Here is a 114,727-nt window from a genome sequence, read left to right as displayed (position 1 = left end):
TCGCTCGGACTGCTCACCGTCAACGCGCTCACCGCGAGCCACGGCGTGCTCATCCCGCTCGCGTGCGAGTACTTCGCGTTGCGCGGCGTCGCTCTGCTCGTCGAAACGATCGACAAGGTGCGCGACAGGCTCAACCCCTCGCTCGAGCTCGACGGCATCCTCGCAACGATGTACGACCCGCGCACACTGCACGCGCGCGAGGTGCTCGAGCGCGTCGTCGACACGTTCGGAAACTCCGTGTTTGACACGGTGATCGGCCGAACAGTGAAGCTGCCTGACGCGCAGATCGCCGCGCAGTCAGTGCTTGAATACGCGCCGTCGAACCCGGCATCTGAGGCATACCTGAAGCTCGCCCGCGAGCTCGTGCAACGCGGCGTGGTTGCCTAACCGGGGATCCATGGCAGCGCTCGAAACCGAGGCCGCGACCGCGGGCGGTGACTCGGGCTTCCGCGTTTCACTCGACGGCTTTGACGGGCCATTCGACCTGTTGCTGAGTCTCATCGGCAAGCATGAGCTCGACATCACAGAGGTGTCCCTGTCGCTCGTCACCGACGAGTTCATCTCGTACCTCGCGACGCTCGAGGGGCAGGGCATCCTCGCACTCGACCAGGCCTCCGAGTTCTTGGTCGTCGCCGCGACGCTCCTCGATATGAAGATCGCGAGCCTTCTGCCGCAGGGCGAGGTCGTCGACCCAGAAGATATCGCGTTGCTCGAAGCGCGCGACCTGCTGTTCGCCCGCCTCCTCCAGTACCGGGCGTTCAAGCAGGCGAGCGAGTGGTTCCGTGCGCGGCTCGTCGCCGAGGAATCCAGGCACCCCCGCCAGGTGCCGCTCGAACCTAAATACCGCGAGCGCGGCCCAGAGCTGGTGTGGACGCTCTCGCCAGCGGATTTCGCAGCCGTCGCGATGCTCGCGTTCGCGCCGCGCGAGATCCCAACCGTCGGGCTCGACCACCTGCACGCGCCCCTCGTCTCGATCCGCGAGCAGGCTGCGATTATCGTGTCGATGCTCCGCGGCGGGCCGGCGCGCAGCTTCCGTGAACTCATCGCCGGGGTGACGGAGAAAGGGGTCATTGTCGCCCGCTTTCTCGCGATCCTCGAACTCTACCGGCGCAACGCCGTGCTCTTCGAACAGGCAGAGCCGCTCGGCGAACTCAGCGTGCAGTGGGCCGGCGAGAACTGGGACGACGAAGAACTCTCCACACTAGGAAGTGACTATGACTGACGAGACGACGGGCGTGACGCTCCTTATTGATGAAGCTTCGGCAGCGGACGCCGCACCCGAGACCGAGCTCGCCGCGGCCCGCGCAGCACACTCGCTCGCGCAGCAGCTCGAGGCACTCCTCATCGTCGCCGACGAGCCGCTGTCAGCGATGACCCTCGCGACCGCTTGCGATCGGCCAGTCCGGGAGGTGCGCAAAGAGCTGCAGACGCTCATCGCGGACTACAACGGCGAAACCACAGGCGTGCCGCCAAGAGGCTTCGAACTCCGCGAGGTCGCAGGCGGCTACCGCTTCTACGTGCGCGAGAGCCTCGACCCCGTCGTCGCCGACTTCGTGCAGCAGCAGAGCCCAGCGAAACTCTCGCAGGCCGCGCTCGAGACGCTCGCCGTCATCGCATACCGGCAGCCAGTCTCCCGTGGGGCGATCGCGTCGATCCGTGCCGTGAATGTCGACTCGGTCGTACGCACCCTGCTCGCGCGCGGCCTCGTCGCCGAGGTGGGGCACGACGGCGAAACCGGCGCGATCCTCTACGGAACGAGCGAGCAACTTCTCGGCCACCTCGGCATCGGCGACATTAGTGAACTTCCATCGGTAGCGCCGCTACTCGACGATGGATCGGAAGGATTTGACCATGAATCGCTCTAGCGACTTCGAAGAGCCCCGCGGGGACAACGACGACAACGGTACCCACGGCGACGACTACGACGGTAGCGACGCGAGCGACGACGACCGTGGTGGCTCTGGCGGGGCGTTCTCCGTCGACGGCCAGGCGGTCGAGATCGACATGGCCGAGTGGGGCTGGGACCGCCCAACGACGTCTGCGGGTTCCGCGGGTTCGGCCGGTGCTGCCGACGGCGGGGTAGACCGCGAGGGCGAGGAGGGCACGATCCGCCTGCAGAAAGCGCTCGCGAACGCGGGCGTCGCCTCCCGCCGCGCCTGCGAGACGCTCATCACGAGCGGCCGCGTGTCTGTGAACGGCGAACAGCAGCGCGAGCTCGGCTCGCGCGTGCACCCCGAAACCGATGAGGTGCGCGTCGACGGCGTCGTCGTGCAGCTCGATGCGACGAAGCGCTACTTCGTGCTGAACAAGCCGGTCGGCGTCGTTTCCACCATGAACGATGAGCAGGGCAGGCCAGACCTGCGGGAATTCACCGACCAGGTCGAAGACCGGCTCTACAACGTCGGCCGCCTCGACACCGACACGAGCGGCCTGCTCATTCTCACGAACGACGGCGAACTCGCGCACAAGCTTGCGCACCCGAGCTTCGGTGTGGAAAAGACCTACATTGCGAAGGTGCGGGGGCAGGTGACCGCGGCCGTAATCCAGCGCATGCTCGACGGTGTGGAGCTTTCCGACGGGCCCATGAACGCGGACCGCGCGAAGCTACTGCCCAACGGTTCGACGAAGACGCACTCGCTTGTTGAGCTCACGATCCACTCGGGCAAGAACCGTATCGTTCGACGCTTCATGGCCGAGCTCGGGCATCCCGTTGAGGAGCTCGTTCGCCGACAGTTCGGGCCGCTCAACCTCGGCACCCTGCGGGTCGGTGAGCTCCGTGAGCTCTCCGCCGCCGAGCGCGGTGCGCTGCTGACTGCTGGCGACGGCGACTCGACGAAGGGCGGGCGCTGGGGAGACAAGAAGACCCCGGTGACCGCCGGCCGCCCCGGCGACGGCAAGGGCGCTCGCGGCATGCGCGGCATCGCCTCGAGCGGGAACCCGAACGCGGGCCGCGCGAACCCGGAGCAGCGGGACGGATCCGGTCGGTCGGACGGGTCCGACTGGTCAGGCCGGTCAGAGCGATCCGACCGGTCAGGCCGGTCAGGCCGATCCGGTCGCCAGGATGATCGTCGCGACAACCAGCGTGGGTACCGTGGCGGTGGCCGCGGGGGCAGCAGGTAGCCCGCCAAAGCATATGGTTCCGACGAAAGCACATGGTTTCTACACGTAGAAATCATGTGCTTTCGTCGGAACCATATGCTCTCGCCGGTAGGCCGGGCCGTCTGGTCAGCGAGGCCAGCAGGCGGAGGGCCACGCCCACGCCCGGCCCTGAGCGGCTCAGCCCACGAGCAGCACGCCCGCGAAGGCGATCCCGGCGACGAGCACCGTTGACAGGGCCGCGAGCGCGAACGGACGCCCGCCGACGCGCAGCAGACTGCGAATCTTCACGCCGCAGCCGAGCCCGAACATCGCGGCGGCGAGCAACACGGTCTGCAGCAGCTGCCCGGTCGCGAGCACCGCGTCGGGGAGCGGCACGAACGACCGCAGCAGCACCATCGCGAGGAACCCGAGGATGAACCCCGGCACGATCGGGGGGAGTTTCGGCTGCGATCCTGGGTGAGCCGGGTTCGCCGCGGCCGCCCGCCTGATGCGCAGGCTCAGCACGGCCATGACGGGCGCGAGCAGCAGCACGCGGGCGAGCTTCACGATCACGGCGAGGGTGAGCGCGGTGCCGCCGAGGATACCGCCGACGGCGACGACCTGTGCGATCTCGTGGATCGATGCGCCAGCCCACATGCCGGTCTCATCGGGGCTGAGCCCGAGCACCGGCCCGAGTAGCGGCACGAGCGGGATCATGAGTGTCCCGAAGATCACCACGAGCGCGACGGCGGTGACCGTGGCCTCCTCGTGCTCGTCGTCTGGGTCGGTCACGCCAGCGGCACCGGCGACTGCGGCCGCGCCGCAGATCGAGAAGCCGCACGCGATGAGCAGGGCGAGCTGCTTGGGCACGCGAAGCAGCCGCCCGAGCGCGAGGGTCCCGAGCAGGCCGCCAGCGACGACGCAGACGATGACGCCGAGCATCGGGGCCCCGAGCGCAACGATGTCGCCGAGTACCAGCTGCAAGCCGAGGAACACGATGCCCACGCGCAGCAGCTTCTTCGCCGAGAACTGGATTCCTGGGGCCGCCGCAGCGGGCAAGACGCCGGTGTTCGCGGCGACGACACCCAGCACGATCGCGATGATCATCGGGCTCACACCGGGGAGCGCGACACTGAGCGCGTAGGAGGCGCCTGCCGCCGCGAGGCAGATCGCGAGGCCTGGCCCGACGCGGCGCGCCCAGGCAATTGCGCCGGCGAGCGGGGGAGTGCGCCCTGGGGCGTCGGGGGTTGCGGTTCGCTTGGCTGCTGGTGTTGCGTGCATGATTCCATGCTGCTCCTGCCGCTGTCGTCGCGGTAGAGCGGATACCCGGCATGGCTACAAGCTATGCTTGTAGCTCACGAGCGGAGGGAGCCCGGATGGAACGCACACCCGACCTCGGCGCGCTCAGCGCCCTCACCCACGTCGCTGAGAGCGGCAGTATTTCGGCTGCCAGCGCGGTTCTCGGGGTGAGCCAGCAGGCCGTATCGCTGCGGATCCGCTCCCTCGAAGCCGACCTGCAACTAGCGCTGCTCGTACGCTCGGCCCGTGGCTCGCAGCTCACGGAAGCCGGCGAACTCGTGGTTGGGTGGGCCCGCCCGCTGCTCGCAGCGGCGGCGGACTACGCGAGCGCCGCCGCCGCACTCAGAACGGGCCGCGGCCGAGGGTTGCGGATCGCCGCGAGCCTCACCATCGCCGAGCACCTCCTGCCCGAATGGATCGCACGCTGGCGGATCGAAGCGGGTGCGGGCGGAGCCGCCGCGCAGCTCACCGCCGCAAATAGCGAGGCCGTGATTGCGGCGGTGCGCGCCGGCGGCGCCGACCTCGGGTTCGTTGAGACCCCGGCGGTTCCGGGAGACCTGTCGTCGGCCACCATCGGACACGACCAAATTGAGATTGTGGTCGCTGCGAACCACCCGTGGGCTGGCGGCACGGTAACAGCTGGGGAGCTCGCTGAGACACCGCTTGTGCTCCGTGAACTCGGGAGCGGCACTCGGCGCGCACTCGACGACGCGCTCGCCGCGGCGGGCGCTCCACGCACCGCTGAGCCGGCGGCCGTGCACGAGTCGACGCTTGGCGCGCGCAGCGCGATCATGGCGGGCGTCGCGCCCGGCGCACTCAGCGTGCTCGCTGTCCGCGAAGACCTCGACAGCGGCAGGTTGGCGCGCGTGCTGATCGATGGCCTCGAGATCACTCGGCCACTCACCGCGCTGTGGCGGGGAGCGTCGCTGAGCGCTGAGGCCAGCGCCCTCCTCGCAGAGGTCGCCCGTCCCCGCTAGCCCCGAGAAGCGGGGAGTGCTGCGAGGGTGCTGAGGAGGGAGTCGGGGACGAGGCTGGTGTTCGCGCGGCCTTCGCGCACGATGTCGGCGATTCGGGCCCCGAGTTCCGCGGTCGAGGCGCCCATTTTTGCGCCTGCGAGCGCGGGGAGTGTGCCGAGGACTTCGACGGTTGCTGCCTCGATGGCTTGGGCGGCTTCGCCTTCTCCGAGGTGGCCGAGCATGAGCGCGAGGGAGAGGATCGCGCCGGACGGGTTTGCCCAGCCCTTGCCTGCGATGTCTGGGGCGGAGCCGTGGATCGCTTCGAACATGCTCGGGGCTGTTCCGTCGAGGTTGAGGTTCGCGCTTGTTGCGACGCCGAGTCCGCCCTGGATGACGGCGCCGAGGTCGGTGATGATGTCGCCGAAGAGGTTGTCGGTGACGACGACGTCGAAGCGTTCCGGGGTGAGGGGGAGGTGGAAGCACATGGCGTCGACGTGGACGTAGTCGGTTTCGACCTCGGGGTAGCGTGCCGCGACGGTTTCGAACACTTCTTGCCAGAGCTGGCCGGCGGCGACGAGGATGTTCGTCTTGTGGCAGAGCGTCACCTTGTTGCGGCGGCCGAGTGCGAGGCGGAAGGAGAAATCGACGACGCGTTCGATGCCGGCGTAGGTGTTCAGGGATTCCTGCATGGCGACGGCGTTCGTGGTGCCTTTGTGGACGGTTGATCCGCCGCCGACGTAGGCGCCCTCGGTGTTTTCGCGGACGATGACGAGGTCGCAGCGTTCGGGGGTGAGGCCTGCGATGGGGGTGGGGACGCCGGGGTAGAGGCGGACTGGGCGGACGTTTGCTGCTTGGTGGAAGCGTTGGCGCATTTCAAGGATGAAGCCGCGTTCGAGGATGCCGGGGGGTGACGCGGGGGTCGCCCATGGAGCCGAAGAGGATCGCGTCTGCGCGGCGGAGTTCGGGTTCGATGGCGGGGAAGAGTTCGCCGGTTTCGAGGTAGTGGGTGGCGCCTGCGGCGTAGTGGGTGCGTTGGGTGGTGAAGTCGTAGCGGGTTTCGGCTGCGTCGAGTACTTCGAGGGCGCATGAGGTGACTTCTGGGCCGATGCCGTCGCCGGGGAGGATCGCGATGGTGTGGGAGCGCGTCATTGGGTTCCTTTCGCAGGGTGTGGATCATCGCGACGTTGTCGCGAGCCACATGTTCAACTATATTAACTGGTAAGACCACTCGTTTGTAGGCCCGCCGCTGCGCCAAGGTTGCCGCGGCGCTGGCTGCTCACGATCCGCACGACAGCAAGGAACCAGCCATGACCGCAACGCAGGCTTCCCCCGAGCTGCTCGCCCCAGCGGGCGCGCTCCCCATCGGTACGGGGTGGCGGAATCTCGCCGACAGTTCGGAAATCGTCTTCCCCTTCGACGGTAGCGCCTTCGCGCAGGCACCCGTCAGCGTCGCGGCTGACTCCAGCGACGCGCTCGACGCAGCCGAGGCAGCCCGCCCCGAGGTCGCCGCGCTCACCACCGCGCAGCGCAAGTCGATCCTCTCGGCGATCCACGACCGGCTCCGCGACGACGCGCAGCGCTTCGAGGATCTGCTCGTGCTCGAAACCGGCAAGCCGCGCGCAGACTGCCGCACGGAGGTGAACCGCACCATCGTCACCCTGCAGGCAACGGCAGAGGAGGTCTCGCACGTCACCGGCGAGACCGTTCCCCTCGACCTGCAGGAGCTCGGGCGCGGCATGATCGGCTACTACACGCGCAAGCCCGCGGGGGTCATCGTCGGCATCGCAGGCTTCAACTACCCGCTCTTGCTCGCCACCCACAAGCTCGCGCCAGCGATCGCCGCCGGCTGCCCGGTCATCGTGAAGCCCGCCCCGAATACGCCCCTCGCGACCATCGAGCTGCTGAAGATCACCCGCGACGTGCTTGACGAGCACGGCGTCACCGGCGCTGCCGTGCAGCTCGTGAACGGCGGGCCAGAGGTCGGCGAAACCCTCGTTCGCGATCCGCGGGCCGCGGTGGTTTCCTTCACCGGGTCGGCGAAGATCGGGCACCTCATCGCGCAGCAGGCTGCCCCGCGCAAGGCGCTGCTCGAGCTTGGCTCGAACACCGGCTTCATCGTCGCAGCAGACGCTGACGTCGAGGCCGCCGTCGATGCCGTGCTCCGCGGCGGCTTCTACGCGAACGGTCAGGCGTGCATCTCGGTGCAGCGCGTCGTGCTTGAGCGCCCCATCGCCGCACAGTTCACCGCCCGCCTCGTCGAGCGCATGAGCGAGGTCGTCGTCGGGGATCCACGTGACATCGCGACCAACGTCGCCCCCGTCATCAACGCGGCCTCGGGCGAGCGCATCTTCGCGATGGTGGATCGTGCGCTCACCGCCGGCGCCGAGATGCTCACGCCCGCGCAGCTACCCGAAGCCAGCGAGCTGGGGGCCTCGGTGCCGCCGATCGTGCTCGGCGACGTGCCGCGCGATGTCGACGTCTGGTGCGAGGAGATCTTCGGGCCGGTCGTCTGCCTCACCACCGTCGACTCCGTCGACGAGGCGATCGATCTCGTCAACGACTCCCGCTACGGCCTGCAGGCAGCGGTGTACACCTCGTCGCTCGAGTCGGCCTTCGCCGCGATCGAGCGCCTCGAAGTAGGCGGTGTCGTCGTGAACGAGATCCCTGGCTTCCGCTCCGACATCATGCCGTACGGCGGGGTGAAGGATTCGGGCGTCGGCCGCGAGGGCCCGCGCTACGCAATCGAGGAGTACACGGTCACCCGCATGGCGATGATCAGGCCGAAGGCCCGTTCCTAGCTCCAGCTTCGGCGCCGCTCCCAGGAGCCAGCCTCAGACACTTCCGCACCACACAAAGGACTCTTCACGATGACCGCAGTCGACTACTCCCAGCTCTTCCGCCTCGACGCCCGCACCGCACTGGTGATCGGCGCAGGCAGCGGCATCGGCCGCGAATCGGCTCAGGCCCTCGCCGCGCACGGCGCCCACGTCGTCGTTGCTGACCTGCAGCTCGACGGCGCCGAGGAGACCGTGTCGCTCATCACGGCCGCCGGCGGTTCGGCCGAGGCGTTCCAGCTCAACGTACTGAACGACGACGAGGTCGAGGCCGCGGCCGAGCGCTTCGGCAACGTGCAGGCGATGGTATTCACCGCGGCGACGAACGTGCGCAAGCGCATGGAAGACTACTCGCTCGACGAGTTCGACCGCGTCGTGAACCTCAACCTGCGCGCCTCCTTCCAGCTCATCCGCCTCTTCGGCAAGCGGTTCGCCGCGAACGGCGGCGGCTCGATCATCGGTTTCGCGTCGATCCGCGCGCTGGTCGTCGAGCCAGGCCAGGGCGTATACGCCGCAACCAAGGCCGGCCTCGTGCAGCTCGCGAAGACCGCCGCGGCCGAGTTCGGCCCGCAGGGCGTGCGCGTGAACGTCATCGCCCCCGGCGTCGTCGAGACCCCGCTCACGGCCCAGATCAAGGCGAACCCGGAATGGTATGACGCCTACGCGCAGAAGAGCGCCTTCGGCCGCTGGTCGCGCCCAGACGAGCTTGCGGGCGCGGTCGTGTTCCTCGCCTCGGACGCCTCGTCGTTCGTCACCGGCTCCACGCTCATGGTCGATGGCGGCTGGACCGCGATTGACGGCCGCTTCACGCCGCCCGCCTCCTAGCGGCGAACCGCTCCCGCCGCCCTGGTGGCGGGCTTGCGAGCGGGGTTATCCCGCACCTTCGACTCCGGCGGCCTTCCCCAACTTTCCCCAAGTTTGGCCCCGGTTCCCCATGGGATCGACCGCTCAGGTCGCCCCAACACAACACCCCCTTCCCTGTACTGGGAAGGGGGTGTTGTGCGATGGGCGCGCAGCGGGGGCCTGGCGTTACTTCGCCGACTCCGGCAGGCCAACGATCTTGTCGAATGCCCACGAGTACACGTAGGTGAATACGAGGAAGAACACGAGCAGGCTGGCCTCGATCATGAGCGCCTCAAGCAGGGTCACGCCGAGCATGAACGCGACGAGCGGGATCGTGAAGACGAGCACGCCGCCCTCGTAACCGAAGGCGTGCCCGAGGCGCACGAGCGCCCCGCGCCCCGTCCACCCGAAGCGGCGCTCGGCGCGCTCGAAGAGGGTGTTCCAGACGTAGTTCCAGATCGTGGCGGTGGTGGACAGCAGCACCGCGGTGAGGGTGGCCTGGCCGCCAGAGTGGCCGAGCGCACCGTTGAGCACGAGCACGGTGAAGAGCACGCTGAGGATCTCGTAGCCGCCGACGTAGATCACGCGGCGAAGGATCGGGTGCATCGAGGCGCGCTGCGCGGGGGGCTGACGCTGGGTCAGCTGATGCGTCGGCGAGTCGGATGATGCCAGATGCGGGGGGTGGGCAGGGTCGCGGTAGCGGGCGCTATCGACAGATCGTGGTGGCCTTGGCCGGTCACGGTATCACTCCAGAAGCGAAAGAATCGTTGCGGAGGGGCCTTGGCGTGGCCGCACCTCCGAATTGCGGATTGCAACGTGATTTGAGTGTATATCAACGGAATCAGTTGCCGCAACTCGGAGAAGTAACGAAAAGGCCCGCGGGCCCGGGCTTGGCCTAGCGGATCGAAGCCCAGTCCACCTCGGCGCCCTGGCCGCGAGCGGTCTCGAACCAGTGGGCAACGCGCATCAGGCGGTCGTCTGAACCGATGGGGCCCGCGATCTGCAGGCCAACGGTGCGGCCGTCTGCCTGGATGCCGGCACCGATGGACACCGCCGGCTGGCCAGACATGTTGTACGGCACGGTGAACGAGATGTGACCCATCGTCGCGAGCGGGTCGGTGATCGGCATCGGATCCTCAGCGGCGAACGCCGCGACGGGCGTCACGGGGGAGAGCACGAGGTCGTAGGGCGCCGTCGCGAAACGTGTGAGGCGCGCCATCTCGTCGGAGCAGTTGCGGTTGCGGACCGTCTCGGCCGCGGTGAAGTCGGCCCCTGCCGCGCACCACTCGACGATGAAGGGCAGCACGAGTTCGCGCTCCGCCGGCGAGAGTAGCTCGAGGTCGGCGTACGAGCGCGAACGCCAAAAGTTCACCAGCCCGTCGAGCACCTCGGCGCCGACGAACGGTGCAAGCGGTTCGACGGAAGCCCCTGCGTCGGCGAAGAGGGATGCCGCCTGCTCGATGATCGCGAGCGTTTCGGGTTCTACGGCGAGGCCGGACCCGGCGTCCAACTGCACGGCGACCCTGAGCCCAGCGGGCGCGAGCGGTTCGAGCGACCAGTCCATTTCGCGGTATGCGCGTGTGAGGTAGTCGCGTTCGTCGGGCCTCGCAATGATCGACATCAGCCGGATCGCGTCGGCGGCGGTGCGCGTGAGCGGGCCGGCAGCGCGCCCCGTGTACGGCACGTCGAGGGGGATCAGCCCCTCGCTCGGTTTCAGCGCTGTGAGGCCCTGCCAGCTCCCTGGCAGGCGGATGGATCCACCGATGTCGGTCCCGACGTGGAACGGGCCGTAACCCGCTGCCGCTGCGGTGCCAGCGCCTGCGCTTGATCCGCCAGACGTGTGCGCGGGGTTGATCCCGCCGCGCGTGACACCGTGCAGGCTGGAGACCCCCGAGGAAAGCATGCCCCAGTCGGGCATCGTGGTGGATCCCACGATCACGACACCAGCCTCGAGCAGCCGGTCACAGGTTGGCGCGTTCGCCCCCGCGATCGGTGGGTTCGGGAGAGCGGTTCCGCCTGGCTTCGGCCGCCCCGCGCGCGCGATGTTCTCCTTCACGGTTCCCGGCACACCGTCAAACGGGCTGAGCGGGGCGCCCGCCGCCCAGCGCGCAGTCGCCGCAGCGGCGTCCGCGCGCACCTCGTCTGGTTCGTGCAGGTAGAGGGCGTTCAGCTCGGGCTCCCGATCCGCCACGCGCGCGAGCACCCGCTCGGCAACCTCGCTCGGGGTGAGCGTGCCAGCGGCGAAGTGCTCCGCGAGCGCCCCAGCATCGAGGGCAGCTGGTTCGGGTGTTGCTGAGTGGGACATCTCTGGCCTTTCGTGCGGGGTGGTAAACGCCGTGGGGAGGGCGCGGCCGGTGCGACGGTGCGAGGCCGGCCGCTGCGCTACTGGGAGGTGAGCAGCTCCTGTCGGAGCGTGAGCGAGGAATCGATGAGCCGCTGCGTGTACGGATGCTGCGGGTGGCGGTACACGGTCTCCGTGTCGCCAGCCTCGACGATTTCACCCGACTGCATCACGATGACCGAGTCGCAGAGGTGCCTGACGACGTTGAGGTCGTGCGACACGAACACGAGGGTGAGGCCGTACTCGTCGACGAGGTCGGCGAGGAGATTCAGCACCTGCGCGCGCACGGAAACGTCGAGGGCGCTCACCGGCTCGTCGGCGACGACGACGGCCGGGCGACAGATGAGGGCGCGCGCGATCGAGATGCGCTGGCGCTGACCGCCGGAGAACTCGTGCGGGTAGCGCGACGCAGACGACGCTGGCAGCCCGACCGCCTCGAGCATCTCCGCGACCATCTGCGAGCGCTTCGCCGCGGCCTCAGTGCGCCCGCGCACGAGCAGCGGCTCAGAGATGATCTGCTCGACTGTCATGCGCGGATCGAGGGATCCCATCGGGTCCTGGAAGACGATCTGCAGCTGCTGGCGCAGCTCGCGCAGCTGCGCCTCCTTCGCGCCCGCGACCTCGTTGCCGACCACAACAGCCGAGCCAGAGGTCGGCTGGTCGAGGCCGGCGAGAATGCGCAGCAGTGTCGACTTGCCGGAGCCCGATTCGCCGACGACGCCGAGGCGGCCGCCCCGCGGGACCTCGAAAGAGATGCCCTTCAGGGCATGTACCTCGGTTGCTGGCTTGAAGAGGCTCGTCTTGCCGCGGGTATACGTGCGAACGAGGTCGGTGACGCGCATCACCGGCTCGGCAGCGTGGGCGGATGCTGCGGATCCGCCGGCCGCGTGGGCGCCGGCCGCGCGATCCACCGCGGCGTCTGCCGCAGGATCCACCGTCGGCGGCACGTAGTCCCGTGCGCTCGCAACGGTGAACAGGCGACCGTCGGCGTCAGTCGCTTCGAGATCTGAGGCGGCGAGAAGGCCACGCGTGTACGGGTGCTGCGGGCGCGTGAAGATCTCGTCGGTTGGCCCCTCTTCGACGATCTTGCCGTCGTTCATGACGAGCACGCGCGTGCACATGTTCGCGACGACAGCGAGGTCGTGGGTGATGAAGAGCAGGCCGGTGCCGCGCTGCTTCACGAGCTCAAGGATGAGGTCGAGCACCTGCCGCTGCACGGTCACATCGAGCGCCGTCGTCGGCTCATCGCAGAGCAGGAGCGCGGGATCGTTGGCAAGCGCCATCGCGAGCATGACGCGCTGCCGCTGGCCGCCCGAGAGCTGGTGCGGGTAGGCCCGCGCGGCCTCTGCCGGGTCGGGGAGCTTCACCGCGTCGAGCATCTCGATCGCGCGTCTGCGCGCCTCGGCCTTGTTCGCGACGAGGCCGTGCTGAGTCATGATTTCGGCGACCTGGTCGCCGGCCCGCATGAGCGGGTTGAGAGCGGTGAGGGGCTCCTGGAAGACCATCGCCATGTCGCGACCGCGGATCTTCATGAGCTCGCGCTCTGAGGCCTCGAGCAGGTTGCCCTCGTGGCCGTCGAACGCGATCGAGCCGTCTGCGGTGACGCCGTTCGGCAGCAGTCCGAGTAGCGCGGTCGTCGTCATCGACTTGCCGGAGCCCGACTCGCCAATGAGGCCGATCCGCTCACCCTTCTGCATGTGCAACGAGAAATCGTGCACGAGTGTGCGGTGCCGGGTGCGGACGTTCAACCCGTCGACGGCGAGGAGAGTGTCAGGTGCGTTCGTCATTAGCTGCGGCTCCCATTCAGCTTGGGGTCGAAGCGGTCGCGGAGACCGTCGCCGAGAAGGTTGAAGCCCATCACCGCGAGTGCGATTGCGGCACCGGGGAAGATCGCGAGCAGCGGGTGCGTGCCGAGGAACTGCTGCGATTCCTGCAACATGCGACCCCACGAAGGAGTGGGCGGCGGGGTGCCGAGGCCGAGGAAGCTCAGCGCGGCCTCCGCGAGCACGGCGAGGGCGAACGCGACCGAGCACTGTACGACGACGATGCCGACGATGTTCGGCAGGACGTGGCGGAGCGCGATGCGGAAGCGGGACTGGCTTGCGGCGCGGGCCGCGAGCACGTACTCGGTGCTCATCACCTGCAGCGTGCCCGAGCGGGCGACGCGCGCAAACCCGGGGATCGTCGAGATACCGATCGCGACCATCGCCGTGAGCGTTGACGCCCCGAAGACCGCCGCCGACATGATCGCGAGCAGCAGGGCGGGGAACGCGAGCACGATGTCGGAGGAGCGCATGATGAGCTCCTCGGTCCAGCCGCCGCGGATGCCAGCCCAGATGCCGAGCGGCGTGCCGATGAGCAGCGCAATGCCAACCGAAATGAGGCCGACGAACAGCGTGATGCGCGCGCCGACGAGCATGCCGGAGAAGAGGTCGCGGCCGTACTTGTCCGTGCCGAACCAGTGCTCGGCGCTCGGGCCCTGCAGCCGGTCGGGCGCGTTGACCTGCACGGGGTCAAACGGCGTCCAGAAGAACGACACGATCGCGGTGACGACGACGATTCCGACGAGCACGATCCCGACGATGAGCGTGGGCGAGAGCCCGCCGCGGCGCTTGCGCGGTGCGCGCGGCGCCGAGATTGCTCGGGTGAGTGGCCCCTGCGTGGGTTTTGAGGTCTGGCTCACGGCTAGGCCCCCTTTCGCATCCGCGGGTCAACGATCGTGTACAGCACGTCGATGAGGAGATTGAGGATCAGGGTGATCGCGACGAGCACCATCACGACGGACTGCACGGTGAGCAGGTCGCGGTTGCCGACTGCGTCGAGGAGCATTGAACCGAGGCCGGGGATCACGAACACGCGCTCGATGACGACGGCGCCGATGATGAGCGCGGCGAGCTGCACGCCGGTGACGGTGATGACGGGGATCGCTGCGTTGCGCATGCCGTGCTTGAGGAGCGCGCCCGTGGGGCTCAGGCCCTTCGCGCGGGCCGTGCGGAGGTAATCCTCGCTCATGATTTCGAGGACGGCGGAGCGGACGTAGCGGGTGAGGATCGCGCCCTGCACGCTTGCGAGGGCGAGGACGGGGAGGATCAGGCGGCGCAGGAAATCGCCGAAGTCTTCGCCCGGGGGAGTCCAGCCACCTGCCGGCAGCCAGCCGAGGCCGACGGCGAAGATGAGCACGAGGAGGATACCCGCGAGGAAGCCGGGGATTGCGACGCCGAACTGGCTGCCGGCGCCGATGAGGATCCCGGAGACGTTGCGGTGCTTGACAGCGGCGATCGTCCCGAGCGGGATCGCGATGAGCAGCGCAACGACCATCGCCGTGATGACGAGGATGAGGCTCACCTGGAGCCGGTCGAACACGAGCGGGCTGATGTCTTGGCGTGTCACGTACGAGGTGCCAAAGTCGCCGCGGAGCAGCCCGCCGACCCAATCAAAGTACTGGATGTACAGCGGGCGGTCGATGCCGAACTCTTTTTGCATCTGCGCGATGAGTTCCGGGCTTGCGTTCACCCCGAGGGCGACCTGGGCCGCGTCGCCGGGGATGAGCCGCATGAAGAGGAAGACGACGATGGTGGCGACGAGGAACGTTGCCGCGAATCGCGCGAGGTTGATGAGTATCCGAAGTGCCATGCCGGGGTCCTAGCGGGTCAAGGTGCGTGGAGGCGATGCGGTGGGGTGGCCGCGAACGGCCACCCCACCGGTTCGGGTTACTTCCAGCCGAGCTCGGTGAGGTTGAGTGCCTCAACGATGGCGTTCTCGGGAACGCCGGTCAGCTCTGCCTTCGCGATCACGATGTTCGGGAGGAGGAAGAGGACGCCGCTCGCTGCGTCGTCGACGAGCTGCCGCTGCACGTCCTGCATGCCTGAGATGTAGCCGGCCTCGTCTGCCTGATCCGCTGCCGCGGCGAGCGGTGCGATCTTCGCGTTGTCGTAGCCGATGTAGTAGTCGGGGTTGTTGAAGATGGTGAGCACATCGCGCGCCTCGACGGCGAGCACGGTGGTCATCTCGTAGTTGTGGTTCGTGAAGACGTCATCGAGCCACACTGCCGGGAACTCCGACGACTCGATCTTCACGTCAATGCCGACGTCCTTGAGCTGGGAGACGACGATCTCGGAGACAGCCTGCGCGTAGGGGCGGGTCGGCACCTTGTACGTGATCGACAGGTTTTCCTTGCCGGCTTCCTTGAGCAGCTCCTTCGCCTTCTCAGGGTCGAACGCGTACTGCTCGTTGAGATCAACGTAGTACGGCTCCTTCGGGGTGACGAAGGTCGCGGTGAGCGAGCCGTAGCCGTTCCATGCGGTGTCGATGATCGCCTGGCGGTCGAGCGCGTAGAGCACTGCCTGGCGGACGCGCACGTCGTCGAAGGGCTCGGTTCGGTTGTTGAACGACAGCGTGATTTCGCCGCTCGAGGTGCCTGAGGTGACGGTGAATGCGTCGTCGCTTTCAAACGTGCTCACGAGCTCCGGTGCCTGGAGGTTGACGATCGCGTCGACGTCGCCTGTGCGGAGCGCGTTCGTGGTCGCGGTTGCGTCGGCGAAGTACTGCAGGGTGACGCCCTCGACACCCGGCTTCTCGCCCCAGTAGTCCTCGCGGGTTGCGAGTTCGATGCTCTCGTTCTGCTTCCAGGCGGCAACCTCATACGGGCCGGTGCCGACGGGGGTGTTCGCGAGATCCGCGACGCCGTCCGGGGTAAAGATCGCACCTACGGGTGTCGCGATGTCGAACAGCCACGCGTTCGACGGCTGGCTGAGGTGCACGGCAACCTCGGTGTCTGAGACGACCTCGACGCTGTCGACGACGTCCATCTTGGCCTTCAGTGAACTCGTCCAGTCGGTCTTCACTCGGTCGAAGCTGAATTGTACGTCTGCGGCGGTGAACGGGTCACCGTTTGAGAACGTCACCCCCTCTTCGAGGGTGAACGTGTAGGTTTTGCGGTCGTCGCTGAGGCTCCACTCGCTGGCGAGCAGCGGCACGATCTCGCCGTCCTGGTTGACCTCGACGAGGCCCTCGTAGACGTTCGACATGAGCGCCTGCGGGATGGCCGCGCCTGCGGTGGTGGTGAAGTCGAGGTTCACGGGTGCGCCGGTGAGGGCGATGGTTGCGGTGCTTGGGGTGTCCCCGGTGTCGGCCGGGGCTCCGCCTGACCCTGCTGAACAGCCGGTGAGGGTGAGCGCACCGACGGTGAGGATCGCGGCAGCGAGGGTGAGTGGGGTCGTAAAACGCATGGTGGTTCCTGTCACAACTGGGGTCGGCTGCTTTGCTGACGGCTGGTGATTCGGTGTTGACGCGTGGGTGGATTCGCGGGGTGTGCGGATCCTGGTTGGCGCGGTTGGTGTGGTGTCACCCCTCGGTGCGAATCAGCCCTGATCCGCCCCTCGCGCCGCGAGGATTCCAACTAGGATACATGGTAAGGCCACTTGAGGGCGCTACTATCCTGAGAGAGTTTGCTGATGTCATTCAGCGCGCAGGGCCCATCGACCTCACAGAGGAGTGCTGTCGTTTGACTACACATAGCTTTACTCAGGCAGTGCCTGTGCTCACCTACCAACGGATCGTCGAACAGGTCGAGTCCGCGATCCTCTCCGGCGATATCCCCGTCGGCTCACAGCTCTCGAGCGAACGCGACCTCATGGTGCAATTTGGTGTGAGCCGGCCCACCGTGCGCGAGGCGCTCCGCGTGCTGCAGAGCATGGGTCTCATTGAACCGAAGCCTGGCACCCGCGGCGGGCCCGTCGTGCTCGCGCCGTCATCCGAAACCCTCGGGCGTTCGTTTCGTGCGATGATCGGCACCGCCTCGCTCGGCCTCGCGGAACTCGTGCAGTTCCGTATTGTGCTCGACGGTTCCGCGAGCGAACTCGCCGCGGTGCTGCACTCGCCCGAACAACTCGAACGCATGCGTGCCGCCGTCGCCAGGATGCGCGAAGCAGCTGAGGGGGACGCGAGCGACTTCGCCGACGCCGACCTCGCGTTCCACGAAACCGTCTGGGAGGCGAGCGGCAACCAGATTCTGCGGTTGAGCGGGGAGGCAGTCGCTGGGGCGCTCCGCGAGCTCGTGCGCCGCGACCTTGAGCGCGGCGCGGGCGGAAACGCCGTGAAGCTCGACTCTGCACGGATCGACTCGGGGCTGTTCGAGGCGATCGAAAGGCGCGACGCTGCGGAGGCCGGGCGAATCGCGCGCGGCGCCATTGCCGATCGGTTCAGCTCCATGCTCACCGAGCAGGAGCGCCTCGGGCTCGCGGCGATCACCGGCGCATAGGCGGGTGCCGCTGCCGGGTGCCGCTGCCGCGCGGACGTCTAGGCGTCGAGGAATTCCTCAAGGATGCGCTCTCGTGAGCGGCCTGGCTTCGCGGCCTTGATCTGCTCCCGAACCTCCGGCGTGATCAGCCGCAGCACCTCCGGGTCGGCACCGGTGATGCTCACGAGCGGGCGCGGCACCGGGTTGGCTGCCGCGGCAGCTCGGAGGCCGTTGCGCTTCGCGGTGTTCACCATCGCCAGGATCGAAACGCCTATGGTGGCTCCGACTATTCCCGGCAGGAACTCCCCGACGATCCAGGGTGTGTCGCGCCCAGCGATGCCCTGGAGCACCAAGCCGGCGAGGGCGATGGCGCCGATGATCCCTGCGACGCTCCAGTACGTCTTGGCAAGGTTCTCTCGCTTGTCGAGTGGCTCAACCGCTGAGATGTACTGGTGGGCATCCATACTGTCGTCCACGACATACAGTGCCTTGCCGCGTGTGATGAAGGCGGTGCCGTGCGCCGACACTCGTGCGCGCTTCAGATCGCCACCGAAGTTGATCCTCTGGTCTGGCATTCGGCAGCTTCCTCCCCGGAACGACCACTCGTCGCTCACCTGCTGTGTACCCGGTGAAGTCTAAACGCATGACAGGTTGGATGCGTATCCGGTGCGACGCGTACCGGGTGGGACGCGTATCCGGCGAGCCCACATCGCGTTGGGCGGGGGAGTTACGCTGTGCGCTTGGCCGCGCGCGCAGCGGTAAAGGCGAGCGCGCCGCACGCGAGCGCGAGCGCGAGGGTGAATGCGATGACGGCTGGCGTGAGCCCGAACGCGGTCGCCGCAACGCCAAGCCCGAGCACGGGCAGGGTGCTGCCGATGTACGTCACCGCGTAGATGGTGTTGACCGTTGCAGCGTGCCGCTCCGATGGGACGGCCGACACGGCCGCGCCGAACACCTGCTGGAACGCGACGCCCTGGCCTGCCCCAGCCAGGATGCAGGCGGCAATGGTGAGCCCGGGGCTCCCGAGCGCCGTCGCGAGCCCGAGCAAGAGGACGCCCGCGGCGAAGGCCGTGAGAGCGAGTGGTGCGGCCCAGCGCCCGCGAATGGGGAAGAGCTGCGCTCCTGCCGAGGCGAGCAGCGCGAGGGAGGCAAGGAGCCCGAGCATCGGCCGCGAGGTCGCGCCGAAGAGCTCGGCGAAGTGTCCTGGGGCGAGCGAGAGGGAGAAGCCGAGGAACGCGAAACTCGCGAAACCGACGAGCGCGGCCATGCGGATCACGGGGATCGAAGCTGCAACGGCCTCGGGTAGCGCGAGCTGCTGCGTAGCGGTCATGGGCGCTGCGGGATCCGCCTGCGCGGTGCGGATCGGGCGGCGCAGCGGGCGACATTCGGGGTGCGGTGCGATGAGCAGCACGACAGGGATGAGCGCCGCGAGCACGAGCGACCACACGAAAAACGGGGTCTGGGTCGGCGAACCGAAGAGCGAGAGCACGCCGCCGAGGATCGGCCCCGCCGCGACGCCACCGGACGTTGCGAGCAGCGTCAGCCTGCCGCTCAGGCTCGGGCGGCCAGGCAGCAGCACCCGGAGGGCGCTCGATCCCGTGCCTGTCGCGGCCGCGATCGCGAGCCCCTGGATGGCGCGGGCGAGGCAGAACCAGGCGAGGGTTGGCGCAAGCGCGAGGCCGAGCGTCGCAATCGACGTCGCGGCGAGGGCGCAGACGAAGACTGTGCGCCGGTTGGCGCGCTCGGCAAGTCGGCGGAACAAGACAAGCCCAACGAGCAGGCTGAGAACGTAGCTCGCGAAGGCGATGGTGATCCCGAACGCGTCGACGCTGAGGCGATCCCCGATGATCGGGAACAGTGCCGTCGGAAGGTTCACGGCGGTGAGCAGGCCAAAGAGGCTAACGATAGTGAGCGTCGCGCGAATTCGGGGGCGCCTGAGGGAAACGGGCGCGCTGCCGGGGTGCGCGAGGGCAGGGGTGGTGCTCAACGTGGTGCTTTCGTACTGGCAACCGGGGTGGTGGTTGCGTGCCGTGCTGCAGTGCCGGGTGTGGTGTGCAGCGGTGTGGGAAGCGGTGTGATGACCGATCCCCGATGAGCATTCAAACTTACCGGGCGGGCACACGCAAATCGGCGCGCGAAGTGTGACTGTCCGGCATACACGCAGTGCGCCCTCTGCGCCGGTGGTCGGTGGCGCAGAGGGCGAAACGTGTGTGTGCGGCGGCGTGCGGCGTGCCGCCGATAAGTGGCGCGAACATCTGGGGGTGGTAGACGTTTGCTTGGCGCGTGCCCGGTGGTGTGCGGGGGTGCTGTCTGCGGGGGCGATGGGTTGCCGCCCCCAGAGAGCATTCAATCGCAGGCTGAAAGATTAGCGCAATAGACGTCGATTTGAGTGCGCAATCTGTATAGTTGAAGGCGACAAAGGGAGGGCGACATGAGCGAAATGTACGCCGTTGATGCGACGGATCGTAAGATCCTCGAACAGCTCGACATTGATGGCCGAATGCCGGTGGCAATGATTGCGCAGAACCTCAATCTCGCCCGCGGCACCGTGCAGGCGAGGCTGGACCGCATGCAGGCCTCTGACGTGTTCAGGCCGCACAGCTCGCGGGTGAAGCCGGCAGCGTTCGGACGACCGGTCGCCGCGATGGTGCAGGTTGAACTCGACCAGCACCTCATTCAGGAAGCGATCGGGGCCCTCGCGAGCATCCCCGAGGTGCTCGAGTGCTTTGCCCCGGCGGGCGACACCGACCTGCTGCTCAGAGTCGTGGCGCGTGATCCAGACGATCTGTACCGGGTCAGCGAGGAGATCCGCCTGTGCCCCGGAATCATGCGCACCTCGACGAGCCTGTTCCTGCGCCAGGTCATTCCGTATCGCGTCACCGGGCTGCTCGGCCAGTAGCGGGTCGCATCAGGTCGCGGCGGGGCACCACTGGGCCGTCACCGCACACAGCGGCCCTGCCCCGGAACTTCCGGGGCAGGGCCGCTGTGTGTCGGGGTGCTTGCTGCTACTGGCGCAGCGCGCGCCGCGCGGTCAGCACGCCGGCACCTGCGAGTACCGCAAGCAGAGCCGCAATCATCCACCCGATCGGACCCGAGCCGCCGGTCTCAGCGATGTCGCCCTTGTCGCCCTTGCCGGGCGGCGTGACCTCGGGAACAACGGCCGAGCCCTCAATCGCAGGCAGCGTGCCCGTCGCGGTTGCCCGCTCGATGGTGAGGTGCTCGCTCGGCTCGCTCAGCGTGACGGAAAATTCGCGTTCCTGTTGCGGGCCCTCGAGCTTCGCGGTCGGCACAGCGAACGACTTCGCACCCGATTCGCCTTCGGCCCAACTGAGCGTCAGCTCGGACGCCGTGTAGTCGGTGCCTGCGATCGCGGTGCCGTCGGACGTGGCGATGGTGACGGTGACGGCGGGAAGCGCTTCCGCATCCGCGCGGGCTGGTGTTGGCGCGGTGCGCTCGGCGGTGAACACAGCGGTCTCACCGTTCGCGACCTTCACGTCGGCGAGGATCGACACGGTCGATTCGAGCACGGGCTGCTCCCGCATCTCCACCTCCACCGCACCGATGTCAGCGGCGCCGTTCACGGGGCGGGGGAACCCGCGCTGGTCGACGGTGAGGGCGCCTGCTTCGGTAACCGCATCCACGAGCGGCGATGTCTCGCTCGGGAGCATCGTCTGAGTCGGGCCGCCGTTGTCGGCAAGCGGTCCGAGCTCGAGTGCTGCGAGTGGGATGACCTGTGAGGTTCCCGCCTCAACATCGACGTTCTCGCTCGGCTGCGTGAAGACCGAGTCCGAGACCGTGACGATGTTCGGCTCTGTCGACTCGTCGCTGCTAAACGCGAACGGATCCTTCGCCCCCGAATCGATCGCGGAGCGGGTGATCGCTACCTCGTTGGATGAACCGCGTCCAACGAGATCGATAATGGAAGACACGGCGGTTACCTGGTCGAGCTTGATCTTGTTGTTGCCGTATCCGTCGCCGACGAGTGCGCTCGACTTGCCAGCAGCCAGGGCAGCCGAACCGTCGAACGTGCTGTTCTCCACGAGCAAGACGGGGTAGCGCAGGGCCTCGTCCGCCGGAGCTGCGTCCGCCGCGGCGCGCACCATCGGCGGGGACGCTAGGAGGATCGATGCAGCCCCAGCGGGCTCTCCCTCTTCGAAGCCGCCTCCGATGTTGCCGACGAACGTCGTACCGCTGACATGAATGTACGGTGGGGCATCCACATTCGGCTCACCCCACGTTGGGTGGTACTCGATTGCGCCAGCCGAGCGGCCGACATTGTTTTCAAACACGCTGTCGACGATACGAACGGGGGAGACTGCACCGGTGAATTCCGTGAACTCTCCCGAGAGGCTCAAGCCGCCAGCGCTCTCACCAAGGCCCTCCTCGTCGAGGCCGCCGTTGCCACTGAGTCGCACACGTTCGAGCGTCGCCCCAGCGTCTGCGCTCGGTGTGTAGTACCTGAGCTGAAGCCCGGTCTGCTCGTTATCGGCGATGACAGAGTCGGTCACAGTGAGCTCTGCGTCGCTCACGCCCCACACCGACATGCCAATGCCGTTGCCCGTGAGCGTCGTGCCAGACATGGTGAAGTCGTGCCCGCTGAGCCCTTCCAGCCTGAGGCCGATCTCGCCGAAGCCGCGGATCGTCGTGTCCGTGACGGCGCTCGTCTGCGGCAGGGCGGCGTCCGCCGAGATGATGAGCCCCGAGGTCCACCAGCCTTCGCTTCCGGTGAGGGTCACACCACTGAGCTGCACGGAGGACGACGCGAACCCGAGCAGGGCTGGGAAGCCGCCGGGTTCGGTGGTGACCTGCTTGATCTCCGTGTTGTCCTGCCCGTTGCCCCGAATGGTGAGAGACACCTCCGAGTACAGCATCTCCGATACCGTCACTGTGCGCACGGACGGCGCAAAGGTGACCGTCGTCGCGACGTCGGGCTGTGCGTTAGCCGTTTCGAACGCCGCTCGCAGCGACCCCGGGCCATCGTTCGCCTCCGAGGTGACCTCGATGGTGGCCGCATCAGCAGCGATAGCCATTGATGGCGTCGCTGCGATGAGCGACCCTCCAAGCAGCGCTGCGGTCGTGAGCGCGCCAAATCGCGCCCCTAGAGTAATCGTCATCGTTGATGCTCCCCGCAAACGTCGCCTTTGAAATTTCTATCTCAGCATACGCCTTGGACAGGCCAAGGAGAAGGCCTCGGCATACCCGTGACTCCGCCCCGAAACGGCCCAGCGACAGCAGCGAGGCAACTGCCCGGAAAACCCGCTAAAATCAAGGGAGTTTCATCTCCAGGCGCACGCTTCGCGCCCGCAGCGCCCCGAACGGAGACCCCACCCGCGATGAATGAACTTGAATCCCGCGTCCGCGGCACCGTGCACGTCGTGGGCGCCGGACTCCTCGGCGCAAGCGTCGGACTCGGTCTCCGCGAGCGCGGCGTCGACGTCACGCTCGAGGATGTCTCACCGACCGCGGTTGCGCTCGCCGCAGACTACGGGGCCGGACGCGTCAGGGAAGAGAGCGACCCGGAACCAGCCGTCGTCGTCGTAGCCACCCCGCCAGACGTCACGGCAGACGCCGTCGAGCGCGCGCTCGCAGCGTTCCCCGACGCCGTCGTCACCGACGTTGCAAGCGTCAAACTTGCCCCGTACCTTGAACTCGTCAGGCGCGGGGTGCCACTCAAAAACTACGTCGGCTCCCACCCCATGGCGGGCCGCGAGCGCGGTGGCGCCATCATGGCGCGAGCAGACCTCTTCACCGCACGCCCGTGGGTGATCTGCCGCGACAGCGACACCCCTGCCGGAGCGCTCGCCCTCGTCGAAGCCATCGCGCTCGACCTCGGCGGCGTACTCGTTGAGATGACCCCCGCCGAACACGACCGCTCCGTTGGGCTCGTCTCGCACCTGCCGCAGGTCGTGTCGAGCCTGCTCGCCGCGAGACTCGTGCCGGCAGCCGAGCAGGCCATAGATCTTGCTGGGGGAGGGCTGCGCGACACCACCCGCATCGCCGCGAGCGACCCGGAGCTCTGGGTGCAGATCCTCGGCGCAAACCGCGGCCCCGTCATCGAGCTGCTCGACGCGTTCGCAGCAGACCTTGCCACCTTCACTGACGCGCTCCGTGACGTCGACGCCCCCGGTGCGAAGCGCAGCGTCGCCGACCTCCTCGCCGCTGGCTCCCGCGGCGTCGGAAGGATCCCAGGCAAGCACGGATCGTCTGAACGATTCGTCACCATCACCGTGCTCATTGACGATACGCCGGGCGAACTCGGGCGGCTGCTCACCGAACTCGGAGAACTCGGTATTAACATGGAAGACTTGCGCCTTGAGCACTCGCCTGGCGCACAGATTGGCTTTGCGGAGATCGCCGTGCTGCCCGAGGCCGCCGAACGAGCGGTCGTTGACTTGACCGAGCGCGGATGGAGAACACTGTGATGGGCACGACCCCCGAAACACTCGACCCCATCCTTGTCGCGATCGACGGACCCGCAGGCAGCGGAAAGTCGAGCGTCTCGCGCGCCGCGGCCGAGCAGATGGACTTCGGGATACTCGACACCGGCGCCGCATACCGCGCGCTCGCGTGGGCATGCAGGGAGACCGCGGTCGACCCGGACTCCGAGCCAGCCGTGCTCGCCCTGCTCGACGAGTGGATCTACACGATCTCGCTGCGCGGCGAGCAGCGCGTCCAGGTCACGCTGCCTGGCGGGACAGAAGCACACGACGTGTCAGCGGTGATCCGCACCCCGGAGATCTCTGCCCAGGTGAGCCGCATCTCGAAGCACCCCGACGTTCGGGTGCGCTTGAACAACATGTTCCGCGAGATCGTCGCAGCATCTGGACTCCCCGGCGTGGTCATTGAGGGGCGCGACATCACCACCGTTGTCGCGCCGGACGCACCCGTGCGGATCCTCATGACCGCATCGCCAGAGGTGCGGGCGACACGGCGAGCTGGCGAACTCGTTGGCGAGAGCCACGAGCAGGTCCTCGCAGACATTATGGCGCGCGACGCGAAGGACGCCGCAGTCGTCAATTTCCTCACCCCAGCCCCTGGGGTCACGCTCATCGACACGAGCGACATGAACTTTGGGCAGTCGATCCAAGCTGTGATCGACACCGTCGACGAGGCCCGCAGGGCCCGCCCATCGAACGACAAGGAACAGAGATGAACGAAGAACAAGAATTTGATCTCTCGAAGATCGACCCGAGCGAGATTATTTCGGGCGAGGGCGTAGCTGAAGAGACCGCCGACTTCGATGGTGCCCAGGGCGCAGCAGACGCCGACTTCGACGGCGAGGTGACCGACGAGGAGCGACTGCGCTCGATGCGCTCAACCCTCGACGCGTTCGAGCTTGAAGACGACGACCGCGACATCCTCACAGCGGACGGCGAGTTCATCGGCTTCGCCGAGCCGAGCCTCGAGGCATTCCCCGTCGTCGCCATTGTCGGTCGCCCGAACGTCGGCAAGTCCGCGCTCGTGAACCGTATCCTTGGCCGGCGCGAGGCCGTCGTTGAGGACATCCCAGGTGTCACACGCGACCGCGTGACCTACCCTGCGCTGTGGAACGACAGGCGCTTCTCGCTGGTCGACACGGGCGGGTGGGAGCCTGACGCCCGCGGCATCGACGCGTCCGTCGCGCTGCAGGCCGAGGTAGCGATCGAGCTGTGTGACGTCGTGCTGTTCGTTGTGGACTCGCGCGTCGGCGCGACCGCGACCGACGAGCGCGTCGTGCAGATGCTGCGCCGTTCGAACAAGCCAGTGTTCCTCGTCGCGAACAAGGTGGACGATTCAGTGCTCGACCCCGAGGTCGCAGCACTGTGGTCGCTCGGGCTCGGTGAGCCCCGCGCGGTGTCTGCACTGCACGGTCGCGGCGTCGCCGACCTGCTTGACGACGTCATGAAGACGCTCCCCGAGGTTTCGGCTGTCGCACAGCCCAAGCTCGCGGGCCCGCGCCGCGTCGCGCTGCTTGGCCGCCCGAACGTTGGCAAGTCGAGCTTGCTGAACAAGGCTGCCGGTGAAGAGCGCGTTGTCGTGAACGAGATCGCTGGCACCACCCGCGACCCGGTTGACGAGCAGGTGGAGATCGCTGGCCGCGTGTGGACCTTTGTCGACACCGCCGGTATCCGCCGCCGCGTGCACCTGCAGAAGGGCGCCGACTTCTACGCGACGCTCCGCACCTCAGCAGCCCTCGAAAAGGCTGAGGTCGCCGTCGTGCTGATCGACGTCACGCAGGAGATCAGCGACCAGGACCTGCGCATCATCGACCTCGTGCTCGAATCGGGTCGTGCGCTGGTGCTCGCGTTCAACAAGTGGGACATGCTTGACGATGAGCGCCGCCGGTACCTGGAGCGTGAAATCGAGCAGGACCTCGCGCACGTCGACTGGGCTCCGCGCGTAAACATTTCGGCCCGCACCGGGCGCCACCTCGAGAAGCTCGTTCCCGCGCTCGACGCGGCGCTCGAATCGTGGGATACCCGCGTTCCGACCGCGAAGTTCAACGCGTTCCTCGCAGAGCTCGTGCAGGAGCACCCGCACCCGCTGCGCGGTGGCAAGCAGCCACGCGTGCTGTTCGGCACGCAGGTGCAGAACCGCCCGCCGACGTTCGTGCTGTTCACCTCCGGCTTCCTGGATCCCGGCTACCGCCGATTCATCCAGCGCCGCCTGCGCGAAACCTACGGTTTCGAGGGCACGCCGATCCAGATCAACGTGCGCGTCCGCGAGAAGCGGGAGCGCCGCTAGACGGTTGCGGCCTCCCCGGCAGCCCTTTCCGGCTGCCGGGGATGCTCCGGCGCGCGCTGCGCCGCGGGCCGCGGCGTGGGCTGCCGCGACGGCGCGCGCGGGGCTCCCGCGCCGGCTCCGTGGCCCCCCCCGCGAACTTCATGTCACTTTGCCCCGCGAAGTCGCTGTTTTGGTTCCGTTTCGTGGCGCAAACTGACATGGAGTTGAGTCGTGGCTGCCGTCGCGGGGCGCTCAGCATTCCTGCGAGACAGCACACCTATGCCTCAGCCCCAGTCAGTACACTGGCGACACTATGATCAGCACAACCTCGGCGAGAGTTTCGGCTATCGGGCTGGCGTGCGTCGGCGCGCTCGCTCTCATGGGGTGTGCGCCACAGGCTGGCGGCGAGACGCCCGGGTCTGCCGATCAGTCGGAGCAGTCTGAGCAGTCGGCGAAGGCGAAGTCGAAGACGGAACCCGCGGTTGGGCCCGCCCCGCTCGTGGAAATCACCTTCGAGCTGGAGGGCGTCGAGCACACGGTGTCTGGCACCCCCGACAGAAGCTTCTGTGATGCGGGCCCGACTCACATGTTCACCTCGTCTGATCCGCTCACCGACGCGGGCGTCAGCGCCGCGAAAGATGGCGGCGAGCAGGCGAGCATCATGGCGTGGGCGACGGGCGAGTTCGCCGTGAGCTTTCAGGGTGCGGGCGAGGTCGTGCGCACGGAAACGGCGACGGGCGACACCGTTTGGGCCAATGACGCGAGTGGTGATGCCTGGGTTGCCCCGGCCGGGGACCTGGCCGGCGGGCGAGTCTCGCAGAGTGACCTCACGAGTTTCGAGCAGGTCGAAGCCACCGCCTCATTCACCATGACCTGTGACCCGGAGGGCAGCGAATGACCGGTTCGAATCCCAACGATTTCTGGCTGCTTCCCGCCGGTCTTGAACAGCAGGCTGGCGGCTTTGAACAGTGGCAGGGCGCCCTCGCCGGGATGAACGACGAACTCAAACTCATCGTGCCGTACACCTCTGACAACGCCGAGATTTTCAACTACGCGATTGGTCGCTTCGGCGAGATGCACACCGGGGTGCTCAAGTGGATCGCGCATATGCAAAACGTAATTGCCGGGGTCGCTGCCGAGCTGCGGGATGTCGCGCGCGAGGGGCGCACGATCGATCTCGCCCAGGCCGCGCGGATCGACAAGTATTCGCCGACGGAGTACAACGGTTTCGACCCGTACGGTGGTGGCAGCTACGGCAAGGGGTCTGGGACCCTCGCGCCGGAGTCAGATCGGTGGGACTCTGTTGACGCACCGCTGTACCTGCCGAACACCGGCGGCGGTGCACGCTTCTATCTCGACGCTGGCCCCGGCGCCTTCGACGGTGCCTCCGACTTCACGAAGCGGCTCCTGCCTGGAGATCTCGCGAGCCCGTCGGAGTGGGTGTCCGTTGTGCTTGAGCACATCGGTGCGACAAGCTTCCGTGAGACGGTGCTCTCCGGCTTCGGCGGCGACTGGGGTGCGCTCCGCGCCCACGCTGCCCGGTTGCAGGGAACGTCGAAGTTTCTCGGCGATGCCCACTCCGCAATGACTTCCAACGTCGGCGCAGTGCTCGTGTACTGGCAGGGGCACTCGGCAAACAGCGCGAGCGCCTACTTCGACGAAATGCTCGCCGGCATTGCCGGGGCCCGTGACGGCGCAGCGAAGGCGGCCACGGCGATCAACGAGTACTGCGACGCAGTGAAGGACGCCGCGGAGGTCGTTGCCGGCGTGATTGACGGCTTCAGAGACTCCGTGGTGATCGCGGCGATCACTCTCGCCGCTGGCGGTAAGAACCCGTTCACGGAGGTGCTGAGTAAGACGGCAGCCGGGGCAGCGATGCTCAACGCGTGGCGACTCTGGAGCAAGATCAACGACCACGTGCAGAAGCTGCAGACGATCAAGCAGGGGCTGAGCGTGATTCGGGGTCTTACGACGTCGATGGACGACTTCACATCGAAGCTGCACGTTCCGGTGATGGCGGAGACCTCGTGAAAGACTTCGACGAGGCCCAGATCGCGGCGATGTTCCGCTCGCAAGACCGTGAGGCCGACGCCCGCGAGCATCGCGTTTTCGAGTCGATTCCGCCAAGCGCACAGATCATGCGAATGCTGCGGGAGGAACTCCAGCAGGCGAGCGCCAACCCAGACATCACAGCGGAAGCGAAGCGCACCCTTACAGCGGTGCTGCGCGGGGAGCAGCCCCCGGAGGCACTGCTCGACACGACCCTCTTCCCGGTGCGCCCTGAGGTTCGCGGCGGTGCCGAGCCCGGCGACACACGAAATGGAGACCTGCGATGGCGATAAGTGTGAAGAGCGCAGCAACGCACGGCGCGATCGAGAACATCGAGCGCGAGCTCGTGCTCATGCAGGCGACGCTCGACCAGCTCGAGGCGCGAACGGCCACACTGCAGGGGCAGTGGAACGGAGAGGCGCGGCTCGCCTTTGGGCTTGCGATGAATCGCGCCCAGACGTCTCTGAACACGCTGCGGGCGCTCGCGAAGAGCGCGGCCTCTGAGGCTCGCTCTTCGGCAACAGCCCTCACTGACTTTGACCGCCGGCGCAGCGGAGTGTGGCAGCGATGAGGGGCTCGCGCGGGTTCGCGCGCACCCTGCTGGTCGCAGCCGGTGCGTGCGCAGGAGCGGCGCTGCTTATGGGCTGCGCACAGAGCAGTTCGACGGTCACGATCACGTACGAGGCTGACGGATCCACCGCGAAGGAATCGTTCACGCCGAAAGACATCGCGTGCATTCCAGGTGGCGGCGCATTCGGTCTGCAGTTCACCGACGAGCCGTTCTACCAACTGTCGGTGAGCGAGGGCGAGCCGGGCCAGATCGAGGTCGCCCTGTTCGACGAGAAGTCGCTGCTGCACTTCGAGTCCGACAGTGCCGACGTGCGATCCGCCGCCGCCGACGACGGCTCGGTCGAGTACGTGGTGTCAGCGAAGTCTGACAGCGTCGCGCTCGTCGATCTTGCGGGCGTGGAGCCTGGGCCCGAGCCCGATCTCAGCGGCGTGCCGAAGCACAGCGGCTCGATCGAGGCGACGTTCCGCTGCGTTCCGGATGCGTAGGGCGCAGCGCAGCGAGCCACCACACGAACTGACGGGGCTCGAGCGCGCCATCGACCGCGCCGCGAACCGGTTGCTCGTCGGGGCGCCAGCGCGCGGCGTTCGTGCCGTGCTCGTCGAATGCGTCGTGTTCGTTCTCAAGCAGGCCTGGGCGTGCATCTTCGGGTTCCTCCTGCTCGTCGTGCTTGTCGCCGCACGGCTGTGGTATCCGGAAGACGCGGTGCTCGCACGCAACGACGCGCTCACGATCGCCGCGATCGTGATTCAGGTGTTGCTGCTCGCGTTCCGGCTGGAGACCGGGCGCGAGCTGTGGGTCATCATGCTGTTCCACATCACCGGCACCGCAATGGAACTGTTCAAAACCGATGTTGGATCGTGGGCGTACGAGGGTGAGGGGATCCTGCGGATTGGTGCAGTCCCGCTCTTCAGCGGATTCATGTACGCGGCAGTCGGCTCGTATATGGTGCGCGTGTACCGGCTGCACGACCTGCGGTTCTCTCGCTATCCTGCGCGTTGGCTCACGACGGCGATCGCCGCGCTGATCTACGTGAACTTCTTCTCGCACCACTTCATCATCGATTTGCGATGGGTGCTGTTGGCCGCGGTGATCGTCGTGTGGTGGCGCACCCAGATGCACTTCCGCGTATACCGGGTGACGTTGCGGGCGCCGCTGCTCGCCGTGTTCGCCGGCGTCGCAGCCTTCATCTGGATCGCCGAGAACATCGCCACGTGGGCCGGCGCCTGGCTCTACCCGCACCAGATGGACGGCTGGGAGCTCGTGTCACCGCAAAAGTTCATCGCGTGGTTCCTGCTCATGATCATCTCTGTGGTGTTGGTGACCTGGGTGTATCCGCCGCGTGAGCCAGGGCCGCGTGAGCCGGGGCCGCGTGAGCCAGCCGGAGCCGCGTGAGCCAGCCGGGGGCGAAGGGCCACGCGCGCAGAACTGGTGCGAGCCGCTGAGCACTGTGCAATGCTGGATGCATGAGCAATGATGATGTTCCTCAGCCACCAGCTCAGTCGCGCGGCGCACGCGTGAGTCGCATCGCGGGGACCTGGTTCCCCGTGATCGTCCTCGCTGCCGGGGCCGTCGCCGTCTTCGTTCCCGGCGCGTTTCTCCCCGTTGCACCGTTCATCAACCCGCTCCTCATGGTCATCATGCTGGGCATGGGCATGACACTCCGTGGGGCGGACTTCGCGCTCGTCGCCAAGCGCCCCATCCCGTTGCTCATCGGTGTGCTCGCCCAGTTCATCATCATGCCGCTTGCCGCGCTCTTGCTGGTGAGCGTGTTCAACCTTGAAGCGGCGATCGCCGTCGGTGTGATCCTTGTTGCGGCCGCGCCCGGAGGGACAGCGTCGAACGTGATCGTCTATCTCGCGAAGGGTGACGTCGCGCTATCGGTTGCGATGACCTCGGTGTCGACGCTTGTTGCGCCCGTACTCACCCCGCTCATTGTGCTGTGGATCGCGAACTCCTACCTCGCGGTCGACACCGTCGGCATGTTCATCTCGATCGTGCAGATCGTGATCATCCCGATCATCGTCGGCGTGCTCACGAGGCGGCTGCTGCCCGGGCTCGTTGACCGCATCATCGACTGGCTTCCGCTCGTCTCCGTGCTCGTCATCACGCTCGTGATCCTCGCTGTTGTCGCTGGTAGCGCTGAGACGATCCTCACCTCCGGGCTGATCGTCGCCGGCCTGGTGGTGGCGCTCAACGGGCTCGGGCTGCTCCTCGGCTACGTTGCGGCGCGGCTCGCGGGCCTCGACGAGGCGGCGCGCCGCGCGGTCACCTTCGAGGTGGGCATGCAGAACTCGGGGCTCGCCGCGGGACTTGCGCGCACCCACTTCACGCCGGAGGCAGCGCTTCCCGCCGCACTCTTCTCCGTCTGGCACAACGTCACGGGTGCGATGCTTGCGAGCTACTGGTCGCGGAAGCCGCCGAAGCCACGCGAAGTGGCCGGAGTTTCCGAGGAGCGGTCCGGGCGGTAGCTGGGTAGCGCCGGGCAGTGCGAGGTGGCGCGTGCCCCCGCCTGCGGTGCGCGGGCCCGGAGAACGCCGCGAGCGGGCCCCCGAAGGGACCCGCTCGCGGTGTGAGGGGCGTTCTCGCCGCCTACGGGCTATGCCGCGAAAGCCGCGAATGCCCCGCTTGCGACCCCGGTGAAGACACCGAATGACGCGAGGAGGATCATGAGGATGATCCCGAGTGCCGCCAGCGCGAGAATGGCTGCGTTGAGCCAGACGCCCCAGAGCGCCAGTGTGCGCTCAGGGGTGTTGCGCTTGAGTGCAATCGAGCCGAGCACCAGCCCGACGACCGGCGCGATGAGCGTCCAGCCGCTGATGATCGACGCGATGCCGAGCACGAAGCTCGCAATCGAGAAGCCGTAGGCGTGCTTTCCTGGGGCGAGCTGCGGATTGACCGGCTGCTGCGCCTGGGGCGCCTCGAACTGTGGCGCGTACGGCTGCTGCGGCGCGTACGCCTGCCCCGGTTCCCCCGGTGCCCCCGGTGCGCCTGGTGCGGTGTAGCCGGTCTCGCGAGCTGAGGGGTCCATCTGGGCGACCGCTCCGGTGAACTTCGGTGTGTGTGCGTCGGTGGTCATGATGACGTTCCCTTCTTCCCTACGCTTCCTTGATATATCCAGAGTATGGGCCGAGTCTGCGTCTTGCGTCCTGCCCAGGTGCCGAGCTGGCTGGTACCCAGGTACCGGATGGTTGTTAGTGGCCGCCCTCGGACACGTCCGTGCCCTTGGGGGTGAGGAAGAAGACGAGCGTTGCGATGGCGAGCATGGTCAGCCCGCCGATGATCCCTGTCGTCTGCATCGACTCGGTGAAGGCGTCGCTTGCGGTCGCGAGGAGTTCTGGGAGCCCGAACTCTTCGGCGATCGCGGCGGCTGCGCCGAGGGAGTTGTTCGCCTGCTGGGCGCCCTCCGCGCCGAGACCTGCGAGCTCCGGCGATCCCGAGATGCCAGCGCGGTAGAGCAGGGAGGCGATGGATCCGAGGATGGCGACGCCGAGCACTGAGCCCAGTTCGTACGAGGTTTCCTCGAGGGCTCCTGCGCTTCCGGCCTTCTCCTCCGGCGTGCCGTGCATGATCATCGCGGATCCGATCGCGAGCGACCCAGTGCCGAAGCCGACGAGCGAGAGCGCGAGGATCACCGTGACGTTGGAGAGCTCGCCCGGCTGGACTCCGATGGCGACCATGCCGATGCCGGCGAGCGCGATGCCGCCTGCGAGTACCGCACGCGCACCGATGACCCGCGCGAACGGGGGAGCGGCGAGTGAGGCGATCGCGCCTGCGATCGCGACGGGGACGAGGCGCACGCCGGCCTCGATCGGGGTCGCGCCGTCGACGATCTGCATCCACTGTGCCAGGAGCAGCAGCGCCGCTCCCATGGCGAACGAGGAGCCGAGGGCCGCGATGATGCCGGCGGAGAACGGCCGGTTCTTGAAGAGCGCGAGCTCGAGCAGCGGTGCGCTACTGCGGAGGCAGCGGATCACGAACCAGGCGAGCAGCACTACGGCCAGCGCGAACGCGATGAGCGCTGCTGGAACGAGGAAGGTTGCCGCAGCGGCGAACTTCTTGATTGCCCAGACGGCGAGCGTCATGCCGGCGAGCGAGAGGATCGCTGCGATGAAGTCCCAGCGGCCTGGGTTCTTCACCCGTGATTCGGGGAGCACGATGATGCCGGCGATCACGCCAACGACCATCAGCGGCACGTTCACGAGGAACGCGGCGTGCCAGGAGAAGTGCTCGAGGAGTACGCCGCCGACGAGTGGCCCAACCGCGGCCCCGAGGCCCGAGACGGCAGCCCAGATGCTCAGCGCCGTCGCCCGTTCGCGTGGATCGGTGAAGAGCACGCGGATGAGGGAGAGCGTTGTCGGCATGATCATTGCGCCGCCGATGCCGAGCAGCGCGCGGATCATGATGACCGATTCGGCACTGTTGGCGAAGAGAACGAGCAGCGAGGCGAGCCCGAAGATGGTGTAGCCGAGCATGAGCATCCGCTTGCGGCCCCAGCGGTCGGCGAGCGCCGCGAAGGAGACGAGCAAACCAGCGAGCACGAGCGCGTAGACGTCGATGATCCAGAGCTGCTGATCCGAGGTGGGGTGCAGCTCGGCGGCCATCCGCGGGAGCGCAATGTTCAGGATGGTCATGTCCATCATGATCACGAAGAGGCTCGCCGAGAGTACGACGAGCGCTCCCCAGCGGCGGGCGCGGCTCACAGGGGCCTTGGTGCCGTGCGGCGGGGCCGCCTGGGGTGTTGTGCTCTGGCCAGCGCTCTGGCTTGTCGCGCGTGAGTCGTTCATTATTCCTTGGGTTCCCCCGAGACGTTCTCGGTCGTTGGTGTGGTGGTTGGAGGCATGGGGAGACCGGCGAGGGCCATGACCGTGCGTGTGATGGCTTCCCTGCCCGGGTGGTGGCCGCGGAGACCGGCGTGCATGGTGGCCCCGTCGAGGTAGATGGCGATCGCTTCTGCGCGTTCGCGGTCGATGTGTTCAGAGAGCATGTCGATGAGGTGGTTGCTCCACCGCAGGGCGAGTGCTTGCATGCTCGGGGTGTTGATGCCGCTCGACATGAGTGCGATATCGGCGTGGACGGCTCGCGGATCGTCGAGGTATTTGAGGAGTTCGGTGATGGCGTCTGTCGGATCGGTTTTGAGCGTCTTGAAAAAGGGCTCGATCGCGGCGAGGGACTCGTCGATTTCCTCTGCGAGCTGGTTGAGCGCCGCCTCGCGGAGCTCGTCGATGGAGGAGAAGTACTGGGTGGTGGATCCGAGCGCGACACCGGCGTGCGCCGCGACGGCTCTGTGGGTGAGCGCGGCCGGGCCGTCCGCGACGATGATCTCGGTTGCGGCGTGGATGATCGCGCGGCGCCTGCGCGCAGGGTCGCGTTTGCCTGGCGTGAGTGGTGCGTCGGTCACTGTAGCTCCCCGTTCCTGTACTTATGTACATGTACATTTGTACATTACAGGTCGTAGCCACGCAAGTCCGTCCCGCGGTAGCGTGGAGTCGGCGGCAGAGTCGCCGCCCGCAACACGGCACACATCATCCGAGCCCGTTGCGTGTCCGACCGAGGAATGAGGCCAAGCCAGATGGATACCATCAGCACCGCAGATCTGTACGACGAGCGGGGCCGCGAGCTCCAGTCCGTGTCGCTACAGTTCCAAGATTGCGGTGGCGACACGAGCTTTAGTGGCACCGTTCGCACCGTGAAGTGCTTCCAAGACAACGCGCTCCTCAAGAGCGTGCTGTCGACGCCGGGCGACGGTGCTGTGCTCGTCATCGATGGCGGTGGATCGCTCGAGACCGCACTCGTCGGCGACATCATCGCCGGTCTCGGCGCCGACAATGGGTGGGCTGGGCTGATCGTTCACGGCGCAATCCGCGACCGCGTCGCGATCGGCACGCTGCCGCTCGGCGTGAAGGCCCTTGGGTCCAACCCCGCAAAGTCCACCAAAACCGGCAGCGGGGAGACCGACGTGCCGGTGAGCTTCGGCGGGGTCACATTTACACCCGGCGCGACCGTCTGGTGCGACGCAGACGGCATCCTCGTCGAGCACTAGCGCAGCGCGCGACCTGGTGAGGAGTTCGCAGCTCAGCCCGTGACCCGGGGAAGGGTTCGCCGCGCTCCGCGCCCTAGCGCCCTAGCGCGCTACCGTTCTGAGCGGTCGAGCAGGTCGAGCAGCTGCTTGGAACCGCGCGCGGTCTCCACGCCAACGGCCGCGCAGCGCACCCGCAGCTCGGCGTCGCTCGTGACAACCACCCCGAGGCCGCCGCGCTCGGTGAGGGCCTGCGCTTCGGCGACAATGGCATCGTCGCCGGAGGTGAGAGCATCGATGACCCGCACATTCTCGGTCGTCGAGATCCCTCGCGCCGTGCTCTCCGTGATGAATACCCAGTCGGGGAACACGAGCCCGCCGTGCAGGTCGGCCGGCATGTCGAAGAATGCGGGACGCACTCCAGCCCCCGAGCGGGCGTGCGCCTCGATGCGGTCGCGGAGCCGTTCGGTGGATCCCTTGCGGTCTTTCCACCACCCGTCTGGCACGGTGCCGACGACATTCGCAGCGTCGACGAAGATGGTGGGCGTGCGGCGCACGATCGGCCGCAGTAGCTGCCATGTCGCAGCGAACGCTGGGTGTAGCGCCTTCTCCTCGACCGCATCGACCGGAACCCATTCGAGCGCGTGGCTCTCGGGGTCGGTGATTTCCGGGGTGAATGGTGTCTTCACATCGGCGACAACGGTTGTGTACGCCCAGCCGCCGCGCTCGAGCACGTGTGTGTACCGCGGCGTCACTGCGTCGTCCGGAACTCCCGCCTCTTCCTGCGACTCACGGATGGCGCCGGCGATGGCGGCTTCGCCCTGGTTGAGTGCGCCGCCGGGGATGCCCCAGGTGTTGCCGTGGTCGCTCCAACTCACGCGATGCTGCATGAGGATAGCGTCGAGTTCGCGGTCGTGGGCGAGTAATCCCGCCGCGCCAAACTTGCCCCAGTAGCGGTTGCCGTCCGCGGCCGTCACCCACGCATCGCCCGGGTCTCGAAGGTCGCTCATGCCTCCCAGACTACCGGGCCGGGCGGGCGGGCTCACTGCAGCGGATGTTTGGGGGGCTCGTGACTTGTGGGGCCGGGTGCGTTGAGCCTCGCAAAGAATGCGTCGGTGTCCGTGTATGGCAGGTCCTCCGGAGGACTATCGGGCCCGCGGCGGGAGCGGCCGGCGAGCGTCACCGCCGCAACTGTCAGGGCTACGAGTACCGCGACACCAAGCAGGATCCAAGGGCTGGTGAGCACGCGGCCGGGCGCAAGTGGCGCGACGCCGTCGGCGAGCTCGGACGCCCCGGCGGCGAGCTGCTGGGTGCCGTCGCTGAGTGTCTGCGCCCCAGTCGACGCTGCCTGCGCGCCGGTGTTGAGCGTTCGCGAGCCTGTCCGAAGCTGTCCGAGACCGTCATCGAGTGTCTCTGCGCCATTGCGCAGCTCTCTCGACCCGTCGCGGAGCTCCTCCGCGCCATCGAGGATCTCGCCGATGCCGTCGTCGAGGCGTTCCGAACCATCCCTGATTGTGACGGAGCCCTCGGCGAGCTCGTCGAGCCCGGTGTGGAGGCGGGACGACCCATCACTGATTCGCCCGATGCTCTTCGGCAAGGGGGTACGCGCCATCGCGGACTCCGCCCGGCGCCCGATGCGAGCTCGCGCGCGCCGGCATTGAGTTCTTGCCCGCCGCTGGCGAGATCCCGCATCCCTCTACTGATCTGGCCCGCGCCGGCGCTTGTCAGCTCCGTCCCGTCCGCGAGCTCAAGGAACTCTTCGAGGAGCTCTCGCATTCCCTCCGCGAGGTTCGGGCCACCGGCAGCGAGCAGCGGGGCGTTCTCGATGAGGTCAACGGCCCCATCGCTGAGGAGTTTCATGCTGCCTGGCAGCTCGGCAACACCGTCTACGAGGTCGTCGATGCCCTCTCCAAACCTGGCGACTCCCTTCATGAGGCGTTCGGTGCCTTTCACGAGCTCTGTGGCACCAGGGACGAGTTGTTTCATGATGTCTTCGTTGACTCGATCGAGCCTGTCGATGTTGTCCTTGATTTGTGCGGTAAGGCTCTGCCATCCGCCCGCAATGAGTATGTCATTCGCCCGCGCAATCTCAGTGACCGCAGCAGATTGCTCCGCGTGTGCGGTGTTGGTGGCGCCCGCCGCTGCGGCGGCGAGTGCCTGGAGCTCAGCGAGTTGCTCGCCTCCGAGCGGCGCTTCCGGGTCGATCGTTGCGAGACGGGCGGAAAGCTCCTCGGTCGTCGCGGCCGCTGCCCCGACCTGCCCGGCCGCTGTCCCGGCGCTCGTGCGAGCCTCCGTTGTTGCCGTGCGCAACTGGTCGACGCTTGTCTGGATCGACGAAGAGGAGGTCGTCACCGCTCCGAGGAGGAAATTGAGGAGCCCGACTGCGGCGGGAAGGCCCTCGACGCCGGCGTGCAGTTCGCCCACGCCCTCATCGAGCTCAACGAACCCCTCCTCAAAGCGGTCGATACCGTCAAGGAGGTCTACAAGCCCGGCGTCGAGGAGGAGTACCCCGTTCGACATATCGATCACTCCGGGCAGGTACTCTCCCAGTCCGGCTGAGAGTTGATCTGCTCCTTGGCTGAGTTGGCGCACCCTTGGCTTGCGGTTCTGCACGCGGTCGTTGATTTCGGTGCTCCCCGCTGCGAGCTCCCGAGCGCCTCGGTTGAGCTGCCCGATGCCGTCGATGGCGGCGCGGGTGCCGGCATACAACTGCTGCGACCCGTTCGAGAGTTCGTCGCTCCCGGCTGCGAGCTGTTGCGCCCCAGCGAGCGCCTCGCCAGCACCGCTTTCGAGTTCTGCCGAACCGTCGTGCAGTTCTGACGTTCCAGCTGCCGCCCGTTCAGCACCGTCCGCGAGCTCCTCGCTGCCGTCTTTGGCGGTCTCGGCTCCGGTGTGGAGGCGCGCCGTGCCGTCCGCGAGCTCTCTGCTGCCCGCGTACAGGCGGGTGCCACCGGACGCGAGGAGCAGGCTGCTGTCGAACAGCTCGTCCGTTCCGTCGGCGAGCTGCTCCAGCCCTGCGGTGAGGTCTCCAGCGCCAGCAGAAACCTCCGCTGCGCCTGCCTCAACGAGGCCCGTGGCATCGTTTACGCTCGCGCTCGCGGTGAGCGCGAACGCTGAGGTGCCGATCAGCGCGAGCCCCAGCACGCCAGAGAGGATCGTAAAGGCTGGGATTCGCCGTGCCTGCGGTGTTGGCTGGTCTAGGTGACTCATTGTTCACTACTCCGTTCTCTCCACTCCCGAGCAACGTTGGTCGGCAGGTGCCTGGCAACGCTGCCCGGCTGGTGACACTGCACCCGAGTGTAGGCACGCGCGCTGGCGCCGTGTCTGGGTGCAGACAGGTTAGTACTTTTCACACAAATGATACCTATTTGACCGGGGTTTGTGTGACGATCGAGACATGACCCTAGACGTCGGGCACCCGCAGACATAGACCCGCAGACGTAGACCAGCAGATCTAGAAGCGCAGACCTGCGCCCGCAGGGCTCGACCCGCATTCTTTGCCGGCATCGAAATCGGAATCGGGGTTCGCGCGGGGCCGCGGCTTGGTTAGTGCTCGGTTGAGCGGTGCGCGCGCCAGGCAGCGAAGAGTCGTCGTAGCCCTGGGAAGAATCGACGGTTCACCATGAGGAGCAGCCCGTCGAGCATCTCCTCGTTCATCAGGCCGCCGCTCATGCGCGAGACGGAGCGCTAGGGGAGCTCGAGGATGAAGCGCGTGTTGTTCGCCTGGAGCGGTTTGCCGAGCGCGAGCAGCACCGCACGACTTCTGTGTGCGATGAAGTAGAGCAGACCAGCAAAGCCGCCGCGACCGCGGCCCTGCTCGATCGTGTGTGCGCGGGTGAGCGGGCCGCCGGCCTGCCAGTTGGGTGGGGGGAGTGGCATGCCGATCAGGCCCTCGAAGTCTGCGGCGCTCACCAGCTCGACGTGGCCGCTCACGTAGTGCGGTGAGAGCGCTCCAGCTGGGGCGCCACGGCCAGCCGACGCGCTGTCCGCGCTCGCGGTGCGGTGCGGGGCGCGGCGGCCCTGGTGGTCTGCATCGACGGAGAGCTGAGCCTCGAGCCTAATGTCGCGCGAGGAGGCGGCCGCCTGGATCGTGTAGGTGCCTGCGATTCGCCGCCAGTCGCGGTCTTCGCCGTGAAACACGTCGAAGGCGTGCGCCGAATACGCGATCTTCACCGTGCGGCTCTCGCCGGGGAGCAGGGCGACGCGGGCGAAGCCACGCAGTTCGCGAACCGCGCGGAAGCTGTGCGCCGCGCGGTCTGGCGCCTCAACATACAGTTGCACGACCTCGCTGCCCGCGACATCGCCCGTGTTTGTTACGGTGACGCTCGCGTGCTCCGCACCCGGTTCGAGGTTGGAATAGCTGAAGCTCGTGTAGCTCAGGCCGTGGCCGAAGGGGTAGCGCACCCTGGCGTCTACCTTGTCGAAATAGCGGTAGCCGACGTAGATGCTCTCACGGTGCTCCGCGGTCGCCTCCGCCTGCGCGAAGGCCGGGGCCGACGGCACATCCTCGTAGCGCAGCGGGTAGCTCTCGGTGAGCTTGCCGCTCGGGTTTACCTTGCCGGTGAGGACATCTGCGATCGCCCTGCCGCCGCCTTGGCCTGCGAGGTAGCCGTGCACAATCGCTGCAGCCTGCTCCGCGAACGGGAGCTCGACGGGGGCGCCGCCTGCGAGGACACACACGACAGGTATCCCGAGCGCTAACAGCTCGTTGGCGAGCTCGAGCTGGTTGTTCGCGAGCCGCATGTGGCTGCGGTCGAGCCCTTCGGACTCCGCGGATTCGTCGAGGCCGAGGAAGAGCAGGATGATGTCTGATTCGCGCGCCAGCCGGAGTGCGCCGCGTGCGCGCCTGCGGGAGCGGGAGTCCCGCCGTGAGAAGCCGGGAGCGTAGCCGACGATGTTCACGCCGGACTCCTGTAGCGCGTCGAGGGGGCTGTCGAGTCGCGTCGGGTTCACGAGCGAGCTGCCGGCGCCCTGGTAGCGGGGAGTGCGAGCGAAGTCGCCGATCACCGCGACCCGCGCCGCGCTTCCCTGCGCGAGCGGGAGCGTGCTGTGACGGTTCTCGAGGAGCACGATGGAGCGGCGTGCGGCCTCGACGGCGAGCTCGTGGTGTGCGGCGTGGAGGTGGGCGCTCGCCGACCCGGTGCCGGCTGCTCCCGAGCCGGCCCGCGCACGGTGCGCCGCAGCGCTCGCGGCCTGCTGCTCGGTGGGTTCCGTCCGGTCGATGAGTTGGAGCACTTCAGCTACCCGCTCGTCGAGGACGGACTCGTCCACCGCAGCCCCGGCGAGCGCGCGGAGAATGTCGCGGTCGGTTTCGCCGTCTGTCGATGGCATCTCGAGCGCGTTCCCTGCAAGCAGGCCCTCGACGCGGTCGTGGTTGCCGCCCCAGTCGGTCACGACGAGGCCATCGAACCCCCACCGACCGCGCAAAATGTTGGTGAGCAGCTCGCGGTTCTCGTTCGCGTAGGTGCCGTTGACCCGGTTGTACGAGCTCATCACGGTCCACGTTCCGCCCTCGGTGACCGCGATCCTGAATCCCTCAAGGTAGATTTCGTGCAGTGCGCGCTCGTCGACGATCTCGTCGATCGTCATGCGCCTGCTCTCCTGGCTGTTCACGGCGAAGTGTTTCGCGGCGGCCGAGACGCCGTGCGACTGCACGCCGCGAATAAAGCTCGCCGCGAGCTTGCCCGAAACGAGTGGATCCTCTGAGAAGTACTCGAAGTTGCGGCCAGCGAGTGGGTTTCGTTTGATGTTCAGGCCGGGGCCGAGAAGCACGCGGATGCTCTCCGCCGCGGCCTCGGCCCCGAGGGCGGAGCCGACAGCCTCGAGCAGCTCCGTGTCCCAAGAGTTCGCGAGCGTTGCCGCGGTGGGGAAGCACGTCGACGCGATGCTCCTGTTGCGGCCGAGGTGATCGCCAACGGTTTCCTGTTTGCGCAGGCCGTGCGGGCCGTCGGAAAGCATGATCGAGGGGATCCCGAGCCGCTCGACCGGCTTCGTGTACCAGAAGTTCCGGCCAGACATGAGCGAGGCCTTCTCGGCGCGCGTGAGCGCGCTGAGCAGGTTTTGGTACTTCGCTGGAGCCGCCACAACCGTCAGTGTAGGCAGATACGTCCCAGGGGTAAAGGCCGCCAGCTCAAGTCTGTGCACGCGCGAGGGGCGCGCTCTCCCGGGGCTGTGCCATCCTGGATGCATGGATCTCGAGGTCTCGCGGAAGCTGACCATCCCTGCCGCGGAGCTCGGATGGCGATTCTCGCGATCCTCTGGCCCCGGCGGGCAGCACGTGAACACCTCGGATAGCCGCGCGGAACTCACCTGGGACATCGCGGCGTCGAAGGCGCTCAGCGACGAGCAGCGCGAGCGGCTCCTCGACAAGCTCTCTGGCAGGCTCGTTGGGGGCACGCTCACGGTTGCCTCGTCGGAGCAGCGATCGCAGCTGCGCAACCGCGAGAACGCGCTCGAGAAACTCCGCGGCATCATCACGGCAGCGTCGCGCCCGACGGGCCGAAGCGGCGCCCGACGAAGCCGAGCCGCGGCGCGAAGCTGCGCAGGCTCGACGCCAAAGGGCAGCGCTCGCAGGTGAAGAAGAACCGGCAGCGGCCAGGCTATGAGTAGCGGACCCAAGAGAGAGGCGGCAGCCGATGCCACACGCTAACGCGGCATTCCCGCTCATCAGAAAGCGCGCGAACGCGACCCTCCGAGCCGATAAGCTCGGAGACTTCTCACGCACCCGCGACGGCATGATCTGGGTTGGTGGGTGGATCGAACTCGGCACCGACCGGCTGATGTTCTCTGCAAACCGGGTGAACCGGGTCGTGAACAAGCCGGTGCTCGGCGAGTCCTACGCGACGATGATGGATTTCGGGGTCAGCCTCGACGGCGACTTCGAGATCCGCGTACACCCCACGTTCGTCACGCGAACCATTGAGCTCGTGCTCTCCGACGGCACACAGATCGGTTTCAGGTGCTGGGGATCCCGCCGCCTGGCCAAGGAAATTGCCGCGCGGCAGCAGCGCCTGACCGAGTGATGCAGCTTGTGAGCGCGCAGGCAGGAGACCCACAGCGTCCCGGACCGTAGGATGAGCACATGTCCTGGATTCGCCGGGCGAAACGAAGGGGACATCACAATGGGAGCATGGGGAAGTGCGCCGTGGGACACCGACGGCGCGGCTGACTGGTTCGGAAACGTGTTCGCTGGCATCGACATCGATGCGCACATCGACGAGGCCTTCAAGTACGAGGACGACTACGACAAGATTCGCGCAGCTGGCTACCTGCTCGCAGTGCTCGGGCGCAGCATGGTCTGGCCAGGAGACCTCGAACGACTCGACGATCACCTCGAGCAGGGCATTGAGCTGCTCTCGGAGATGGTCGAGCCAGGCTCAGACTTCCGTGAGCTGTGGGAAGACGACGCCGACGTGATCGCGGCCGTCCGCGACGAAATCGCCGAGCTCGAGGCGCGCCTCGACGGTGACGACGAAGACGAAGACGAGGACGAAGACGCGGATGACGAGGACGACGACGCGGACGACGACGAGTAGCGCACCCGCTCGTGAGGGCTCCCCGCGCTAGGCCGGTGCGGGGAGCGTGCGGCGGATCTTCTCCATCGCCTTGCCCTTGGCGAGCTCGTCGATGAGCTTGTCGAGGTAGCGGATCTCGAGCATGAGGGGATCCTCGATCTCAGCGAGCTTCACACCGCACACCGAACCGGTGATCGCCGCGCGGGCCGGGTTCATCTTCGGAGCATCGCGGAAGAACTCCTCGAGGTTCACCTCGTTGCCGGGCGTGATGAGCTCGTCGAGCTGCGCCTGCGAGTAGCCGGTGAGCCACAGGATGAGCTCGTCGACCTCGGCCTTCGTGCGCCCCTTGCGCTCGGCCTTGTTCGTGTAGTTCGGGTAGAGCTCCGAGAACGCGAGCTTAAAGATGCGGTGTCCAGCCATGGGAACAGGATACGTCGCGCACATGAGTGCGGGTTCCACCCGTGGGTGGTGGTGGGGGCGGCGGCCGAGTGCGTAACGTCGGGTATTCCGACAGTTACCGCAGAGAGGATCCCCATGGTCAGCTTGATTGTCGCCGCGCTCCTCAGCATCGCTGGCGGCGCCCTGCTCGCACGGTGGGCGCGCGCCTGTCGCTTGGGGACGTTCCGCCGGAACGCGGTGTTCGGCTATCGCACGCCGCGCACCCTCCGAGACGACGGCGCGTGGGTCGCTGCGCACCGGGCGGCAGCGAGCTCCATCGGGATCGCGAGCGGCGGCGTGCTTGCTGCCGGGGCCGCCGCGCTCCTGCTCGCTGCCTACGGTCTCGGCGACGCTGTGACGCTGCTCATCTCGCTCGCGTTCCTGTGGGCGCTCCTCTGCGTCGTGGCGGGCGGTTTCCCCGCAGCGCGCGCGGCGAAGAGCGCGGTGCGCGAGGAACTGGGTGGTTAACGGGAGCGAGGTGAGGCGAACGAGATCTGGCCCGGACGCTATGCGGCCCCGGCCCGGCTCGGCAGTTCCGCGGCTGTTCCCTGGCTGCGAACCGCCTCAGCCCGGTGACCCGGGAGAGCGTATGCTGGACGGAGTTCAACTAAGCCGAGCGTGAGGAGCTCACGGGTGCCGATCACGCAGACCATTCTGGAGGTCGCCGCGCGTGATCCCGAGCAGCTCGCGATCGTCGGAGCAGGCGGCCGCCTGACCTACGCCGAGCTCGTCGCGGACTCCCGCCGCGTGTTCGCCGCTGTCGACGCGCTGCACGGTGCCCAGGCCGATCCGCCGGCTCCCGCACCCGAGACCGGCGGCATCCCGATCACCGCGGTGAGCATCGACTCCGCGTTCCACACGTCGCGCATCGTCGCTGGGCTTGCCGGCTTCAGGGCGGTGTCGGCGACGCTCGATCCGCGCTGGCCCCTCGCGCACCGCGTCTCCGTGATCCTCGCGACGGGCATCGGGCTCGTCATCAGCGATTCCGACGACCTCGCACCGGCGCTTGCCGTGCGCGGCTGGGCCGGCACGGTCGTCTCGCTCGCGGAGTTCCAAGAGCAGGAGGCGCGGCTCGATCCCGCCCCAGCGCCAACCGTGCGCGACGGCGGTGAGGCGTTCCTGCTGCTGTTCTCCTCGGGCACGACGAGCGACCCCAAGGGGTTCCTGAAGACGCGCGCGCAGTACCGGGCGAACGTCGCAGTCTCGAGCGCGTACCTCGAGCCGCTGCCCGGCGTCGCGACGCTCGCACCCGGGCCGGTGTCGTACAGCCTCACCCTCTACGCGCTCATCGAGTGCCTCGCGACCGGGGGAGCGGCGCACATGGCCGACGCCTTCGACGCCGTCGAGATGGCGCGGCGGGTGAGCGAGGAGGGGATCACCCGCGTCGTCGCCGTGCCCGCGCTCGTGCAAGCGTTGAGCGACGCCGCCCGCCGCGACAGCGTGGGAGGAGACATCGAACGCTTCGCCTCGCTCGAGCTCGTCGTCACCGGGGGAGCGAACCTGTCGGCCGCGCTCCGCGAGGGGCTCGCCGCGGTGCTGCCCGGCGTGCGACTCATCAGCTACTACGGGGCAGCAGAGATCGGCTTCATCGGCGACAGCCGCGGCGGCGACGGCACCCGCATCTCGGTGTACGACGGGATCGGTTTCGAGATCCGCTCGGCCGAGGGGGTCCCGGTGCCAGACGGCGAGCTCGGCACGCTGTGGATCGACGCCGCGGCCTGCTCCGACGGGTACCTCGCGGGCACCACCGACGAGGTGCTGCGCGGCCCAGATGGCTGGGCGACCGTGCACGACCAGGGGCGTATCGTCGAGGGCAAGCTCGAACTCGTTGGGCGCGCAGGCGACATCGCGGTGACCGGCGGGCACAAGGTCGCGCTCACCGAGGTCGAGCGGGCGTTCGAGGGGCTGCCACGGATCACGGCGGTGTGCGCGGTCGCGCTGCCGCACCCGAGGCTCGGCAGCGTCGTCGCGCTCGTCGTCGAGGGCCCGACCGACGTGGTGCCGCCGAAGGACGCGCTGCGCTTGCTCGCGAAGGAGCGGCTCGCCCCGCAGTTCGTGCCCCGCCAGTGGTACCGCATCGACGCGCTGCCGCGCACGGTGGGCGGGAAGATCCGCCGCGCCGAAACCGTTGCACTCGTCGAATCAGGCGGAGGGGAACGACTATGAACGGGCGACGTGTTGTCATCACCGGGCTCGGCGCCGTCACCCCGAGCGGTATCGGCGTACCCGAGCTGTGGAACGCGGTCGCCATGGGGCGAAGCGCGATCACGCGCCTCGAGGGCCCCGAGTTCGAGGGGCTCGCGGTGCGGATCGGCGGGCAGGTGCGCGACTTCGACGTCGCGGCGCTCCCCGCGCCTGGCATTGAGCGGACCCTCGCGCGGCGGCTCAGCCCCGTGCAGCACTGGGCGATCGCCGCAGCGGATCAGGCGCTCGCGCAGGCCGGGGTCGATCCGGCGCTGGCCGATGCTGATCGTGCGCAGACCGGTGGCAGCTCGGGCGCTGGCGCTGCGGGCGCTGGCGCTGATGCCGGTGATGCTGATGCCGCTGATGCCGCTGATGCCGGTGCTGCCGGGCCCGCGCTCCCATGGGACGAGGCGCGCGTCGTCGTGATCGCGGCGACCGGCTCCGGGCCCGTCGACGCGCAGCAGAGCGCGACCCGGGTGCTCGACGCCCGCGGCCCGCGCGCCGTTCCGCTCACGCTCTCGATCCACGGCGCCCCCGATTCCGCCGCCGCGCTGCTGAGTCAGCGCTACGGGATCCGCGGCCCCGCCCAGGGCATATCGGCGACGTGCGCGAGCGGCGCGGTCGGCCTCGGCGATGGGCTCAGGCGCATCAGGCACGGCTACGCCGACGCGGTGCTCGTCGTCGGCTACGAGGACTGCCTGAACGGCGTGAACCTCTCCTCGAACGCGAACATGCGGGCGCTCGCCGCAGGCTACGAAGACGCGCCCGAAACGGCGTCGCGGCCGTTCGATCGCGCACGCGCAGGGTTCGTGATGTCGCAGGGAGCTGCGGCGATCCTCATCGAATCGGAGGAGAGCGCGCTGGCGCGCGGCGCCGAGATCCTCGCGGTCTTGGCTGGCTTCGGATCCGCGAGCGATGCGCACCACCCGACAGCCCCGCACCCCGAGGGCCGCGGGGCCGCGCAGGCGGTGCGGGAGTGCCTCGCCGACGCTGGCGTCGCGCCCGAGGGCGTCGACCACATCAACGCGCACGGCACCGGCACCCCCGCAGGCGACGCCGCAGAGCTCCTCGCCCTCGAGGCCGCGCTCGGGGAGCACGCGCGGCGCACGCCGATCTCGGCGACAAAGTCGAGCACGGGGCACCTGCTCGGCGCGGGAGGCGTCGTCGAAGCGATCATCTCGGTGATGGCGCTGCGCGACCAGACACTGCCACCGACACTAAACCTCGACGACCCTGAGTTCGAAGGCTGGGACTTTGTCACGGGAAAGGCGCGGCCCGTTGTTGTCAACAGCGTGCTGTCGACGTCGTTCGGCTTCGGCGGGCACAACGGAGCCGTGCTCATCGAGCGGCCGTAGCCCCTGTACTGCTTACTTGAGAATCAACGATCGGAGAGAGAATGAGCGACCGAGAAGTGCGGCATGCTGAGCTGGCCGAGCGCTACCTGCCGGAGGAGCTGCTCGAACGGTTCCGCGAGCGGGCGGCGGTGTACGACCGCGAGAACAGCTTCTTCCACGAGGACCTCGCCGAGCTGCGCGACCAGGGGTATCTCACGCTCTTCGTGCCTGAGGAGCTCGGTGGGCCTGGGCTCACACTGAACCAGGTGGTCCGGCTACAGCAGCGCCTCGCGACGGCTGCCCCCGGCACCGCGCTCGCGATCAACATGCACCTCATGTGCACGGGCGTGATCCGCGCGATGTTCGAGCGCGGCGATCACTCCCTCGACTACGTGTTCGACGAGGCCGTCGCCGGCGAGATCTTCGCGTTCGGCATCAGCGAGCCCGCGAACGACTGGGTGCTGCAGGGCTCGAAGACGAAGGCCGAGCCGCAGGATGACGGCGCCTACCTGCTCTCCGGCGTGAAGATCTTCACGTCGCTGTCGCCGGTGTGGACGAGGCTCATCGTGCACGGGCTCGACCAGACCACCGCGGGCACGGACGCCGAGACGCTCGTGTACGGGTTCCTTGAGCGCACCCACGAGGAGGCCGCTGCCGGTGGCGGCGCGGGGATCACCGTGTCGGATCAGTGGGACGTGCTCGGCATGCGGGCCTCGCAGAGTCGCGCGACGATCCTCGACGGCGCGCGCATGCGGCCCGAGAAGGTGGGGCGCAAGATCCCTGCCGGGCGGCACCCCGACCTTCTGACGTTCGCGATCACCGCGAACTTCCAGCTGCTCATCGGTGCCGTCTACGCGGGCGTCGCGCGCCGGGCGCTCGCTCTCGCGGCCACCGGCATGCAGAAGCGCCGCTCAGCGAAGGCGGGAACCTCGCACGCTGAGGTGCCCGAGGCGCGCGTGCGGCTCGCGGACGCGCACATGGAGTTCATGGCGGTGCCCGCGCAGCTCGACGCGTACTCGCGTGACTTCGACGAGCTCGTCGACCACGGGGCCGGCTGGCCGCTGCGCCTCGTGTCCGCGCGGCTGAACGCCGCGACTGCTGCACGCCGTAACGCTGAGACCGCACTCATGTGCACGGGCGGCTCCGGCTTCGACAACGTCAGCGAGCTCAGCCGCATCTACCGCGACGCGACCGCCGGCCTCTTCCACCCGCCGAGCGCCGACGCGGCGCGCCCGATGTACGCGGCGGCGCTGCTCGACGAGTAGGGCTTTGTTGTGACGGCCCGGGCTCGGTGTTTGCCGGGCTCGGGCCTTCGCTGTGCTTGGGGTGCGCTGTGGGGAGGCGGTGTGACTCGTGTGGGGTTTGCACGGGTGCCGCCGCCGAATCTGCGGGCCCGGCCGCCGCGCGTTCTTCGGTTCGCAAAAGTATGGCTAGAATAGAGAGGTTGCTTCGGCAGCGGAATCGGCCCCGGCCGGCACCGCTTGAAGAGACAACGGGCTGTGGCGCAGCTTGGTAGCGCACTTGACTGGGGGTCAAGGGGTCGCAGGTTCAAATCCTGTCAGCCCGACCAGAAAGTCCCGGAAACCTGGCGGTTTCCGGGACTTTTTCCGTTTGGGTAATGTTGACCTCGTCGTCACGAAACCATCATGCGCTCGTGGAGTAGGGGGACGTTTGGCCCCGCGACCCAGAAAGATGCGGTGCCAGCTGGTCGCAGCCAGCTGTTCTGGGAACGCGTGCGCAACTCCCTGGCATGCGCACACCATCTAAAATCCAGCCCGACCGTTCGCGGGTGCTGATGGCCTGTGCGGGGCTTTGGCTGCGGTCGTGGCGACGCGCCGGGAGCCGAAACCCGGAACCCGCTTTCGGTGATCCAAGACCTTTCTATCGCATAGGCGCGGTCATTCCAGAGGGATCGAGGGGTCTCGCGAACCGGCTTCTCGTGTCCGCCGAGGAACGCATTGACGCGAACGTGAGCGTCAGCGCAGTGTCTGGTGTCGGTGTGGAGGCAACCGCGCTGGTCTCGATTGAATAGTGGCAAAGGACGCCGTGGAATATGTGTGAAGAGGAAGCCTGTGTCGGCGAGATAGGTACCGTTCCTCGGGACGTTACGAACACTCGAGATCGATAGAAGACCTGCGGCAGGATGTGGGTTGCCATACGCAATATTCGGACCTGAGGTCCTCGCCCCAACGCACCCTCACCCTAATCGGGAGGCATCGACTTGCCGCATTGAGCGTCGATCAGAGATAACCTGTCAGACGTGCAGCGGAACGATTCTAAGTCTCGGCCGCGACAGCCTCGAAATTGGCCCTCACGACTACCCAAACCACTCTAGCATCGTATCATCAGCCTCCGATTCGCCTGCCGGTGGGGGCCACAGCGCATCAGCTACCACCTCGGAAATCCCTCGATCGACGATGGACCACGTCTCTAGACGCCGCCGCTCAGTCCGCACGCCTGACGTCCTCTCCTAGGCTGAACTAAAAGCCATGTGCGTAGGTATCAAGCTGTGGGAACGTCGGCAGATTGAGGCAGGCCATTGGGCTGATGGACAACTTAGGCAGGTCGTGGAGGTCATGCTCGGTACCTCAGTGCGCATCGGTGAAGTCCTCGCGACCCGGCTCTGCGAGCTCGACCTTGATGCGCCGATCCCGTTGGTGCGGATCTCAGGAACGATCGTAAGCCGGAGGGCTGAACCCACCCACCGGCAGGATCATACAAAGACGGCTCGATCTGTACGTCGGGTTGCGCTACCCTTGTTCCTGATCCGAACGGTCCAAACGCGTCCCAAGAAGATCGGCTTTACGCACACTGACGCGCTGCTGTTCGCGACACGCCTCGGGACACCGCACACAACCAAGAACGCCCTCAGGTACCTTCGCGACGTGGTGGAGCGGGCTGGAGTGCCTGATTTCACTCCTCATCGGTTCCGTCGAACCGCGGGGACCGCGAACAACGAGTTCGGGGGACGACAGCTTGCGTCTGAGCTTCTTGGCAATACTGATCCCTCGATTACTCCCGAGCACTACATCCGCCGCAACGAGATCGTGCACACGCGCTTACCGCCGGTTTCCTGGAGCGGGCGTTCGGAAAGGCGAGCTGATCGTCCATCAGCCGTTACAGTGTCACGGTGATGAAGAACAAGCTCCGCTGCGAAGAGATGTTCCGAGGACGTTTGGGGGCAGCCTGCCTACCATCTGCGCGACTTGAGTCAGACTGTCGCTCAGTCGGGAATATTCTCGGTGGACATCTCGGAGCGCTAGTCTGCACAACGCGCGACCATGAACGAAAATGCGCTGGGTATGACTTGCATCTAGCAGAGGATTTTCCGATAGGACGTAAATCTGAGTCTAGCGCCTGTTAGGGTCTATACGCCTTGGCGGTATTCGTCTCAAGAGCCATGTCAGCATAGTCGAGGGTGGGTTCGAGATCCTCAACGACCCGCCCACGGCTTCTTCGACTCTGCGCATCTCGCGATGAGAGAATTGACAAGATGAGAGGGGCAGCCCGGATGACCAGCGAATGGAGTTCCGATGGCGTTACGCTTCCCCAGAAAGTCGAGGAAGCATTCCAATCTGACAGGCTTGTGTTTTTCTGCGGTGCAGGAGTGTCTTCTGCGAAGCCTTCCGGGCTGCCCGGCTTCAGGGGCCTCGCCGAGGACATCGCGCGAACGCTGGGTCATTCCGCTCTGGTTCCTGCAAACGAGAATGTGCCCGTGCAGTTCGACGTCATCATGGGGCAGTTGCACGAGATAAGTGGAGACATCCACCGCCGAGTTAGCTCTCGCCTTGAAACGGCAGACATTCCGAACTCCTACCACCGTAATATCTGGAGGATCGCGACAGCGCAGGGCAAAACCCCGAGGATCGTGACCACCAACTTCGATTTTCTCTTCGAGGCCGCGCTGGAAGAACTTTGTCTTGAGTCGCCTATCCATGTTCCACCTATGCTGCCGCTAGGAGATGACTTCTCTGGTCTGGTACACCTGCACGGTGTTTTAAATCCTCTGCCCACGACACGTATGGTTCTCACAGACCGAGACTTCGGTCGTGCATACATCACCGACGGTTGGGCGACGCAGTTTCTTACCCGCCTGTTCGCTCGGTACACCGTGGTGCTGATCGGGTACAGCGCAGAAGACACGATCATCCAATACCTAAACCGCGCGTTGCCGAACAACGGCGAACGGTTCGCATTCACCAGGAGCGCTGAGGACTACGAACTCTGGAACAGGCTAGGTATTACCCCTATTCCGTTCCCTTCCCCTGACGAGAATCCGTTCGGCGCGCTGGAGTCGTTTATCGGGCGCTGGGGCAACCGGTTGACGGCCTCGGCCAGTCAACGCTTTGATGAGATCACCGAGTTCGTCGCGCGCGGACCAGAAGCTGCCGAACAGGACGCTCTCGAGACTTCCTGGACGCTGAACGACCCCGAGCTCGCACGATACTTCCGCTCGAAGGCCTGCTCGTCGAACTGGCTCAAGACGTTGGACAAGTTACAAATCTTGGACCAGCTGTTCGATCCCGAGGGGGAACGAGACGCCGGGTTACACGATTGGTCCGAGTGGGCGTGCGCATCGATCGACGATGACGACGGCGCCGCGTTACTCGCTGTTCTTGCCCTGCACCAGGGAAAGCTGCACCAGCACCTCTGGTTCCAGATCTGGCACAAGGTTCTCAGTGATTTCAATGGCTCGCTACACCACCGACAGCTGATCTTTGTTCTCGCCGTCTCACAGCAGCCCCAAGAGTCAGACCGCCTCTCGATGCTGCTGCCTCGCGTGGTGGACACGGATCCGGAAGTAGCGGAACTCCTTCTACACCACATGCTCACGCCTCAGCTTCGGTTTAAGGTCCGAAGCGGTTGGGCTTTCCGCGACGATTCCCTTGAGACGCGCCTCCGCTTGTGGTGGAGGACGTCGTCTATCCGGGATGCCTGGCCCAAGCTCATGCCGAGACTCTCAAACCGAACACATATGCTTTCCGTTGTCCTTGACCTCATTCGTACCGTCGAGAGGACCGACGCGTTCTTCACTGGCAGCGGGCCAGAGAACGCAATATCGGTGCGTCGAAGCCAGGTCGAGTACGCGGAGCGATACGCTCGAGATGATCCCTACATCCTCGTCGTCGATATCGCCCGCGATCTTCTCCGCGAATCAGTGCGTGATCACGGTGTGTCAGACGCCACTCGCTACTTGGATGACCGCTCGGAGATGATTCGACGACTGGCGCTCGACGCGCTCGCGGAGGCCCGCAGCACCGACGCCGATGCCCTCATCAAGATCCTTATCCAGCAGGCTCTACCGTTCGAGTACCGGAGCAGGCCTGAAGTGTTCCGCCTTATGGCGGCCATCTACAAGAATTCCGCCACGACGATGCGGCAGACGTTTCTCGACTACATCCAAAACGTCACCCACTCGGAGTCCGAGATCGAAGTCAACGACTATGACCGGTACAACATCTTCGTCTGGCTCACCGACACCGTCGCCGCGGACGACCCGGTCCATGCCCTTCGACACGAGCTCGAGCGTAAGCACGGCTACACGCCGGACGAATATCCCAACCTCACGTCAGTCGTGCAGGTCTCGTCTCGGTCCGATCCTCCTCGAGAGGTCGAGGGCCGTTTTCGCTCTTTTCTCGCCGTGGATGTCGTCCGCCGACTGCTCGACGATCGGACACTCCAGGACGAGCACTCTAGCGGTCCAACCCTTCGAGAGCTTCACGACTACCTAGAGCAGAACTCTAGCGCCCATTTTTCACTCCTCGATGAGATGGCCATGCAAGGAGCCTGGAATGCATCTGCATGGAAGATCGTTCTCCAGCACCTTGTGCAAAGGTCGAGTTGGACTGCGAGTGATGTACTTCAGCGGCTGCATCTGAACGCCGAAAACCGATCAGAGATCGCTGCCAGGCTCGGCTTCTCCGTCGCCTATCCCGAGAACGAACTTAACCGCCCGCTTAACAACGAAGACGAACGATCGCGCCTGCTTTTCGGACTGTGGCGTACCGCCGTTCATGAGAATGGCACCGAGGTCCCAACCGACGCATCAGGCGCCCGAGCAACAGCCCGTGGCTCCCTTGCCCACTACTACACCGAGACGTTACTTCGCATCGCGCAACAACGCGGCGACAACGCCCGGATCTCAGAGGAGGGAATCGAGTGCCTGCAACAGATCCTGCACGCTCAGGATGAGAATCTCGCGGATCCGAGTCCAATGATGCTCGCCGAGTATGGCCCCCATCTTCAGGTCCGCGCTCCAGATTGGTTCAGCGCACACCTTCTCCCACGTTTCGAGGATCTCGGCTCAACCCCTCAGGCGACAACACTTTGGGCAGGGTTGCTCGCACGAAGATTCCCCGGACCTCGACTTCGCGACAGCCTGCGCCACCAGATCCGCACCGCGTGGCCCCACGTGACAACAAACATTCCTGGTTCGACCGAGGCTTTTATCCAGCTGCACGCCATCTGCTTCGCATTCGATTTCGGCGCATCTAATCCTGACTGGGCGGATGCCTTCCTCGCCCATGCTCCTGAATCAGAACGCGCGCGCTGGATTCGATCAGTAGCCCACTACCTTGATCAGAATGGCGAAGCCGGGATATTTCAGGAGCTCATCTTTGCGCACTGGGAACAACGCCTCGATGGGCAACCTCCGTTGTCTGAGACAGAGCAACGAGCTCTGCTGCGTTGGCTAACACTTCCCAATATCGATGTCCCAAGGGCAGCGGAACTCTTCGTTCGCGGCCCTGCCGTAGCCGTCAGTGAAGACGACCTCTACGACTATTACGACCTCGACCGTTTTCCACATGAGGAACACCCTGCCCACTACGTACGCGTCGCGAACCACCTCATGCAGAAGAACATCTCAGCGCCGCCGTTCGTCGAACAGCTCGTCGCTGCGGCGACCAAGATCGCGGAAACCGATCGATTTCTTGCAGAGAAGACCTTCAACGCGCTGCTCAGCCTTGGCTATTCGCCTGCACGAACACACCTAGAGATACTCCAGACACCATCGTGATATCAAGCTGAGGTCCAGGAGGAGAATGCTGCTGCCCCTGCCCCTGCCCCTGCCGCAAGTGCGCGCTGCAGATCGGATGGCACCGAACATTCAAACGCCTCGCCGCTGCCAGATGTCAGTGTTCTCCGCCTACCGGCCGCGTGTCGGCCGGTAGGCGGGCAGCGGATCAGTGATCCTATAAGTACGATGTCAACTCCACGAAGCTAGACGGTCAGCCGCATGTTTCCATCAGTCAGGAACCATGATCATGAAGCACAGGCTCCCGTCACCCCGCTTCATGCCACACCCGTTCTTGAGCGCCTTCTGGTGCGCAGAATTGTCAAGATGAGGAGTCCTAGCGATGGGGTTCCCTCGGATGGCCGAAGCCCCCATCGATCGCCGTCACTTCGGCGAGATGTGCGCGGCTCCTAACCTCCATCCCGAAATGCTATTCTCTCAGTCGTCATGATGGCGAGAGACCCAAATCAACGATGACTAAGGACACATAGCGATGCTCAAACTGATTCCTGCGTGTGATGCACACGTTCCAGTTCCAGGATCATATTTCACGCACCATATTGTCCACGCTGGGGCGGTTGTGCTGCCTCGCCGGAGGATCCGACCGTGACTGGCATCCGTGTAGAAGACATTCCTCAGCGTATAGATGGCCCTTCACTTGTCGCTGCTGCATCCGGATTGATGCTTCTCCCCACAAACGCCCCACGATACGTCCGACTTCATCGACTCGCCGCGCTGGGGATGGCGTTGCCCGACCACGGGGCCGGTGCGGTAAGTCCGAGTGCAATCCGCTCTGTTCTGAAAAGGGATGACATCGGTGGGCCAAACGTCCTGTTGCTCGAAGACCCATATTCGGAAGTGTTTGTCCAGAGCATCACTTTCTTCGGCGGGCCCTACCTCGTATCTGGGGGCTCTGGCGAACACAGCGTCTCCAATCTCGAGAATCTCATCGAAGCGGGGTTCGGTGAGCCCTGGATGTCGCAAAAGCTACGAGCACTCGCCCGTCAGCTAGTCCAAGGCATGCTCACCGTGAGCGACATTGTGCTCAAGAGGGCGGGGCTCGCGCGCGGCACCGAACCCGCAGGGTCGGCGCGAACTCCGGTGGATGTACCTGGAGCGGCCCGTTTGAGTGAGCTCACTAACGCAACGTTCATCTCGAATGAAGAGCTCGAGGCACACGGCCCTTGGCTCCGTATGGTCGTGGACACATTCGCGCTCGATCCGGGAGACTTGAAGAATCCTTGCCTAGATGATTACACCGACGACCGCCTCTACGCTACGCCATTCCTCAGAACCGCCGAGGGATACCGGGTTGTGTTGCCGCTCGACCTTGCAATCTCGATCAGGTTCCATCTGCTTCGATATGTCACGCAAGAAGCTCAACTCGCAGAGTTTGGGAAGCGCTGGCGCGAGGCAGCCTTGCGGCGGTTGATGAGGCTTTTGCCTCCAGATACTCCACTCGCAGAGTTGGAGCACTGCGAATCCTTCAGCAGGTATCTCATCAGCATTGACGACAAGCGAGACCTTCACTTGGTGCTCGCGACAGATCCCCTCGTCGATTGGGAAGCGGAGATCTGGGGCCAATACAACACGCACCCGACACTGGAACAGCTCGCGGATTTGATGAGCCCCGAGGCTCGAGCCGGATACTCCTCGGCCGAGGATATGATCCACCTGGTCGTAACTGATAGTCCGGGGCGCGGTGCGTTCTGGGGAGTGCCGAATGTGGAGGATTCGGATCCGATGCTGATAGCTCGTTCAAGTGATCTTGAGGTCATGCTGCATCAGGAAACAGATGGTTTGCTAGGACTGCTGTTGTTTACCCAAGCTGTCGAGAACCGACCGGGAGACTCGATGTCGTTCAGCATTCTCGACGAGTTCAGTTCTTATGCTCAGAACGACAAGTCTTTCTACCTATCGGATGACCGGCCAGCAACCTTCACCTCTTTCCAGACAGGAGAAGGTCTCTCTCCGGTGCTGAAGTTCTTCAAGGAGACGGATCGGCACGGTGTGGTTGCGCCAGTTCCCGGTGCTCCGATCATCCAGGTGCAGCGCCGCTACCAACTGGATGCGCCAGAGATATTTGTCACTCGTCCGAATACTTCGTACATCGGATCTGTAGTGGAGCTCGATCATAAGACGATCTTCATCACTCTCAACCCTGGCGCCGAAGAGTTTGTAGGTGTCGAAACCGATCTACTTGATTGTGTGGCTTACTGGGTTCGTGAGTGCGCAGCGCGTGCCGCTGTGACGCCTGCTTCTGACGTGGAAGAGCTCGTCCTGTCGGTGAGTGATCCGGAATTGTGGAAGAAGGCTGATGTGCGGTCCACGACAGATTCGGCCGTGCGTGCACGACAGACAGATCGAGGGCTTGCCCTAGAGTTCACCTACGCCTTCGCAGCTCAACTCCAACAGCCCAGAAACACAGCAGAGCGTGAATTGGTGGCGGTGCTCCTAAGTAGGCTGTTTGGAGCGGCCAAAGATGTCCTTGCGGAGATGCTCGACCTAGTCGCCCCCGAGGGTGGAAAGCGAATGATCAATGTTTTCAGCCAGGACCACTCGCCTGACATGTTGGCGGTGAACCTTCCTCGGCCGTTAAAAGGCCATGAGCAGGTCGACGCCCAGCTGCTGGATGGCCTCGGCGAGTGGCTAACATCACCCACAGGCGGTGGCTTCTCCACCGGTACCTTCGCAGATAGGGACCGAGTTCGAGTACTCAACTCTGCTGTCTCCCACCTATTCAAGTTACTTGAAGATGACGTCGCAGTATTCGATCGAAGCAACCTAATTGACTTTTTGGTCGCCCAGAATGAATCGCTTCTGCACAGCGCCAGACTCAGCAGCACGCTGTTAGCAGCTCGCTTGGCATGCTTCGGAGAGCAGTCACACACAGTCACAGAGCTCGTAAAGCATCGGAAGGAGATCGCCGCCGCCCACAGAGCGAACCGATTCCTGATCGAATACGCCGCTGCACAGCCGCCGGCCGGAACGCGCGTTATCACCATCCTCGACTACTACCGCATTCTAAGCATCGCTAAAGAGATCGGTGAGCGAGGAACGATCTCAGATTTTCTACACCACAACCTCGCCGACTTCCAGGTCTCAATCCTTGAATCTGGTCGACTTGGTGTCAGCCGCGAACAGCCTGTGATGGCAGCGATGGAAAAATACTCCGCCAGTTCAGGCACGCGCGCAGTTCGTGATGCTCTGCGGGACGATGCCCAAGAAAGCTTCTCCCAGTTCGATGGTGAAGCATTCATAACAAGTAGCAGCCAAGCCATGAACGCAGAGTTCGGGTTCACTCTCGGTGATCTCCGTGAAGTGTGCGGTGGCTTGCTCGACTTGGCAACAGCAGATCGGGTTACGCGCATCGATCGCGCGACCGCCATCACCAAGATCGCAGCGAGTAGAAACATGTCTCAGGAAGCGGTGTCCACAGTCGTCTCCGCGATCACCCTCACGCCGAGGTCGTGCTTCCTCAGCATCGGACAAGACGCGTGGCCATGGCGCTTCAACCGAGACATGTCGTACATCCGTAGGCCGTTAGTTCTTCAAGGTAACGACCTGGTGTTCGGATTCCGCGGTATCTACAGATTGGGCGTTTACTGGGCAGACAACCTACGGTCGGGCAGGCTGCAGGGCCGGGCCAAGAGTATCGAGATGCAGCACTTCATCTCACGAGCCAGAGGCAAAGTTAACGATGACTTTGCACGTCTTGTGGCGGCCCGGTGTCAGCAGCTAGGAATGGACGTGCGTGTCTCGGTGAAGAAAATCGGTAAGAATGTTATCGCTGATTCAGCAGGGAATGAGCTTGGCGACGTTGATATCCTCGCAGTCCACCCCAGGACACGCTCCATCATCGCTGTCGAGGCAAAGGACTTCGAGATTGCCCGAACTCCAGCGGAGATTCATAACGAACTGCAGAAGCTCTTCCTGGGAAAGAAGAACAAGAAGTCCACAGTAGAACTTCACAGCAGGCGTATTGATTGGTTAAGAGAGAACGTTCACGAAGTGGTCGCAGCCTTGGGACACGGTAATGACGCATCAGGGTGGCGGGTAGTCGGCGCGGTGGTCACGAGTGACCCCTTGCTCACTCCTTTGCTTCACGAGACCCCGTTTCCCGTGATCCCGTTCGATGACCTTGAACTCAACTCCCTAAGCCCCAGCTCGATGGGTAGGACTCCAAGAAGCAAGAGAGGGGGAAGGGAATGAGAATGAAGCACCGTCTTCGGGACTACCAAGAAGCGAGACCAATCCGGGAGCAGCCTTCGACCACGCGATCAGGCGAAGGCCGACTATCAATTACTCCGGTGTTGGCGGTACATCACGTACCAGAACGCGTCTGCACCAGGAGGGCTGCGGCCTCTAACCTGCTTTGTTGCCGGCGAAAACAAGTTCGATAGGGAGAGATCTGGTCGGGGTGTTTGCAATGTCTCCCGGAATTAAGCGGTGGCGTCGTTCGTCTCGACAAGCAGAGCTGATGTACCGTCAGCAAGTCGAACGATGTCAGCTGCCAGCAGGTAGGTCCAGACGATGCATGTCTCAGCTTCGGCCGCCGTCACTTTGTCATGAACACCCTTGCTGGCGAGTGAATCGAGTGACTTCAATCGGTTGCCGAGAGCAGCCAGCGCATCTTGCATTACTTTGCCTTGGCCGTGCTTACCGATCGTCTCTTTAACGTACTGAATTAGCCGATTCCGGTAGAGGTCGTCGGACATGACGCGCCCGATCCCGGCATCGTCTGTGAGAGTCTCGCCAGTGGCCGGATAGACCGCATCCGCCAGTGCTTTGATCATCCGGCGGCAGGAGGTCAGAGCATGAGCAAGATCCTCGGGTTTACCGCTATATAGGCGGTCTTGAGCTGCGACAAACTTCTCGAGGGCGTCGGGAGCGATCTTCGCTAGCGCCGAATTGACGTAATCTTGTGCGCGCACGAATAGCGATGAGTCATGCTGGCCCGCATCGAGCTCGGCTTCGGTCGCGACCAGGAAGGCGTGTACTGATGATTTGATCCGCTCCAGCAGAATGCCGTTCTGTTGGATCAGGGGCAGCACCTTCGCCCTACTAGCGTCCATCGTCTGCGCCACGAAGTATGTGTCGATCTGCGTCAGGTTGTCGGGAACCTCTAGATTGTCATAGGTTTTGCGAACAAGGAGATCGTTTTGCTCGATCTGTCCCACTGAGGCGCTGTAAAGTCCCGTTTTACCGTCAGCCTCAACAGAGCGGTTCAGGCTCCAGCGAGTGAAGGCGTCCTCGCTCCTCCTGCTGCCCTCCTCGGCTCCGAGAAGAGTATCGATCTGGGCGCGAATCTGCAGCCCGCCCGGATCGGCATGATTCGCTAACTTGCTAGCCGTCATGTCAGTCAGCTCCCAATGCAGCCATAGCTGGTTAACCAGATCGCGACGAAGCGATGCGATGCGTAATGCGCGCCGCGTACTAGCAGAAACCGTATTGGTCGGCAGGTCGAACTCTTCGAGTGTCTGCTGAAGCAGGGTTCGAATTTCAGGGATCGACGACATGAGCTAAGGATAGTGCTGAACACTGACACGAGACGGTGGTCGGAGCCTGCGCATAGGTGGCAACGGAATGGCGATGACCGCGATGCGGACGTCACGCGCGATGCCACGACGTGACGTTCTCATTTGGACACTGTGCGCAGCCGAACAGGCCGGGGATCGAGACGCGCTGCTCGTCATGAATGGGCTGGGCGGAGGGCGTCCACGAACACGAGGATGGCCCGGGGTATCGTTGGCGTGTGGCCGACCCTGCAGCAGGCGGAAGCTCACGCAACTAATATCACTTCCCTGCTCAAGCCTGAGTGTTGAGAGTTAGCGAAGACCCGCTCATGAGCCCCGCGTAAATCCCAGATAGATCTGAGGAAGGCTACGACGAGCCGGGACCTGGTCGGGACCTTATGAAAGCGAACGGTGCAATCCATGATGTGAAATGAGGTATTCGGAGGGAGAGTGATGGCCGGATCATCAAGGAATACGCTGGAACCGTCTAGTTGGGGGTCAATGGTCGCAGGTGCAAATTCTGTCAGCCCGACCAATAAGTCTCGGAAACTATACGGTTTCCGGGACTTTTTCCGTTTGGCGAATGTTGACCTCGTCATCACAGGGTCATCATGTGCTCGTGGAATCGCGGGATGCTTGGCTCCGCCGCCTGGCTGGATTCGGTGCATGCCGGTCGCAGACAGACGCCGCAGGAGCGCGTGCGCACTTCCCTGACGTGCGCACAGCATCTGAGGCTCCAGTACATCCGCCGGGGAGGTCCGCTCTGGGGCCTGCCGCTCGTGTCGTACCGAGTCGGTGGAAGCTCGAATCGACCGCGGTCTATGCGGGAGAGCGTCGAGTGCGAGCGGGGAGCCGGTCAATTTTGGTTGACTTCCCCGCATTGGTCAATTACGGTTGACTTTATGGATCCTGAGCGACTCGCAGACCTCGTTCGCGCGACCGACGCTGGAGACCCGTTGAGCGGTCTCCAGGCAATGGTGAGCGTGCGCAAGGAGCTCGAGCGGCTCGAAGCGGTACACGTGCGACGTGCCCGGAACAACGGGGCAACGTGGGCCGAAATTGCCGCTTCGCTCGGCGTCTCAAAGCAGGCCATCCATAAGAAATACGGCGGCCGCGGCCCATTCGGTGGCCACAAGTAGCAGTACCCACACCGGGCCTCGTTCGACCACCGTGGGGATCACGGAGACCAGCTTCACGAGCCGTCGCCGGATGACCCCTATCCCAGAAGAGGGCTGCCTTGTGCTGCCCAATCGCAGCAGGGAGGGAACGATGAAGTTCATGATTCACGCAGAGGACCTCACGAAGTCCTATCGCGGCACCCGGGTCCTCGACCGGTTCACGCTGTATGTCGCGCCGGGAACCGTGTGCGGTCTGCTGGGCCCCAACGGCGCAGGCAAGACCACCGCGGTGAGGATCCTGGCAACGCTGATCCAAGCGGACTCCGGGAGCGCGCGGATCGCCGGGTGCGATCTCGCCACCGAGAGCGATCTGTGATGGGCTTCGTTGGCCAGAGCCCAGCGATCGACGAGTCGCTGACCGGTCGACAAAACCTCACCATGTTCGCGCAACTGAGCCACCTGAGACGCGCGCAAGCGAGGAACCGGAGCGAGGAACTGCTGGCCCGGTTCGGCCTGGCAGCGGTGGCCGACCGGGCAGCGAGCGGATACTCCGGAGGAATGCGACGCAGGCTTGATCTCGCCGTCGGCTTGATCCTCGCCCCACAACTGCTCTTTCTTGACGAACCCACGACCGGGCTCGATCCGAGAGCGCGCAGCGAAGTCTGGCAGGACATCAGGGCGCTGGTTGAAACCGGCACCACGGTGCTACTCACCACCCAATATCTCGACGAGGCGGATCACCTCGCCGATCAGATCTCGGTGCTCGAAGACGGACTGATTCTCGCCGAGGGCAGCCCCCGGGCGCTGAAAGATCAGGTCGGGGGAGACCGGGTCGAGGTGGTGATCCGCAACGGTGAAGACATCGGGCTCGCCGCGCAAGTGATGAAAGCGGTCAGCAGGTCCGAACCCGTCGTGGCTCCGGAGCTTCGCCGGGTTGCCGCCGCGGCACCGGATCGTCACCACACGCTCGAGGTCGTCATACGGGAGTTTGCTCGAGCGGAGATCGAAATCGACGACGTTGCCCTGCGGCAGCCCTCGCTCGACGACGTGTTCATGAGTCTCACCGGCAAGAACGGGGGCAAGCCATGAGCGCAGCAGTCGATGCCAGAAGTCATCAACCAGAGGCCCCGGTTCGCTGGGCGATCCGCGACAGCATGGTCATTACCCGGCGACACCTCACGCATCTTGCGCAACTCCCCGCGCAACTCATCGGCAATCTCGTGTTCCCGGTGTTGCTGGTGCTCATGTTCGGGTTCGTGTTCGGCAGCGCGATGACGATCCCTGGTGGAGGGAACTATCGTGCCTTCCTGATGCCTGGCATGTTTGTGATGGCGATGGTGCTCGCGATGGCACCGATCGTCCTATCCGTTGCAACGGATGGCACCAGGGGAGTGACCGACCGGTTTCGCACCCTGCCCATGTCACGGTTCGCCGTCGTCACCGGACGGAGCTTTGCGGATCTCGCTACCTCACTCCTCGACCTCCTCGTGCTGATCGTGTGCGGGCTGGCAATCGGTTGGCGCGCCAACGGTGCATGGTGGCAGACGCTCGGCGCGCTGGGGTGCTGCTGCTGTTGCGCTACGCCCTTGCCTGGGTGGGGATCTACCTCGGGCTGGTGCTGCGCTCACCGGAGCTTGCGGGTGTTGCGTTGGCCGGGATCTACCCGCTCGCGATGATCTCTAACACCTTCGTGGTCCCCGCTCAGATGCCGGCCTGGCTCGGGTGTGTGGCGGAATGGAATCCGCTGTCTGCAACGGTTACGGCGCTCCGGGAGCTCTTTGGAAACCCGGGGCTCGCGACGGGTTCCTCGTGGGCGAGCGAGCACGCGCTCGGTCTCGCGGTGGCGTGGCCCGTGCTGCTGATTGCGGTGTTCCTGCCGTTAGCAGTCGCCCGGTACCGGCGGGCATAGGGGCGGTGCGGATGCCGATAGTGGCGATCCCTAGCCGGGGATTGGGGTCTGCTGGTACAGCGCGATACGCCAGCGGCCGTCTTCGTGAACGTAGACCGTGGACATGAGCGCCCGGAAAGGGACGGTATCTCCTGTCCGCTGCGCTGAGCCCGTATAGGTGAGAATCGCGCTCGTGGAGGTGAGGGTGGTGAGCTTCGCGCCGGTAATTTCGTAGCTTTCCCACGGGGGCGCTGCGGCGAGCGAAGCGATGACCTCATCCCGGCCCAACGCTTGGCCGTGGGAGAGGATCATGATGCCGTCTCGCGTCATGGTGCGTCCGTAGAAGCTGCCGCCGTTGCCCGTGCACAGGGAGTGCCAGCCCTCGTGTTCGAGTGTGAGGAGATCGTTCAGGAACATCAGCGCGCCTTTCTGCTCTGAGATTCCGTCGAGCATAAGGGCTGCACCCGCTGGCCGGCTGGAATTGGACCGCCAGCGCGTTCGGGAATCTTGGGTGGTTAATCTGTCCACCGGACGTCGACCCGCACAGGCTCCGGCAATTTTGGGGTCCGGGGGAGGAAAGTGCGAGCCAGCACAGGTAAGCAACGCTCGATGATCGCACGACCATGCGCCCGTTTCAACATCTCTCACACGACACCTTCGTGCATTCCTTCAGCCCATGTCTCGCATTCCGGACTGTCACGTCTCGGGCAGAATTATTCCCCCTCAAACCGACTGATGCAAATTCCACACGCTTCTTGCCCGCGAGGCATGACCGCGCCACTCGTCGCCGCACGATCGGTGGCTGGGCTGCTGCGACAACTGAGAGAATTTCGGTATGGTCGAGTTGATATACATTGATGAAACTGGGTCAAGCGGCAAAGGCGCGAAAAACCAGCCGCTGCTCACCCTCGCTGCGGTGATCGTTCCCGAAACGCAAGTGCAGCCGTTGGCGGTGTCTCTCAAACAACTCGCGTCCAAACATCTTGGCGGGGTTCCGAAGAATTTCGAGTTTCATGGGGTTGAAGTTTGGGGTGGCGCAGGACATTGGAAGGATAAGACTCCTGAATGTCAGTTGGCGGCCTTCCGCGATGTGATAGACCTACTTGCAACCCATGAGATTCAGGTGGCTTACGCGAGCATTCACAAGTCACGCCTCCACAGGAAGTACAACGGAAGTGCTGACGCAAACTCCTATTTACTCGCGATGCAGTTTCTGCTAGAAAAGATCGAGAAGCGAGGCTCGTCCGAGCTTAAGATCGTGGTCGCTGATGAAGCTAAGGAACACCAATCAAGTGCGATCAAGCTGGTTTCGGACTTACAGAGCTATAACTTGGGCGTTGTGCCCGGAAGGAAGCTGGAGCGAGTCATCGACTCAGTGCATTTCGCTCGTTCTTCGGATAGCCCAGGTGTCCAGTTGGCGGATATGGTTGCCTTCGCGTTGCAACGTAAGCAATACAAGAAGGATTCGCACCCGAACGCCGTAACCGCACTAAACGGAATCTATGAGGCGATAATCTCCGCTCGGCTCACATATCGAGATGTTTGGCCCAGCGGGAGCTAGCGATCTGGTGAAGACGAGTCTTGAGCTGGATAGTTGAACAGAGAGAGTATCTCGCGCACCTGCCTGTACGACCGTATCTCTCATGTGGGTGGCTGAAGCACGTTAAGGCGACATACTAACCTGCCCAAAGGTTTGGTTTCTGCTCGGGGCGGCTAGCCAATCGCCTTCGTGAAACTCTCACCTACATGCCACGCTCGTAACTATCAGGGTTCCGCGCACGCGAGAAAATGCTCGTCTGCGACGACCGACAGTTCAAACACACCGCCCCCGATCGCGGCATCCACGAGGTGACCCCTCATACGTGGCTCCGGTAAGACGGTATCGATAATTGTTGCCCCCAGATCGACCTACCAGCGAAGGCGCGCAGCTGCGAGCAGTGCGCAGCCGAATGAGGCTGCTCGAGCAAGAACTCGAGATCATGAAACGGGCCTCGAAGTGGTTCTCTGAGGAGGAAAGCGGCGACCGAACAGGGCGCGCCGGGTAACCGACCATCTCGTCATTGAAAGGCTCGCCAGTCGAGACCCGCTGCTGATTCCTGGAGGTCTCCCGTTAGGGCTACCACCGATAACGGAAACGTCCCAAGAGTGTGCCACAGATGCGCAGGTAGTGGCTCCCGGGCCAGTTCCGTGAAATCCACGAGGCCTTCCGCTAACCGTACGGGTACAGTCCCATTCATGCTGAGATCACCATAGGAATGGAAACTCCATGTTCGGCCCGGCTAATCTCGGTGCCAATAACGAAGCGCGCGATGCACGGGCTTCCGCGCCTGACTCGGGTGAAGCGGCCCACAGGCGTGGCTACTGCTGACGATCTCTTGAGTCGAAGGTTCCAACGCTTGTCGCCGAACACGCTCTGTGCGATGGATATCACAGAGCATCCGACGCGAGAAAGGAAAGAGCTCTACACGCTGGTGCTTGACACGGCTAGCCAGGCGAGCGCGGGTTGGGCGATCGGTTCCAAACAGGAGTCGATTCTCGTGGTGAGTCCCCTCGATGTGATGCTCCGCGCGGGGAAACCGGCCCGAGGAAGAATCGTCCACGTCGACTATGGAATCCGTTTCACATCATGGGTATTCATCCAGAATGCTCATACTGCAGGTCGTCTAATCCTCTTTCTAAACTGTCGGCGATGCGCGCGAAAACGGACTGGGGGAATCCTTCGGGTCAGCGATGGGGATCGAGTTGCTGACCCGAAAGAAATGGCGGACTAGGACCGAGCTCCCAAACGCGATATTTGAGTGCATTGAGGTGATCTAAATCGCAGGAGAACGAACTCGTCCTTTCGCTATCAAACTCCCGCGGATTTCGGTCTTGCTCTAGCGAGGTAGTGGAGATCCGCCTGAAGCTATCGACCGAGATTGGAACCCAAGCTGTAGGTCACGTCAACCCGTCACCTAAACATTCATCAGACCCGGTTCAGCGACGGTCGCTAATTCCAGCGACCTAGCGATGTCCCGCGCTTTTCAGCTCAAGAAACAGATCAACCAGCCGCTCTTGGGTAAGTAACTGCCTTAGAGTCTCGTCGCGATCAATCCTGAAAATGCTCGCATAAGACCGGACAAGTACCAATCTTGAGTTCAGTTGAGTTGAGCTGAGCTGAGCTGCGCTGAGTGAAGTTGGGAACTGGCTCTGAACTGAGCGTAAACATTGTGCGGGAAGGAATCGCAACAAAGCAGCTATGCTTTGAACCATGAGCGACGCTGCGCCCCTGATTCTAGAAAAGATTGACTTCGGTCGGCTAGACGCTGAGCAGGACGAAAACCTGCTCGATTATTTTGTAGCGGGAGGCCAAGCCGACGCGGTTATGGGCGGTAAGTACCTGGTGGTGGGCCGAAAGGGGTCTGGGAAAACTGCTCTGTTCCGTTATGTTGAAGCGGAAGCAAAACACATAATCGTCCCAATGGACTTGAAAGACTATGCTTTTCAGGCTCATCCCAAGCTGACGGATGCTGGTGTGCCCGAGGCGTTTGCCTATACGACTTCTTGGCGCTTCTCTATCGGGATCGCTATGTTCTTAGAGCTTAGCAGGAGCCTGAAATGGTATTCGAAGACGCGTCGTCGGGGGTTTAAGATCCTGAAGAAGATTGGGGCGGGGCCTAACGGCGGGCCCCTTCGGGCAATTGCGCAATGGATTGGCCGGGTGCGGAAAATTGATCTTCCCTCCGTTCTTGACGTCGCGAGTCTTGGCGGTTTCGAACTAGACGATGAGGACAAGAGGTTCCTCGATGACTCATCGATGCAGCTTCTGATAGATCTTGAAGCTCTCTTGAAAGAAGCAAGTAAAAAGCATAAGATTACCGCTTTGATTGATCGGCTCGATGACGCTTGGGACGGTAGTGAAGAGTCACTGCGGCTGATTGGAGGCGCAGCCCGAGCAGCACGTCACTTCTCGGAGATAATTCCAAAACAAAGCCCGGCTCCTGTTGTTGTTTTCCTTCGTAGTGATCTCTGGGACCAGATGTCCTTTAATGACCAGAATAAGTTTGTGCAAGACACTGTCGAGTTGACCTGGGACGAAGATGAACTTGCCACTGTCGTGACAGAGCGATTCAAAACTGGCCGCACAGAGGAACGGGACCCCGAATTACCTGGGTCTTGGGGAGACGTGTTTACGGCTGATGAAATGCGCCAACGGTTCACCTCGAAAAGGTACGTCCTGAAACGCGCGCTTGGGCGACCGAGAGATGCGCTTGCGTTTGCCACATTCGCCCGGGACGTTGCTGTTGAAAAAGGTCACGGGATCATTGAGAAGGATGACATCTACGACGCGGAGTCCAAATACAGCAATCACATCGTTCGCGAGCTTCGGGACGAAATTGGGGAACACCTCGGCAACTTCTCCGTAGTTATAAACACCATTACTGCATTGGGTAAACGTAACTTCACGTTGGTCGAGTGGCAGGAGAGCGCTCTCAAAAGTGGCATGACTGATACTCAAGCGACCGATGCTCTGAACAAGTTGTTCGAAGCTTCGGCGGTAGGGTTGCGCCGTACCGGTGGTGGTGGCGGCGGATCGCAAACTCGCTTCCGCTACATGGACCGTTTTGTGAAGCCTGCTGAAGCGGGTGCTCTCCAGTTCCACCCTTCCCTCACCAGGGAACTTTCACTGACCGAAAAGTGATACGAAGTATCTCAGTGAACTACCTTGACGCTTCGCTGAAGAGTGGTTCGTCTTGAAAGCTGCGGAGCTGTTCGATGCCTGGCGGCTTTAGGAATTGATTCCTGTCGGTCGTTCTAAGTTTCTTGTCAGGGTGCTAGGGTGCCTCCCCCGTTGACAAGCCGTAACTGTCGGTACCCGGCCGGTTGAGCGACAACACGCGGCATCACGCGTGGCGGACACGAAACGACGTGCTGCGCTCTAAATAGGTGATGGACCTTGTTCCCTCGCGTGCCAAAGTAACCTGATACAACCCAAAGCAAGCAAGATTTCATCGGATCATGTATTTGAGTCGAGGTGTCGGAGGTCTAAGTCCGGTCAACACAAGCAGAAATGCAGGAAACTCGCGAGTTTCCTGCATTGTTTCCGTCAGGCAAACACGATCTGCTCATCACGGAGTCATGATTTACTTCCGTAATCGTGGGACCTCGGTTCATAGGCCTGGCTATATCGGCATTCTCGGAGCGGCCGTGAGAGCTGCGGTTGGTTTTGGCAGAGTACGCATAGCGATCGATTCCCTCGGCTAAGGAGTGCCAGCAAGTGCACTCCTTGGCCAAAGTGCTTGCGCGGTCGGCAACAAGTCTGCGGGTGGAGCCGGTCGGCAGGCACTTAGCAGGTAACGTCTACTTCGTCGCTCTGGGGCCAACGAGCGGTCGCCTCAGGCGGCCAAGTATCCAGCAAGACTGCGAAGCACCATGCTGCGCCAGCCGCCCGCCATTCCCTCGTAGGCCTGCCGCTGCAAGGGGTCGCTGGTGTCGAACCCGCGGTGCTCGATGAGGATCCGTGTTCCAGCGCCTTCCTGAACAAGTGACCACGTCACGATCGTGTCGAGCGGGCCGTTGCGCCAGGAGTAGCGCAAGCGCCGCGGTGCATCTACTTCAAGCACCGTGCAATATGTGACGCCCCACCGGCCAGTATCAAGAGTGAACTCGTGACCAACCTCGGGCTGAAAGTCGTTGCTCATGAACCACTGACCGAGCTCCCTAGCGTCGGTCAGGGCCGCCCATACTCGCGTCGCTTTGTGAGGAACGAACTCATCGACCTCAATAGTGCCTCGGTGGGACTCGGACATTACGGATTCTCGTCAAGATGCTTGCTGAGATCTTTCAGGGACTCTCGCCAGAAGCTCTCGTAGGGGCTGAGCCAGTCCGCGACCGGGCGAAGGGTCCTGGGATCGACGCTGTAGATGCGTTCGCGACCCTGTCGATCCTCGTTCACGAGCCCGGCGTCCTTGAGAACCTTCAGGTGTTCGGAGACGCTCGGGCGACGCATGTCGAAGTTCGAAGCAAGGGCGCTCACGGATCGCGGTTCAACCATGAGCAGGTCGAGCATTCGGCGGCGATGCTGGTTGGCCACTGCTGCGAATACATCATCGGGGGAGGGCATGGCGCAATCCTATCCGTAGGTGATAGCCTACGCGTAATGCGTAGGGAATCGCCTACGTAATCCGAAGGGAGATCCGACTCATGCTTACTGTTGTTCAAGTTGTTCACGTCCCAGTTTCCGACCAAGACCGCGCGAAGGATTTCTATGTCGACCGGCTGGGCCTCGTTGTCGTCGCCGATCTCGACATGGGCCCGCACGGTCGATGGCTTCAGGTCGCACCCGAAGGCGCGGCAACCTCGCTGGCGCTTATTCCCGACGAAGGGTCCTCGCCGCCCGCACCCGCGACGGTCGTATTCGAATCAACAGACATCGAAGCCGACGCGCAACTGTTCCGCACGCGAGGGGTTGACCTGCCCAACGCGATCGAGGAGATGCCCTGGGCGACGACGCTTCGCTTCGAAGACCCAGACGGCAACCAACTCGCACTCCAGTCGCAGATGGTTCCAGGCAACGAAGGGGCCGCAACGTGAGTAGCAGCAACGGGCTTCGCCAGTGGGCATTCCCTTACCGCGCTCGAAGTGGGCGGGTAACCGTTGAATGATAAGCACATCGTCCGCGCCAGGGATCTCGGCGTCAAGCTGTCCGGCTCAGCAATTCTCGACGGGCTAAATCTTGCTGTCCCGAGCGGCAAGATCACGGCACTTCTCGGAGCCAACGGGGCAGGGAAAACCACGTTGATTCGGGCTATAGCGACGCTGCAGCCGGTCTCAGCGGGAGCTCTCACTGTTGCGGGCTACGACGTTCAAAAGCAGTCACACAAGGCGCGGGGCGTTCTGGGCCTGGCCGGGCAGCACACGGCGTTGGTGAATGAACTGACTGGGATCGAGAACCTCCGACTCGTTGCGCGACTGGCGGGAGTGAGCCGACGAGGTCTTCAATCAGCCGTCAACCGAGTCGTGGGTGATTTCGGGCTGCGAGATTTCGTTCGTGGCCGAGTCGGAACTTACTCAGGTGGCCAGCGTCGACGACTCGACCTCGCCGCGACGCTTGTGAGCCGGCCCGCGCTCCTGCTGCTCGATGAACCCACTACCGGCCTTGACCCGAGGAGTCGGAGGGAACTGTGGCACTACGTTCAAGCGCTCCCCGGTAGCGACACATCGGTCGTGTTGACGACCCAGAACCTGGAGGAAGCACAAGCACTAGCCGATTGGGTCGCCGTGATCGACCGTGGCCGCATCATCAAGACGGGCACACCGGATGAGCTCAGGCGTGAATTGAACATCACCACTCTCGCTGTGATGACTCGGCGGGAACTCTCGCGAGATGCGGTCCTGTCAGTCGGATCGTCGCTTGGTGCCACAGTGACCCTCCACGATGGGGCTCGCTTCTCGCTCGCCGGCCGGTTCCAAGTCCAATCTGCCGTCGACGCTATCGGTGGGCAGGGTATTACCTCCCACGAGATCACCGAGTTCGCGCTCGCCCCTCCGAGCCTCGAGGAGGCGCTTCTCGCGACGAACCCAAAGGAGTCGATCTGATGACCAACCAGGAACTCCGGGCCGTCACGCTACGCACCGTGGGAGCGGGGGCGGGCACGGTCACCGCAGCCGTCGCGGCAAAGATCCTCCGGTCTTTCTTTCGCGATCCGCAAGTTGCACTCCCGACACTCTTGCAGGGGGTCCTCTTCTTCTTACTCTTTCGGTACGTGTTTGCCGGGGCGATCAGCTCCGGATCCCTCGAGTACGTCGACTATTTGACGCCCGGTATCGTCGTGGCCGCCATTCTCTTTGGATCGACCCAGGCCGCTCTGACGGTCGCGCAGGAGAACGCTCAGGGGTTTGCAGATCGCATGCTCTCAATGCCGATAAGCCGGATGGGGATCACGATCGGTCGGGTCGTGGCGCACGGCGCAATTGCATTCGCGGGTGCGATGACGACGCTCGCAGTGGCCTTCCTGACAGGCTTTCGCACGCAAGCCTCCGTGGTCCCATTGCTCGGTGCGGCCATGCTGCTGTTTCTCTATGCTGGCGCGTTCGCCGCCCTGTTTATTGCGCTAGGGTCGATGGCTTCGACACCAGAGGCGGCGCAGAGCCTCGCGTTTATTGCGATCCCACTGACGCTGGTATCAAGTGCGCTCGTTCCCACTGAGACGATGCCAAACTGGCTTGCCCGCATCGCGGAGTATCAGCCATTGACGCCCATGATCGACCTGCTCCGGCAGCTCACACAGCGCGGCGTCTCCGGAGTAGACCAGCTCTCGTTGACGGCCTCCCTTGCGTGGGCTCTGGTTTTGGCTGCTGGATCCATCGCGTTGGCGACGGCGCGGCTGCGCCGGCTGTGAAGCAGGAGGGGAGGGTTCTCGTTCACGGGACTTTGGCGGGGCGCAGGAGGGGGCTCGGGGGAGTGATGTCTAGATGCCCTCGACTGGCTGACCAGGTTGGAAGCCAAGCGCAAGCGCACATCGACCTGTCGCCTCCACGCGTATCAGGCCCAGGTCGTGGAGCTTTGTCGTGACGTGTGCGGCGGTCAGGCAGGGTCGCCGGGCGTTGCCGTGCGTGCAGAGCAGGATCAGTAGTGGCAGCAGGTTGCTCAGCAGCGGCGGCGGATCGGCGGCCGTTTCAAACCCTCCAGCCTCGCTGCAATCTGCGCAGGGACGGGCCCAAGCGTCTCGCTTCGCCTAGTGGCGGGGCTTTTAGCTCACTTCCAAGTAGCTCAACGGGCGCTGCACACCGGAGGTTTCGGCCCAGGCGGGACCGGATCGCCTTGCGGGCTAATCCTCTTCACTTCGGGGCTCTAGCGCGAAATGGTTTCCCTGCCCATCGGTGAACATTGACCAGCGACCGAACGGAAGGTCGACCGGTTCCTGCACGAACTCCACACCGCGGGAAGAGAGGTCGCGGTAGGTTGCGTCGAGGTCGTCGCAGGCCAGGAAGACGGGCGTGTTTGGCTGTCCCCCGGGGGCCTCGGGTGCGGCTCCATCTCGGGGCTCCAGCACGATCACGACACCATCAGGCAATCGCACTTCCACCCAGCGATTCTCGCCGTACGATTCGTCCTGAACGAGCTCGGCCCCCAACTTGTCGGTCCAGAAGTCTTTCGCCTTGCTCTGATCGGCCACGCCGACCCTTATTGTCTTCGCTCCAGTGATCATCCTTCGCTCCTTTCGATGGGTGCTTCGTCTGTTGCGGTCCAAGCTGCCGCATGTGTGTCCTGCTTCGCCGGGCGCGTCCCTCGACGGGCACTCGATGGGTGGAGCATCGCTGGAGTTACTACTACTCCCACAGCTATGGGCCCGTTAGCGTCAAGGCTACATTCGTAGCTTATCTAGGTTTGTTGGGAACGAATACCGCCGAGGGCTCTTCACCGAAACTCGGCCACCACACACCAGCGCCGTGACGGCGGAAGTCATGAACGACACCTCAGGGGCGGATCGAGAAACGGAAATCTCAAGCGAGAGATCTGCTGGACGCCGGGGAGTGCGTAGGGACGATGCTTATGGCCGAGTCGGACAAGATCGAGTCGATCACGCGGCTCGGCAAGAAGCGACAACCCGACGACGATGCAATTCAGATGTCTAGCAGAGGAGAAAATACGGAATACTGGGTCGTCCCACCTGGCAAGCGGCCAAACCGGCGTTCTAAGGGTCCAGTATCAAGTGCTCGGTGGTAGAGGAAGGTGGCGCACTGTGCTGCAGGCAGGTAGCCGCAACGAAAGGCCAACGATCGTGCCGACACAGCGATCGCTCTGTCCGCGGTTGTGGTTGGTGCCAGGCCCCGAGGAGACTGGGGCGCAGCGAGCCGAGAACTTCAAGAAGGTGATCCGTGAACACGGTAGATAGCGCCATCAAACGCCCCCATTTCATGAACCCCGCGTACCTTCTGCTGTACGGAGTGTGCGTCGCCTCGGCACCCGTAGTAGCCCAATTCATCATCATGGCCGCTCAGTCGTCTGATCACTTCTTTTGGGGTATCGGATCTGGGATTCTGATGTGGGGCAGCGTTTCGGCGGGCTTCGTGCTCAGTCTTGTTTGCCTTGGGCTCTGGATGACTAAGCGATCCCCTCTGCGTTCCGGAGGAGCCTATTCACGAGCCGCAATCGTGGGCGTGATTGTCGGATTGCTTGGGGCGTACCCGATTGGCTTTCTGGCCTTCTCCACTACGCTGGCGAGCAGCTTGGGCGTGGGGAGACCATTGGGTGTCCTTCTCACCGGGGTCTATCTGGCACTCATGTTTGGTGGATACATGCTGTGTTGGGAGCGTCGCGAGGCTCGGCGTCTGATGCGCGCGTAGGTGACGTGCCGACCTCAACGTAAGTTCGGCACGATCACCCGTACTGCGCTGCAGATGCGAGACGGCCGCTGGCAGCGATCGAGACACATCCACTCCTTGAGAGGCGCCGGTACGTGCTGACCCTCGCCGCGGGCAGTGTCTCGTGGACCGGCGGACGTGAGGTGTCGGGGGTGTTGCGTGCCGGCTTCGGCATTGAAGACGAGGATGTCGTCTATCCGAACATGGCGATGCGGGTGATCGTTCACGATCATCGCCGCTCGCCCCTCGCTCGCCCCTCTCGCACCCCGAAAGCCCTCTCGATACACTGCTTCCGTGGAAACTACCGAGTATCGCAATGCACTCAGAGCCGTGCTCGATGCGGCCTCTCAGCCCACGGCCGACCGGCTCTCCGCGATCCACCGCGCAGCGGCCGTCGGCGCGGACAGTGCGGACGGCGTGCTCATCGACGTGTTTCTCGATCAGGATGCCGAGGGTCCGTTCGGTGTGTGGGCGCGTTTCGAGGGCGCTGACGCGTTCTCCCTGGATCGGCAACTCGGCGATGATCGGGAACTCTTCGGAGCGATCTGGGGCGAGGAGGGTTGGGAGCCCGCGGTTCCCGCGCGTCCCCAGGGGTGGTCTCGCGAGCGCTTGTTGGACGTCATCGTCGAGGTCGTGGCCGAGTGGATCGCCCCGCTCATCCCGCCGGGAGCGCCCGATCTGCGCTGGGAGGTCGTGACGCCAGACGGGGCGACAGACCCGATCCCCGTGGGGCCTCGCGATGACTGATCCCATTGGCAGCGACAGCCAGCAGGAACAGGGCAGCGCGGAACGCGACAGCGAACCGAACGGGCGGATCACGTTCCGCACCGTGTGGGGCGGCCCATCCCCGCAGGCCGGCTACATCGAGGAGCTCGCGCGGATCAAACGGGGCCTGCGCACTGTGGGGTTCTCGTATCACTTCGACCTCTTCCTGATGGTCGGAGGCGACATCACGCCGGCGCCCGGGCCGTCCGGGTTGCGAACACCGCGGGTGTTTCTCTCGCGACGCACGGTGACGGGAGAGATCCGGATCAGCAAAGACGAAGTCGAAGTCGCCGCCGACCCGATCGCCTTCCTCCGGCTAACGATCCACACGGCAATCGCCGACCTCATGACTCGCATCGCTACTCGTGACCCCGCGTTCGACGCGGACGAAGAACGAGGGAAGATCGCGTTCCTCATCGAGGAAGCGGCCACCCCCGACACCCCCGCGGATCCGGAGGCGACGACCGCGACCCCGATGGCCGGAAAGTGAATGCGCCCGGCGCTGCTGCGCTGTCGCGCCGGTGGACGCCTGACCGGTTGGCTGCGCTGCGGGAGCAGATCCTTGAGCAGGCGCGCATCGTGAAGGGTCCGCATCGGTTCGACACCGACTGGGCGACAACGAAGGACGGCCTGCTCGATCTCCGCGGCGTGAAGGCGGGGCGGGACGGGCTGCAGTTCCGGTTCCTCACGCTAGCCGGCGCGGATTTCCGCCATGCCCGAGGCCGGCTGTTGTTCTTCGAATCTGACCTCTCGGACTGCCTGTTCGATTCCGCATCGTTGACCGGGCAGCCCAGGTTCGACCGCAGCTTCGTGCGGTGCAGCTTCCGTGATGCATCGTTGAAGGGGCTGGCGATCGGTACGCGGGTCGCCGCGTGCGATTTCACGGGGGCGGATCTGCGAAGCCTCAGGTCGTTGCCGAACACTCGGTTCGAGGGCTGCAGGTTCGATGTCACCGACCTCAGCGGGGCAGCATTCTCGGACACCACCTTCACGGACTGCACGTTCGTGGATGCCGCATTCTCCGCAGATACGAGCTTTACTCGGTGCGCTTTTGTGAACACGCCCGTCGCGTTTGGGCTCGCCCGCGTCACCCGCTCCCGGCGGGACGGCGACCCACTGCCTGACCAATGGGACGGGGAGGATCAGATCGACGCCGCGCGCGAGGCGTACGCGCACCGCTACGCGCGTGCCGCCGCTGCTGGGCGTGCGGACGATCTACCGTTGGACCCGGCTCCCGCGAGTTAGCGGCTGAGCATGGTGTCGGGAGCGGCATCGAAAAGGAGCCTCTCGACGATGGGCTCCTGCGCTTCCGGGCGCGAGGAGATGTGCCGCAAAAGCTCATCGAAGTGGGAGAACACGACGGACGCCTCTTCAAACTCCGGCTCCGCTCCGTGAACGACTGCGCCATCCTCTCGCACCGCCAAGTACTCGTATCCGTGGCGCACCGAAAGCAAGATGGGGAAGTGGCGCTTCCAAAAACTGGAGACCGCCGCGGTCTCATCGTCCGTCGACGCAGCCTGCAAGCTCAGCTGTTCGAGTTCGTTCCATTTGAACGCGCTGTCGGGTTTGGGTGAGTAGTCCTCGCGAGCCAAGAACCACACCGTGTCGTCTGCATTCGAAAGGAGCGAGAACGAGGACACCCAGCGGATCACCGATTCAGGTGCAGTCCGTAACACGGCGGGGAGCGACTCCTTCGTTGGTAGAGGCGGCTCGAAAACCCACCCTGCCTCCTGCAGGCAAATGGTTGCACTTCGGTGAAGCTCCGTCATGCTCCAAGGGTATCGACCGGCCGAACGAAGCCAACCGTGCAGGCGGCCGCGCCAGCGCTGGCCCTGGCGTGCAAGATAATGGGGGAGTGACAGTGCATCAGGAGGTCGTGACCTACGACGGGTTGCCTGCGTCGGCGGGCGGTGCGCACTCCCTGCGCACGAAGAACCCTCGCAAGGCGTACGAGAGCGTGCAGGCCTTCCTCGACGCCGCAGTGGTGACCGTCGGCGCCCCCGAGCTGTCCTTCCAGCTCTGGGCGGGAGGCCCACCCGACATCGCAGACCGCTTCGAAGCGTTCGCGACGGAGCACTTTGGCGGGCCGCAGGGCAGGCAGCGCACGCACACAGGATGGCGTGTGCTCCCCGAGCACGTCGATGCCACGCTCGACGCCCTGAGCAGTGCCGATTCGCGAGCCGTGACCGGCCACGGGCATCCGCTCGCCTCACTGGTCTGGAGCGCGCGGGTGGCCCCGGTCGACCCCGCGGCGGGAACCCCATATGCGGGGATCGATGCCGACGCCTTCGGTCGCTTCGCCGTGGACGGCTACGGGCGCCTGCTCGGTGCTTCTGGGGTGCGCGCGACGTTCGGCACGACCGCCTCCTCGCTCTCGCTCTGGCTCACGTTCCCCGCCGACGATCGGCTGCGTGCCGCAGCTGTGCACGTACAGGAGCATTTGCCCTTCCGGCTGTCGACAAAGCACTGGCGCAGGTGGGGTGCAACCAAGGACGGGCAGTCCTTCCGGGCGACCAAGATCACGTCACCCTTGGCGTCCTGACCGCGTCGTGCCCGATCGCCCCGACCGTCGCAGGCCCACCCGAGTAGTCTGAACTCGTGAAATCAACGAGATGGGCCGCCGTCGCCTTCGGGGTTTTGACGCTGGTGATCTTCTTGGCGCCGCTGTCGTTCCGGGTCGAGTCGGAGGCTCATGTCTGGCTCGGCTTTCTCCTGCTCCTGGCAGCCTGGTATGTTCTTGGGCCCATCTTCCTCGTCACCACGACCGTGCTGGCCGCGGTCAGCTCGGTGCGCTACCTGAGAACCGCTGAGCCGAGCCTCGCGCGCCGACGGGTCGTCGTTTGGTCATGGGTAGCCCTCTTCCTCCTCGAGGCAGGCTTGGCGGTGTGGATCGTGCAGGTCAACGACCTCGCCTCAGCCGCTTTCGTCGCCGTGCTCGTCGGGGTCGTACTCGCCGTGACAGGCACCTCGGCGTTTTTCGTTGCGAAGCATTCGAGCGGAGCGGATCGGCCCTAGGCCCCGGTGCAGCGTTCGCCGACCGCGGTTGCTGTCGCTGTGCTCGGCCTCTCTGTCGCCTGCGGCGGGTGAGCAGCCCGGCCACGGCTCTAGGGGTGCACGCTACTGCGATCGTGAGGGTTAGCCCGCCCTGCACACGAATCCGGGTACGTGCAGACGCTACTGCAAGTGGTATTTCCCCCTACGCAAGCGCTCGCGTGAGTTCGTAAAGACAGCGCCAGCGGTTCGTAAATTGCGCGCTTTTCTTCATGCGGGAGGCCGCTCGGGTGAGTCTTATAACGCGCGAAGAACGTGACCCAACCTCTGGGGCACCGTGACCCTCGCGACCGAAGGACATTGCCTCATGCCACTGCTGCGTTCCCACACGATTCAGCCGCCGCGTCGTCGCCGTACAGCTGTACGCGCCGCCGCTGTCGTCTCCGGTCTCGCACTCAGCGCGACCCTCATCGGCTGCACGGGTGCAGCGGAGCCCGCACTCCCGGGTAACTTCCCTGCCGCCGTTGAGATCGCGGACGGCTCTGTGCTCGCAGCAGCGCAGAGCGACGGTGTGTGGACGGTCAACGTGAAGCTGGATCAGGGCGACACCCGCCAGGTCGCGCTCGACGAGCTCACCGGCGCGGGCTTCGCGATCACCGGGGAAAGCGGCACGCACGGCAACGATCGCGTGTATTCGCTCGGGAACGACGAGTACTCGATCCGGCTCGGTGTCACCACGGTCGACGGCAGCGATCTGCTGACTTACACCGTCGCCAAGCGGGACGCAGCCGCGCAGTAGTCCACGCGGAACGAGGCATTGCCCGTGCTCCCGCACGGGATGCAGGTCGTTCCCCGCAGTTTGACAACGTGAATGAAGAACGGAATATAGAGTGCACAACATACGACGGGGAAACCACATCCCTGCAGCAGTGACGATCGAGGGCGAAGCCCCGCCGCGCAGAGGCCTTGCGGCCCTCGCCACGAAAAGCCTCGCGGTCGGACTTGCTGGCCTTCTGACAGTCGGCGCCGCGATGGTCGGCACCGCTACCGCAGCGCAGGCTGCCGATCCGATTCGCACGGGCACCGTGGCTCTCGGCAAGATCACCGCGACGAACTCGCCGATTGATCTGGTGGTGCTGGACTCGTCGACCGGCAGCCAGCTCGGTTCGCCCGCCTTCGGGACTCGTGCGTACTTTCCGGGCGGCAATGCCTCCACTCCGTTCAACACCGGCGCGACGCTCGTGAACTCGGCAAATGCGGACTTGATGCCAGTCGCTACGGGCGCGGTCCAGAAGTTCGGCGGCACAGGGACATCGCAGGATCCCTTCTGGATCTCGTCGACGCTTTCGAACGCCGCAACAACCGTCACCAAGCGTGACTCGTATGTGCTCGGCGCAAACGCAATTCGCACCGACCTCACGTACACGAACCGCTCCGCCTCGCCGGTGATCGCGCAGCTGGGGTACTGGGTTGACAGCATGTTTGCCGGCTCTGACAAGGGCACGAACCGGTTCGACTCGAACTCCGTCTCGAGCCTGGGAACCGGGACCACGGCCACGTCCTCGTTCGTCGGGGTGTCTCCCGGCGCACAATTCTCTGGCGGGGAGTACCAGGGCGTTCGTAAAACAGCGAAGAAGTTTGGCGGGCTGAAGAACGAGTGCGTTGGCGAAGCCGGGCTCCCCGCGTCGTGCCAGACTGTCGTTGACAACGGCATGGCCATCGGTTGGGTGCTCCCCGAAGTCGCTCCGGCAGCGTCAGTGACACGGACGTACTTCGCAAGCTTTTCCGCCGATCTGAAGATCGCGGACATCGGGGCGAGCTCCGCGGTTTCGGTCGCCACCGCTGAGGTGGGCGACACCTTCGAGTACACGCTTACCGTGGACAACGAGATCGGGCCCGACATCGCTGACGCGGTCACCGTGGAGTTCCCACTGCCAGCCGGGGTCACCCTGAAATCGCAATCCGGAACCGGAACCTACGATCCGCAAACCGGGCGGTGGGCTGCCGGTGACATCGCCCTCAAGGGTGCTGCGTCGATCACGCTGACCGTCGAAGCGACGGGGGTGGGCACGCAGACGGCGCAGATTCTGTACGCGTCGCCGAAGCTCGCGATCGATATGACGCCCGTCGACGCCACGTCTACCGAGACCAACGTCGTCGAGGTATCCGACCGATTCGACGCGTCGCAGTCGCAGATTGCCGCGACGCCAACGACCCTCGCGGCAGACGGCCAAGCGGAGTCGACGATTACCGTGTCGACGTTTGGGGCGACTGGCGCCCCGATGACAGTTGGCGGAGCGACGGTCACCATCGCAAGCACAATCGGCACGCCGAGCGCGGTGCGCGACAACGGCGACGGAACCTACACAGCGACGCTGTCGTCCACGGCCTCAGGCAACGCGATCGTTTCGGCCACTGTCGACGGCGTTGACATTTCCGGCCCGACCGTCACGTTCACCCCGGGTGCACCAGACGGCGGCGAGAACGCATCGACGCTTGTCGTCACCGGTGGCAACAAGACCGCCGACGGTGAGACCGCGCACACAGCAACGATCACGCTGAAGGACGCGAACGGAAACCTGATCCCCGGCGCAGCTGAGCGCGTGGCCGCCACCGCGGATCCGGAAACCGGCGTCACAATCAGCGCGTTTTCCGAGGTGACCCCCGGCGTCTATGAGGCAACGGTGGTGTCGACCGTCTCCGGTGTGAAGCAGATCACTGCCACAGCCGATACGAAGACGCACCTGGGAACCGGCTCGGCCGCGTTCGTGGCCGGTGCAATCTCGATGAAGAACTCATCGTTGGCGCTCTCGACCGGCAAGAAAATTGCTGACGGCGTTGACGCGCACACGGCTACGGTGACACTCAAAGACGCACACGGCAACAGCGTCGCGAACGCGACCGTGAACTTCTCGGTCGCTGGTCAGCCGGCTGCGGGCGGCGGGGTGCTCACCGATGAGAACGGTGAAGCCACGCTCCCGATCACATCAACCGAAGCCGGGCTCGTCGCTGTCTCAGCGACCGTCGAGGGCGCCCCGATCCCCGGTGCAGGCAACGTTGAATTCATCGCGGGTGCGGCCAACGCGAGCGCCTCGGTCTTCTCCGTGAGCCCGGGATCCGTGCTCGCCAACGGCGAAGCTACGCACACCGCGACCGCCACCGCGAAGGACGCATTCGGCAACCCCATCGCGGGTGTCGCCGTCGACTTCACGGTGCCGGCGAACGTTTCAGCAAGCACTCCTGCGGTAACCGACGAGTTCGGTGCGACACAGGTCACCCTCACCTCGACTGTCGCCGGCCGCTACGCGATCGGCGCCGAAATCGCGGGCGACACCATTTCGGGTGCCCCGCAAGACGTCGAGTTCGCGCCAGGCGCTGCGGACGCGTCGCAGTCGAGCTGGACGGTGACCCCGGATGGCCCGGTCGCCGCAGACGGCACGAGCGCATACACCGTGGTGCTCACCGCACGCGATAGCAACGGCAACGCCGTGCCGAACGCGACCTTCAGCGTCGACGTTCCCGCGGCGGTCACGCCAAACCTCGTCGACTGGGTGACGGGCGCAGACGGCACCGCAACCGGCACGTTCACCTCGGTGAAGGCTGGGAGCTACCCCGCAAGCGTTACCCTCGGTGGCGACGCAGTTGGTGTGGCCAAGGAACTGGTGTTCAACGCCGGCGCCGTGAGCACCAGCACCTCCACGATCGAGTCCGACGTGACCAAGATCAAGGCCGACGGCACGACCGAGGCCACCATCACGGTGACGCTGAAGGACGCCAACGGCAACCTCATCGATTCGACGCCGCTTCCTGCTGTCGCAATCGAAACCTCCGAGGGCGCACTCAGCGACGTCACGAGCAACGGTGACGGTACGTTCACCGCGACCCTCACGGCGACCGCCGCGGGAGCCGCGACGCTGTCGTTCACGATCGATGGTGCGAGCGCGGTCGACACGACCGCGGTCGAACTGATCAACGCTGTTCCGCCGGCCGCACCAGTGGTGAACCCCACGTCCGGTGCGAAGGCAACGGGAACTGCGCAGCCAGGATCGACGGTGACCGTTCGCAACGACGACGGCATCGTGATCGGAACCGGCTCTGCGGGTCTCGACGGCTCATTCACGATCGCACTCTCGCCGCAGCCAGCGCACGAGACAGTGATTTCTGTCACCGCGACCGATGCCGACGACAACGTGTCAGACGCCACCGACGTTATGGTTGATTCGATTGCTCCCGCCGCGCCTGTGGTGAACCCGTCGAACGGCGAGCGAGTATCGGGCCAGGCCGAGCCTGGGGCGACGGTCGTGATTCGTGACGAGGACGGCACCGTGCTCGGTTCGGGCAAGGCTGACGAAGAAGGGAACTTCGCGTTCCCGCTGAGCCCGGCTGCTGCCGATGGCGCGGAGCTCTCAGCGACGGCGGTTGATGCTGCAGGCAACGTTTCTGATGCAACGCTCGTGACGGTGGACGCTGTCGCGCCGACCGCCCCGGTTGTGGATCCGACTGACGGCTCCTCGGTGACGGGCAAGACCGAGCCAGGTGCTGAGGTCATCGTGAAGGACGCCGATGGCAACGTCATCGGTGAGGGTGTTGCGGATGAGGACGGCAACTTCGTTGTCGATCTCAGCCCGGTACCCGGTAACGGTGACGAGATCTCCGTTGTGGTGAAGGACCCCGCTGGCAACGAGTCTGACCCGACCGTCGTCGTGGTCGACTCTGCCGCTCCTGACGCACCGATCGTCAACCCGACCGATGGCACGCAGGTGTCAGGTCAGGCCGAGCCGGGAGCGACCGTTGTGGTCCGCGACTCGGAGGGCACGATTGTTGGGTCCGGCAAGGCGGACGAGGACGGCAACTTTGCCTTCCCGATCAGCCCCGCTGCCGCTGACGGTGCTGAGCTGTCAGTCACGGCGAAGGACGCAGCAGGCAACGTGTCTGATCCGACCAACGTGGTCGTTGACGCAAGCGCGCCTGACGCACCGACGGTGCACCCGTCCAGCGGCAAGATCGTGACGGGCTCGGCTGAGCCCGGAGCGACCGTTACGATTCGGAACGAAGCCGGCGTGACGATTGGAACCGGCGTTGCCGGGACCGATGGCGCGTTCAGCATCGCGCTGAAGCCGGCCGCACAGACCGGCGACATGGTCACCGCGACCGCGACCGACGCCGCAGACAACGAGTCCGACCCGGTCGTCGTGCCGGTGAACTCGGATACCCCCGCCCCGCCAAAGGTCAACCCGACCGACGGCAAGATCGTGTCTGGCACCTCGGAGCCGAACATGACGATCACGGTGACAGGTGCCGACGGCACTGTTATCGGGACCGGTGTTGCCGGCGCCGACGGCAAGTTCAGCATCACGCTGGAGCGCGCCGGCGCAGAGGGCGAGCGACTCACCGTCGTGGCGACGAACGAGGCCGGTACCGACTCGGCCCCGGTCACGGTGACGGTCGATAGCATCGCCCCGCTCGCGCCGACGCTGGATCCAACCCTCGGCAAGATCGTCACCGGTCACGCCGAGCCCGGCTCCACGGTCACGGTGTACGACGCCGCTGGCAACATCATCGGCACGGGCGTCGCGGGCACGGACGGTTCGTTCAGCATCACGCTGACGGTCGAGCAGCCAGCGGGAGCGAAGCTCTTCGTGACGGCGACCGACGCGAACGGGAACGAGTCTGAGACTGCCAGGTCACCGTGCAGTCCGCGACAGTGCAGGAACCGGACGTGCAGCAGCACCCAATTGCTGCGGCGCTCGCGACCACCGGTGGATCGGTGCTCGCCGCCGGAACGATCGCCGGCATCATGCTCCTGTTCGCAGCCGGAGTGCTGGCGGTGCGCAAGCGTCGCCGTGAGGACGCCGGTGCAGAAATGATGTAGTAGATCACCGCAGAAACGGGCAGCGGGGCACAGGGAGAAATCCTTGTGCCCCGCTCTGCATTATTTGGTGCCGCCGCCTCCTGTGCTGCGCCGCGTCGCGCAGCGCGGTGACCCGCACTCGGCGTGCCATGCGGTTCGTTGGTCGAACCCGTAGGGGCCTGGCGTATCAGGTCGACTCGCGCACGATGACTCGCGAGGCGGGGCGGGCGAACTCTCCGACGGGCTTGCCCAGTGCGAGACGCGCGGCCCTGTGGCCGAAGGCCACCGCGTCGATCTCGACCGTAGTCAGGGCGGGCTTCCACAGTGAGCCCACGGCGCTGTTGCCGAACCCGATGGCGGCCAGATCTGCGGGTACGTCGATCCCCAAATCGTCCGCTGCCCGCAGGGTGCGCATGGCGAGCATGTCATCGAGTGCGGCCACCGCGGTGATCTCAGGTGTGTCGGACAGCAGCGCTGCGACCGTCGCGCGATCGTCTTCAGGGGATTCCGTGAGCGGGAGTTCCGTGACCTGGGTGAGGCCGAGCTCCGACCTCACAGCCGCGGCATGCTGCAGTCGCAAGTCGACGATTCGGCGAGCGCTCGCATCCGACGTTGCGGGCGTCGCGACCGCGATGTGGCGGTGGCCGAGACGCGCGAGGAACCCGAGTTGCGTGTGGGCGTGAGCGGCGAGTCCATCCAGCCTGCCGCCCTCTTCGATTTCCACCCTCCCAGAGTGCGATCCTCCGGTGTACTCGCTCGGCAGCCCAACGAAGGCACGGGGTGCGACGGCGTCGATCATCTCGTCGAGTGGTGCTTCGTCTCCGCGCCGCACGAGCAGCGTCAGCCCCTCCGTGACAAGCTCGTCGCGCATTCCCTGAACGAAACCGTCGAGGATGTGGCCGCCCCAGATTGGGCCGATGTCGAGGAGCACGACGGGGGAGCTGCCCGCTCGCAGTGCGCGCGCGATCCGATGCGGCTGATAGTGCAGTTGCTTGGCTGCAGCGCGCACCCGGTCGCGGGTCTCCTCCCTGAGCACCTGCCCTGGAGTCTCATTGAGGACGAAGCTCACCGTGGCGGGGGACACCCCAGCCGCCTTCGCCACGTCGCTTCGGGTGGCTCGCGGCGGGGGAGATGAGGTGGGAGGCACGGCCCCAACGGTAGCACTAATTCGAGTTAGTAACTAGCATGACAACCACCTCGTCACAACGAAAAGGAAATGGGCACAATGAAGTCTGTGTATGTCACCGGTCCCGATCAAATCGAATGGGTGGAGGTGGATGCTCCGACCGCAGGCCCCACCGATGTGCTGCTCAAGATTCGCGCGTGCGGCATCTGCGGGTCTGACGCCATGTATGCGAATCTTGGCGGGATCCCTCCGCGCCACGGCGCGACGCCCCTCGGGCACGAACCCGCGGGCGAGGTGATCGAGGTGGGGGCCGAGGTAACGGGCTTCGCCGTCGGCGACCACGTCGTCGTCGATACGATGGCGTTCACCGATGGGCTGCTCGGCAGCGGTGGCGCCCAGGGGGCGCTGTCCGAATTCGTCGTAGTCCGCGATGCTGTCGCGAACCGCCAGCTCAAGGTGATCCCGTCACACATTCCGTGGGAGGTCGCCGCCCTCAACGAGCCGATGGCAGTGGCGCTGCACGCGGTGAACCGCACGGCACCGGGAGCCCGTGATCGCGTCGTCGTGTTCGGGGCGGGCCCGATCGGCCTTGGCGCCGTTCTCGGCTACCGACGGGCCGGTGTCGCGCACATTGTGGTGGTTGACATCATCCCCTCGCGCCTCGCGAAGGCGCTGGAAGTCGGAGCGGACGCGGTCATCAACTCCGCAGAGGAGGATGTGTCGCAGCGCCTTATCGAACTGCACGGCGACGGATCGAGCCGGTTTGTCCCAGGGGCGCGACCGGGCACCAACATCTTCCTCGACGCGGCCGGCGCCCCGCCCGTGCCGAAGATTGTCGCCTCAATCGCTCAGCACGGCGCTACGCTCGGCATCGTCGCCGTGCACAAGAAGCCAGTCGAATTCGATCTCGGGCAGATGCTCGCGAGCGAGCTGACAGTCGTGTTGTCGATGGGGTATCCAACGGAGATCTTCGAGGTCACCGATGACATCGTCGAGAATTGGGAAAAGTACGCGGTGATCGTGAGCGACACCCTGCCGTTTGACCAGGCGATCGACGCGCTCGAGCTCGCGCGCGTTCCCGGTGCCGCGGATAAGGTCGTCGTGTTGCACGAGTGAGCAGCGGCGGCCGGTCAGGTCGCAGGTCGCTCGCTGCCGGCCCGCCGCGCTGCATGGGAGGCGGCGTCGTCTCCACAGATACGGGCGAGTAGCGCCTGCCCAGCGGGCGGGAGCGCGGGAGAACGACGGTAGACGACGGCGAGCCGGCGCGACAGTGACGGCTCGATCAGTGGGCGACTCACGACGGCGTCTGAATCGACCAGTGGGAGCACGGACTCCGTAATGGTGGTGACGCCAAGTCCGGCAGCCACCATTCCTCCGGCGATCGCGACGGTGCGGGTGCTGATCACCCGCGAGGGCGAGGCCTCCGCCGCCGCGAATCCCGAGGCGGCGAGCTGCGCGACGCTGCTGCCGGGTGACAGCCGGATGACGGTGTACGCCGCGAGCTCGCGCCACGTCACGGTGTCGTTACTGCTGAGCGGGTGGTCTCGGGGGAGGAGAGCGAGGAGCGCATCCTCGTGAAGCGGGTGCACGCCCAGCCCCTCCTCCGGTTTTGGCTGCTCGGTGATGGCGATATCGGCGGCTCCGGAGCGGAGATACTCAAGCACCTCGGCGTGATCGCCGTCGAGAACGTGCAGTGTCACGTCGGGGTGGTCGCCGGCGAACGCGGCGAGCAGCGACGGCAGTCGCCCCGCTGCCACTGAGGGCAGCGCGGCGACTGTCACTGTTCCGGACTCGGCCGCGCGGTACGCGGCGAAGCGACCGAGTGCGTTGTCGTAGGCGGCGAGAGCATCGCGGGCGACTTCGATGAAGGCCGCTCCATCCGCTGTCAGCGTGACGGAGCGCGTTGTTCGCTCGAACAGTCGCACCTGCATGCCGCGCTCGACGTCTCGCACGGTGCGGCTGAGCGCGGGTTGGGTGAGGCGGGACTCCTGCGCAGCGACCGTGAACGAGCCGCTGCGTGCAACCCTGTCGATAAGTCGGAGCTGAGCAATCGTTGGTTCCATGAGTAGAGCGTATCAATGCATGAGATCTTGTGCATTGACGTTTATGAATAGCGGGTTCAGGATAAAAGCAGGAGGACATCATGCCAACGATCCGAATAGGTTGCGGTGCCGGCTTTGCCGAAGACCGTGTCGAACCCGCCCTGCGGCTCGTCGAGGAAGGGAAGCTGGACTATCTCGTCTTCGAGTGCCTCGCTGAGCGCACGATCACACTTGCGCAGGCCGCGCGTCTCGTTGACGCGGATGCGGGGTTCAACGAATTCCTCGAAGCTCGCTTCGACGCCGTCATGGAAGAAGCCGCGAGCCGGGGTGTGCGCATCATCACCAACATGGGCGGCGCGAATCCGCTCGCCGCAGCGGAACGTGTCGCACACATGGCGCAGCGAAAAGGCCTGGGGCACCTCAAGATCGTTGTCGTCACGGGTGACGACGTCTTCGAACAGGTGCGAGGGACGAGTCTGCCACTGTGGGAGCAACCCGGCACCGTTGCGTCGCTCAACAACGTCATTTCTACGAACGCGTATTTGGGTATCGCCCCTATTCTCGAAGCCCTTCGGCTCGATGCAGACATCATCATCACCGGTCGCGTCGCTGATCCGTCGCTCTTCCTTGCCCCGCTCGTGCACGAGTTCGGCTGGTCCTCGGACGACTGGGAGCGGCTCGGAGCAGGGACCGCCGTAGGGCACCTACTCGAATGCGCAGGCCACGTCACCGGGGGATACTTTGCCGACCCCGGAGTGAAAGATGTACCCGGCCTTGCAGACCTCGGCTTCCCACTTGCCGAGGTCGATGAAGACGGCTCGTGCATCATTACCAAGGTGCCAGGAACCGGCGGCATGGTGACGGTCGGCACCGTCACCGAGCAGCTGCTGTACGAGGTCCACGACCCAGCCAGGTACCTCACACCCGACGTCGTCGCGGACTTCTCGCAGGTGACGCTCACGCAGGTTGGGCCCGATCGGGTCGCTGTGCGCGGAGCGACCGGGAGCGAGCGCCCGGCGACACTCAAGGTATCCGTTGGATACGCGGACGGCTGCATCGGTGAGGGCCAGATCTCCTATGCCGGCCCCAACGCGGTCGCGCGGGGAAGACTGGCGATCGGCATCATTCGGGAACGGATCGAGATGCTGCGCCTTGACGTCACGGACATGCGTTACGAACTCATCGGAGTGGACGCCGTGAGACGCGGCCCCATGCGACCCGACCCCGACATCGCTGAGGTGCGCGTGCGTGTGATCGGACGTGCCCCCGACCTCGAGGGAGCCAGACGCATCGGTCATGAGGTGGCCGCGCTCTGGCTCAACGGGCCCTCCGGCGGAGCCGGCGCCACACGGAACGCGCGAGAGAACCTCGCCGTGGCGTCGACGTTCCTGCCGCGCGAGCTGGTGGAGCACACGGTGACGCTGCTCGAGGGGGTTCCCGCGTGAAGCTGCACACACTCGCCCACAGCCGGGCTGGAGACAAGGGCGCCATTTCAGATATCTCGGTGATTGCCCACCGCCCAGAGGACTACGCGTTTCTCGTCGAGGTCCTCACGGTGGAGCGCATCGAGGAGTATTTCGCATCCATGGGGATCGGCGCCGTTGAGCGGTTCGAGGTGCCCCAACTCCACGCCCTCAAATTTGTCATCCATGAGGCTCTCGCAGGCGGGGTGACGCGCTCGCTGGCGCTCGATGCGCACGGCAAATCGCTCGGCTCATCCCTGCTCGACCTCGAACTCCCCGACCGCCAGCAAACGCGGTCTGCCGCTGCCTACCTGAACGAAGAGAGAATCCATGTCTGAACAACTTTCACCCGCCGAACAGATGGCTCGCTATGCCGAAGAGCACGGCTTGACGGTCGCTCCGCCGACGATCACCTCGACCGATCCATTCTTCTACTACGACAGGCCTGAAGAGTTCGGCGTGCACGTCGAATCCGTTCGCGTACCCATGCGCGACGGGGTAGAACTCGCTGGTGAGCTGCACCGCCCAGCGGGCCCCGATGGGCTGCCAGCCCCGGGCATTTTTCCCGGGATCGTGCTCGAGTTCAACGGCTACGGCGCGGTCTCGATGATGGGTAAGGGTGCGCAGCCATACGTGACTCGAGGCTATGTCGTACTGCTCTGCAGCGTGCGGGGCTCGGGCGACTCTCCTGGCGAGATCGACCCGTTCAGCGCGCAGGAGCAGCGCGACGACGTCGACATCATCGAATGGCTCGCCGCCCGCCCGTTCTGCACCGGCCGGATCGGTCAAATGGGTGTCAGCTATGGCGGGCATAACTCAATGCTCGCCGCAGTCAACGATGCCCCCCACCTCGTCACGGTGATCGCGATTCAGGCATTCAGCGACTGGTATGAGAACACGATCTACCGCGGTGGTGTGCCCAACGCGACGATCCGCGAATGGCAGCAGGCAACTGCCCCAGCGACCTTGGAGACGTACCCGCAGCATCCGCTCTTCGACGATTTTTGGCGCGAGCGCAGTGTGAAGGAGCGCTGGGACGCCTTCACCGTGCCGGCACTGCTCGTCGGCGGCTGGGAAGACCCCTACCGCGGCGGAATGGCTGAATCGGCCGAGGCGTTGGGCGATCGCGCCTGGACGATCGCAGGCCCCTGGTCCCATGGCATGGTTCCCGGTCAGCAGGAGGATATCGGAGCTGCCGGATACCTCGCCTGGTGGGATCACTGGCTCTCGGAGGATCACCAGGGCGCACTCCCTGCTACGCGGGGGACGTCCTACGAGATGCCCGCAGGTGGGTGGGTGAACTTCTCCCAGTGGCCTCCCACTGAAGCGCGCCAGAGCGTGTGGGAGCTCGGCGCAGACGGGGCCGTCTCGACCGACTCAGCGTGCGAGCAGGGCGCCCGTGATTTCCCCGCGATCGGCGGCCGGCTCACCTTCGACTCGGCATCGCTCGAGCGTGACCTCGTCATCGCCGGATCGATCCGTGCCGACATCACCGCGAGTTTTGAGGCGGCTGACGGTGTCGTCGCCGTCATCGTGGAGGACGTCGCACCAGACGGCACCAGCTCACGCATCGGCAACGGCTGGCTCCGCGCGAGCCACCGCGAGGGACACGCTGCGCTCGCGCCGGTTGAGCCGGGCGCCTCGTATCCGCTGAGCATCCAGTTGTGGCCGATGCACCACCGGCTCGGAGCCGGCCACGCCCTCCGCGTCGTTCTCGCGAGCGAGGACTACCCGCTAATCGACCGTGTCGCCGAAGACGGTGCTGTCACGGTTGCCTGCGGCGATGGCGCATCGGTTCTGCACATTCCAATTATCGACTGACCATGCATAACTCGGATCCACCCGACAGTTAGGACGCCCTATGCCCGAAGCGGAGGCCACCACGGCCACGCCGGCGACAGAGTGGACTGCAGCAACGCCGCTGCGTCGGCTCACCGCCGCCATGACCCTGTCAGTGACAGGGAAATACATCGCTTTACTTACGCCACTGAACCTGCTGCTCGCGCTGCAAATGACGAGGATCGAGGGCACCACAGGCGCTGCCGCCTCGTTCGGCGTTGTCGCGGGCTTCGGCGGGCTCATCGGGCTCATCGCCAACCCCCTCGCCGGCCGGATCAGTGACCGCACGTTCGCCAGACTGGGACGCCGCCGCACCTGGATCCTCACCGGCGGGCTCGCGGGCGCCGCGATGCTCGTCGCGCTCTCGTACGCCACTGAAGTGTGGCAGGTGGTTGTGGCCTGGTGCCTCGTGATCTCATGTTTCGCCTTCCAGCACGCCGCTACGACGGCACTGCTCGCCGACCAGGTTCCGCCGACGCGACGTGGCTCGGTGTCAGGCCTGCTCGGAATGGCAGGCGCGATCGGGCCGATCATCGGCTTCTCCATCGTCGGCGCGTTCTCGGTCCCGCGGATGCAGTGGTTGGTCATCGCGATCGCGGCAGCAACGTTCGCCGTCGTCGCCACGCTACTGTTGCGCGATCCGCCGCAGGAGCGGCCGCAGGGAGTTCGCGCGGGCGAGGTCGGGCAGCGGCTCGGCGTCGGTGCACTCGCGAAATCATTCTGGATCAACCCGCTACGCCACCCGGCGTTCGGTTGGGCGTGGATCGTCCGCTTTCTCGTCACCTGCGGCTACGCGAGCAGCACGTACAGCGTACTTTTCCTCATGGATCGGTTCGGCGTCACACCCGAGGAGGTGACGCAACTTGCGGTCGTTCTCGCCATCATTCCCGTCGTGGTGATCTCGATTACGAGCGTCCTGGCTGGCTTCATCTCCGACCGTCTCCAACGGCAGAAGCCTTTCGTTCTGTTGGGCGGGCTCATCTCGGCCGGAGCGCTCGTCATCACCGGAACATCCCAGTCGATCGGCATCGCGCTGCTCGGGTCCGCCGTGCTCGGTATTGGTGTCGGTATGTTCCTGTCGATCGACAACGCCCTGTGTGTCCGAGTGCTGCCAGATGCCGAGAACGTTGGCAAGGACATGTCGATTTTCAACATGGCCAACACGCTCCCGCAGTCGTTCGTGCCGTTTATCGCGCCGATGCTGCTGGCCCTCGGTGGATTCACCGCGTTCTATGTCACGCTCGCTGGCTTCGCGGTTGTTGGGGCGCTCGCAGTGCTGAGGATCCCTGAGATCGGCAAGGAAGGTGATCCGCGGTGGGCGGCGATCACACGCGCTCCGGCTGCGGGTGGCGAACGATGATGCAAGAAGCAATCTCGACGGACGTGATCGAGGAAAGCGGCGTCCCGGTGCCGATGCGTGACGGCGTCGTGCTCTCCGCGCATGTCTGGCGCCCGCGAGGTGTGGCGGCCGTCCCGGTCCTCCTGTCGCGTACGCCGTACGCGCTGGATCTCGCCGTGCAGTCGCTGCAGCCTGCGCGCCTGGCAGCGGCGGGGTCGCCGTCGTCATCCAGCACTGCCGTGGTCGGTTCGACTCCGAGGGCGAGTGGATTTACGTGCACTCGGAAGTTGACGACGGCTACGACACCGTCGAGTGGGCTGCCGCGCAGCCATGGTCCAACGGCAGAGTCGGTATGTTCGGGCAGTCCTATGGCGGATCGACCCAGTGGCTGGCCGCGCAGACGCACCCGCCGCATCTCGAGGTCATCGCCCCAGAGGCCTGCGCGGGCGACTACTGGGAAGGTACCTTCGATTCTGGCGGTACGTTCCGCCTCGCGCTGCGGATCGGATGGACAGCGCTCGTCATCTCAGAGATGGCGGAGACCTGGGGTGTTGAGGATCCGCTGCTCCATCGGCTGCGCGACCTGACCGCAGAGATCCAAACGGCAGCGCGAGCCGGCGAGGTGGAGCGACTCAGGGACGCGCAGGCGCAAACCCGCGAGGTGATGGACGCGATCCTGCGGACGCGTCCATTCCGGGACAATCCACTGTGGCAGGGCAGAGACACCTGGTTGGATGAGGCGTTTAGTCACGAGCGGAGCGACGACTCGTGGTGGCGGCGCATCAACCCCACTTCGCACGTCAGCGGTATCGACCTGCCCGCGCTGCACATCGCAAGTTGGTACGACATCCACCTGGGTGCGATGCTGCGCGTGTATCAGGGCATGCGGCGCGAAGCCCCGAGCGAACGCGCACAGCAGGCACAGCACCTGGTGATCGGGCCATGGGACCACTGGCACCCGGGGCAACAGCTCGTCGGGGAAGTCGATTTCACCGCCGAAGCGGCGATCGACATCACCGAGCTGCGAGCACACTGGTTCGCGCGGTGGCTCAGAGACGAACCCGTCGCCGAACAGCCGAGGGTGCGATTGTTTGTCATGGGGGAGGACGTCTGGCGAGACGAGCAGGAGTGGCCGCTCGCGCGTACCCAATACACTCCCTGGTACTTCCATGACGGCGGGCTGCTCGATGCGCGATTGCCGCAGCAGCCTGGCATCGACGAGTACGTCTACGATCCGCGCGACCCAGTCCCGACGCTCGGCGGGCGGTTGCTCGGCGGTGGCGGCGAGCTCGCGGGCCCCCGCGATCAGCGTCCGCTTGATGAGCGGTCTGACATCATTCGCTACACGTCGGAGCCGCTGACGCAGGACCTCGAGCTGACCGGTCCCGTCCGAGTAGAGCTGTGGGCATCAACGGACGCACCGGACACGGATTTCACGGCAATGCTCGTTGATATCCGCCCAGATGGTCGCGTGCTCAACCTCTGCGAGGGGGCGGTACGCGCCCGGCACGTCATCCCCGTTAGCCCGCTCGTGCCGGGCGCCGCCTACCACTACACCCTGGATCTCGCGGCGACATCGTGCCTGCTCCGGCGCGGCCATCGGGTCGGCATCCGTGTGTCCTCGAGCAGTTTCCCCGAGTGGGAGCCGAACCCGAACACCGGCAACCCCGTCGGCGTCGACACCGATGAGGACTTGCGGGTTGCGCGTCAGGGCATCCGGACGGGCGGGATCCACCCCAGCAGGGTGATCCTTCCCATCATTCCGCGGTGAGGTGAGTGCGAAGCCCCTCGGCGAGGAGAGCGACAGCGGGCGCCGCATCCCGCGCGAACTTTGGGAAATTGATGAAGCCGTGGGGCATCGCCGGGTACTCGCGCACGGTGACACCGACGCCCGCTGCGCGGAGGGCGCCTGCGTAGGCGAGGCCCTCATCGCGGAGCACGTCGTGGCCCGCGACGATGAGGGTGGTCGAGGGCATCCCCGCTAGCGAGGGCGCGCGCAGCGGGGACACTCGCCAATCCAGGCGGTCGTGTTCGCCGACGTAGTGGTCGAACGCACGCGTCATGCCCGCCGCGGTGAGGATCACCTGTTCCGCGTTCTCGCGGTACGAGTTGGTGTTGGCCGCGCCGTCGACGACAGGGTAGACGAGCGCCTGATGCCGAATTGCGGGCCCGGAACGCTCGCGCGCCAACATCGCGACGACGGTCGCAAGGTTGCCCCCGGCGCTTTCCCCCATTACGCCGACACGAGCGGGGTCTGCCCCGAGCTCCTCAGCGTGCTCCACCGCCCACTCAAACGCGGCGTAACAGTCCTCAAGGCCTGTGGGGAACGGGTGCCGTGGGGCGAGCCGGTACCCCACCGACACCACGATGGCGCCCGTGTGCAGAGCGACGCGACTCGCGAACCAGTCTGATGTGCGCAGCCCGCCAACGGTCCACCCGCCACCGTGGTAGTTCACGATCAACGGGGGTGAGGCCGACGGCTGAGCCGGGGAGTAAATCCGGATGGGCACCTCGTATCCGTCGGCGCTCACCACCCGATCATGGGAACGCACGTCTGGATGAGATGTGCCGATGAGGAGGTTTGTCTGCCAGTTAGACGGCAGCTCGCGCTGATTCTTCTCGATCTGCTCCGGTGTGAGTTCCCGGTCGCCGTCACCGGTGAGTACCCGGAGGACCTTCCCAAGTCGGCGCATGCCTGGCGCAAGGGGCGCCGCTGGCGGGGTATCTGAGTCATTCGTCATTGCGTACTCTCGGTTCGTTCGGGTGAAGCCGTTGGCGTGGGGTCAGCGCAGCTTGATGCCTCCGCCGTCGAGCATGATCGTCTGCCCCGTGATGTATTGCGACGCGTCGCTCGCGAAGAACACGACTGCGGGGGCGATGTCGGTCGCGATGTCTCCGATGCGGCCGAGCGGCACAGTGGACACCGTGTGCGCAGCTTGCTCTGGGTAGGTTTCACTCCACCAGCGAACGCCGTCAGTTAGCGCGAACGGGCACACGACATTGACGCGGATACCGTTCGGCCCCCACTCGTTGGCCGCGACACGAGTGATACCGCGAATCGCTTCCTTCGCGGCGGCGTACGACCCCTGGTTCGGGTCGCCGTTGAGGCCCGCACCCGAGGCGAAGTTGATGATCGACCCCTTGGTTTCGGCCAACGCGCCGTGGCAGGCCTGCATGAGCTTCAGCGTCGGGCGGAAGCTCGACTCGAAGACCTGGTCGAGATTGGCGTCGTCCACGTCGAGGAGGGGCGCGGGGGTCGAGGAGTTCGCGTTGTTCACGAGGGTGTCGATGCGGCCAAACGCAGCGAGCGCCGCGTCACGAATGCTCTCGGCTGACCCTGGAGCGGCGAGGTCGATGTTGAGGAACCGCGCGTTCTCGCCGAGCTCCTGCTCGAGTGACAGGCCGGCTTCGTCGTCCACGTCGACGAAGAGTACCTTCGCTCCGGCGGCCACGAAGGCAGTGGTGAGGCCGCGACCGATGCCGCCTGCGCCACCGGTGATGATGGCGACCTTGTCGGTGAGCTGCTGCATAAGTGTTCTCCTGGATCCGTGTTGCGTGCGTCAAAAGGTATGGCCCGGAAAGGGTTACACTGTGACATTATGTCACGACGTGACATGTTGTCACAATGCGGCGAGGCGCTGCTAGGCTGGCTACCGAGAGGAGAGTGGATGAGCGACGTGGACAGGGACGCCCCGATGAGCTTGCGGGAGCGACGCCGAGTCGAGCTGCACCAAGCGATCACGGCCGCGACCCTCGATCTCTTCGAAGAGCGAGGCGTTGAAGGCACAACGGTCGGCGACATCGCCGCCGCCGTTGGCATTTCCACGCGCACGTTTTTCCGCTATTTCCCGTCGAAAGAAGTGGCGGCCGTCAGTGGGCAGGACGCATTCGATGAGGCAGGCCGCGCACTGCTCGACACGTTGCAGGAGGGCGAGCCGCTCCTGACCCAGCTCGTCGCGGCATACCGCGCGGCGGCTGCGAAGCTCGATGACTCGTCCGGCGAGACGAGACGACAGCTCGTCCGCGCCCGTCGTTTACTCATGGCGAACCCTGCGATCCACGCCGCATCGCTCCACAGTGAGGAGTGGGGCAACATCGCGTTCGCGGACGCAATCACCGAACGTATGCAGCTTGAGGGTGGGCTCCACGAGGCGCGCATCGCGGTGAGTATGGCGACCTATGCACTGCGATTGGCGTTCGACGAGTGGGTGCGCACCGAGAACGACCCGAGTGCCCCCGCGCTGCCGGCGCTCTACGACAGGATGACGCACATGCTCGCCCGTGTCGCAGCGCAGCCGGACTCGCCCTAACCGCAGCGCATCACGGGCAGCACGGCCGCGAACGCCCAGAAGAGCAGGAGACGCGGTGCAACGGCCCCAACGGGCGCTGTGTTCGGTGGCCCCGTCCATGCTCCCGTTGTCATTGATATGGGCGTTCACCCCGTAGGTGAACGCACTCGTCTACGCGTCGCATTCCATGTCGATCTGCTGCGTGCCGCAGCTTTGCGCGTGCAGGAGCAACTGCCCTTCCGGCTGTCGACAAAGCACTGACCCGGTGGCGTGCGGCCAAGGACGGGGAGTCCTACCGGGCGACCAAGATCACGTCACCCTTGGCGTCGTGAGCATGCCCTGACCGGGAACACCCAGATCTGCGAGGTTTCGACTCCCTCGAACCCCGAAGGCGGGTCTAAGAGCGATGAATCAACAGCTCGTTAGCCAATCAGCGTAGAAACCAGTTGTGCGTTGGCGCGGTCCCAGTGTTCAACCATACTCATGCCCCCGTGTCCGTCACCCTCATCGATGACGAGGACTGATCCGGGCCAATGACGGTGCACGTTCCACGCGGTGATCGCTGGCCCAGAAACATCACGTCGCCCATGGATCAGCGTTCCCGGGATGTGCCTGATTCTCTCCATGCCGGCAAGCAGCGGCGTCCCGTGAAAACCGACGTGAGTCCAATAGTGCGTCGTGAGCCGCGCAAAGGCCTGCCGGTAGGCCGCGTTCTCCCACCGAGGATCACGCGCGAGCTCTCCCGCGTCAATGGAAACATGGGTATCTTCCCAGAGCGCCTATTCTCGCGAAGCTGCGTCGCGGACTGTTGGATCCGGGGACTCCAACAGTTGGGCGTACGCCTCAACCAACCTCTGCTTGCCGCGTTGGTATCCGATTCCGCTTTGTTCCGCGTGTGAGGCAAGCCGGTCCCACGCCTCCGGAAAGATCGCGCCGACGCCCTCGGTGATCCAATCTACTTCTTGCCGACTTGTCGTGGTGACTGCAAAGAGCACGATGCCGCTCACGCGGTGCGGATGGGCTTGCGCATACGCCAGGGCAAGGGTCGATCCCCATGAGACGCCGTTGAGGAGCCAGGCCTCGATGCCTAATTCCTCGCGGAGTTTTTCTATGTCTTCGATGAGATGCGCCGTGGTGTTGGCTTCCAGGGAGGTCTCGGGGTCCGACGCGTGTGGGGTGGATCGCCCACAGCCACGTTGCTCGAACCCTATGACGCGGGTCCTACTCAGATCGAAGCGACGACGGTACCCGCTCGCCCCGAGCGTGCCACCGGGCCCTCCGTGCAGGTAGAGCGCGGGCACGCCTTCGGGTGAGCCCCACTCCTCCCAGTAGATGCGTTGCCCGTCGCTAACGTGAAGCATGCCTTGCTCGCGTGGAATCTCGCCCATGGTGTTCGCACTGCCTTCGTTCGTCGGTAATCGCCATTCGTCGCCCTGTTTAGTAGATCAGTTGCGTCTGCGCTCTGCTTGGTTGACGCACCGGACGGGGCATTCAGGCTGCGCAATTCTTCATCATTTGCGGTGCGCTGGCCGCCTTGGAGCGGGTTGACTCGGGCGAGATGCTTCTGGCCTTTTCGTACCTCAGGGGCAGGGACGTGAGGGCGTGGATTCAGGTCAGTGCGACGACGAGCAGTGCAACGCCCGTTAGGAGGTTGCCACTGACCGCTCCCACGCGGCGCGGACCGCACCGAGCACGGCCTCGAAGGTGGCACCGCTCTGGCCCTGCACGGTTGCGACGAACTGGCTAGCGGCCTCGGTGAGGTCGGCGCTCAGCACCTGGCCCTCGCGCACCCGCGTGCCGCTCGCCCGGTTGAGCTCGATGAGGCCGTCAGCCTCGAGCGCGGCGTAGGCGCGCCCGACTGTGCCCGGCGCGATCCGAAGGTCACCCGCAAGCTGGCGGATCGAGGGCAGCCTGTGGCCGCCGGGCAGATCGCCGCCGCGGATGAGGTCTGCCAGCTGCTCCCTGACCTGCTCGAACGGCGGCACCGGGGCGGCGGAGTCGATGGTGATCACGCAGGGCTCCCAACCTGGGACTCGGAGCGGATAACGCGCTTGGGGAGAGCGAACGCTCGGAGTGCGGCAAGCGTCAGCGCGACGACGCTGAGCAGGAGAGACACGATGCCGAGCAGTGTCAGGCCCGTTGCGAGCACCTGCCAGCTGGCCGCGGTGCCCGGCTGGAGGCGGGCTACCCCCATCGTTGTGCCCGCAAACAGCGCTGCGCCTCCGAGCTGGAGGCAGACCGCGGCTGTCGCGAGGCCGACGATGATCTCTGCTGAGCGGGCCCGCCACATGGCGTCGAGCCCTTCGAGCGCCTCTCCAGGGAAGGACGCCGTCGTCGCGATACGTCGCAGCGCTGCCCACACTGCGACGGCCAAGAGGACGGTCCCGATGAGAAGCGGCACCGCGTAGAACCAGCCGGGATATGGGGTCGCGGTTGAGCTGGAGAGCGGGGCTGTGAACGTGATCGCCCGGAAGCGTCCGAGCTCGTCGGGGGAGGAGGTCGCCCCCGTGAAGACCAGCAGCGCGATCAGCAGAACGATCGCCGCGCCGAGCACCGCGAGTGCGGCCCTGGGGGCCACGTTCCACGGAGTGCGCCGGGTCAGCGGGGCCGCGTAGCGCGTCTCGGCGCCGTCGTCCCTGAGCGGCGGTATCGCCGCGTAGAGGGTGAGTCCGCCGATGCAGGCGAGGGCCGGGGCGAGCGCGGCACCAACGCCGAGCCACTGCGGCACGAGCTGCGCGGTGGCGATCCCGATCGCGAGGAGCCCGAGGGCGAGCGCGATTGCCGCAAGCGAGCGGCGCCGTGCCGCCCGGAATGCGAGCTGCGCTCTGGCATCAATCCGTAACGGGTCGTGGCGTTTCGCGGTTCCCCACGCGAGACCAACAACCAGCACGGCCACGACGCCGTACAGCACCACAGCAATTCCTGCCAAGCCAACCACCTCCTGTATCAACTCGATAGTACACCAGGTGTGTCAATTGGGTGGTACACGATCTTGCTATCGAGGGGGGCTGCGGTTTTCCGGGAAAGCCCGGGCCTGCCGGCGCATCGGTCACTCGGGCTGATCTCTGCGTGCACGATCACTCACGCGTGGTCAGCAACCGCCCCAGTGGCCAAGGCGGCCCATGCGAGGGCGATGCCAACGGCCGCAGGTGGGTACGTATGCTACGAACTTGCGACACCGTCCAACAGGTTCCCGATGAGTGCGTCGCCAAACGCTGCGGTCACCGGCTCGTCTGGCACGAGGAGCCGGTTGTAGACCGCGCCCCAGAGCTGGTCGACAATAACCTGCACGTCGACGTTGGGGCGGATCTGTCCCGCATCCTGCGCGGCGCGGAGGCGGGCGGCAGCCAGCTGTCGCCGCGCGGACGAGTACAGGCGCCTGTATTCGGTTGCCAGATCCTGGTCGATCTGCGACTGGCCGATCAATTCGCTGAGGAGGCGTCCCGCAGGTGTCGTGGTCATCAGCTCGATGAAGTGGTGCAGCTGAGTTGTGAGATCGGCGCGGATGTCACCTGTATCGGGGAAAGCGAGGGCATCCTCCACCGCGTGGAAGTAGCCGTCGAGGGCGAGCACGCCGACCGATGGCCACCACTTGTAGAGGGTCGCCTTGCTCACGCCGGATTCGCGCGCGATGCGTTCGAAGGTGAGGTCGGCGAGGCCCTCCTGCAGCAGGATGCCGCCCACGGTTCGCAGCACGTCGGCGCGCACCTCGTCGGCGGGGCGCCGCCCGCGCCCGCGGCGCGGGGCGACGGCTTCGGGAGAGACGGGCGTCTCTGGCATGGGTGCTCCTATCGCTTGCAGAATTGCCGAAGTGGGTTGCTGCGTCTGCGTCTCAGGCCATGCCGCCGTTCGTGAACACGATCTGGCCGTTGACCCAGCGCCCCGGGCCCGCGAGGAAAGCGGTGGCCTCTGCAATGTCGTCGGGCTGCCCGAGGCGCTCGAGTGGTGGAACCTTTGCCAAATGCTCGATGGTCGCCTCGTCCTTACCTTCAAGAAACAGCGATGTCGCGGTGGGGCCAGGGGCGACAGCGTTGACGGTGATGTCTTTACCGCGCAGCTCGCGTGCCAGGATCATCGTCATTGCTTCGACCGCACCCTTGCTCGCTGCATAGGCGCCGTATGTTGGCATTTGCGTTCGGGTGACCGAGGTCGAGAAGTTGATGATGGCGCCACCGGGGCGGACCCGATTCGCCGCGAGCTGGGAGACGACGAAGGTGCCGCGGATGTTGGTGCGGTGCATGCGGTCGAGGGTGTCCAGATTGAGCGTCGTGATGGGTGACAGTGCCATGATGCCAGCGGTGTTGATGACAACATCGATGCCGCCGAAGGCTGCCTCCGCCTCATCGAATGCGGTTTCCATGGCGTGCTCGTCGGCGACGTCTCCGCCGACCGCGATGGCCTTGCCGCCAGCCTCGACGATCTTTGCGCTGACCGCGTCGGCCTGTGCTTTGTTGCTCGCGTAGTGCACGGCGACAAAGTAGCCCTCCGCAGCGAGACGCTCAACGACAGCCTGTCCGATCCCGCCGCTTCCGCCCGTAACGAGGGCGACGCGTCCGGTGGTGGATGTGGTGCTCATGGGAGCCCCTCTCAAATCAATAATGAACGATGCGTTCATATAATCATGAAATGAACGCTGTGTCTATATTTTTCTCGAATCTCGCCAATCCGACTGGCGTTACTCCGCAATGGCATCCGCGAGCTCACCCGCACGCAGTCTCTGTGGTCGGGGTGAAATAGGAACGGATTGCAACGGAACACTGGTGAATGTTCTACGTGTAAACATATGATTTCCCAAGAAGCTTCAATCAAGCCGCGCCTGCGCCTCGATTGCCCATGTTTAGACAGCTCTCGGAGGTATTGTCGTGGCTCCCACGCACCAGGTCACTCGACGGGTACGCGCTACCGCGCTCGGCGGGGCTCTTCTCGCGGCGTTCTGCCTCGCGCAGCTATCAGCTCCCGCGTCGGCCGCGCCGTTCAAGCTGGATGCACCGGGGGAGAGCGGCATCGAAGTTGTGGATCCAGAACTCGGGGAGCCAGTACTTGCTCCCCAAATTCCGCTCGACGTGCGGATCCCGATCCTCAACGTCGCTGGCGACCCCGCGAGCGGAGAGCGTGAGGCGGGATCGGTGATGCCCTGGACAGTGGCGCTCAGCGCTGACGGTCGATACGCCTACGTCGACAACGCAGACTACTCGCTGAACCCGGGGGAGCTGTGGATCTTCGACCTCGATGCCCGACTCCACATCAAGACCCTCGCGGTGGGTAATACCACCGGGGGGGTGTCGACCGTTCGCGCGGCCACTTCAGCGAACGTTGTCGCGGTGCGGGCCCAAAACACCGTGTACGTAATCGATACGGCGTCTAACGAGATTCGCGACCAGTGGGACGTCCCCGCAGGCTCGGGCTACCGCGAGGCGATCAGCCCTGATGGCCAGTACTTCTTCATGGTTTCCTCGCTCGGGGCCGTCTCCAAGCTGAACCTCGGCACTGGGGCGATCGACGTCACACGGGACATCGTGATCTCTTCAGTTGGCTCCGTCGAGGTCACCCCTGACGGCTCGGCTTTGGCCATCGGTGCGGGCAGCCAAGCCAGCGCGACGTACCGGCTGCTCTCGGCCGACACGCTCGACGATCTTGGCCCGGTGCATTCGACTCCAGCTGTTTGGCAGTACGACCGCATGGCCTTCGACGCTGCAGGGGGCACGCTCTTCCAGACAGCCTTCACCGACACTCTCAGTAAGCTCGACCCGGCAACTGGCGAGACCATCCAGGCAATCAGTGTCGGCAACAGGATGAGTGGTGTCGCCCCGACTCCGCAACAAGACCGGGCCTGGGGAACCTCCCTGGATTTCAGCATGGTTATGGTTGCCGACTTCGCGGCGGGCAAGCGCTCAGAAAGCTTCCGCTCCACACCGGGTGGGGCAGTCTCACTCGAGCAGCGACCGAACGGTGAACTGGTCGCGCCCAACGGTGCGAGGGGCAAGCGCGGGCCCGACTCGAGCATCAGCGTGTTCCTCACGCCGGCGATCACCGAGCAGCCAACGGACGTCACCGTCAGCGAGGTCGGGGAGCTCGTCGACTTCTCGGTAGGTGCGCGCGGCATCAAAGCCGACAAGAGCAGCAGCTTCACCTGGCAGCGTTCGCTCGACGGCGGAGCGAGCTGGGAAGCTATCGATGAGCACGGGCTCAGCCTCGAGTTGCCGGCGAACAGGGAGACGGTAGCCGCGCAGTACCGCTTCAGCTACAACGACGATTTTTGGGGCGAGAGCGATGCGAGCGATCCCGTTCGGATCATCGCCCCAATGCCCGCAATTCTCGAACCCGTGACCGAGGTGTCCACCTCTGCGGGCACGGCACTGTCACCCCTCACGTTCACTGCCCGAGCACAAGATGACCACTCATGGAGCGCAGCGGGCCTGCCCGCTGGTCTCACCATTGACGCCGCGACGGGCGAGTTGAGCGGCACCCCGCAGAAGCCAGGGGTATATCGCGTGCTGGTCACTGTTTCTGACGGCTTCGGCGACGACACGGTCGAGCTCGTCCTCACCGTTACCGACCCAGGCACTGGCCCAGGCACCGATCCCGGTACTGACCCTGGCACCGATCCTGGCACCGATCCAGGCACCGATCCCGGCTCCGATCCCGGTAGCGATCCCGGAACATCCCCAGCGGATGGGGGCCTCGCCAACTCGGGCGGTAACGGGATGCTCGGGGCCGGGCTGCTGACGGCCGCGTTGCTGCTCGCCGGAACGGGCGCACTCATGCGCCGTCGCCGCGCGTAGGCTCCACCGCGCCACCCTCCGCCCACCCTCCGCCCAGCCCCGCATGTGGCAGGGCGGAGGGTGGCGAACCGCCTCGCAATGATAGATTGGGGTGATGATGAATCGGGCCAGTGGGGCGGTGTTCGCCCCGAGAGAGTGGGCGATACCCCACCCAGGCACGAACGGGTATGTCTCCTCGTGGGGAGCGATGCTCTCCGGCACCACCCCGACACCAGCAGCGATGTAGCCTCGACCACCTCGCAGCAACTCCTCCGCGCGCCACGATCTGCGCGCCCGTGATCGTTCCTGCCCTGGTCGGGATGCCCCTCGCACGCACACCAGCTGGAGATCCCATTGCATTCATCGACCCCCCAGTCCACATTCCCGCGCTACGGCGCCTTCACTGAAGCTCGCCGCATCGCCGCCCTGCTGCGGAAGGAAACCGTCGGCGGCATCCTCCTCGTGATCGCTGCGCTCGCCGCCGTTGTCTGGGCAAACTCCCCAGCAGCGGCCAGCTACTTCGCACTGCGTGATTTCACGATCGGATACGAGCCCTGGCACCTGCGGCTCTCCCTCGGCGCCTGGGCAGCTGATGGTCTGCTCGCGATCTTCTTCTTCCTCGTCGGGCTCGAGCTCAAGCGAGAATTCATCGCGGGAGACCTGAAAAAGTTCCGTACCGCGATTGTGCCGATCTCAGCCGCGGCGGGTGGGGTCGCCGTGCCAGCGCTCGTGTACTTCCTCATCGTCTCCCAGCACGCGGACTTGCGAGACGGGTGGGCGATCCCCACCGCGACCGATATCGCCTTTGCCGTCGCGGTCCTCGCGATCATCGGCTCGCACTTGCCGCCGGCCCTGCGCATCTTCCTGCTCACCCTCGCCGTCGTCGACGATCTCCTCGCGATCAGCATCATCGCCGTGTTCTACACCGACCACATTGAGGTGCTGCCACTGGTGCTGTCGCTCGCGGTCATCGCGCTCTACGGGCTCATTGCGCAGCGCTACCGCCGCTTCTTTGGCACCCACGCGTTCGCGGCCTGGCTCGTTTTGCTCCCCATCGGTGTCGGCGCGTGGGCGCTCATGCACGCATCGGGCGTGCACGCAACGATCGCGGGCGTGCTCCTCGGATTCACGATCCCGGTGCTGCATCGACGTGGGGACCGCGATGCGCAGTCCGATCGCCCGGGGCTCGCAGAAGAGTTCGAGCACCGCTTCCGCCCGCTCTCCGCGGGCTTCGCGGTGCCCGTGTTCGCGTTCTTCGCAGCCGGAGTTTCAGTGGGCGGCGTTGACGGGATCCGCGACGCAGTTGCGCACCCGCTGACACTCGCGATCGTTGCCGCGCTCGTGTTGGGTAAGCCCGTTGGCATCATCCTGACGACGTGGGTGACGACGAAGCTCTTGCGCACCAAACTCGACCCCAGCCTGCGGTGGATCGACATGATCGGTGTCGGGCTGCTCGCGGGCATCGGCTTCACCGTCTCGCTCCTCGTCGCGGAACTCAGCTTTGAGGCGGGAACAGCGGAGGCCGACACCGCCAAGGTTGCGATCCTCGCTGCCTCAATCATTGCCGCTGTGCTTGCCGCGGTGCTGCTGTCGACGCGCAACCGCCAATACCGGCGGATCGCGCTCCGTGATGCGGTCGACGCGGACGAGGACGGCATCCCCGACGTCTACCAGCGAGGCGACGGCGCTGGCGTCGGCGGCCCAGCCAACAGCGCTGGCTCCTGAAGTTCCGCGCGCAACGTCGTGCGGCACGAGGCGCCCAGCAGCGTGAACGCTCACGCCGCTGGGCGCCCGGAGCTCCGCTCGGTTTCCTCCCTGCCGCCCAGCGGTAGGCTGGACCTGCTTGACCGTCGGAGTTGCCGGGCAACGGTGCCGGCTGTTGAGCAATCACACATGAGAACGGCATTTCCATTGGGTGCCGAGTAATTGCACGCAGGTGCAGACAGGAAACTGATATCCATGGCGAAGTATCGAGTACAAAACCCCGCAACGGGTGAGATCATCGAGAGCTTCGAATCCGCGACCGACGCGCAGGTTGAGGAACACCTCGCCAGCTCGGACGCCGCCTTCCGCGAGTGGCGCGAGCGCAGCGTGCAGGAGCGCGCAGCTGTCGTTAAGCGGGTTGCTGAGATCTTCGCGGAGCGCCGCGAGGAACTCGCAGAGATCATCGCCGTCGAGATGGGCAAGTCGATTGCCGAGAGTCTCGACGAGGTCGATTTCGCAACCGACATCATCGAGTACTACGCGGTGTACGGCCCGGGCCTCATCACCGACTACGAGATCCCGAGCACGATCCCGGGCAAAGCCGTCATGGAGCACCTCCCGGTCGGCGTGCTGCTCGGCGTCATGCCGTGGAACTTCCCGTACTACCAGGTCGCCCGCTTCGCCGCGCCGAACCTTGTGCTCGGCAACACGATCCTGCTCAAGCACGCGGACATCTGCGCGAAGTCGAACCTCGCGATCCAGGAGATCATGGAGCAGGCAGGCGTGCCCGTCGGCGGCTACCAGGCCGTGTTCACCTCGCACGATCAGATCGCCACGATGATCGCCGACCCCCGTGTGCAGGGCGTCTCGCTCACCGGCTCCGAGCGTGCGGGCGCCATCATCGGCGCGCAGGCAGGCAGCCACCTGAAGAAGGCCGTGCTCGAGCTCGGCGGCATCGACCCGATGGTAGTGCTCGACAGCGACAACGTCGCCGAGATCGCGAAGACCGCGTGGGAGTTCCGGGTCTACAACGGCGGCCAGGTCTGCAACTCGAACAAGCGGATGATCGTCATGGCAGACATCTATGACGAGTTCGTCGCCGAGCTCAAGAAGCTCGCCACGGGCCTCGTGCCTGGCGACCAGCTCAACCTCGGCGAGGGCGAGTTCGCTCCGCTCTCGACGCGGGCCGCGGCCGAGACCGTGAACGCGCAGGTGCAGCGCGCGGTCGAAGAGGGCGCGACGCTCGAGGTCGGCGGCGTGCTCTCCGACGGGCCGGGCGCGCACTACTCGCCAGCCGTGCTCACAGGCGTGCCCCGCGACTCGGCGTCGTACCAGGAGGAGATCTTCGGACCCGTCGCAACCGTGTACAAGGTGCACAGCGACGAGGAGGCGCTCGAGCTCGCGAACGACTGCGCGCTCGGCCTCGGCGGATCCGTGTTCTCGACTGATGAAGCACGTGCGGCCCGCGTCGCCTCGAAGCTCGAGGTCGGTATGGCGCACGTGAACATCATCGCGGCTGAGGCCGCAGAGATCCCGTTCGGTGGTGTGAAGCGTTCGGGCTTCGGCCGCGAGATGGGCCCCGTCGGCATCGGAGAGTTCGCGAACAAGCGACTCTACTTCGTGTCGGCGTAGCGGGCGCGGTTCAGCACTGAGTGGCGGCGCGGGCTTCGGCCCGTGCCGCCACTTTGTGTTCAGTGGGATCCGGCAGTCAGGCTGACTCCGATCGGTTAGCTCTCGCGGGTATCAGCTGGCCGACGTGCCGCCGCCATGGCCATGCCCTTCCGCTTAGCAAGCGACAGCGCGACCCACCCCAGACCGGCTCCGATGAGTGCGCCGATCGAGTTTGCGAGCCAGTCGCCCGTCGAACAGCTCCGCCCGAGGATGGGCAGGACAGCCTGCGTCGCCTCGATGAGCGCGGAAGCGCCGATCGCGACGCCCCCGGCGACGGCGGGGCGGCGGCTCAGCAGCGCCCCAAGATAGGCAAGCGGCACAAAGAGCACGACGTTCGCGAATGGTTCGACGGCCCGCGGGAACGGGAGGGCCCACTCGACGACGCATCTCACGGTGAGCTCACGGCCCGTCGGGATGAAGACGAGCGCGAGAACGGCGACTGTTGCCGCAACACCGAGCGCACCCGTGAGGCGGCGTCTCGGGAGGAGCCACTGCCCAAGGAAGGGGCTCACAACGACGAAGCCCAGCAGCGAGAGCGGCGTGATCCAGGGATAGTGGACGAGGAATGTTGCGAGCAATGCTTAGCCTTCGGGTTGAAACTACGGCTTTCTTGCGCCGTCCAGGTGTCTGACTGGCGCAGGTCTTTCGGAAGCGTAGCAGGGGAGCGCTGCGCGATCGCCGCCATCCCCTCAGTTCGACGACTCCGCTATGGGTGAGCGCATCGCATAGCCGCTGGGCCAGTTTCCAAGGCAGAGTTGCAGCGGTGCGATCCCGGCGCGCCCGGCCCGCACCCCACACCCCGCTATCCTTGATCGGTGACAAGTTCGAGAGCAGAGACCGCGTATCAGCGTGCGGTGGCAGCGTTCAAGAACCCGACGCTCGATCTGCTGCACGGCCGGTACGCGCCCTTCGTGGTGTCGGTGCTGTCGGTGATGTTCTCCGCGGAGCGGGCGAGCGTGCCGATCTCCGACGCGCACGTCGAGGTGGGTACCTTCGTCGAGGAGCTGCGAGCCGCTGGCTACGACCGCGATGACCGGAGACTGCCGAACGGCTCTGGCCGTGACATTTGCCGGTACTGGGCGCGCGTCGGCTGGCTCGTGCCGCAGATCAACGACGGTGTCGAGCTGTACAAGCTGTCGGCACAGGCCGTCGGGGCGCTCGAAGTAGCCGGTCGCGCCGGCGGTGGCCGGGCGAAGGTGTCGCGCTCCCGTGTGCGGACGCTCCTCGAATCGGTGGAGCAGCTCACGCAGAGCGCCGAGACCGACCCTCAGATCAGGCTCGCGCGGCTCCGTGAAGAGCGGGCTACGCTCGACGCTGAGATCGCGATGATCGAAGCGATCGAGGCTGAAGAGGGCGAGCTCGACCCTATCGACGACGATCAGTTGCTCGAGGATACCGAGAACGTGCTGCACCTCTCGCGAGAGCTGCCGGCGGACTTCGTGCGCGTCGCAGAGTCGATCAACGCGATGCAGCGCGACGTCTTGGCCCAGCTGCGCCGCGACGAGCGCCCGGCAGGCGAGGTGCTCCGCGAGTACCTGCACCGCGGCGAGCACGTCATGGAGGCAACGCCGGAGGGGCGCGCCTTCGCGGGCGCGCTGCAGCTCATTGGCGATCCCGAACACATCGACCACCTCACCGAGCAGCTGCAGAACCTCCTCGGCAAGCCCTTCACCCGCCACATGAGCGCGGAACAGCGAAACGACCTGCGGGCGATCGCGAAGCGCGTCGAGCAGGGCGTCGAAGAGGTGCTCAGCGCGCAGCGCCGCGCCTCACACGTCATCACGACCCAGGTGCGCACGCACGACCCGATCCGCGACCGCGAGGTCGATCACCTGCTGCGCAGCGTCATGGCTGGCCTGCAGGCGTGGGTGCCTGAGTCGAAGGCGGGTGATCGCATCGATCCGCTGCGGAGCCTCCCCACCGCAGGCATCGGCCACCTCAGGCAGACCGTGAGCGATCCGCGGCCACCGAACGTGCCAGCCCCGCTGCGCGACGCGACTGACGCCGTCGAGCGCGCTGAGTTCGTCGACGCTGATACGCGGGCCTGGGGCGGCCCGAATTACACGGAGCTTGAGGACTACGTCGCGGGCATCGAGGGCGACCAGTTCGACCTTGCGGCAGCATTCGCGGCAATCGACAGCGACGCGAACCGCCGCCCGGCCGACCTGCTCGGCCTCCTCGAAATCGCACACCGCAACGGCCTCACCGAAAGCGGCGAGGTCTCTGTCGTTGACGCCATGCGCCCCGACGGAACCACCCGCCAGTTCGCCTTCGGCGCGGTGACCGCGCGCACACTGAAAGATGACACGCATGACTGAACAACCTGAACCGAACGGCGCCCCGTTTGTCGCGCCCGTCGCGATGGAGAACGACCCCGAGGAGTACTTCGCGGGGGATCGCGGCGTGCTCGAACCTGCCGTGCGCCGGGTGCTGGTGCGCCTGCTGCAGCGCCGCGTCATCTTCGCGGACAAGCACAGCGACGAGTGGGCGGTGCTGCTCGAAAACCAGCAGGTCATCGAGTCGCGATTGCACGATCTGTTCGTGCGGCTCATCGTCGACCCCGAGCGCGGTGTCGCCTACAAGCAGCAGGTGCGCTCCGAGGAGCTTGAGGTGCCGGTGCTGCTCCGCGACGAGTCGTACAACCGGGCTGAGACGCTCGTGCTCGTGTACCTCCGCACCGTCTACCAGCGGGAGTCGACGGCTGGGGAGCTCGCGGTGCGGATCGACGTCGAAGAGATCGAGCAGACCGTGCTCAGCTACTTCAACGAGCAGGAGGGGAGTCCAGCTGCCAGGCAGAAGACCGTGCGCAGCGCGCTTGGGCGCCTCCGCCAGGAGGGCATCGTCGAAGAGGAAACCGAGGGGCGCTTCACGATCACCCCGCTCGTCGAGGTCGTGCTGAGCGCCGAGCGGCTGCGCGAACTGCAGGGCTGGCTGCGTGAGCAGACGGCGCCCATGGCGGTTCCCGCGCAACCGGTAGCGGATCTTGCTGCCGACAACACCGACTCCACCGACATCACTGAACTGGATCACGAGGGCGCATCAGTATGACCATGCTCGACACACTGTTTGGGCTGATCCCGGCCGCTTCGCGCGGGCAGCAGTGGATCGCCGACGAGTTGCAGCTCGTGAACTGGGGCGGCTACGACGGCGCGCACCGCGTGAAGTTCTCGCCGAACGCGACGCTGTTCTGCGGCGGATCTGGGTCAGGCAAATCAACCCTCATGGACGCCTACATCGCGCTCATGATGCCGCACACGACCCCCTTCAACGGCGCCTCGAACGGCGGCGTCTCTGGCCGGTCGCGCGGCGAGGAACAGCGCAACATCCTCTCGTACGGCCGCGGCAAGCTCGACGAGTCCCGCACCGACGAGGGAACCCGCGTGCGCGTGCTCCGCGGCGACGGCGAGGACACGTGGACCGCGATCGCGATGACCTGGACGGACCACGACGGCTCGCAGTTCACCGCGGTGCGAGCCTGGTACATCCCGGCGAACGCACGCATCATCGAAGACACGGTGCGCGTGCGCGCGACCTGCGACGGACCGCTCGACTTGGGCGCGCTCGAGGCCGCTGCCGGCCAGCGCCTGAGCGACTCAGCGGTGAAGGCCGCCGGCCTGGAAACGTTCTCGACCGACCGGGAGTTCTCGGCGAAGATCCACGCCGTGCTCGGCATTGGCGCCGCCGGCGCCGGCTCGAAGGCGATGAGCCTGCTCGCGCGCATCCAGGCCGGCCAGCAGATCACCACCGTCGACGAGCTGTACAAGCGGATGGTGCTTGAGGAGCCGGACACCCTCGGCACGGCAGACGCCGTCGTCGCGCACTTCGACGAGCTCGAAGACACCCGCCTGCGCATGGTCACCGCACAGCGGCAGGTGCGCGCGCTGAGCCCGATCCGCGACATGCGCGGCAGGATCACCGCTGCCGCCGACCAGCTGCGCCTCATCGACGAGATCGGGCGCTTCTCGGACCCCGCGTCGCTCTCCGCGCTCTGGCGGAACACCCGCAGGCTGTCGCTGCTGCGCGACGTCGAAGCCGAGCTGCAGCACGAGAAGGCAAGCGCCGACATCGAGGTGCGCACGCAGCAGGCGCTCGCCTCGGGCGTTGAGGCCGAGCGCGACGGGCTCATCGAGGTGCTGCGCAACTCTGGCGGCGACCGCATCGAGCGCGCAGAGCGCGACCTTTCCCTCGTCGAGAAGCGGCTGGAGACGGTGCGGGAGGCACGCCGCCGCTTCGACGCGGCAGCCGAAGAGCTTGGCGAAGACGTGTCGACCGAGAAGGCGTTCCGCGCCCTCGTCGCCCGCGCCCAGAAGGCGCTCGCCGACCCAAAGGTGAAGGCGAGCGTGCGCGACGGCTACGCCGACGCGCGCGGTGCGACGAATGCGCTCCGCGCCCGCGTGGCCGAGCTCACCGCCGAACGCGGCCGGGCTGCAGGGCTGCGCGGCAACATTCCGAGCCACCTGCACGAGGCCCGCGAGGTGCTCGCCCGCGCCGCGGGCCTGACCCCCGAGGAGCTGCCGTTCGTCGGCGAGCTCGTCGAGGTGCGCACCGAGTTCGAGCCGTGGCGTGAGGCGTTCAACCTCGCCCTCGGCGGCTTCGCGACGACGCTGCTCATCGACGACGGGCTGCTGCCCGTGTTCCGTGCCGCAATCAACGAGCTGCGTATCCCGACCCGTCTCCGCTACGAGGGCGTGCCAACCGGGCTGCGCCGCACCGCCCGCCTCGACCCAGCCGGTCTTCCCGGCCGGCTCGACGTGCGCGATACCCCGTTCACCGGGTGGCTCGAGGGCAGGCTCGCTGACCGCTTCGGTTTCGCCTGCATCGACGACGCGGCGACGCTCTCGCAGCACGCCATGGCGATCACGATCTCCGGGCAGATGTCGCAGGGCGCCCGCGGCGCACACGGCGGTCACGGCAGGCAGAACGTGCTCGGCTTTTCGAACCAGCTCCGGCTCGCGGATCTCACCGAGCAGCTCACGAGCCTCGAGGCGCAGATCCTCGCAGCAGAGCGTGCCGAGCGAGAGGCCGCCTCTGGCCTCGACGCGCTCGACGCGAAGCACGCGGCGTACCTGAAAATCAGCGAGCTCACGTGGGAGCAGATCGACGTTGCGAGCCTCGAGGCCGAGCGCGACAACTGGGAGCGGATCGTCGGCGAGCTCGTCACGGGCAGCCCCGAGATCGAGTCGTTGAACGCGCAGATCGCGGAACTCAAGCTCAAGCACGAGGGGCTGCAGAAGCTCGTCGGCCGTGCCGAGGAGCAGCAGGAGCGCATCGCCGCCCGGTGGGCGGACGTCACCGACGAGGTCGACACGGCCCAGCAGGCGATTGATGACGCGGAAGACGCTGACCGTGAGCTCACCGCGGCGCAGGCCGCGTACCTCGATGAGCGCTTCAGTGCGCCTGAGACCGCGCGCGAGCGGACCAAGGGCGAGACACTCGCCAGCTTCGACGCGGCGTTCCTGAGCGCCTCGAAGCTCCTCGCCGACGACCAGGCGACCGCGCAGGACACCCTCGAGGAGCAGCGCGATCACCTCAAGCGCGCACTCGAGAGCTTCCTCGAGAGCTGGCCGAACCCGAACCTCCGCGCCGACCCAGACTCGTCGCTGAAGGACTTCGAGCGGATCCTCGAAGAACTCGAGACGAGCGGTCTGCACGAGCTCGAAACCGAGTGGAAGCACAGCCTGCTCAAGCTTTCGGGCAACGACCTCACGAACCTCGACTCGACGCTCAGCCGGGCGCTGCGCGAGATCAAGGAACGCATCGAGCCGATCAACGCGATCATGCGCGATCTGCCGTTCTACGACGACGAGCACCGGCTGCAGATCACCCCGCGTGAGAACCAGTCGGAGGCGCGGCGACGCTTCCGGGCCGAACTGCGCGAGGTCCGCTCGCTCATCGGCTCGGCGGAGAGCGACACTGAGCGCGAGCAGGCATACGAGCGGATGAAGAAGTTCATCGGCCGGATCCGCCGCTCAGCCCCCGACTTCGCCGAGCTCGTCGACGTGCGCAACCACGTGCGCGTGAGCGCGGAGAAGGTGCACGCCGAGACCGGGCAGCACGCCGCGCTCTACGACCACATCGGCGAGAAGTCCGGTGGCGAGTCGCAGGAGCTCATCGCGTTCATCGTCGGTGCAGCGCTGCGGTACCAGCTCGGCGACGCGGGCTCTGAGCGCCCGCGCTACGCGCCCGTGTTCCTCGACGAAGCCCTCATCAAGGCCGACGCGCACTTCACGAAGCGCGCGATCGGTGCGTGGCGTGGTCTCGGCTTCCAGCTCGTCATCGGCGCACCGAACGACAAGTACAGTGCGATTGAGCCGCACGTCGACGTGGAGTACGACATCCTCAAGGACACGAGCGGCCGGTCATGGGCGAAGCCAAAGGTGGGGCTGGGCGGCACGGCAGCGTAGCCACGCGGGCTTGGGCCGGGCTCGCCACCTCGGGCGAGGGCTTCGGTGACGTCGAGGAGCTGAAACGATACCGGGCTCAAGCCGCCGTGCGCCAACGACGCATGCAGTAGCACTTTCAACAGCCCCTGCGGCCCTGCGGTCCGGCGACTCGGCGATCCGGCGACGCTAGGGCGTCGAATCGGCTACCGGCCCGCCAGCCGAGATCCCGGACAGCCAGATGGTTGCGAGCGTTCGGCTCGCCTCCGCGAGCGGCTGTGCCGCGATGTCCGGGTCACGCAGCACGAAGCGTTGGAAGGCGTAGAACTCGGTCATACTGCCGAGCATTTCCGCGGCCAGGTTGAGGTTGACGTCGGAGCGGATGCGCGACGCCAGAGAGGCGCGGGAGAGCGCTCCGCTGATGCGTGAGTAGAAGGCGCGGCGCGAGGCCGTCCAGATCTCGGCGATCTCCGTGTCCGACTGTGCGAGCTCGACGAGGACGCCGAAGAGGGCGCGGTGTCGCTCGTAGAAGTCGAAGTACTTCTGGGTGGACTCCGTGACCGAATCCACGAGGTTGTCCGCGTCGAGCGGCACGCGGATGAACTCGAAGATCTCGACGGTCAGGTCGCGCAGCAGCTCGAGGGTGAGCTCGTGTCGGTCGGTGAAGTACCGGTAGAACGCACCGGTTGTGAGGCCGGCCCGCCCAGCAATGTCGGCGACGCGCACGTTCGCATAGCCGCGCTCGGCGAAGAGCGATTCGGCGGCAGCCATGATGCGTGCGCGAGTGTCGCGGCCCTTCGGTGTTGCTGGGCGCGCGGCGGGCGCCGCGGCGACTGTGGTTGCGTCGGTCTGCCCCTCGGCGCGTGGCTGCGTCACCCTGATTCGACCCCTCTCGCCGGTGCGCACAGTGCGCGTGGCTACGGCTCAGCGTAACCAACCGGTGGGGAATGGGCGCGTCAGCCCCGCGGAAATCATAAAAGTGACGTCACCTTTACTTTTGTGTAGTGTGGGTCGCGTAACGCAGGGGTTACTCGACAGGAGCACGCCATGGAACACAAGAAATCACTCATTCTGGACGCTGCCGAGCAGGACTTCTGCCTGTACGACTGGCTCGACGTTGAATCGCTGAGCCGCTACGAGCGCTTTGCCGACCACAACCGCGACACCTTCGAAGGCCTCACCGGCCTCGCGCGCGAACTCGCCGAGGAGTACTTCGAGCCGCACAGCCGCAAGGCCGATCTCAACGAGCCGAAGCTCGTCGACGGCAAAGTCGAGCTCATCCCGGAGGTCGCGGTCGCGCTTGACGCCTTCGCCGAGGCCGGGTTCATGGGGGCGACGATGGACGCAGAGCATCGCGGGTTTCAGGTGCCAAGCGTCGTCTACCGAGCGGCATTCATGTGGTTTCAGGCCGCGAACGTTGGCACCGTCTCGTACCCGCTGCTCACGACCGCGGCCGCGAACCTCATCAGGGAGCACGCCTCCGCCGAGCTCGCCGCGAAGTTCCTCCCGCCCATGCTCGAGGGTAGATGGTTCGGCACCATGAACCTCTCCGAGCCAGACGTCGGTTCCTCGCTGGGGGATCTCACAACGAGCGCGACCGAAGCGCCCGACGGCACGTACCGCGTTCGCGGCGACAAGATGTGGATCTCGGCTGGCGATCACGAGCTTTCCGAGAACATCGTGCACCTGGTGCTCGCGCGCACTGGCGGGCCGGGGGTGAAAGGACTGTCGCTCTTCATCGTGCCCAAGTGGCTCGGTGAACCGGGGGCGCTGACCGAGCGCAACGATGTTGCGCTCGTCGGCATCAACCACAAGATGGGCTACCGCGGCACCGTGAACACGGCGCTCGCATACGGGTCTGGTCACTTCCCCGGTGGGGATGGGGCTGGCGCGGTCGGATACCTCATCGGCGAGGCTGGCCGCGGGCTCCACTACATGTTCCTCATGATGAACGAGGCGCGGATCGGCGTCGGCGCGTCAGCGGTTGCGCTCGGCATGACCGGCTTTCTCCACGCCAGCGAATACGCCCGCGGCCGGGTGCAGGGCAGGGAGCTCGGGTCGAAGGATCCGGCGAACCCGCCCGTGCCGATCATCCGGCACCCCGACGTTCGACGCATGCTTATGCTTGCGAAGGCATACGCGCAAGGCGGCACGGCGCTCATCCTGTATGCGGGCAAGCTCCTCGACGAGAGCGAGGCGGAAAACGACAGTGCCGAGCGCGCATCGCTCAAGCTGCTGCTCGAGGTGCTCACCCCGATCGCGAAGAGCTGGTCCTCGCAGTGGGGAGTCGCGGCGAACGATCTCGCGATCCAGGTGCTCGGCGGGAGTGGCTACGTGCGCGATTTCCCGCTCGAACAGTTTTACCGTGACAACCGGCTCAACCCGATCCACGAGGGTACCCACGGTATCCAGGCGCTCGACCTGCTCGGGCGCAAAGTGCTGCTCGAGGGCGGGGCTGGCTTCGCGCAGCTCCTCCAGAGAATGCGGGCGACGTGCGAGCGGGCTGCCGCGGCAGAGCCCGAACTCACGCCGCTCGTGAGCAAGCGCATCGACCGGCTCGAGGAAGTAACGCGGCAGCTCTGGGCTGCCGGCGACGCGCAGACCGCGCTCGCCAACGCCGCCCACTACCTCGAGGCCGCCGGCGACATCGTCGTCGGCTGGTTGTTCCTCGACCAGCTGACTGCGCTCGCCTCGACCACGCAGGCGTTCGCGGCACAGAAGCGCGAGACGGTGAGGTTCTTCATCACGCACGTGCTGCCGCGCGCTGACGCGGATCTCGACCTGCTCGCGTCGCAGGATCGCCTGCTCGTCGATATCGACGACGCGCTTATCTAGGCGGCAGCTGCCCCAGCTGCCCTGGCTGCCGGAACTCCCGCAGGCTCCGTATGATTGCGGCAATGGACATTGCATACCCGTTCGCAGGCCGGTGGCTCGTGCGAAACAGTCCCGCGAACCGGGTGCCAAGCCACGGCACGCGGCGGCTTGCGACGTCGTATGCGATCGACTTCGTGCCGCTCGGTCGCGGCCGCAGCTCAGCTCCACTGACGCTGCAAACGCTCTTCCTGCCCGAGCGGCCGGAGCGCTTTGCCGGCTTCGGGCAAGAGATCCTCGCACCGGTCGCCGGGACGGTCGTCGCGGTGCACGACACCGAAGACGACCACGACGCCTACCGGGGCCTGCCGTCCAGCGGCTACGCGCTCACCCAGGGGCGCCGCGCGGGGGCCGGCTGGCCAGCGCTCGCGGGTAATCACATCTTCATCGAGGCCGGCGGCAACGTCGTTGCACTGTGCCACCTCCAGCGGGGGAGTGCGCGCGTGAGGCCCGGACAAGCGGTCGCGGTGGGTGCGATCATTGCCAGCTGCGGCAACTCGGGCAACAGTACAGAGCCGCACCTCCACCTCCAGGTCATTGATGACCGCTCCGTCGAGCGGGCGCGGGCCGTGCCAGTGACGTTCGGCGGCGAGCTGCCGGTGAACGGTGAGATCGTGTCGGTCTAGCTGGGGCTCCCACCCGCGGTGCTGCATTCTCCGCGTCGCGCGAAGTGCGCTACGCCTTCCCTTCCACGTCTGGCGAGTCGAGGTGCTGGAGCAGCGCTACGGCTGACCGCGCGTAGTCGCCGATCCACCGGTCTTGGATTCGCTTGATTGGCAGCGGGGCGAGCGCGAGGTGGCGCTCTCTGCCGATCTTCCTGCCGGTCACGAGCTCCGCGCGCTCGAGCACTCTGAGGTGCTGGAGCACGGTTGTGCGGTCGAGGTCGGGGAAGCGGTCGCACAGCTCGCCCGTCGTGTGTGTCGACTCTTTGAGCGCGTCGAGCATGCGCCGCCGCGTTGCTGACGCGAGTGCCTTGAATACGAGGTCGTCATCCTGGGAGTCGTCGTTTCGGGGATTGATTTCTGCGGATAACACGTTATAAATTTACCACATGAATGAACTCACCGAACTCAAATTCACTGTATCCGGACGAATCTCGCGGCCGTGCGCGGAGGTGTACGAGGCCGTGGCCGACCCCGACCAGCTCTCAAAATACTTCGCGACCGGAGGTGCGCGGGGGCACCTGAGCACTGAGCCCGTCGTCGAATGGGGCTTTCACGACTTCCCCGGCACCTTCCCCGTCACTGTTGTCGAAGCAATTCCACCCCGAAGCATCACACTCGAGTGGCAAACCGAGGGCGCAGTTGCTGGCGGGGGCGCAACGCGGGTGGTGTTCGAGTTCGAGCCGGTTGT

At 65.3% G+C, this 114,727-nt stretch carries 97 protein-coding genes, 1 tRNA gene and 8 pseudogenes (2 of these 106 only partly in view); 68 read left to right on the top strand and 38 right to left on the bottom strand.

Annotation, left to right across the window (positions count from 1 at the left end; translation table 11 throughout):
* From SD72_RS06920 to SD72_RS18195, 4 genes and pseudogenes are all read left to right on the top strand, one after another.
* On the top strand, positions 1-387 hold the end of the coding sequence (locus SD72_RS06920) for a ParA family protein (RefSeq protein WP_084766872.1). It extends 468 nt beyond the left edge of the window; the window shows 387 of its 855 coding nt (coding positions 469-855); its start codon lies beyond the left edge, outside the window; the stop codon is at positions 385-387.
* 10 nt (positions 388-397) lie between these two features.
* The gene (locus SD72_RS06915; protein WP_042543686.1) at positions 398-1,222 is read left to right on the top strand and encodes a segregation and condensation protein A; all 825 of its coding nucleotides are present in this window, start codon (positions 398-400) and stop codon (positions 1,220-1,222) included.
* Positions 1,215-1,865, top strand: coding sequence for an SMC-Scp complex subunit ScpB (scpB, locus tag SD72_RS06910; RefSeq protein ID WP_042543685.1), 651 nt, complete (start codon positions 1,215-1,217; stop codon positions 1,863-1,865). The genes SD72_RS06915 and scpB overlap by 8 nt, the downstream gene beginning before the upstream one ends.
* A 241-nt stretch (positions 1,866-2,106) precedes the next feature.
* A pseudogene (locus SD72_RS18195) lies at positions 2,107-2,832 on the top strand (pseudouridine synthase); the annotation flags it as partial.
* A 444-nt stretch (positions 2,833-3,276) separates the two neighbouring features.
* Here the strand turns inward: SD72_RS18195 and SD72_RS06900 are convergent.
* On the bottom strand, positions 3,277-4,359 hold the full coding sequence (locus SD72_RS06900; protein WP_084766870.1) for a YeiH family protein: 1,083 nt from the start codon (positions 4,357-4,359) through the stop codon (positions 3,277-3,279).
* A gap of 95 nt (positions 4,360-4,454) precedes the next feature.
* Between SD72_RS06900 and SD72_RS06895 the strand changes: the two genes are divergently transcribed.
* A complete protein-coding gene (locus SD72_RS06895; RefSeq protein WP_042543684.1) occupies positions 4,455-5,354 on the top strand; it encodes a LysR family transcriptional regulator in 900 nt (299 codons plus the stop codon).
* On the opposite strand, the pseudogene SD72_RS06890 reads toward SD72_RS06895, so the two are convergent.
* A pseudogene (locus tag SD72_RS06890) lies at positions 5,351-6,482 on the bottom strand (3-isopropylmalate dehydrogenase). The gene SD72_RS06895 and the pseudogene SD72_RS06890 overlap by 4 nt on opposite strands.
* 158 nt (positions 6,483-6,640) lie before the next feature.
* Between SD72_RS06890 and SD72_RS06885 the strand changes: the two are divergent.
* Together SD72_RS06885 and SD72_RS06880 are read left to right on the top strand one after the other, a co-directional pair.
* Positions 6,641-8,131, top strand: coding sequence for an aldehyde dehydrogenase family protein (locus tag SD72_RS06885; protein ID WP_042543683.1), 1,491 nt, complete (start codon positions 6,641-6,643; stop codon positions 8,129-8,131).
* Positions 8,132-8,200: 69 nt separating this feature from the next.
* Positions 8,201-8,992, top strand: coding sequence for an SDR family NAD(P)-dependent oxidoreductase (locus tag SD72_RS06880; protein WP_042543682.1), 792 nt, complete (start codon positions 8,201-8,203; stop codon positions 8,990-8,992).
* A 204-nt stretch (positions 8,993-9,196) separates the two neighbouring features.
* On the opposite strand, the gene SD72_RS06875 is transcribed toward SD72_RS06880, so the two are convergent.
* The 6 genes from SD72_RS06875 to SD72_RS06850 form a co-directional block, all read right to left on the bottom strand.
* Positions 9,197-9,616, bottom strand: a complete 420-nt coding sequence (locus SD72_RS06875; RefSeq protein ID WP_042543681.1) for a PACE efflux transporter — start codon at positions 9,614-9,616, stop codon at positions 9,197-9,199.
* Positions 9,617-9,905: 289 nt separating this feature from the next.
* On the bottom strand, positions 9,906-11,315 hold the full coding sequence (locus tag SD72_RS06870; protein WP_042543680.1) for an amidase: 1,410 nt from the start codon (positions 11,313-11,315) through the stop codon (positions 9,906-9,908).
* A gap of 77 nt (positions 11,316-11,392) precedes the next feature.
* On the bottom strand, positions 11,393-13,138 hold the full coding sequence (locus tag SD72_RS06865) for an ABC transporter ATP-binding protein (RefSeq protein WP_042543679.1): 1,746 nt from the start codon (positions 13,136-13,138) through the stop codon (positions 11,393-11,395).
* Entirely contained in the window at positions 13,138-14,034 is an 897-nt protein-coding gene (locus SD72_RS06860) for an ABC transporter permease (RefSeq protein WP_198141898.1), read from the bottom strand. Before SD72_RS06860 ends, SD72_RS06865 begins: the two co-directional genes overlap by 1 nt.
* A 2-nt stretch (positions 14,035-14,036) precedes the next feature.
* Positions 14,037-14,984 (bottom strand): ABC transporter permease, encoded by a 948-nt coding sequence (locus SD72_RS06855; protein WP_042543678.1) that lies wholly within the window; start codon positions 14,982-14,984, stop codon positions 14,037-14,039.
* 77 nt (positions 14,985-15,061) lie between these two features.
* Complete coding sequence (locus SD72_RS06850) at positions 15,062-16,579, bottom strand: ABC transporter substrate-binding protein (RefSeq protein WP_042543677.1); 1,518 nt, start codon at positions 16,577-16,579, stop codon at positions 15,062-15,064.
* Between the two features lie 275 nt (positions 16,580-16,854).
* Between SD72_RS06850 and SD72_RS06845 the strand changes: the two genes are divergently transcribed.
* Complete coding sequence (locus SD72_RS06845) at positions 16,855-17,610, top strand: FadR/GntR family transcriptional regulator (protein ID WP_042543676.1); 756 nt, start codon at positions 16,855-16,857, stop codon at positions 17,608-17,610.
* Between the two features lie 38 nt (positions 17,611-17,648).
* Here the strand turns inward: SD72_RS06845 and SD72_RS06840 are convergent, their stop codons facing one another.
* Both SD72_RS06840 and SD72_RS06835 read right to left on the bottom strand, forming a co-directional pair.
* Positions 17,649-18,164: a hypothetical protein gene (locus SD72_RS06840; RefSeq protein WP_042543675.1), complete on the bottom strand. Its 516-nt coding sequence runs from the start codon at positions 18,162-18,164 to the stop codon at positions 17,649-17,651.
* A 152-nt stretch (positions 18,165-18,316) separates the two neighbouring features.
* Positions 18,317-19,576, bottom strand: a complete 1,260-nt coding sequence (locus tag SD72_RS06835) for an MFS transporter (RefSeq protein WP_042543674.1) — start codon at positions 19,574-19,576, stop codon at positions 18,317-18,319.
* A 453-nt stretch (positions 19,577-20,029) separates the two neighbouring features.
* Here SD72_RS06835 and SD72_RS06830 point away from each other — a divergent pair, with 453 nt between their 5' ends.
* On the top strand, positions 20,030-20,488 hold the full coding sequence (locus SD72_RS06830; RefSeq protein WP_157000495.1) for an Lrp/AsnC family transcriptional regulator: 459 nt from the start codon (positions 20,030-20,032) through the stop codon (positions 20,486-20,488).
* 106 nt (positions 20,489-20,594) lie between these two features.
* On the opposite strand, the gene SD72_RS06825 is transcribed toward SD72_RS06830, so the two are convergent.
* The gene (locus SD72_RS06825; RefSeq protein ID WP_042543672.1) at positions 20,595-22,703 is read right to left on the bottom strand and encodes a choice-of-anchor Q domain-containing protein; all 2,109 of its coding nucleotides are present in this window, start codon (positions 22,701-22,703) and stop codon (positions 20,595-20,597) included.
* A gap of 219 nt (positions 22,704-22,922) precedes the next feature.
* Between SD72_RS06825 and SD72_RS06820 the strand changes: the two genes are divergently transcribed.
* The 10 genes from SD72_RS06820 to SD72_RS06775 all read left to right on the top strand — a co-directional run bounded on the left by SD72_RS06820 (position 22,923) and on the right by SD72_RS06775 (position 31,380).
* Positions 22,923-24,011, top strand: coding sequence for a prephenate dehydrogenase (locus SD72_RS06820; protein ID WP_042543671.1), 1,089 nt, complete (start codon positions 22,923-22,925; stop codon positions 24,009-24,011).
* Positions 24,011-24,742: a (d)CMP kinase gene (gene cmk, locus SD72_RS06815; protein WP_042543670.1), complete on the top strand. Its 732-nt coding sequence runs from the start codon at positions 24,011-24,013 to the stop codon at positions 24,740-24,742. The genes SD72_RS06820 and cmk overlap by 1 nt, the downstream gene beginning before the upstream one ends.
* A gap of 155 nt (positions 24,743-24,897) precedes the next feature.
* Positions 24,898-26,313: a ribosome biogenesis GTPase Der gene (der, locus tag SD72_RS06810; RefSeq protein WP_232299672.1), complete on the top strand. Its 1,416-nt coding sequence runs from the start codon at positions 24,898-24,900 to the stop codon at positions 26,311-26,313.
* 292 nt (positions 26,314-26,605) lie between these two features.
* Positions 26,606-27,190: a hypothetical protein gene (locus SD72_RS06805; protein ID WP_042543669.1), complete on the top strand. Its 585-nt coding sequence runs from the start codon at positions 26,606-26,608 to the stop codon at positions 27,188-27,190.
* Positions 27,187-28,323, top strand: a complete 1,137-nt coding sequence (locus SD72_RS06800; RefSeq protein WP_042543668.1) for a WXG100 family type VII secretion target — start codon at positions 27,187-27,189, stop codon at positions 28,321-28,323. Before SD72_RS06805 ends, SD72_RS06800 begins: the two co-directional genes overlap by 4 nt.
* On the top strand, positions 28,320-28,634 hold the full coding sequence (locus SD72_RS06795) for a hypothetical protein (protein WP_042543667.1): 315 nt from the start codon (positions 28,320-28,322) through the stop codon (positions 28,632-28,634). Before SD72_RS06800 ends, SD72_RS06795 begins: the two co-directional genes overlap by 4 nt.
* Complete coding sequence (locus SD72_RS06790) at positions 28,625-28,912, top strand: WXG100 family type VII secretion target (RefSeq protein ID WP_084766860.1); 288 nt, start codon at positions 28,625-28,627, stop codon at positions 28,910-28,912. The genes SD72_RS06795 and SD72_RS06790 overlap by 10 nt, the downstream gene beginning before the upstream one ends.
* Complete coding sequence (locus tag SD72_RS06785; RefSeq protein ID WP_157000492.1) at positions 28,909-29,397, top strand: hypothetical protein; 489 nt, start codon at positions 28,909-28,911, stop codon at positions 29,395-29,397. The genes SD72_RS06790 and SD72_RS06785 overlap by 4 nt, the downstream gene beginning before the upstream one ends.
* The gene (locus tag SD72_RS06780) at positions 29,390-30,304 is read left to right on the top strand and encodes a DUF817 domain-containing protein (RefSeq protein ID WP_042543664.1); all 915 of its coding nucleotides are present in this window, start codon (positions 29,390-29,392) and stop codon (positions 30,302-30,304) included. Before SD72_RS06785 ends, SD72_RS06780 begins: the two co-directional genes overlap by 8 nt.
* A gap of 71 nt (positions 30,305-30,375) precedes the next feature.
* On the top strand, positions 30,376-31,380 hold the full coding sequence (locus tag SD72_RS06775) for a bile acid:sodium symporter family protein (RefSeq protein WP_042543663.1): 1,005 nt from the start codon (positions 30,376-30,378) through the stop codon (positions 31,378-31,380).
* Positions 31,381-31,508: 128 nt separating this feature from the next.
* On the opposite strand, the gene SD72_RS18190 is transcribed toward SD72_RS06775, so the two are convergent.
* From SD72_RS18190 to SD72_RS06760, 3 genes are all read right to left on the bottom strand, one after another.
* Positions 31,509-31,988 carry a hypothetical protein gene (locus tag SD72_RS18190; RefSeq protein ID WP_232299667.1) on the bottom strand — a complete coding sequence of 160 codons (480 nt, stop codon included), beginning with the start codon at positions 31,986-31,988 and terminating at the stop codon, positions 31,509-31,511.
* A gap of 115 nt (positions 31,989-32,103) precedes the next feature.
* Complete coding sequence (locus SD72_RS06765) at positions 32,104-33,696, bottom strand: MFS transporter (protein ID WP_042543662.1); 1,593 nt, start codon at positions 33,694-33,696, stop codon at positions 32,104-32,106.
* The gene (locus SD72_RS06760; RefSeq protein WP_042543661.1) at positions 33,696-34,310 is read right to left on the bottom strand and encodes a TetR/AcrR family transcriptional regulator; all 615 of its coding nucleotides are present in this window, start codon (positions 34,308-34,310) and stop codon (positions 33,696-33,698) included. The genes SD72_RS06765 and SD72_RS06760 overlap by 1 nt, the downstream gene beginning before the upstream one ends.
* 171 nt (positions 34,311-34,481) lie before the next feature.
* Here SD72_RS06760 and rraA point away from each other — a divergent pair, with 171 nt between their 5' ends.
* Entirely contained in the window at positions 34,482-34,952 is a 471-nt protein-coding gene (gene rraA / locus SD72_RS06755) for a ribonuclease E activity regulator RraA (RefSeq protein WP_042543660.1), read from the top strand.
* An 89-nt stretch (positions 34,953-35,041) separates the two neighbouring features.
* Here the strand turns inward: rraA and SD72_RS06750 are convergent, their stop codons facing one another.
* The 5 genes and pseudogenes from SD72_RS06750 to SD72_RS06740 all read right to left on the bottom strand — a co-directional run bounded on the left by SD72_RS06750 (position 35,042) and on the right by SD72_RS06740 (position 41,012).
* Positions 35,042-35,938, bottom strand: coding sequence for an NUDIX domain-containing protein (locus SD72_RS06750; RefSeq protein ID WP_042543659.1), 897 nt, complete (start codon positions 35,936-35,938; stop codon positions 35,042-35,044).
* A gap of 32 nt (positions 35,939-35,970) precedes the next feature.
* On the bottom strand, positions 35,971-36,540 hold the full coding sequence (locus SD72_RS18695) for a hypothetical protein (protein ID WP_420038419.1): 570 nt from the start codon (positions 36,538-36,540) through the stop codon (positions 35,971-35,973).
* 1,094 nt (positions 36,541-37,634) lie between these two features.
* Positions 37,635-38,138, bottom strand: a pseudogene (locus SD72_RS18690) (hypothetical protein); the annotation flags it as partial.
* A 336-nt stretch (positions 38,139-38,474) separates the two neighbouring features.
* Complete coding sequence (locus SD72_RS18455) at positions 38,475-38,600, bottom strand: hypothetical protein (protein WP_269745568.1); 126 nt, start codon at positions 38,598-38,600, stop codon at positions 38,475-38,477.
* A gap of 15 nt (positions 38,601-38,615) precedes the next feature.
* The gene (locus SD72_RS06740; protein WP_052492531.1) at positions 38,616-41,012 is read right to left on the bottom strand and encodes a glycoside hydrolase family 3 C-terminal domain-containing protein; all 2,397 of its coding nucleotides are present in this window, start codon (positions 41,010-41,012) and stop codon (positions 38,616-38,618) included.
* 103 nt (positions 41,013-41,115) lie between these two features.
* Between SD72_RS06740 and arfB the strand changes: the two are divergent.
* The 3 genes and pseudogenes from arfB to SD72_RS06725 all read left to right on the top strand — a co-directional run bounded on the left by arfB (position 41,116) and on the right by SD72_RS06725 (position 42,463).
* Positions 41,116-41,537 (top strand): annotated as a pseudogene (gene arfB / locus SD72_RS06735) (alternative ribosome rescue aminoacyl-tRNA hydrolase ArfB).
* A gap of 26 nt (positions 41,538-41,563) precedes the next feature.
* Positions 41,564-41,950: a hypothetical protein gene (locus tag SD72_RS06730; protein WP_042543657.1), complete on the top strand. Its 387-nt coding sequence runs from the start codon at positions 41,564-41,566 to the stop codon at positions 41,948-41,950.
* A gap of 99 nt (positions 41,951-42,049) precedes the next feature.
* Entirely contained in the window at positions 42,050-42,463 is a 414-nt protein-coding gene (locus tag SD72_RS06725) for a hypothetical protein (protein WP_042543656.1), read from the top strand.
* Between the two features lie 27 nt (positions 42,464-42,490).
* Here SD72_RS06725 and SD72_RS06720 read toward each other — a convergent pair whose 3' ends face one another.
* Positions 42,491-42,862, bottom strand: a complete 372-nt coding sequence (locus SD72_RS06720; RefSeq protein ID WP_042543655.1) for a DUF2200 domain-containing protein — start codon at positions 42,860-42,862, stop codon at positions 42,491-42,493.
* Positions 42,863-42,976: 114 nt separating this feature from the next.
* Here SD72_RS06720 and SD72_RS06715 point away from each other — a divergent pair, with 114 nt between their 5' ends.
* The 8 genes from SD72_RS06715 (at position 42,977) to SD72_RS06680 (ending at position 57,625) form a co-directional block, all read left to right on the top strand.
* On the top strand, positions 42,977-43,348 hold the full coding sequence (locus SD72_RS06715; protein WP_052492530.1) for an SdpI family protein: 372 nt from the start codon (positions 42,977-42,979) through the stop codon (positions 43,346-43,348).
* A gap of 165 nt (positions 43,349-43,513) precedes the next feature.
* Positions 43,514-45,046: a class I adenylate-forming enzyme family protein gene (locus tag SD72_RS06710; RefSeq protein WP_042543654.1), complete on the top strand. Its 1,533-nt coding sequence runs from the start codon at positions 43,514-43,516 to the stop codon at positions 45,044-45,046.
* The gene (locus tag SD72_RS06705) at positions 45,043-46,419 is read left to right on the top strand and encodes a beta-ketoacyl-[acyl-carrier-protein] synthase family protein (protein WP_042543653.1); all 1,377 of its coding nucleotides are present in this window, start codon (positions 45,043-45,045) and stop codon (positions 46,417-46,419) included. The genes SD72_RS06710 and SD72_RS06705 overlap by 4 nt, the downstream gene beginning before the upstream one ends.
* 41 nt (positions 46,420-46,460) lie before the next feature.
* Positions 46,461-47,663: an acyl-CoA dehydrogenase family protein gene (locus SD72_RS06700; RefSeq protein ID WP_042543652.1), complete on the top strand. Its 1,203-nt coding sequence runs from the start codon at positions 46,461-46,463 to the stop codon at positions 47,661-47,663.
* Positions 47,664-47,891: 228 nt separating this feature from the next.
* Positions 47,892-47,968: transfer RNA gene (locus SD72_RS06695), tRNA-Pro, on the top strand.
* A gap of 919 nt (positions 47,969-48,887) precedes the next feature.
* Positions 48,888-49,532 carry a tyrosine-type recombinase/integrase gene (locus tag SD72_RS18685; RefSeq protein WP_084766858.1) on the top strand — a complete coding sequence of 215 codons (645 nt, stop codon included), beginning with the start codon at positions 48,888-48,890 and terminating at the stop codon, positions 49,530-49,532.
* Between the two features lie 377 nt (positions 49,533-49,909).
* Positions 49,910-53,416, top strand: coding sequence for an SIR2 family protein (locus tag SD72_RS06685; RefSeq protein ID WP_198141897.1), 3,507 nt, complete (start codon positions 49,910-49,912; stop codon positions 53,414-53,416).
* A gap of 603 nt (positions 53,417-54,019) precedes the next feature.
* Positions 54,020-57,625, top strand: a complete 3,606-nt coding sequence (locus SD72_RS06680) for a hypothetical protein (protein WP_157000491.1) — start codon at positions 54,020-54,022, stop codon at positions 57,623-57,625.
* A 230-nt stretch (positions 57,626-57,855) separates the two neighbouring features.
* Here SD72_RS06680 and SD72_RS06675 read toward each other — a convergent pair whose 3' ends face one another.
* Positions 57,856-58,932, bottom strand: a complete 1,077-nt coding sequence (locus SD72_RS06675) for a hypothetical protein (protein WP_157000490.1) — start codon at positions 58,930-58,932, stop codon at positions 57,856-57,858.
* A gap of 899 nt (positions 58,933-59,831) precedes the next feature.
* On the opposite strand from SD72_RS06675, the gene SD72_RS06670 reads away from it, so the two are divergent.
* From SD72_RS06670 to SD72_RS17920, 5 genes and pseudogenes are all read left to right on the top strand, one after another.
* Positions 59,832-60,068: a hypothetical protein gene (locus SD72_RS06670; protein ID WP_042543648.1), complete on the top strand. Its 237-nt coding sequence runs from the start codon at positions 59,832-59,834 to the stop codon at positions 60,066-60,068.
* Between the two features lie 70 nt (positions 60,069-60,138).
* Positions 60,139-60,620 (top strand): annotated as a pseudogene (locus SD72_RS18180) (ATP-binding cassette domain-containing protein); the annotation flags it as partial.
* Entirely contained in the window at positions 60,606-61,136 is a 531-nt protein-coding gene (locus SD72_RS06665) for an ATP-binding protein DrrA1-3 family domain-containing protein (RefSeq protein ID WP_232299671.1), read from the top strand. The pseudogene SD72_RS18180 and the gene SD72_RS06665, both read left to right, overlap by 15 nt.
* On the top strand, positions 61,133-61,723 hold the full coding sequence (locus tag SD72_RS06660; RefSeq protein WP_198141894.1) for an ABC transporter permease: 591 nt from the start codon (positions 61,133-61,135) through the stop codon (positions 61,721-61,723). The genes SD72_RS06665 and SD72_RS06660 overlap by 4 nt, the downstream gene beginning before the upstream one ends.
* Positions 61,720-61,956, top strand: coding sequence for a hypothetical protein (locus SD72_RS17920; protein WP_198141893.1), 237 nt, complete (start codon positions 61,720-61,722; stop codon positions 61,954-61,956). The genes SD72_RS06660 and SD72_RS17920 overlap by 4 nt, the downstream gene beginning before the upstream one ends.
* 30 nt (positions 61,957-61,986) lie before the next feature.
* On the opposite strand, the gene SD72_RS06655 is transcribed toward SD72_RS17920, so the two are convergent.
* Entirely contained in the window at positions 61,987-62,352 is a 366-nt protein-coding gene (locus SD72_RS06655) for a nuclear transport factor 2 family protein (RefSeq protein WP_042543726.1), read from the bottom strand.
* Positions 62,353-62,770: 418 nt separating this feature from the next.
* Between SD72_RS06655 and SD72_RS06650 the strand changes: the two genes are divergently transcribed.
* The 3 genes and pseudogenes from SD72_RS06650 (at position 62,771) to SD72_RS06640 (ending at position 66,616) form a co-directional block, all read left to right on the top strand.
* Positions 62,771-63,496 (top strand): DUF3800 domain-containing protein, encoded by a 726-nt coding sequence (locus SD72_RS06650; protein ID WP_042543647.1) that lies wholly within the window; start codon positions 62,771-62,773, stop codon positions 63,494-63,496.
* A 227-nt stretch (positions 63,497-63,723) separates the two neighbouring features.
* Positions 63,724-64,823: pseudogene (locus SD72_RS17915) on the top strand (IS3-like element ISAar24 family transposase).
* A 362-nt stretch (positions 64,824-65,185) separates the two neighbouring features.
* Complete coding sequence (locus SD72_RS06640; protein ID WP_042543646.1) at positions 65,186-66,616, top strand: P-loop ATPase, Sll1717 family; 1,431 nt, start codon at positions 65,186-65,188, stop codon at positions 66,614-66,616.
* 694 nt (positions 66,617-67,310) lie between these two features.
* Here SD72_RS06640 and SD72_RS06635 read toward each other — a convergent pair.
* Positions 67,311-67,724 carry an SRPBCC family protein gene (locus SD72_RS06635; protein WP_042543645.1) on the bottom strand — a complete coding sequence of 138 codons (414 nt, stop codon included), beginning with the start codon at positions 67,722-67,724 and terminating at the stop codon, positions 67,311-67,313.
* Entirely contained in the window at positions 67,724-68,038 is a 315-nt protein-coding gene (locus SD72_RS06630) for an ArsR/SmtB family transcription factor (protein WP_042543644.1), read from the bottom strand. The genes SD72_RS06635 and SD72_RS06630 overlap by 1 nt, the downstream gene beginning before the upstream one ends.
* An 80-nt stretch (positions 68,039-68,118) precedes the next feature.
* Here SD72_RS06630 and SD72_RS06625 point away from each other — a divergent pair, with 80 nt between their 5' ends.
* The 3 genes from SD72_RS06625 (at position 68,119) to SD72_RS06615 (ending at position 70,316) form a co-directional block, all read left to right on the top strand.
* Positions 68,119-68,508 (top strand): VOC family protein, encoded by a 390-nt coding sequence (locus SD72_RS06625; RefSeq protein ID WP_042543643.1) that lies wholly within the window; start codon positions 68,119-68,121, stop codon positions 68,506-68,508.
* A 63-nt stretch (positions 68,509-68,571) separates the two neighbouring features.
* A complete protein-coding gene (locus tag SD72_RS06620) occupies positions 68,572-69,513 on the top strand; it encodes an ABC transporter ATP-binding protein (protein ID WP_052492527.1) in 942 nt (313 codons plus the stop codon).
* Positions 69,513-70,316, top strand: coding sequence for an ABC transporter permease (locus SD72_RS06615; protein WP_052492526.1), 804 nt, complete (start codon positions 69,513-69,515; stop codon positions 70,314-70,316). The genes SD72_RS06620 and SD72_RS06615 overlap by 1 nt, the downstream gene beginning before the upstream one ends.
* 429 nt (positions 70,317-70,745) lie before the next feature.
* Here SD72_RS06615 and SD72_RS06610 read toward each other — a convergent pair whose 3' ends face one another.
* Positions 70,746-71,126, bottom strand: a complete 381-nt coding sequence (locus tag SD72_RS06610; protein ID WP_042543642.1) for a VOC family protein — start codon at positions 71,124-71,126, stop codon at positions 70,746-70,748.
* Positions 71,127-72,576: 1,450 nt separating this feature from the next.
* Between SD72_RS06610 and SD72_RS06600 the strand changes: the two genes are divergently transcribed.
* Genes SD72_RS06600 through SD72_RS06590 form a run of 3 tightly spaced genes read left to right on the top strand, consistent with a single transcriptional unit; the run spans position 72,577 to position 74,292 of the window.
* Complete coding sequence (locus SD72_RS06600) at positions 72,577-73,029, top strand: DUF6389 family protein (RefSeq protein ID WP_042543640.1); 453 nt, start codon at positions 72,577-72,579, stop codon at positions 73,027-73,029.
* Positions 73,022-73,537, top strand: coding sequence for a hypothetical protein (locus SD72_RS06595; protein ID WP_198141892.1), 516 nt, complete (start codon positions 73,022-73,024; stop codon positions 73,535-73,537). The genes SD72_RS06600 and SD72_RS06595 overlap by 8 nt, the downstream gene beginning before the upstream one ends.
* The gene (locus SD72_RS06590; protein ID WP_042543639.1) at positions 73,534-74,292 is read left to right on the top strand and encodes a pentapeptide repeat-containing protein; all 759 of its coding nucleotides are present in this window, start codon (positions 73,534-73,536) and stop codon (positions 74,290-74,292) included. The genes SD72_RS06595 and SD72_RS06590 overlap by 4 nt, the downstream gene beginning before the upstream one ends.
* Here the strand turns inward: SD72_RS06590 and SD72_RS06585 are convergent.
* The gene (locus tag SD72_RS06585) at positions 74,289-74,723 is read right to left on the bottom strand and encodes a hypothetical protein (protein WP_157000489.1); all 435 of its coding nucleotides are present in this window, start codon (positions 74,721-74,723) and stop codon (positions 74,289-74,291) included. The genes SD72_RS06590 and SD72_RS06585 overlap by 4 nt on opposite strands.
* Positions 74,724-74,902: 179 nt before the next feature.
* On the opposite strand from SD72_RS06585, the gene SD72_RS06580 reads away from it, so the two are divergent.
* The 5 genes and pseudogenes from SD72_RS06580 to SD72_RS18680 all read left to right on the top strand — a co-directional run bounded on the left by SD72_RS06580 (position 74,903) and on the right by SD72_RS18680 (position 81,910).
* Positions 74,903-75,589 (top strand): hypothetical protein, encoded by a 687-nt coding sequence (locus tag SD72_RS06580; RefSeq protein ID WP_042543637.1) that lies wholly within the window; start codon positions 74,903-74,905, stop codon positions 75,587-75,589.
* A 56-nt stretch (positions 75,590-75,645) separates the two neighbouring features.
* Positions 75,646-76,062 carry a hypothetical protein gene (locus SD72_RS06575; protein ID WP_157000488.1) on the top strand — a complete coding sequence of 139 codons (417 nt, stop codon included), beginning with the start codon at positions 75,646-75,648 and terminating at the stop codon, positions 76,060-76,062.
* Positions 76,063-76,405: 343 nt separating this feature from the next.
* On the top strand, positions 76,406-76,837 hold the full coding sequence (locus tag SD72_RS06570) for a hypothetical protein (RefSeq protein WP_042543635.1): 432 nt from the start codon (positions 76,406-76,408) through the stop codon (positions 76,835-76,837).
* Between the two features lie 232 nt (positions 76,838-77,069).
* A pseudogene (locus SD72_RS06565) lies at positions 77,070-81,707 on the top strand (Ig-like domain-containing protein); the annotation flags it as partial.
* Between the two features lie 20 nt (positions 81,708-81,727).
* Complete coding sequence (locus SD72_RS18680; protein ID WP_420038418.1) at positions 81,728-81,910, top strand: LPXTG cell wall anchor domain-containing protein; 183 nt, start codon at positions 81,728-81,730, stop codon at positions 81,908-81,910.
* Positions 81,911-82,076: 166 nt separating this feature from the next.
* On the opposite strand, the gene SD72_RS06560 is transcribed toward SD72_RS18680, so the two are convergent.
* Positions 82,077-82,991, bottom strand: a complete 915-nt coding sequence (locus SD72_RS06560; RefSeq protein ID WP_042543633.1) for a LacI family DNA-binding transcriptional regulator — start codon at positions 82,989-82,991, stop codon at positions 82,077-82,079.
* 123 nt (positions 82,992-83,114) lie between these two features.
* Here SD72_RS06560 and SD72_RS06555 point away from each other — a divergent pair, with 123 nt between their 5' ends.
* Positions 83,115-84,131: a zinc-dependent alcohol dehydrogenase gene (locus SD72_RS06555; RefSeq protein ID WP_042543722.1), complete on the top strand. Its 1,017-nt coding sequence runs from the start codon at positions 83,115-83,117 to the stop codon at positions 84,129-84,131.
* Positions 84,132-84,145: 14 nt separating this feature from the next.
* Here SD72_RS06555 and SD72_RS06550 read toward each other — a convergent pair whose 3' ends face one another.
* The gene (locus SD72_RS06550; RefSeq protein WP_052492525.1) at positions 84,146-85,078 is read right to left on the bottom strand and encodes a LysR family transcriptional regulator; all 933 of its coding nucleotides are present in this window, start codon (positions 85,076-85,078) and stop codon (positions 84,146-84,148) included.
* A gap of 80 nt (positions 85,079-85,158) precedes the next feature.
* Between SD72_RS06550 and SD72_RS06545 the strand changes: the two genes are divergently transcribed.
* The 6 genes and pseudogenes from SD72_RS06545 to SD72_RS17910 all read left to right on the top strand — a co-directional run bounded on the left by SD72_RS06545 (position 85,159) and on the right by SD72_RS17910 (position 91,469).
* The gene (locus tag SD72_RS06545) at positions 85,159-86,502 is read left to right on the top strand and encodes an acyclic terpene utilization AtuA family protein (protein WP_042543632.1); all 1,344 of its coding nucleotides are present in this window, start codon (positions 85,159-85,161) and stop codon (positions 86,500-86,502) included.
* Positions 86,499-86,858: an AtuA-related protein gene (locus tag SD72_RS06540; protein WP_042543631.1), complete on the top strand. Its 360-nt coding sequence runs from the start codon at positions 86,499-86,501 to the stop codon at positions 86,856-86,858. The genes SD72_RS06545 and SD72_RS06540 overlap by 4 nt, the downstream gene beginning before the upstream one ends.
* Positions 86,851-88,341: a CocE/NonD family hydrolase gene (locus tag SD72_RS06535; protein WP_052492524.1), complete on the top strand. Its 1,491-nt coding sequence runs from the start codon at positions 86,851-86,853 to the stop codon at positions 88,339-88,341. Before SD72_RS06540 ends, SD72_RS06535 begins: the two co-directional genes overlap by 8 nt.
* A 40-nt stretch (positions 88,342-88,381) precedes the next feature.
* The gene (locus SD72_RS06530; RefSeq protein ID WP_042543630.1) at positions 88,382-89,719 is read left to right on the top strand and encodes an MFS transporter; all 1,338 of its coding nucleotides are present in this window, start codon (positions 88,382-88,384) and stop codon (positions 89,717-89,719) included.
* Positions 89,716-89,868 (top strand): annotated as a pseudogene (locus SD72_RS18675) (CocE/NonD family hydrolase); the annotation flags it as partial. The gene SD72_RS06530 and the pseudogene SD72_RS18675, both read left to right, overlap by 4 nt.
* A complete protein-coding gene (locus SD72_RS17910) occupies positions 89,805-91,469 on the top strand; it encodes a CocE/NonD family hydrolase (RefSeq protein ID WP_084766852.1) in 1,665 nt (554 codons plus the stop codon). The pseudogene SD72_RS18675 and the gene SD72_RS17910, both read left to right, overlap by 64 nt.
* Here SD72_RS17910 and SD72_RS16885 read toward each other — a convergent pair.
* Positions 91,456-92,439 carry an alpha/beta hydrolase gene (locus SD72_RS16885; protein WP_052492522.1) on the bottom strand — a complete coding sequence of 328 codons (984 nt, stop codon included), beginning with the start codon at positions 92,437-92,439 and terminating at the stop codon, positions 91,456-91,458. The two genes, SD72_RS17910 and SD72_RS16885, sit on opposite strands and share 14 nt — an antisense overlap.
* A gap of 42 nt (positions 92,440-92,481) precedes the next feature.
* Entirely contained in the window at positions 92,482-93,228 is a 747-nt protein-coding gene (locus SD72_RS06510) for an SDR family NAD(P)-dependent oxidoreductase (protein ID WP_042543627.1), read from the bottom strand.
* A gap of 138 nt (positions 93,229-93,366) precedes the next feature.
* Here SD72_RS06510 and SD72_RS06505 point away from each other — a divergent pair, with 138 nt between their 5' ends.
* A complete protein-coding gene (locus SD72_RS06505) occupies positions 93,367-94,008 on the top strand; it encodes a TetR family transcriptional regulator (RefSeq protein WP_042543626.1) in 642 nt (213 codons plus the stop codon).
* Positions 94,009-94,766: 758 nt separating this feature from the next.
* Here the strand turns inward: SD72_RS06505 and SD72_RS18575 are convergent.
* The 5 genes from SD72_RS18575 to SD72_RS06480 form a co-directional block, all read right to left on the bottom strand.
* The gene (locus tag SD72_RS18575) at positions 94,767-95,375 is read right to left on the bottom strand and encodes an alpha/beta fold hydrolase (protein WP_332307494.1); all 609 of its coding nucleotides are present in this window, start codon (positions 95,373-95,375) and stop codon (positions 94,767-94,769) included.
* 255 nt (positions 95,376-95,630) lie between these two features.
* A complete protein-coding gene (locus SD72_RS06495; RefSeq protein ID WP_042543625.1) occupies positions 95,631-95,999 on the bottom strand; it encodes a GntR family transcriptional regulator in 369 nt (122 codons plus the stop codon).
* Positions 95,996-96,916 carry a hypothetical protein gene (locus SD72_RS16880; protein ID WP_157000484.1) on the bottom strand — a complete coding sequence of 307 codons (921 nt, stop codon included), beginning with the start codon at positions 96,914-96,916 and terminating at the stop codon, positions 95,996-95,998. The genes SD72_RS06495 and SD72_RS16880 overlap by 4 nt, the downstream gene beginning before the upstream one ends.
* Before the next feature lie 233 nt (positions 96,917-97,149).
* A complete protein-coding gene (locus SD72_RS06485) occupies positions 97,150-97,767 on the bottom strand; it encodes a TetR/AcrR family transcriptional regulator C-terminal ligand-binding domain-containing protein (RefSeq protein WP_042543624.1) in 618 nt (205 codons plus the stop codon).
* Positions 97,768-97,819: 52 nt separating this feature from the next.
* A complete protein-coding gene (locus tag SD72_RS06480) occupies positions 97,820-98,563 on the bottom strand; it encodes an SDR family oxidoreductase (protein WP_042543623.1) in 744 nt (247 codons plus the stop codon).
* A gap of 286 nt (positions 98,564-98,849) precedes the next feature.
* On the opposite strand from SD72_RS06480, the gene SD72_RS17705 reads away from it, so the two are divergent.
* From SD72_RS17705 to SD72_RS06465, 4 genes are all read left to right on the top strand, one after another.
* Positions 98,850-100,769 (top strand): putative Ig domain-containing protein, encoded by a 1,920-nt coding sequence (locus SD72_RS17705; protein ID WP_042543622.1) that lies wholly within the window; start codon positions 98,850-98,852, stop codon positions 100,767-100,769.
* Positions 100,770-100,863: 94 nt separating this feature from the next.
* The gene (locus SD72_RS18450) at positions 100,864-100,995 is read left to right on the top strand and encodes a hypothetical protein (protein ID WP_269745567.1); all 132 of its coding nucleotides are present in this window, start codon (positions 100,864-100,866) and stop codon (positions 100,993-100,995) included.
* 101 nt (positions 100,996-101,096) lie between these two features.
* Complete coding sequence (gene nhaA / locus SD72_RS06470) at positions 101,097-102,473, top strand: Na+/H+ antiporter NhaA (protein ID WP_042543621.1); 1,377 nt, start codon at positions 101,097-101,099, stop codon at positions 102,471-102,473.
* Positions 102,474-102,707: 234 nt separating this feature from the next.
* Complete coding sequence (locus tag SD72_RS06465; protein ID WP_042543620.1) at positions 102,708-104,084, top strand: NAD-dependent succinate-semialdehyde dehydrogenase; 1,377 nt, start codon at positions 102,708-102,710, stop codon at positions 104,082-104,084.
* Between the two features lie 95 nt (positions 104,085-104,179).
* On the opposite strand, the gene SD72_RS06460 is transcribed toward SD72_RS06465, so the two are convergent.
* Positions 104,180-104,701 carry a VanZ family protein gene (locus SD72_RS06460; RefSeq protein WP_052492520.1) on the bottom strand — a complete coding sequence of 174 codons (522 nt, stop codon included), beginning with the start codon at positions 104,699-104,701 and terminating at the stop codon, positions 104,180-104,182.
* Between the two features lie 237 nt (positions 104,702-104,938).
* Here SD72_RS06460 and SD72_RS06455 point away from each other — a divergent pair, with 237 nt between their 5' ends.
* From SD72_RS06455 to SD72_RS06445, 3 genes are read left to right on the top strand one after another with little or no spacing between them, the layout of a single operon-like run.
* Entirely contained in the window at positions 104,939-106,441 is a 1,503-nt protein-coding gene (locus SD72_RS06455; protein WP_042543619.1) for a DUF3375 domain-containing protein, read from the top strand.
* Positions 106,434-107,171, top strand: a complete 738-nt coding sequence (locus SD72_RS06450) for a DUF4194 domain-containing protein (RefSeq protein WP_084766849.1) — start codon at positions 106,434-106,436, stop codon at positions 107,169-107,171. Before SD72_RS06455 ends, SD72_RS06450 begins: the two co-directional genes overlap by 8 nt.
* On the top strand, positions 107,168-110,527 hold the full coding sequence (locus SD72_RS06445) for an ATP-binding protein (RefSeq protein WP_042543618.1): 3,360 nt from the start codon (positions 107,168-107,170) through the stop codon (positions 110,525-110,527). Before SD72_RS06450 ends, SD72_RS06445 begins: the two co-directional genes overlap by 4 nt.
* A gap of 165 nt (positions 110,528-110,692) precedes the next feature.
* Here the strand turns inward: SD72_RS06445 and SD72_RS06440 are convergent, their stop codons facing one another.
* Positions 110,693-111,379, bottom strand: a complete 687-nt coding sequence (locus tag SD72_RS06440; RefSeq protein WP_198141889.1) for a TetR/AcrR family transcriptional regulator — start codon at positions 111,377-111,379, stop codon at positions 110,693-110,695.
* Between the two features lie 171 nt (positions 111,380-111,550).
* Between SD72_RS06440 and SD72_RS06435 the strand changes: the two genes are divergently transcribed.
* Positions 111,551-113,338: an acyl-CoA dehydrogenase gene (locus SD72_RS06435; protein WP_042543617.1), complete on the top strand. Its 1,788-nt coding sequence runs from the start codon at positions 111,551-111,553 to the stop codon at positions 113,336-113,338.
* A 62-nt stretch (positions 113,339-113,400) separates the two neighbouring features.
* Entirely contained in the window at positions 113,401-114,000 is a 600-nt protein-coding gene (locus SD72_RS06430; protein WP_232299666.1) for a M23 family metallopeptidase, read from the top strand.
* A 49-nt stretch (positions 114,001-114,049) separates the two neighbouring features.
* Here the strand turns inward: SD72_RS06430 and SD72_RS06425 are convergent, their stop codons facing one another.
* The gene (locus SD72_RS06425) at positions 114,050-114,409 is read right to left on the bottom strand and encodes an ArsR/SmtB family transcription factor (RefSeq protein WP_042543615.1); all 360 of its coding nucleotides are present in this window, start codon (positions 114,407-114,409) and stop codon (positions 114,050-114,052) included.
* A 16-nt stretch (positions 114,410-114,425) separates the two neighbouring features.
* On the opposite strand from SD72_RS06425, the gene SD72_RS06420 reads away from it, so the two are divergent.
* Positions 114,426-114,727, top strand: partial view of an SRPBCC domain-containing protein gene (locus SD72_RS06420; RefSeq protein WP_042543614.1) — the 5' portion only. 169 nt of this gene lie beyond the right edge of the window; 302 of the gene's 471 nt are visible here — the first part of the coding sequence; it begins with the start codon at positions 114,426-114,428; its stop codon lies beyond the right edge, outside the window.

This window comes from Leucobacter komagatae, from assembly GCF_000834055.1.
In the GTDB taxonomy this organism is placed as follows: domain Bacteria; phylum Actinomycetota; class Actinomycetes; order Actinomycetales; family Microbacteriaceae; genus Leucobacter; species Leucobacter komagatae_A.
This window is presented reverse-complemented; position numbering and strand designations above follow the sequence as displayed.

Bases quoted from the DNA above. Each gene is read 5' to 3' on its own strand.
- SD72_RS06915 (WP_042543686.1), top strand. From the start codon at position 398: ATGGCAGCGCTCGAAACCGAGGCCGCGACCGCGGGCGGTGACTCGGGC.
- scpB (WP_042543685.1), top strand. From the start codon at position 1,215: ATGACTGACGAGACGACGGGCGTGACGCTCCTTATTGATGAAGCTTCG.
- SD72_RS06900 (WP_084766870.1), bottom strand. From the start codon at position 4,359: ATGCACGCAACACCAGCAGCCAAGCGAACCGCAACCCCCGACGCCCCA.
- SD72_RS06895 (WP_042543684.1), top strand. From the start codon at position 4,455: ATGGAACGCACACCCGACCTCGGCGCGCTCAGCGCCCTCACCCACGTC.
- SD72_RS06885 (WP_042543683.1), top strand. From the start codon at position 6,641: ATGACCGCAACGCAGGCTTCCCCCGAGCTGCTCGCCCCAGCGGGCGCG.
- SD72_RS06880 (WP_042543682.1), top strand. From the start codon at position 8,201: ATGACCGCAGTCGACTACTCCCAGCTCTTCCGCCTCGACGCCCGCACC.
- SD72_RS06875 (WP_042543681.1), bottom strand. From the start codon at position 9,616: ATGCACCCGATCCTTCGCCGCGTGATCTACGTCGGCGGCTACGAGATC.
- SD72_RS06870 (WP_042543680.1), bottom strand. From the start codon at position 11,315: ATGTCCCACTCAGCAACACCCGAACCAGCTGCCCTCGATGCTGGGGCG.
- SD72_RS06865 (WP_042543679.1), bottom strand. From the start codon at position 13,138: ATGACGAACGCACCTGACACTCTCCTCGCCGTCGACGGGTTGAACGTC.
- SD72_RS06855 (WP_042543678.1), bottom strand. From the start codon at position 14,984: ATGGCACTTCGGATACTCATCAACCTCGCGCGATTCGCGGCAACGTTC.
- SD72_RS06850 (WP_042543677.1), bottom strand. From the start codon at position 16,579: ATGCGTTTTACGACCCCACTCACCCTCGCTGCCGCGATCCTCACCGTC.
- SD72_RS06840 (WP_042543675.1), bottom strand. From the start codon at position 18,164: ATGCCAGACCAGAGGATCAACTTCGGTGGCGATCTGAAGCGCGCACGA.
- SD72_RS06830 (WP_157000495.1), top strand. From the start codon at position 20,030: ATGTACGCCGTTGATGCGACGGATCGTAAGATCCTCGAACAGCTCGAC.
- SD72_RS06825 (WP_042543672.1), bottom strand. From the start codon at position 22,703: ATGACGATTACTCTAGGGGCGCGATTTGGCGCGCTCACGACCGCAGCG.
- SD72_RS06820 (WP_042543671.1), top strand. From the start codon at position 22,923: ATGAATGAACTTGAATCCCGCGTCCGCGGCACCGTGCACGTCGTGGGC.
- cmk (WP_042543670.1), top strand. From the start codon at position 24,011: ATGGGCACGACCCCCGAAACACTCGACCCCATCCTTGTCGCGATCGAC.
- der (WP_232299672.1), top strand. From the start codon at position 24,898: ATGCGCTCAACCCTCGACGCGTTCGAGCTTGAAGACGACGACCGCGAC.
- SD72_RS06805 (WP_042543669.1), top strand. From the start codon at position 26,606: ATGATCAGCACAACCTCGGCGAGAGTTTCGGCTATCGGGCTGGCGTGC.
- SD72_RS06800 (WP_042543668.1), top strand. From the start codon at position 27,187: ATGACCGGTTCGAATCCCAACGATTTCTGGCTGCTTCCCGCCGGTCTT.
- SD72_RS06790 (WP_084766860.1), top strand. From the start codon at position 28,625: ATGGCGATAAGTGTGAAGAGCGCAGCAACGCACGGCGCGATCGAGAAC.
- SD72_RS06785 (WP_157000492.1), top strand. From the start codon at position 28,909: ATGAGGGGCTCGCGCGGGTTCGCGCGCACCCTGCTGGTCGCAGCCGGT.
- SD72_RS06780 (WP_042543664.1), top strand. From the start codon at position 29,390: ATGCGTAGGGCGCAGCGCAGCGAGCCACCACACGAACTGACGGGGCTC.
- SD72_RS06775 (WP_042543663.1), top strand. From the start codon at position 30,376: ATGAGCAATGATGATGTTCCTCAGCCACCAGCTCAGTCGCGCGGCGCA.
- SD72_RS18190 (WP_232299667.1), bottom strand. From the start codon at position 31,988: ATGACCACCGACGCACACACACCGAAGTTCACCGGAGCGGTCGCCCAG.
- SD72_RS06765 (WP_042543662.1), bottom strand. From the start codon at position 33,696: ATGAACGACTCACGCGCGACAAGCCAGAGCGCTGGCCAGAGCACAACA.
- rraA (WP_042543660.1), top strand. From the start codon at position 34,482: ATGGATACCATCAGCACCGCAGATCTGTACGACGAGCGGGGCCGCGAG.
- SD72_RS06750 (WP_042543659.1), bottom strand. From the start codon at position 35,938: ATGAGCGACCTTCGAGACCCGGGCGATGCGTGGGTGACGGCCGCGGAC.
- SD72_RS18695 (WP_420038419.1), bottom strand. From the start codon at position 36,540: ATGGCGCGTACCCCCTTGCCGAAGAGCATCGGGCGAATCAGTGATGGG.
- SD72_RS18455 (WP_269745568.1), bottom strand. From the start codon at position 38,600: ATGAGCGGCGGCCTGATGAACGAGGAGATGCTCGACGGGCTGCTCCTC.
- SD72_RS06730 (WP_042543657.1), top strand. From the start codon at position 41,564: ATGCCACACGCTAACGCGGCATTCCCGCTCATCAGAAAGCGCGCGAAC.
- SD72_RS06725 (WP_042543656.1), top strand. From the start codon at position 42,050: ATGGGAGCATGGGGAAGTGCGCCGTGGGACACCGACGGCGCGGCTGAC.
- SD72_RS06720 (WP_042543655.1), bottom strand. From the start codon at position 42,862: ATGGCTGGACACCGCATCTTTAAGCTCGCGTTCTCGGAGCTCTACCCG.
- SD72_RS06715 (WP_052492530.1), top strand. From the start codon at position 42,977: ATGGTCAGCTTGATTGTCGCCGCGCTCCTCAGCATCGCTGGCGGCGCC.
- SD72_RS06705 (WP_042543653.1), top strand. From the start codon at position 45,043: ATGAACGGGCGACGTGTTGTCATCACCGGGCTCGGCGCCGTCACCCCG.
- SD72_RS06700 (WP_042543652.1), top strand. From the start codon at position 46,461: ATGAGCGACCGAGAAGTGCGGCATGCTGAGCTGGCCGAGCGCTACCTG.
- SD72_RS18685 (WP_084766858.1), top strand. From the start codon at position 48,888: ATGTGCGTAGGTATCAAGCTGTGGGAACGTCGGCAGATTGAGGCAGGC.
- SD72_RS06685 (WP_198141897.1), top strand. From the start codon at position 49,910: ATGACCAGCGAATGGAGTTCCGATGGCGTTACGCTTCCCCAGAAAGTC.
- SD72_RS06675 (WP_157000490.1), bottom strand. From the start codon at position 58,932: ATGTCGTCGATCCCTGAAATTCGAACCCTGCTTCAGCAGACACTCGAA.
- SD72_RS06670 (WP_042543648.1), top strand. From the start codon at position 59,832: ATGGATCCTGAGCGACTCGCAGACCTCGTTCGCGCGACCGACGCTGGA.
- SD72_RS06665 (WP_232299671.1), top strand. From the start codon at position 60,606: ATGCGACGCAGGCTTGATCTCGCCGTCGGCTTGATCCTCGCCCCACAA.
- SD72_RS06660 (WP_198141894.1), top strand. From the start codon at position 61,133: ATGAGCGCAGCAGTCGATGCCAGAAGTCATCAACCAGAGGCCCCGGTT.
- SD72_RS17920 (WP_198141893.1), top strand. From the start codon at position 61,720: ATGATCTCTAACACCTTCGTGGTCCCCGCTCAGATGCCGGCCTGGCTC.
- SD72_RS06655 (WP_042543726.1), bottom strand. From the start codon at position 62,352: ATGTTCCTGAACGATCTCCTCACACTCGAACACGAGGGCTGGCACTCC.
- SD72_RS06650 (WP_042543647.1), top strand. From the start codon at position 62,771: ATGGTCGAGTTGATATACATTGATGAAACTGGGTCAAGCGGCAAAGGC.
- SD72_RS06640 (WP_042543646.1), top strand. From the start codon at position 65,186: ATGAGCGACGCTGCGCCCCTGATTCTAGAAAAGATTGACTTCGGTCGG.
- SD72_RS06635 (WP_042543645.1), bottom strand. From the start codon at position 67,724: ATGTCCGAGTCCCACCGAGGCACTATTGAGGTCGATGAGTTCGTTCCT.
- SD72_RS06630 (WP_042543644.1), bottom strand. From the start codon at position 68,038: ATGCCCTCCCCCGATGATGTATTCGCAGCAGTGGCCAACCAGCATCGC.
- SD72_RS06625 (WP_042543643.1), top strand. From the start codon at position 68,119: ATGCTTACTGTTGTTCAAGTTGTTCACGTCCCAGTTTCCGACCAAGAC.
- SD72_RS06615 (WP_052492526.1), top strand. From the start codon at position 69,513: ATGACCAACCAGGAACTCCGGGCCGTCACGCTACGCACCGTGGGAGCG.
- SD72_RS06610 (WP_042543642.1), bottom strand. From the start codon at position 71,126: ATGATCACTGGAGCGAAGACAATAAGGGTCGGCGTGGCCGATCAGAGC.
- SD72_RS06595 (WP_198141892.1), top strand. From the start codon at position 73,022: ATGACTGATCCCATTGGCAGCGACAGCCAGCAGGAACAGGGCAGCGCG.
- SD72_RS06570 (WP_042543635.1), top strand. From the start codon at position 76,406: ATGCCACTGCTGCGTTCCCACACGATTCAGCCGCCGCGTCGTCGCCGT.
- SD72_RS06555 (WP_042543722.1), top strand. From the start codon at position 83,115: ATGAAGTCTGTGTATGTCACCGGTCCCGATCAAATCGAATGGGTGGAG.
- SD72_RS06550 (WP_052492525.1), bottom strand. From the start codon at position 85,078: ATGGAACCAACGATTGCTCAGCTCCGACTTATCGACAGGGTTGCACGC.
- SD72_RS06545 (WP_042543632.1), top strand. From the start codon at position 85,159: ATGCCAACGATCCGAATAGGTTGCGGTGCCGGCTTTGCCGAAGACCGT.
- SD72_RS06535 (WP_052492524.1), top strand. From the start codon at position 86,851: ATGTCTGAACAACTTTCACCCGCCGAACAGATGGCTCGCTATGCCGAA.
- SD72_RS06530 (WP_042543630.1), top strand. From the start codon at position 88,382: ATGCCCGAAGCGGAGGCCACCACGGCCACGCCGGCGACAGAGTGGACT.
- SD72_RS16885 (WP_052492522.1), bottom strand. From the start codon at position 92,439: ATGACGAATGACTCAGATACCCCGCCAGCGGCGCCCCTTGCGCCAGGC.
- SD72_RS06510 (WP_042543627.1), bottom strand. From the start codon at position 93,228: ATGCAGCAGCTCACCGACAAGGTCGCCATCATCACCGGTGGCGCAGGC.
- SD72_RS06505 (WP_042543626.1), top strand. From the start codon at position 93,367: ATGAGCGACGTGGACAGGGACGCCCCGATGAGCTTGCGGGAGCGACGC.
- SD72_RS18575 (WP_332307494.1), bottom strand. From the start codon at position 95,375: ATGGGCGAGATTCCACGCGAGCAAGGCATGCTTCACGTTAGCGACGGG.
- SD72_RS06485 (WP_042543624.1), bottom strand. From the start codon at position 97,767: ATGCCAGAGACGCCCGTCTCTCCCGAAGCCGTCGCCCCGCGCCGCGGG.
- SD72_RS06480 (WP_042543623.1), bottom strand. From the start codon at position 98,563: ATGAGCACCACATCCACCACCGGACGCGTCGCCCTCGTTACGGGCGGA.
- SD72_RS18450 (WP_269745567.1), top strand. From the start codon at position 100,864: ATGATGAATCGGGCCAGTGGGGCGGTGTTCGCCCCGAGAGAGTGGGCG.
- SD72_RS06465 (WP_042543620.1), top strand. From the start codon at position 102,708: ATGGCGAAGTATCGAGTACAAAACCCCGCAACGGGTGAGATCATCGAG.
- SD72_RS06450 (WP_084766849.1), top strand. From the start codon at position 106,434: ATGACTGAACAACCTGAACCGAACGGCGCCCCGTTTGTCGCGCCCGTC.
- SD72_RS06445 (WP_042543618.1), top strand. From the start codon at position 107,168: ATGACCATGCTCGACACACTGTTTGGGCTGATCCCGGCCGCTTCGCGC.
- SD72_RS06435 (WP_042543617.1), top strand. From the start codon at position 111,551: ATGGAACACAAGAAATCACTCATTCTGGACGCTGCCGAGCAGGACTTC.
- SD72_RS06430 (WP_232299666.1), top strand. From the start codon at position 113,401: ATGGACATTGCATACCCGTTCGCAGGCCGGTGGCTCGTGCGAAACAGT.